The organism is Micromonospora sediminimaris (assembly GCF_016863575.1).
GTDB classification, from domain to species: domain Bacteria; phylum Actinomycetota; class Actinomycetes; order Mycobacteriales; family Micromonosporaceae; genus Micromonospora; species Micromonospora sediminimaris.
Map to the genome: position 1 here is coordinate 1 of NZ_BOPD01000027.1, position 113,001 is coordinate 113,001.

At 70.7% G+C, this 113,001-nt stretch carries 105 protein-coding genes, 3 tRNA genes and 2 pseudogenes; 43 read left to right on the forward strand and 67 right to left on the reverse strand.

The window, feature by feature from the left end; genetic code table 11:
- Nucleotides 1–43 precede the first annotated feature (43 nt).
- Nucleotides 44–334 carry a hypothetical protein gene (locus Vse01_RS21105; protein ID WP_093410882.1) on the reverse strand — a complete coding sequence of 97 codons (291 nt, stop codon included), beginning with the start codon at nt 332–334 and terminating at the stop codon, nt 44–46.
- A 245-nt stretch (nt 335–579) separates the two neighbouring features.
- Here Vse01_RS21105 and Vse01_RS21110 point away from each other — a divergent pair, with 245 nt between their 5' ends.
- Together Vse01_RS21110 and Vse01_RS21115 are read left to right on the forward strand one after the other, a co-directional pair.
- Nucleotides 580–1,347, forward strand: coding sequence for a helix-turn-helix domain-containing protein (locus tag Vse01_RS21110; RefSeq protein ID WP_093410880.1), 768 nt, complete (start codon nt 580–582; stop codon nt 1,345–1,347).
- A complete protein-coding gene (locus tag Vse01_RS21115; protein ID WP_093410878.1) occupies nt 1,338–1,538 on the forward strand; it encodes a DUF397 domain-containing protein in 201 nt (66 codons plus the stop codon). The genes Vse01_RS21110 and Vse01_RS21115 overlap by 10 nt, the downstream gene beginning before the upstream one ends.
- A gap of 178 nt (nt 1,539–1,716) precedes the next feature.
- Here the strand turns inward: Vse01_RS21115 and Vse01_RS21120 are convergent, their stop codons facing one another.
- The 7 genes and pseudogenes from Vse01_RS21120 to Vse01_RS21150 form a co-directional block, all read right to left on the reverse strand.
- Nucleotides 1,717–2,958: an ATP-binding protein gene (locus Vse01_RS21120; RefSeq protein ID WP_093410876.1), complete on the reverse strand. Its 1,242-nt coding sequence runs from the start codon at nt 2,956–2,958 to the stop codon at nt 1,717–1,719.
- 134 nt (nt 2,959–3,092) lie between these two features.
- A pseudogene (locus Vse01_RS29845) lies at nt 3,093–3,347 on the reverse strand (LppU/SCO3897 family protein); the annotation flags it as partial.
- Between the two features lie 630 nt (nt 3,348–3,977).
- Entirely contained in the window at nt 3,978–7,196 is a 3,219-nt protein-coding gene (locus Vse01_RS21130) for a UvrD-helicase domain-containing protein (protein ID WP_093410872.1), read from the reverse strand.
- Nucleotides 7,197–7,257: 61 nt separating this feature from the next.
- Complete coding sequence (locus Vse01_RS21135) at nt 7,258–8,574, reverse strand: metallophosphoesterase (RefSeq protein WP_093410870.1); 1,317 nt, start codon at nt 8,572–8,574, stop codon at nt 7,258–7,260.
- A gap of 12 nt (nt 8,575–8,586) precedes the next feature.
- Nucleotides 8,587–8,835 carry a MoaD/ThiS family protein gene (locus Vse01_RS21140; RefSeq protein WP_093410868.1) on the reverse strand — a complete coding sequence of 83 codons (249 nt, stop codon included), beginning with the start codon at nt 8,833–8,835 and terminating at the stop codon, nt 8,587–8,589.
- A 2-nt stretch (nt 8,836–8,837) separates the two neighbouring features.
- Nucleotides 8,838–9,845 (reverse strand): GTP 3',8-cyclase MoaA, encoded by a 1,008-nt coding sequence (gene moaA / locus Vse01_RS21145; protein WP_093410866.1) that lies wholly within the window; start codon nt 9,843–9,845, stop codon nt 8,838–8,840.
- On the reverse strand, nt 9,842–10,756 hold the full coding sequence (locus Vse01_RS21150; RefSeq protein ID WP_093410863.1) for a fructosamine kinase family protein: 915 nt from the start codon (nt 10,754–10,756) through the stop codon (nt 9,842–9,844). Before Vse01_RS21150 ends, moaA begins: the two co-directional genes overlap by 4 nt.
- A 193-nt stretch (nt 10,757–10,949) precedes the next feature.
- On the opposite strand from Vse01_RS21150, the gene Vse01_RS21155 reads away from it, so the two are divergent.
- Nucleotides 10,950–11,987: a DUF4192 domain-containing protein gene (locus tag Vse01_RS21155; protein ID WP_093410861.1), complete on the forward strand. Its 1,038-nt coding sequence runs from the start codon at nt 10,950–10,952 to the stop codon at nt 11,985–11,987.
- Nucleotides 11,988–12,065: 78 nt separating this feature from the next.
- Nucleotides 12,066–12,776 carry a GAP family protein gene (locus Vse01_RS21160; RefSeq protein ID WP_093410859.1) on the forward strand — a complete coding sequence of 237 codons (711 nt, stop codon included), beginning with the start codon at nt 12,066–12,068 and terminating at the stop codon, nt 12,774–12,776.
- Nucleotides 12,777–12,797: 21 nt separating this feature from the next.
- Here the strand turns inward: Vse01_RS21160 and fdhD are convergent, their stop codons facing one another.
- Entirely contained in the window at nt 12,798–13,652 is an 855-nt protein-coding gene (fdhD, locus tag Vse01_RS21165; RefSeq protein WP_093410857.1) for a formate dehydrogenase accessory sulfurtransferase FdhD, read from the reverse strand.
- 106 nt (nt 13,653–13,758) lie between these two features.
- On the opposite strand from fdhD, the gene mobA reads away from it, so the two are divergent.
- The 3 genes from mobA to Vse01_RS21180 all read left to right on the forward strand — a co-directional run bounded on the left by mobA (nt 13,759) and on the right by Vse01_RS21180 (nt 15,861).
- Nucleotides 13,759–14,412, forward strand: a complete 654-nt coding sequence (gene mobA / locus Vse01_RS21170) for a molybdenum cofactor guanylyltransferase (RefSeq protein ID WP_093410855.1) — start codon at nt 13,759–13,761, stop codon at nt 14,410–14,412.
- Entirely contained in the window at nt 14,409–14,693 is a 285-nt protein-coding gene (locus Vse01_RS21175) for a DUF6457 domain-containing protein (RefSeq protein WP_093410914.1), read from the forward strand. Before mobA ends, Vse01_RS21175 begins: the two co-directional genes overlap by 4 nt.
- Before the next feature lie 88 nt (nt 14,694–14,781).
- Nucleotides 14,782–15,861 (forward strand): T3SS (YopN, CesT) and YbjN peptide-binding chaperone 1, encoded by a 1,080-nt coding sequence (locus tag Vse01_RS21180; protein WP_093410853.1) that lies wholly within the window; start codon nt 14,782–14,784, stop codon nt 15,859–15,861.
- 6 nt (nt 15,862–15,867) lie between these two features.
- Here Vse01_RS21180 and Vse01_RS21185 read toward each other — a convergent pair whose 3' ends face one another.
- The 3 genes from Vse01_RS21185 to Vse01_RS21195 form a co-directional block, all read right to left on the reverse strand.
- A complete protein-coding gene (locus tag Vse01_RS21185) occupies nt 15,868–16,824 on the reverse strand; it encodes a zinc-binding dehydrogenase (protein WP_093410851.1) in 957 nt (318 codons plus the stop codon).
- A gap of 117 nt (nt 16,825–16,941) precedes the next feature.
- Nucleotides 16,942–18,861 carry a beta-propeller domain-containing protein gene (locus Vse01_RS21190; RefSeq protein WP_093410849.1) on the reverse strand — a complete coding sequence of 640 codons (1,920 nt, stop codon included), beginning with the start codon at nt 18,859–18,861 and terminating at the stop codon, nt 16,942–16,944.
- Nucleotides 18,862–18,919: 58 nt separating this feature from the next.
- Nucleotides 18,920–19,378: an Lrp/AsnC family transcriptional regulator gene (locus Vse01_RS21195; protein ID WP_093410847.1), complete on the reverse strand. Its 459-nt coding sequence runs from the start codon at nt 19,376–19,378 to the stop codon at nt 18,920–18,922.
- Between the two features lie 59 nt (nt 19,379–19,437).
- Between Vse01_RS21195 and ddaH the strand changes: the two genes are divergently transcribed.
- Nucleotides 19,438–20,271, forward strand: coding sequence for a dimethylargininase (gene ddaH / locus Vse01_RS21200; protein ID WP_170863627.1), 834 nt, complete (start codon nt 19,438–19,440; stop codon nt 20,269–20,271).
- 63 nt (nt 20,272–20,334) lie between these two features.
- On the opposite strand, the gene Vse01_RS21205 is transcribed toward ddaH, so the two are convergent.
- Complete coding sequence (locus Vse01_RS21205) at nt 20,335–21,534, reverse strand: ABC transporter substrate-binding protein (protein ID WP_093410844.1); 1,200 nt, start codon at nt 21,532–21,534, stop codon at nt 20,335–20,337.
- A gap of 79 nt (nt 21,535–21,613) precedes the next feature.
- The gene (locus Vse01_RS21210; protein WP_093410841.1) at nt 21,614–22,411 is read right to left on the reverse strand and encodes an alpha/beta hydrolase family protein; all 798 of its coding nucleotides are present in this window, start codon (nt 22,409–22,411) and stop codon (nt 21,614–21,616) included.
- 100 nt (nt 22,412–22,511) lie between these two features.
- Here Vse01_RS21210 and Vse01_RS21215 point away from each other — a divergent pair, with 100 nt between their 5' ends.
- On the forward strand, nt 22,512–23,117 hold the full coding sequence (locus Vse01_RS21215) for a bacterial proteasome activator family protein (RefSeq protein ID WP_093410838.1): 606 nt from the start codon (nt 22,512–22,514) through the stop codon (nt 23,115–23,117).
- A gap of 47 nt (nt 23,118–23,164) precedes the next feature.
- Here Vse01_RS21215 and Vse01_RS21220 read toward each other — a convergent pair whose 3' ends face one another.
- The 3 genes from Vse01_RS21220 to Vse01_RS21230 all read right to left on the reverse strand — a co-directional run bounded on the left by Vse01_RS21220 (nt 23,165) and on the right by Vse01_RS21230 (nt 25,688).
- The gene (locus Vse01_RS21220) at nt 23,165–23,977 is read right to left on the reverse strand and encodes an HAD family hydrolase (RefSeq protein ID WP_093410837.1); all 813 of its coding nucleotides are present in this window, start codon (nt 23,975–23,977) and stop codon (nt 23,165–23,167) included.
- Nucleotides 23,977–24,798 carry an HAD family hydrolase gene (locus tag Vse01_RS21225; RefSeq protein WP_093410835.1) on the reverse strand — a complete coding sequence of 274 codons (822 nt, stop codon included), beginning with the start codon at nt 24,796–24,798 and terminating at the stop codon, nt 23,977–23,979. The genes Vse01_RS21220 and Vse01_RS21225 overlap by 1 nt, the downstream gene beginning before the upstream one ends.
- 176 nt (nt 24,799–24,974) lie before the next feature.
- Complete coding sequence (locus Vse01_RS21230) at nt 24,975–25,688, reverse strand: hypothetical protein (RefSeq protein WP_093410833.1); 714 nt, start codon at nt 25,686–25,688, stop codon at nt 24,975–24,977.
- Nucleotides 25,689–25,841: 153 nt separating this feature from the next.
- Here Vse01_RS21230 and Vse01_RS21235 point away from each other — a divergent pair, with 153 nt between their 5' ends.
- The 3 genes from Vse01_RS21235 (at nt 25,842) to Vse01_RS21245 (ending at nt 27,537) form a co-directional block, all read left to right on the forward strand.
- Nucleotides 25,842–26,273 carry an OsmC family protein gene (locus Vse01_RS21235; protein WP_093410831.1) on the forward strand — a complete coding sequence of 144 codons (432 nt, stop codon included), beginning with the start codon at nt 25,842–25,844 and terminating at the stop codon, nt 26,271–26,273.
- A 141-nt stretch (nt 26,274–26,414) separates the two neighbouring features.
- The gene (locus Vse01_RS21240; RefSeq protein ID WP_170863629.1) at nt 26,415–26,753 is read left to right on the forward strand and encodes a metallopeptidase family protein; all 339 of its coding nucleotides are present in this window, start codon (nt 26,415–26,417) and stop codon (nt 26,751–26,753) included.
- 67 nt (nt 26,754–26,820) lie between these two features.
- Nucleotides 26,821–27,537 (forward strand): AIM24 family protein, encoded by a 717-nt coding sequence (locus Vse01_RS21245; protein ID WP_093410827.1) that lies wholly within the window; start codon nt 26,821–26,823, stop codon nt 27,535–27,537.
- A gap of 66 nt (nt 27,538–27,603) precedes the next feature.
- Here Vse01_RS21245 and pheA read toward each other — a convergent pair whose 3' ends face one another.
- From pheA to Vse01_RS21265, 4 genes are all read right to left on the reverse strand, one after another.
- The gene (pheA, locus tag Vse01_RS21250; protein WP_093410825.1) at nt 27,604–28,560 is read right to left on the reverse strand and encodes a prephenate dehydratase; all 957 of its coding nucleotides are present in this window, start codon (nt 28,558–28,560) and stop codon (nt 27,604–27,606) included.
- Between the two features lie 9 nt (nt 28,561–28,569).
- Nucleotides 28,570–29,091, reverse strand: a complete 522-nt coding sequence (locus tag Vse01_RS21255; RefSeq protein ID WP_093410912.1) for a hypothetical protein — start codon at nt 29,089–29,091, stop codon at nt 28,570–28,572.
- A gap of 163 nt (nt 29,092–29,254) precedes the next feature.
- Complete coding sequence (locus Vse01_RS21260; protein WP_093410823.1) at nt 29,255–29,713, reverse strand: PAS domain-containing protein; 459 nt, start codon at nt 29,711–29,713, stop codon at nt 29,255–29,257.
- 167 nt (nt 29,714–29,880) lie between these two features.
- The gene (locus tag Vse01_RS21265) at nt 29,881–30,621 is read right to left on the reverse strand and encodes a hypothetical protein (RefSeq protein WP_093410820.1); all 741 of its coding nucleotides are present in this window, start codon (nt 30,619–30,621) and stop codon (nt 29,881–29,883) included.
- Between the two features lie 163 nt (nt 30,622–30,784).
- On the opposite strand from Vse01_RS21265, the gene Vse01_RS21270 reads away from it, so the two are divergent.
- Nucleotides 30,785–32,002: an arginine deiminase gene (locus Vse01_RS21270; RefSeq protein WP_093410818.1), complete on the forward strand. Its 1,218-nt coding sequence runs from the start codon at nt 30,785–30,787 to the stop codon at nt 32,000–32,002.
- A 51-nt stretch (nt 32,003–32,053) separates the two neighbouring features.
- Here Vse01_RS21270 and Vse01_RS21275 read toward each other — a convergent pair whose 3' ends face one another.
- From Vse01_RS21275 to Vse01_RS21360, 18 genes are all read right to left on the reverse strand, one after another.
- Nucleotides 32,054–32,938, reverse strand: a complete 885-nt coding sequence (locus Vse01_RS21275) for a DUF5926 family protein (protein WP_093410816.1) — start codon at nt 32,936–32,938, stop codon at nt 32,054–32,056.
- A gap of 86 nt (nt 32,939–33,024) precedes the next feature.
- Complete coding sequence (locus Vse01_RS21280; protein WP_093410814.1) at nt 33,025–33,471, reverse strand: ATP-binding protein; 447 nt, start codon at nt 33,469–33,471, stop codon at nt 33,025–33,027.
- 33 nt (nt 33,472–33,504) lie between these two features.
- Nucleotides 33,505–34,962 carry a sensor histidine kinase gene (locus Vse01_RS21285; RefSeq protein WP_093410812.1) on the reverse strand — a complete coding sequence of 486 codons (1,458 nt, stop codon included), beginning with the start codon at nt 34,960–34,962 and terminating at the stop codon, nt 33,505–33,507.
- 60 nt (nt 34,963–35,022) lie between these two features.
- On the reverse strand, nt 35,023–35,814 hold the full coding sequence (locus Vse01_RS21290; RefSeq protein WP_093410810.1) for a glycerophosphodiester phosphodiesterase: 792 nt from the start codon (nt 35,812–35,814) through the stop codon (nt 35,023–35,025).
- Between the two features lie 10 nt (nt 35,815–35,824).
- Complete coding sequence (locus Vse01_RS21295) at nt 35,825–36,160, reverse strand: rhodanese-like domain-containing protein (RefSeq protein ID WP_093410808.1); 336 nt, start codon at nt 36,158–36,160, stop codon at nt 35,825–35,827.
- Between the two features lie 80 nt (nt 36,161–36,240).
- Entirely contained in the window at nt 36,241–37,179 is a 939-nt protein-coding gene (locus Vse01_RS21300) for an LCP family protein (RefSeq protein ID WP_093410806.1), read from the reverse strand.
- 196 nt (nt 37,180–37,375) lie between these two features.
- Entirely contained in the window at nt 37,376–38,563 is a 1,188-nt protein-coding gene (locus Vse01_RS21305) for an LCP family protein (RefSeq protein WP_232511462.1), read from the reverse strand.
- A 171-nt stretch (nt 38,564–38,734) separates the two neighbouring features.
- Nucleotides 38,735–39,958, reverse strand: coding sequence for an LCP family protein (locus Vse01_RS21310; protein ID WP_093410804.1), 1,224 nt, complete (start codon nt 39,956–39,958; stop codon nt 38,735–38,737).
- 64 nt (nt 39,959–40,022) lie between these two features.
- A complete protein-coding gene (locus tag Vse01_RS21315) occupies nt 40,023–40,997 on the reverse strand; it encodes an NAD-dependent epimerase/dehydratase family protein (protein WP_093410802.1) in 975 nt (324 codons plus the stop codon).
- A 44-nt stretch (nt 40,998–41,041) separates the two neighbouring features.
- Nucleotides 41,042–41,626 carry a flavin reductase family protein gene (locus tag Vse01_RS21320; RefSeq protein ID WP_373870698.1) on the reverse strand — a complete coding sequence of 195 codons (585 nt, stop codon included), beginning with the start codon at nt 41,624–41,626 and terminating at the stop codon, nt 41,042–41,044.
- A 98-nt stretch (nt 41,627–41,724) separates the two neighbouring features.
- Nucleotides 41,725–43,416: an ABC transporter permease gene (locus tag Vse01_RS21325; RefSeq protein ID WP_093410798.1), complete on the reverse strand. Its 1,692-nt coding sequence runs from the start codon at nt 43,414–43,416 to the stop codon at nt 41,725–41,727.
- Complete coding sequence (locus Vse01_RS21330; protein WP_093410796.1) at nt 43,401–44,165, reverse strand: ABC transporter ATP-binding protein; 765 nt, start codon at nt 44,163–44,165, stop codon at nt 43,401–43,403. Before Vse01_RS21330 ends, Vse01_RS21325 begins: the two co-directional genes overlap by 16 nt.
- A gap of 156 nt (nt 44,166–44,321) precedes the next feature.
- Nucleotides 44,322–45,962: a sodium/solute symporter gene (locus tag Vse01_RS21335; RefSeq protein WP_093410794.1), complete on the reverse strand. Its 1,641-nt coding sequence runs from the start codon at nt 45,960–45,962 to the stop codon at nt 44,322–44,324.
- A gap of 1 nt (nt 45,963) precedes the next feature.
- Nucleotides 45,964–46,410 (reverse strand): DUF485 domain-containing protein, encoded by a 447-nt coding sequence (locus tag Vse01_RS21340; protein WP_232511461.1) that lies wholly within the window; start codon nt 46,408–46,410, stop codon nt 45,964–45,966.
- A gap of 102 nt (nt 46,411–46,512) precedes the next feature.
- Nucleotides 46,513–47,292, reverse strand: coding sequence for a LytR/AlgR family response regulator transcription factor (locus tag Vse01_RS21345; RefSeq protein WP_093410792.1), 780 nt, complete (start codon nt 47,290–47,292; stop codon nt 46,513–46,515).
- Nucleotides 47,289–48,515, reverse strand: coding sequence for a sensor histidine kinase (locus Vse01_RS21350; protein WP_093410790.1), 1,227 nt, complete (start codon nt 48,513–48,515; stop codon nt 47,289–47,291). The genes Vse01_RS21345 and Vse01_RS21350 overlap by 4 nt, the downstream gene beginning before the upstream one ends.
- Before the next feature lie 50 nt (nt 48,516–48,565).
- On the reverse strand, nt 48,566–50,137 hold the full coding sequence (locus tag Vse01_RS21355) for a sugar transferase (RefSeq protein WP_093410904.1): 1,572 nt from the start codon (nt 50,135–50,137) through the stop codon (nt 48,566–48,568).
- A gap of 266 nt (nt 50,138–50,403) precedes the next feature.
- Nucleotides 50,404–51,264 (reverse strand): Fpg/Nei family DNA glycosylase, encoded by an 861-nt coding sequence (locus Vse01_RS21360; RefSeq protein WP_093410788.1) that lies wholly within the window; start codon nt 51,262–51,264, stop codon nt 50,404–50,406.
- Nucleotides 51,265–51,288: 24 nt separating this feature from the next.
- Here Vse01_RS21360 and Vse01_RS21365 point away from each other — a divergent pair, with 24 nt between their 5' ends.
- A complete protein-coding gene (locus tag Vse01_RS21365) occupies nt 51,289–52,593 on the forward strand; it encodes a glycosyltransferase family 4 protein (RefSeq protein ID WP_093410786.1) in 1,305 nt (434 codons plus the stop codon).
- Between the two features lie 91 nt (nt 52,594–52,684).
- Here Vse01_RS21365 and Vse01_RS21370 read toward each other — a convergent pair whose 3' ends face one another.
- The 5 genes from Vse01_RS21370 to Vse01_RS21390 all read right to left on the reverse strand — a co-directional run bounded on the left by Vse01_RS21370 (nt 52,685) and on the right by Vse01_RS21390 (nt 56,464).
- The gene (locus Vse01_RS21370) at nt 52,685–53,401 is read right to left on the reverse strand and encodes a CDP-alcohol phosphatidyltransferase family protein (RefSeq protein WP_093410784.1); all 717 of its coding nucleotides are present in this window, start codon (nt 53,399–53,401) and stop codon (nt 52,685–52,687) included.
- Nucleotides 53,385–54,452 carry an iron-containing alcohol dehydrogenase family protein gene (locus Vse01_RS21375; RefSeq protein ID WP_093410782.1) on the reverse strand — a complete coding sequence of 356 codons (1,068 nt, stop codon included), beginning with the start codon at nt 54,450–54,452 and terminating at the stop codon, nt 53,385–53,387. The genes Vse01_RS21370 and Vse01_RS21375 overlap by 17 nt, the downstream gene beginning before the upstream one ends.
- The gene (locus Vse01_RS21380; RefSeq protein ID WP_093410780.1) at nt 54,440–55,171 is read right to left on the reverse strand and encodes a phosphocholine cytidylyltransferase family protein; all 732 of its coding nucleotides are present in this window, start codon (nt 55,169–55,171) and stop codon (nt 54,440–54,442) included. The genes Vse01_RS21375 and Vse01_RS21380 overlap by 13 nt, the downstream gene beginning before the upstream one ends.
- A 103-nt stretch (nt 55,172–55,274) precedes the next feature.
- Nucleotides 55,275–56,018, reverse strand: a complete 744-nt coding sequence (locus Vse01_RS21385) for a hypothetical protein (RefSeq protein WP_093410778.1) — start codon at nt 56,016–56,018, stop codon at nt 55,275–55,277.
- The gene (locus Vse01_RS21390; RefSeq protein ID WP_232511460.1) at nt 56,015–56,464 is read right to left on the reverse strand and encodes an NUDIX domain-containing protein; all 450 of its coding nucleotides are present in this window, start codon (nt 56,462–56,464) and stop codon (nt 56,015–56,017) included. Before Vse01_RS21390 ends, Vse01_RS21385 begins: the two co-directional genes overlap by 4 nt.
- Nucleotides 56,465–56,581: 117 nt before the next feature.
- Here Vse01_RS21390 and Vse01_RS21395 point away from each other — a divergent pair, with 117 nt between their 5' ends.
- From Vse01_RS21395 to corA, 4 genes are all read left to right on the forward strand, one after another.
- Nucleotides 56,582–56,974 (forward strand): CBS domain-containing protein, encoded by a 393-nt coding sequence (locus tag Vse01_RS21395; RefSeq protein WP_093410774.1) that lies wholly within the window; start codon nt 56,582–56,584, stop codon nt 56,972–56,974.
- A gap of 110 nt (nt 56,975–57,084) precedes the next feature.
- Complete coding sequence (locus Vse01_RS21400; RefSeq protein ID WP_093410771.1) at nt 57,085–57,543, forward strand: ester cyclase; 459 nt, start codon at nt 57,085–57,087, stop codon at nt 57,541–57,543.
- Nucleotides 57,544–57,670: 127 nt separating this feature from the next.
- Nucleotides 57,671–58,765, forward strand: a complete 1,095-nt coding sequence (locus tag Vse01_RS21405) for an aminotransferase-like domain-containing protein (protein ID WP_093410768.1) — start codon at nt 57,671–57,673, stop codon at nt 58,763–58,765.
- Between the two features lie 253 nt (nt 58,766–59,018).
- Nucleotides 59,019–60,203 carry a magnesium/cobalt transporter CorA gene (gene corA, locus Vse01_RS21410; RefSeq protein ID WP_093410766.1) on the forward strand — a complete coding sequence of 395 codons (1,185 nt, stop codon included), beginning with the start codon at nt 59,019–59,021 and terminating at the stop codon, nt 60,201–60,203.
- Nucleotides 60,204–60,338: 135 nt separating this feature from the next.
- On the opposite strand, the gene Vse01_RS21415 is transcribed toward corA, so the two are convergent.
- The gene (locus tag Vse01_RS21415; protein ID WP_093410902.1) at nt 60,339–61,133 is read right to left on the reverse strand and encodes a hypothetical protein; all 795 of its coding nucleotides are present in this window, start codon (nt 61,131–61,133) and stop codon (nt 60,339–60,341) included.
- A gap of 59 nt (nt 61,134–61,192) precedes the next feature.
- Between Vse01_RS21415 and Vse01_RS21420 the strand changes: the two genes are divergently transcribed.
- Both Vse01_RS21420 and Vse01_RS21425 read left to right on the forward strand, forming a co-directional pair.
- Entirely contained in the window at nt 61,193–61,720 is a 528-nt protein-coding gene (locus tag Vse01_RS21420; RefSeq protein ID WP_093410764.1) for a peptidylprolyl isomerase, read from the forward strand.
- 262 nt (nt 61,721–61,982) lie between these two features.
- Complete coding sequence (locus Vse01_RS21425) at nt 61,983–62,894, forward strand: rhomboid family intramembrane serine protease (protein WP_093410762.1); 912 nt, start codon at nt 61,983–61,985, stop codon at nt 62,892–62,894.
- A 55-nt stretch (nt 62,895–62,949) separates the two neighbouring features.
- Here the strand turns inward: Vse01_RS21425 and Vse01_RS21430 are convergent, their stop codons facing one another.
- Nucleotides 62,950–63,393 carry a PH domain-containing protein gene (locus Vse01_RS21430; protein ID WP_232511459.1) on the reverse strand — a complete coding sequence of 148 codons (444 nt, stop codon included), beginning with the start codon at nt 63,391–63,393 and terminating at the stop codon, nt 62,950–62,952.
- Between the two features lie 135 nt (nt 63,394–63,528).
- On the opposite strand from Vse01_RS21430, the gene Vse01_RS21435 reads away from it, so the two are divergent.
- From Vse01_RS21435 to Vse01_RS21455, 5 genes and pseudogenes are all read left to right on the forward strand, one after another.
- Nucleotides 63,529–64,701 carry a thiolase family protein gene (locus Vse01_RS21435; protein ID WP_093410760.1) on the forward strand — a complete coding sequence of 391 codons (1,173 nt, stop codon included), beginning with the start codon at nt 63,529–63,531 and terminating at the stop codon, nt 64,699–64,701.
- A gap of 177 nt (nt 64,702–64,878) precedes the next feature.
- Nucleotides 64,879–65,388, forward strand: coding sequence for a hypothetical protein (locus Vse01_RS21440; protein ID WP_093410758.1), 510 nt, complete (start codon nt 64,879–64,881; stop codon nt 65,386–65,388).
- Nucleotides 65,389–65,458: 70 nt separating this feature from the next.
- Nucleotides 65,459–66,151: a response regulator transcription factor gene (locus tag Vse01_RS21445; RefSeq protein ID WP_093410756.1), complete on the forward strand. Its 693-nt coding sequence runs from the start codon at nt 65,459–65,461 to the stop codon at nt 66,149–66,151.
- Nucleotides 66,144–67,531: pseudogene (locus tag Vse01_RS21450) on the forward strand (HAMP domain-containing sensor histidine kinase). Before Vse01_RS21445 ends, Vse01_RS21450 begins: the two are co-directional and overlap by 8 nt.
- A gap of 103 nt (nt 67,532–67,634) precedes the next feature.
- Nucleotides 67,635–68,225 carry a hypothetical protein gene (locus Vse01_RS21455; protein WP_093410754.1) on the forward strand — a complete coding sequence of 197 codons (591 nt, stop codon included), beginning with the start codon at nt 67,635–67,637 and terminating at the stop codon, nt 68,223–68,225.
- An 80-nt stretch (nt 68,226–68,305) separates the two neighbouring features.
- Here the strand turns inward: Vse01_RS21455 and Vse01_RS21460 are convergent, their stop codons facing one another.
- Together Vse01_RS21460 and Vse01_RS21465 are read right to left on the reverse strand one after the other, a co-directional pair.
- Nucleotides 68,306–69,904, reverse strand: coding sequence for a ricin-type beta-trefoil lectin domain protein (locus Vse01_RS21460; protein WP_093410752.1), 1,599 nt, complete (start codon nt 69,902–69,904; stop codon nt 68,306–68,308).
- A 181-nt stretch (nt 69,905–70,085) separates the two neighbouring features.
- The gene (locus Vse01_RS21465; RefSeq protein ID WP_232511458.1) at nt 70,086–72,356 is read right to left on the reverse strand and encodes a glycosyltransferase family protein; all 2,271 of its coding nucleotides are present in this window, start codon (nt 72,354–72,356) and stop codon (nt 70,086–70,088) included.
- 106 nt (nt 72,357–72,462) lie between these two features.
- Between Vse01_RS21465 and Vse01_RS21470 the strand changes: the two genes are divergently transcribed.
- Nucleotides 72,463–73,167, forward strand: a complete 705-nt coding sequence (locus Vse01_RS21470) for a glycosyltransferase family 2 protein (RefSeq protein ID WP_093410897.1) — start codon at nt 72,463–72,465, stop codon at nt 73,165–73,167.
- 96 nt (nt 73,168–73,263) lie between these two features.
- Here the strand turns inward: Vse01_RS21470 and Vse01_RS21475 are convergent, their stop codons facing one another.
- Nucleotides 73,264–74,151 carry a transketolase family protein gene (locus Vse01_RS21475; RefSeq protein ID WP_093410895.1) on the reverse strand — a complete coding sequence of 296 codons (888 nt, stop codon included), beginning with the start codon at nt 74,149–74,151 and terminating at the stop codon, nt 73,264–73,266.
- A gap of 2 nt (nt 74,152–74,153) precedes the next feature.
- Nucleotides 74,154–74,879, reverse strand: coding sequence for a thiamine pyrophosphate-binding protein (locus Vse01_RS21480; protein ID WP_093410748.1), 726 nt, complete (start codon nt 74,877–74,879; stop codon nt 74,154–74,156).
- A 46-nt stretch (nt 74,880–74,925) separates the two neighbouring features.
- Between Vse01_RS21480 and soxR the strand changes: the two genes are divergently transcribed.
- Nucleotides 74,926–75,363, forward strand: coding sequence for a redox-sensitive transcriptional activator SoxR (gene soxR, locus Vse01_RS21485; protein ID WP_093410746.1), 438 nt, complete (start codon nt 74,926–74,928; stop codon nt 75,361–75,363).
- A 46-nt stretch (nt 75,364–75,409) separates the two neighbouring features.
- Here the strand turns inward: soxR and Vse01_RS21490 are convergent, their stop codons facing one another.
- Complete coding sequence (locus Vse01_RS21490; protein WP_093410745.1) at nt 75,410–76,387, reverse strand: NAD(P)H-quinone oxidoreductase; 978 nt, start codon at nt 76,385–76,387, stop codon at nt 75,410–75,412.
- A gap of 150 nt (nt 76,388–76,537) precedes the next feature.
- On the opposite strand from Vse01_RS21490, the gene Vse01_RS21495 reads away from it, so the two are divergent.
- Nucleotides 76,538–76,624 (forward strand) — tRNA-Ser (locus Vse01_RS21495).
- Between the two features lie 60 nt (nt 76,625–76,684).
- Here Vse01_RS21495 and Vse01_RS21500 read toward each other — a convergent pair.
- Nucleotides 76,685–77,413 carry an SDR family oxidoreductase gene (locus Vse01_RS21500; RefSeq protein WP_093410742.1) on the reverse strand — a complete coding sequence of 243 codons (729 nt, stop codon included), beginning with the start codon at nt 77,411–77,413 and terminating at the stop codon, nt 76,685–76,687.
- A gap of 75 nt (nt 77,414–77,488) precedes the next feature.
- Here Vse01_RS21500 and Vse01_RS21505 point away from each other — a divergent pair, with 75 nt between their 5' ends.
- Nucleotides 77,489–77,866, forward strand: coding sequence for a MerR family transcriptional regulator (locus Vse01_RS21505; protein ID WP_093410741.1), 378 nt, complete (start codon nt 77,489–77,491; stop codon nt 77,864–77,866).
- A gap of 53 nt (nt 77,867–77,919) precedes the next feature.
- On the opposite strand, the gene Vse01_RS21510 is transcribed toward Vse01_RS21505, so the two are convergent.
- Nucleotides 77,920–78,087: a hypothetical protein gene (locus Vse01_RS21510; RefSeq protein WP_170863626.1), complete on the reverse strand. Its 168-nt coding sequence runs from the start codon at nt 78,085–78,087 to the stop codon at nt 77,920–77,922.
- 149 nt (nt 78,088–78,236) lie between these two features.
- Here Vse01_RS21510 and Vse01_RS21515 point away from each other — a divergent pair, with 149 nt between their 5' ends.
- Nucleotides 78,237–78,770 (forward strand): YbhB/YbcL family Raf kinase inhibitor-like protein, encoded by a 534-nt coding sequence (locus Vse01_RS21515; RefSeq protein WP_093410738.1) that lies wholly within the window; start codon nt 78,237–78,239, stop codon nt 78,768–78,770.
- Between the two features lie 98 nt (nt 78,771–78,868).
- On the opposite strand, the gene Vse01_RS21520 is transcribed toward Vse01_RS21515, so the two are convergent.
- Nucleotides 78,869–79,579, reverse strand: coding sequence for a class I SAM-dependent methyltransferase (locus Vse01_RS21520; RefSeq protein WP_093410736.1), 711 nt, complete (start codon nt 79,577–79,579; stop codon nt 78,869–78,871).
- 286 nt (nt 79,580–79,865) lie between these two features.
- Here Vse01_RS21520 and Vse01_RS21525 point away from each other — a divergent pair, with 286 nt between their 5' ends.
- Nucleotides 79,866–81,620 carry a DUF6311 domain-containing protein gene (locus tag Vse01_RS21525; protein WP_232511465.1) on the forward strand — a complete coding sequence of 585 codons (1,755 nt, stop codon included), beginning with the start codon at nt 79,866–79,868 and terminating at the stop codon, nt 81,618–81,620.
- Nucleotides 81,621–81,633: 13 nt separating this feature from the next.
- Here the strand turns inward: Vse01_RS21525 and Vse01_RS21530 are convergent, their stop codons facing one another.
- Nucleotides 81,634–82,350 (reverse strand): hypothetical protein, encoded by a 717-nt coding sequence (locus Vse01_RS21530; protein WP_139233249.1) that lies wholly within the window; start codon nt 82,348–82,350, stop codon nt 81,634–81,636.
- 356 nt (nt 82,351–82,706) lie between these two features.
- On the opposite strand from Vse01_RS21530, the gene Vse01_RS21535 reads away from it, so the two are divergent.
- Entirely contained in the window at nt 82,707–84,221 is a 1,515-nt protein-coding gene (locus Vse01_RS21535) for a peptide deformylase (protein WP_093410732.1), read from the forward strand.
- A 157-nt stretch (nt 84,222–84,378) separates the two neighbouring features.
- Here Vse01_RS21535 and Vse01_RS21540 read toward each other — a convergent pair whose 3' ends face one another.
- A complete protein-coding gene (locus tag Vse01_RS21540) occupies nt 84,379–85,500 on the reverse strand; it encodes a globin domain-containing protein (RefSeq protein WP_093410729.1) in 1,122 nt (373 codons plus the stop codon).
- Between the two features lie 155 nt (nt 85,501–85,655).
- Between Vse01_RS21540 and Vse01_RS21545 the strand changes: the two genes are divergently transcribed.
- Nucleotides 85,656–86,426, forward strand: coding sequence for a CPBP family intramembrane glutamic endopeptidase (locus Vse01_RS21545; RefSeq protein WP_093410728.1), 771 nt, complete (start codon nt 85,656–85,658; stop codon nt 86,424–86,426).
- A gap of 93 nt (nt 86,427–86,519) precedes the next feature.
- Here Vse01_RS21545 and Vse01_RS21550 read toward each other — a convergent pair whose 3' ends face one another.
- Nucleotides 86,520–87,149 carry a hypothetical protein gene (locus tag Vse01_RS21550; protein ID WP_198413261.1) on the reverse strand — a complete coding sequence of 210 codons (630 nt, stop codon included), beginning with the start codon at nt 87,147–87,149 and terminating at the stop codon, nt 86,520–86,522.
- Between the two features lie 130 nt (nt 87,150–87,279).
- Here Vse01_RS21550 and Vse01_RS21555 point away from each other — a divergent pair, with 130 nt between their 5' ends.
- From Vse01_RS21555 to Vse01_RS21565, 3 genes are all read left to right on the forward strand, one after another.
- Nucleotides 87,280–88,203 carry a hypothetical protein gene (locus Vse01_RS21555; protein ID WP_198413260.1) on the forward strand — a complete coding sequence of 308 codons (924 nt, stop codon included), beginning with the start codon at nt 87,280–87,282 and terminating at the stop codon, nt 88,201–88,203.
- A 321-nt stretch (nt 88,204–88,524) separates the two neighbouring features.
- Nucleotides 88,525–88,615: transfer RNA gene (locus Vse01_RS21560), tRNA-Ser, on the forward strand.
- Nucleotides 88,616–88,650: 35 nt separating this feature from the next.
- Nucleotides 88,651–88,723 (forward strand) — tRNA-Arg (locus Vse01_RS21565).
- On the opposite strand, the gene Vse01_RS21570 is transcribed toward Vse01_RS21565, so the two are convergent.
- Together Vse01_RS21570 and Vse01_RS21575 are read right to left on the reverse strand one after the other, a co-directional pair.
- Nucleotides 88,697–89,878 (reverse strand): tyrosine-type recombinase/integrase, encoded by a 1,182-nt coding sequence (locus Vse01_RS21570; protein WP_232511457.1) that lies wholly within the window; start codon nt 89,876–89,878, stop codon nt 88,697–88,699. The genes Vse01_RS21565 and Vse01_RS21570 overlap by 27 nt on opposite strands.
- 852 nt (nt 89,879–90,730) lie before the next feature.
- Nucleotides 90,731–91,060 carry a hypothetical protein gene (locus Vse01_RS21575; protein WP_093410726.1) on the reverse strand — a complete coding sequence of 110 codons (330 nt, stop codon included), beginning with the start codon at nt 91,058–91,060 and terminating at the stop codon, nt 90,731–90,733.
- Nucleotides 91,061–91,558: 498 nt separating this feature from the next.
- Between Vse01_RS21575 and Vse01_RS21580 the strand changes: the two genes are divergently transcribed.
- The 6 genes from Vse01_RS21580 to Vse01_RS29450 all read left to right on the forward strand — a co-directional run bounded on the left by Vse01_RS21580 (nt 91,559) and on the right by Vse01_RS29450 (nt 102,547).
- The gene (locus tag Vse01_RS21580; RefSeq protein ID WP_170863624.1) at nt 91,559–98,668 is read left to right on the forward strand and encodes an RHS repeat-associated core domain-containing protein; all 7,110 of its coding nucleotides are present in this window, start codon (nt 91,559–91,561) and stop codon (nt 98,666–98,668) included.
- Between the two features lie 15 nt (nt 98,669–98,683).
- A complete protein-coding gene (locus Vse01_RS21585) occupies nt 98,684–99,220 on the forward strand; it encodes an SMI1/KNR4 family protein (RefSeq protein WP_093410722.1) in 537 nt (178 codons plus the stop codon).
- A 28-nt stretch (nt 99,221–99,248) separates the two neighbouring features.
- Nucleotides 99,249–100,505, forward strand: coding sequence for a S8 family peptidase (locus tag Vse01_RS21590; RefSeq protein WP_170863623.1), 1,257 nt, complete (start codon nt 99,249–99,251; stop codon nt 100,503–100,505).
- The gene (locus Vse01_RS21595) at nt 100,498–101,664 is read left to right on the forward strand and encodes a Dyp-type peroxidase (protein WP_093410718.1); all 1,167 of its coding nucleotides are present in this window, start codon (nt 100,498–100,500) and stop codon (nt 101,662–101,664) included. The genes Vse01_RS21590 and Vse01_RS21595 overlap by 8 nt, the downstream gene beginning before the upstream one ends.
- 190 nt (nt 101,665–101,854) lie before the next feature.
- A complete protein-coding gene (locus Vse01_RS29665; RefSeq protein ID WP_275415517.1) occupies nt 101,855–101,980 on the forward strand; it encodes a hypothetical protein in 126 nt (41 codons plus the stop codon).
- Between the two features lie 57 nt (nt 101,981–102,037).
- Nucleotides 102,038–102,547 (forward strand): helix-turn-helix domain-containing protein, encoded by a 510-nt coding sequence (locus tag Vse01_RS29450; protein ID WP_275415519.1) that lies wholly within the window; start codon nt 102,038–102,040, stop codon nt 102,545–102,547.
- Between the two features lie 732 nt (nt 102,548–103,279).
- On the opposite strand, the gene Vse01_RS21605 is transcribed toward Vse01_RS29450, so the two are convergent.
- Nucleotides 103,280–103,993: a hypothetical protein gene (locus Vse01_RS21605; protein WP_093410713.1), complete on the reverse strand. Its 714-nt coding sequence runs from the start codon at nt 103,991–103,993 to the stop codon at nt 103,280–103,282.
- Between the two features lie 225 nt (nt 103,994–104,218).
- Here Vse01_RS21605 and Vse01_RS21610 point away from each other — a divergent pair, with 225 nt between their 5' ends.
- Complete coding sequence (locus tag Vse01_RS21610; protein ID WP_093410711.1) at nt 104,219–104,911, forward strand: hypothetical protein; 693 nt, start codon at nt 104,219–104,221, stop codon at nt 104,909–104,911.
- Nucleotides 104,912–104,977: 66 nt separating this feature from the next.
- Here the strand turns inward: Vse01_RS21610 and Vse01_RS21615 are convergent, their stop codons facing one another.
- The 7 genes from Vse01_RS21615 to Vse01_RS21645 all read right to left on the reverse strand — a co-directional run bounded on the left by Vse01_RS21615 (nt 104,978) and on the right by Vse01_RS21645 (nt 112,800).
- Nucleotides 104,978–105,586, reverse strand: a complete 609-nt coding sequence (locus Vse01_RS21615; protein ID WP_093410709.1) for a GTP-binding protein — start codon at nt 105,584–105,586, stop codon at nt 104,978–104,980.
- The gene (locus Vse01_RS21620) at nt 105,567–105,944 is read right to left on the reverse strand and encodes a DUF742 domain-containing protein (protein ID WP_093410706.1); all 378 of its coding nucleotides are present in this window, start codon (nt 105,942–105,944) and stop codon (nt 105,567–105,569) included. Before Vse01_RS21620 ends, Vse01_RS21615 begins: the two co-directional genes overlap by 20 nt.
- An 8-nt stretch (nt 105,945–105,952) precedes the next feature.
- Nucleotides 105,953–106,363 carry a roadblock/LC7 domain-containing protein gene (locus tag Vse01_RS21625; RefSeq protein WP_093410703.1) on the reverse strand — a complete coding sequence of 137 codons (411 nt, stop codon included), beginning with the start codon at nt 106,361–106,363 and terminating at the stop codon, nt 105,953–105,955.
- A gap of 17 nt (nt 106,364–106,380) precedes the next feature.
- The gene (locus Vse01_RS21630) at nt 106,381–108,771 is read right to left on the reverse strand and encodes a sensor histidine kinase (RefSeq protein ID WP_093410701.1); all 2,391 of its coding nucleotides are present in this window, start codon (nt 108,769–108,771) and stop codon (nt 106,381–106,383) included.
- Between the two features lie 185 nt (nt 108,772–108,956).
- Complete coding sequence (locus Vse01_RS21635; protein ID WP_232511455.1) at nt 108,957–110,552, reverse strand: prenyltransferase/squalene oxidase repeat-containing protein; 1,596 nt, start codon at nt 110,550–110,552, stop codon at nt 108,957–108,959.
- Nucleotides 110,549–111,448, reverse strand: coding sequence for a terpene synthase family protein (locus Vse01_RS21640; protein WP_093410698.1), 900 nt, complete (start codon nt 111,446–111,448; stop codon nt 110,549–110,551). Before Vse01_RS21640 ends, Vse01_RS21635 begins: the two co-directional genes overlap by 4 nt.
- On the reverse strand, nt 111,448–112,800 hold the full coding sequence (locus Vse01_RS21645) for a cytochrome P450 (protein ID WP_093410888.1): 1,353 nt from the start codon (nt 112,798–112,800) through the stop codon (nt 111,448–111,450). The genes Vse01_RS21640 and Vse01_RS21645 overlap by 1 nt, the downstream gene beginning before the upstream one ends.
- Nucleotides 112,801–113,001: the final 201 nt, after the last annotated feature.

The window sequence follows — 113,001 nt, forward strand, 5'->3', positions numbered from 1 at the left end:
CTGAGGAAGCGCGTACGCGCTCCGAGACGGACCTCCGGGCGGCTCACCTGGTTGATCTCGCCGGAGGGCGTCGGGCGGCGTACGGGACCGGTGGCACGTTGACCTGGCGCATCCCCGCCGGCATCACGAACAACTGGCGCTTCTCGATCGCGTCCCCGTGCCGGTCGAGCTGGTAGCAGTCGATCCACGTCCAGCCGTGCGGCGGGTGCCGGTCGGTCAACTCGCGGATCACGCGGACCAGGATCGGCGCGTGGAACTGCGGGGACGCCGCCCGGCTCAACAGATATACGCCGGGCTTGACGGTCGGAGTGCCGTCCTCCCGCCGGCCGGTCACCGGCCATCGCTGTGGGGCTGTCGTGCGGGCACGCGTGCCTCCTCGTCGCCAGGAGATCTGGGAGGGGCCGCCCCGGTAGGTGCTCGCCCGACGGGGCGGCCCCGACAAGCACGTCCAGCGAGTTCGGGGGAGTCTCCACTGGCTCGTGCCGTCCTGGTTTCCACCTTTCCGGCGCGTGGCTGCCGCATACACCGCGTATCGGAGTGGATGCTGAGTGTCCCCGGACGCTCAGGAAGGACTGCGGAATGAATCGTGCCGTCGTCGCCGCCATGACCGAGGCGGGTGAAACCGCCGACACCCTCGCGGAGCGGGTCGGTGTCGACCCGAAGACCGCCGCGCGATGGGCCAGCCATGGACGCATCCCGCGTCCGCAGACCCGGCGGCGGGTCGCCGAGGTGCTCGGACGCGAGGTCACCGAGCTGTGGCCGGACGTCCTCAAGCGGCGCGAGCCGGCGTGGTTCCGGCGGTGGGTGGACATCGAGCGCGAGGCGGTGGCGCTGCGCTGGTTCGAGCTGACCTGGGTGCCGGGCCTGCTCCAGACCGAGGCGTACGCGCGGGCGACCCTGGCCGGAGAGTCGCTGACCACCGACGACGTCGGGCGGTTGGTGGAGGCTCGCCTCCAGCGCCAGGCCATCCTGCGCCGGGACAACCCGCCGATGCTTGTGGTGGTGCTGGACGAGCTGGTGTTGCGCCGGTCCGCCTACGGCGACCGGGCCCTGATGCGTGAGCAGTGCGAGCACCTGGTGGCGTGCGGCGCGCTGCCCACCACTTCGATCCACGTCGTGCCCGCGTCGGTGGGGATGTATCCCGGGCTGGGCGGGCCCCTCATCCTCGCCGAGCTGGACGACGGCAGCGTGCTCGGGCACGCCGACAGCCAGACCGAGGCGAAGATCGTCGATCAGTCCGCGGAAATTGCTACCCTGGGCCGCAGGTGGGAACGCATCCGTGGCGAGGCGCTGTCACGGACGCAGTCCCTGACACTCCTCAGGGAAGCGGCAGCATCATGGACATGACCGGCGCGCAGTGGCGCAAGAGCAGCAAGAGCGGCAACAACGGCGGCGCTTGTGTCGAGGTCGCCGACAACCTTCCCGGCGTCGTCCTGGTCCGGGACACCAAGGACCGGGCCGGCGGCACGCTCAGCTTCCGACCAGCGGCGTGGCGCGGCTTCGTCGAGCTGGCAAAGGCCGCCCGCCCGACCGCCTGACGTACCTCGGGAAGCCCCCGGCCGCCCGGCCGAGGGCTTTCCCGCTGTCTGCGTCGACCAGGTGCCCGTCTCGATCTGAATCAGCCCTGCCGCCCATCGGATCTGTGGCAGTGCAGGTGTCCGACACGCCGGGGTGGGGTTGCTGGGCTGCCACGGATCGGGCGGCCGGCGGCCTGGGTCAGACGGGTTGGGTGCGCAGGTAGCGGCCGAAGTGCGGGACGGTGAAGGCGACCGTGCCGCGCTCCCCGGAGTAGATCAGCCCCTTCTTGATCAACGCATCCCGGGCTGGGGAGAGGCTTGCGGGTTTGCGGCCGAGGGCCCGGGCGATCTCCGAGGTCGGCACCGCGGCGTCCATGTCGTCCCGGCCGCCGCCGTCGGTCTCCGCTTCGACGAGCGAGAGCGTCGCCATCGCGCGCATGTACTCCCGCTCGGCGGGAGTGGCCCGCTCGAAGCGGGAGCCGAAGAAGCCGACGGCCAGCTCCGCCTCGGCCTCCGGTGCGGCGACGCGTACGTCGGCCGGGGTGATCGGTGACCGGGGCGCATGATCCCAGGTGGCCTTCCCGTACGCCTGCACGAAGTACGGATACCCGCCGGACTTCTCGTAGAGCAGATCGAGGGCCTTCGCCTCGTACTCGACGTCCTCCCGCTCGGCCGGCGCGCAGAGCGCGTGGTCGGCGGCGATCCGGTCGAGACGGTCGATGCGTTGGTAGCGGAACAACCGCTCGGAGTACGACTTCGCCGCGCTCAGCACCGCCGGCAGGTGCGGCAGGCCGGCGCCGACCACGATCAGGGGCGCGCCGAGCTGCGAAAGCTCGTGGCAGGCGGCGCAGAGTGCGGAGACGTCCTCCGGGCCGAGGTCCTGCATCTCGTCGATGAAGATGGCGACGCCGGTGCCGACGTCGCTGGCGACGGAGGCGGCATCGGTGAGCAGCTCCACCAGGTCGATCTCGATGTCGCCCGAATCGGCCCGGCCGCTGGCCGCCGGTACGTCGATGCCGGGCTGCCAACGGTCGCGCAGTTTCGGAGCGGCCCCGCCGCGACCGGTCGGAGCGCCCCGTTGGGCGAAGGCCTTGAGCACCCCGAGGAAGGCGTCGATCCGCTCCGGTGCCCGGTGCCTCGGTGCCAACTCCCGGACTGCCATGTGCAGCGCGGCGGCGATGGGTCGGCGCAGCGACTGATCCGGTCGCGCTTCGATCTTGCCGCTGCCCCAGAGCCGGTTGATGGCCTGGGAGCGCAACGTGTTCAGCAGGACGGTCTTGCCGACGCCGCGTAGCCCGGTGAGCATCAGGCTGCGTTCCGGCCGGCCCCGTGCGATGCGTTCCAGCACGATGTCGAAGACGTCCAGCTCCCGCCCCCGCCCGGCGAGTTCGGGCGGACGCTGGCCGGCACCCGGCGCGTACGGGTTGCGGACCGGATCCACGCATCGCAGAGTATCGGGCCGTCTAGAGGAGAGGCTAGACATGGATAGACGGCGGTACCGGCGTGTTGCCCTCGACCAAAAACTAGTGCTGTCTAGCCTCCAAGCTAGACAGCACTAGTTTTGGCAATCGGTAGTCAGTCGCGCTGCTTGAGGCAGAGCACGAAGTCGAGCGAGTCCAGCTCGCTGTCGTAGAAGTACCAGTTGGTGTAGCCGTCGACCCCCGCGCACTTCTCCTCGGCATCACGCTCGCCGCCGGTCTTACCGTCGAAACGCCGCAGCACCTCGTACGACCTCGGCGCGCACTCACTGAGCAGCAGCCTGGGCTTGCCGCCGGCTGCGGCGTCGTTGCGTACGCACTGCCCGGCCTGCACGAAGCGGGGGTCGGCGGAAGGTGCGGTGGCCGGATCGTCGGGCGGGGCTTCCTCGCCCTGCGGGTCCGGCGTGGACGCCACCTCCTCGGTCGGTGCGGCCACCGGAGTCGGTGTCTGGTCGTCCCGCCCGACCAGATAGAACGCCGTCGCACCGCCCAGCACCAGCACCAGGACCACCGCCAGCACGACGAGCATCCGGCCGCGTCGACGCTGCGGCGGCGGTGTGGGGGCGCCGGCGTACCCGGTTTCCGCATCGTGCTGATAGGCGGACTGCGCCCAGGTATCCGGCGGAAGGTGTCCCGACCCGGTCGTGCCGTACCGGCCGCCGCCGTGCCCGGCGGCGTCGTAGGACTCGCCGGACCGGTAGCCCTGGCCGCCTCCGTACCCCTGGCCGTAGCCCTGGTCCTGGCCGTACCCCTGGCCGGGCTGTGGCTCGGGCCATGGCTGCTCGCCGGGCTGCGGCTCGTGCCACGGCTGCGGGCCTGGGCCCGGTGGTCCGTAGTTCGCCATGCGCACGCCCTCCTGAGCCGTCCCGTGAAGCCGGTGGGTGGCCGGTCGACCACCGGCACCGCCAACCGTCACCGTAGTGCCTACGGCAGGTCACCGGTGCCACACTGCCCGGCCGGTCGGCAACCCGATCGCCCTCCGTCAGATCAGGCGTAGCTGGCGGTCCTTGGGTCGCCGGGGGCCCTCGCTGTCGCCGAGGCGTTCGAACAGGCCCGGGTCCACCACGTCGAGGAACGGCGACGGGCGGCAGTCCCGCTCCGATCCGTGCCGGAATCGGCGGGCGGCGTGGCTGACGTAGAGCCGGTCCTGGGCACGGGTCAGCCCGACGAAGAAGAGTCGCCGTTCCTCGGCCACCGCGGCCTCGTCGGGCGTGGTCCCGGGCCAGCGCAGCGGCAGCAGTCCGTCCTCGGCACCGACCAGGAAGACCACCGGAAACTCCAGCCCCTTCGCGGCGTGCAGGGTCAGCAGGGTGACCGCCTCGGCGCGTGGGTCGAGCGCGTCCACCTCGGCGCCGGTGGCGAGCTGGGACAGGAACATCTCCAGGTCGTCACCGCAGCGACGGGCCAGCGGTGTCAGCAGGTCGACGGCGGTCCGGACATCCTCCGGGCGTACCCCGCCGGACCCGTCCAGGGTCGGGGCGGCGAACCGGTCCGCGAGCACCTGGCCGGCGAGGCGTACCCGCGCGGGCAGGGCACCCTCCACACCGGGGGCGTGCCGCAGCTCACGAGCGATGGCGGCCACCCCGGGACGGTCCCGCAGCCGGTCGTGCGAGCGCTTCTGCACCGGGATGTTGGCCCGGGCCAGGGCGTCCACGATCGGCGCGGCCTGCGAGTCGGTGCGGTACAGCACCGCGATGTCCGAGAAGGACAGCGCGGTCGACCGTCCGTCGATCCGGCCGGAGTCCAGCGACCGGTGGGACAGGCCGCCGACCAACTCGTCCACGGTGCGTACCACGAAATCGGCCTCGTCGGCGACGGAGGCCGCGGCGTACCGGCCGACAAGCGGCGCCTCCGGGTCGAGCCGGGCCGGATCCAACCGGCGACCCCGCACCAGCGATGACGGCGCGATGGCCTGCACCGCGGCGGCCAGGATCGGCGCGGAGGACCTGTAGTTGCGGTTGAGCCGGACCAGACGGGCGTCAGTGAAGTCCTGCGAGAAACGCAGGAAGTACCCGACGTCGGCGCCCCGGAAGGAGTAGATCGCCTGGTCCGGGTCGCCGATCGCGCACAGGTTCCCGTCGACCGGACTGAGCAGGCGCAACAGCTCGTACTGCACCGCGTCGACGTCCTGGTACTCGTCCACGAAGATCCACTGCCATCGCTGCCGGTAGCTGTCGACCAGCCGCCGGTCCTCCCGCAGCAGCGCCACCGGCAGGGTGAGCAGCTCGTCCAGGTCCACCAGGCCCTGCTTGCGCAGCAGCGCGGTGTAGCGGGCCGGGTCGTCTCCGGCCTCGGTCCGCGCGGCCGTCCGCTCCGCGTCGTCGGCGATCCGGAAGTCGTCGGGCAGGCCGGCGGCTTCGGCGTGCTCGCGCAGAATGGTCAGCCCGAGCGAGTGGAAGGTGCCGACTGTGACGTCCTCGGCGACCGGGCCGAGCAGGCCGTCGAGGCGGTGTCGCAACTCCTCCGCGGCCCGCCGGGTAAACGTGATGGCCAGGCATCGCTCGGGGAAGACGTTCAGCTCAGCGCAGAGATACGCGATGCGGTGGGTGAGCGTCCGCGTCTTGCCGGTGCCCGGACCGGCGACGATCAGCAGCGGACCCCCGGGTGCCGATGCGGCCACCCGCTGCATCGCGTCGAGCCGGTCGAGCAGGCCGGTGCCCACCTCCTCCATGCCGGCGAGCATCGGTTCGAACGGTTCGTGCGGGGAGGGCGCCGGCGCGATCGGCGGTGCCGGGGCCGCCGGCTTCCGCTTCGGCTCGGGCTTAGCCGACGGACGCTTGACACCGGCTGCCGTCCTCGCCGCAGCGCCCGCCTTGGCCGTGGTCTCCGAAGGCCGCCGTTGGGCGGGCACCGGCACGTCGAACAGCGTCTCCTGCCCGGCGGACACGCCAGCCCCGCCGCTCAGCTCGGCCGGGTCGAACAGGGTGATCACGCCGTACTCGCCGTCGTACCCCGGCACCCGGCGGACCTCGCCGCGACGGAGCCGGCCGATCGCCTCGGTGAGCAGTTCGCCGCCGACCCGGCCGATCTCCTCCAGCGGTACGCGCGTCAGGATCTCCAGCTCGGGGCCGAGCGCGGCGACCAGCTCGGTCAGCTTCCCCTCGACCCGCTTGGAGCGCGGACCGACCTTGTTGATCTCTCCGAGAATCTCGGCGAGCTGGATCAGGTGGGTCACCTCGGGAGCGTGCTGCGGCCGGTAACCCTCGGGCCGGTCGGCCAGCTCCTCGACCCGGCTGAGTACGCCCACCGTCAGCGGTTTGCCGCACTCCGGGCAGCGTCCGCCGGCCTCCCGGGTCCGCTCCGGTGCCCAGTTCACCCCGCACAGCCGGTGGCCGTCGGCGTGGTACTTGCCCTCCTCCGGGAAGAACTCGATCGTCCCGGCCAGCCCGACACCGGTACGCAGCGCCTCCCGGATGCCGAAGTAGTCCCGGGCCGAGGCGAAGACCGTGGCCTCGCGGGCGAGCGCGGGCGGCGAATGGGCATCGGAGTTGGAGACCAGCCGGTAGCGGTCCAGGCTGCCCACCCGCCAGTTCATCTCCGGGTCCGAGGAGAGACCGGTCTCCACCGCGAAGATGTGGTCGGCCAGGTCGGCGTAGCAGTCGGCGATCGCGTCGAAGCCGGACTTCGAGCCCAGGGCCGAGAACCACGGGGTCCAGATGTGCGCCGGTACGAGATACCCGTCCCCGCTCGCCTCCAGCGTGATCTCCAGCAGATCGCGCGAGTCCAGACCGAGGATGGGGCGACCGTCCGAGCCGAGGTTGCCGATCCGGCCGAGCGCGGCGTTGAACCGGCCCACCGCGTCCAGATCCGGCAGATAGATCAGGTGGTGGACCTTGCGGGTCCGGTCGTCCCGCTTGTAGATCGTGGAGATTTCCACGCTGAGCATGAACCGGACCTGATCGCCCTCCGCCTCGCTGGCCAGCCGGGGCGGCAGCCGACGGGCGATGTCCCGCTCCGCCTCCGGTGACAGCCGGTACAGGCCCGGCTCGGCGGGATGCAAGGTCTCCTGCAGGTGGTCGTACCAGGCGGGATGGGTGAAGTCACCGGTACCGAGGACCGCGATGCCCTTGCGCCGCGCCCACCAGCCGAGGTTCGGCAGAGTCAGGTCGCGGCTACAGGCCCGCGAGTACTTCGAGTGGATGTGCAGGTCCGCGACGAAGGGCGTAAGGCCACCGGGGGGTACGGCGCTGAACGGGGGCACGCCGCATCCTGTCACGACCGGCCGCGCTCCCGCGCGTCGCCACGCGTGAAGGTGAGCTGCGCTATGCCGAACGAAGCTCGACCAGGGTGACCTGAGGCTCCGCGCCGACCCGTACCGGCGGCCCCCAGAAGCCGGCGCCGTTTGTCACGTAGACCTTCGTCCCGTCCACCTCACCGAGCCCTGAGACGACCGGCTGTTCGAGCCGGACCAGCAGGTTGAAGGGAACGATCTGGCCGCCATGGGTGTGGCCGGACAGTTGCAGGTCGACCCCGTACCTGGCCGCCTCCAACGCGGCGACCGGCTGGTGCGCCAGCAGCACCACCGGTCGGGACGGGTCACGGTCGCCCAACGCCGCGTCGTAGTCAGGCGGCGCGGAGACGCCGTCGCCGACGGCGGAGACGTCGTTGACGCCGGCCAGGTCGAGCACTCCGCCACGGGCGGCGATCTCCAGCCGCCGATTCTGGAGCACTCGCAGCCCGAGCCGGTCCACCTCGGCCACCCACTCCTCCACCCCGGAGTAGTACTCGTGGTTGCCGGTGACAAAGTAGCTGCCATGGCGTGCTCGCAGGTCGCGCAGTGGTGCGGCGTCGTCGCCCAGCTCGGCGACCGTGCCGTCGACGAGATCGCCGACCACGGCGACAATGTCGGCGTCCAGCCGGTTGATCGCGGCCACGATCCGCTCGGTGTGCGCCCGGCCGGTCAGCGGGCCGATGTGGATGTCCGAGACGGTGGCGATGCGCAGACCGTCCATGCTGCGGGGCAGCTTGGCCAGCGGGATCTGCACCCGGTCCAGCCGGGGCGGCCCCAGCGCGGTGCGTACGCCGTAGCCGACCAGGCCGGTGGCGGTGAGCCCGGCGAAGATCGCGGCACCACGGGCGAGCAGCAGGCGGCGGCCCGGATCGTGGTCGGGGCCGACGGCGCCGGCGGCCGGTCGCTCCGTCGTGCCGTCGGCGGTCGGCTGGGCCGGTGCACTCGGCGCGGCCGGCTCCTCGGCCGCGGTCGCTTCGTCGGCGGACGGCCCAGCAATGGGCGTGGCGGCCGGGCCGACCAGGACCGGCTCCGGGGCGGCCAGGGTCGACCGGCGGCGCAGCGCCAGCCGCGTCACCAGCATCGGAACTTCCAGCACGACGAGCAGCACCAGCAGGTAGAACATCAGCGCGAGCCAGAGGTAGCCCGGCCAGGCGAGCCAGTACATCCCGGCCCGGGTGCCGAGCATCGTCGCCGGCACCAGCAGGGCCAGCACCACGGCGGTGACCGTGCCGGCCCGCCGCCAGCGCCCGGCGGTGGTGGTGTCCTTCACCAGGCGTTTCCACAGGTAGAGATGGATCAGCCCGGTGATCACGGCCAGGGTGGTGACGAAGCCGAGTACCGCGAACACGTGGGATCCCCCTCAGCCGCCGGCGAAGGGAGGCAGGACGTCGATCGTCGCCCCGGCCGGCAGCGGCTGCTGCCGATCATGACAGGTCACGCCGTCGATCAAGAAACTCGACACCGCCAGCACCGATACCAACCGTCCGCCGTGCCGCTCGGCCAGCTCCGCCAGCAATTCGTCGAGCGACCGGCCCGCGGTGGTGGTCTCCTCAGCGCGGCCGGCCGCAGCCCGAGCCCCAGCGAAGTAACGGACGGTGACGCTGGCCATGGTCAGCCTCCGATGGCCGACATCGGCCGGGTCGGTTGCAGGAAGGACGGGTCGTCGATGCCGTGCCCGGCCCGCTTGGTAAGCGTCGCCGCCCGCCAGCGGCGGGCAAGCTCCTCGTCGTCGGCTCCGGCCCGCAACGCGCCGCGCAGGTCCGACTCGTCGGTGGCGAACAGGCAGTTGCGGATCTGCCCGTCGGCGGTGAGCCGGGTCCGGTCGCAGTCGCCGCAGAAGGGCCGGGTCACCGTGCCGATTACGCCGACCCGGGCCGGACCACCGTCGACCAGCCAGGTCTCGGCGGGGGCGGTGCCGCGTTCGGTCGGGTCAGCGTCGAGGTCGTACGCGGCCCGCAGCGTGGCCAGGATCTCGTCTGCGGTCACCATGGCCGCCCGGTCCCAGCCGTGCTGGGCGTCCAGCGGCATCTGCTCGATGAACCGCAATTCGTAGCCGTGGTCGAGGGCGAAGCGCAGCAGCGCCGGCGCCTCGTCGTCGTTGACGCCGCGCATCAGCACCGTGTTGATCTTGACTGGGGTTAGCCCGGCGGCGGCCGCGCCGGCCAGGCCGGCCAGCACGTCGGCCAACCGGTCCCGGCGGGTGAGCCGGGTGAAGCGTTCCCGGTCCAGCGTGTCGAGTGAGACGTTCACCCGGTCCAGACCGGCGGTACGCAGCGCGGGGGCGAGCCGGTCAAGGCCGATGCCGTTCGTGGTCAGGGATATCCGGGGTCGCGGTTCGAGGGCCGCGACGGCTTCGACGATGCCGACCAGGCCGGGGCGGATGAGCGGTTCACCACCGGTGAACCGCACCTCGTCGACCCCGAGCCGGCACACCGCGACCCGGATCAGCCGGACCACCTCGTCGTCGGTGAGCAGCTGCGGTCCGGCCAGCCAGGGCAGACCCTCGGCGGGCATGCAGTAGGTGCAGCGCAGGTTGCACTTGTCGGTCAGCGACACCCGCAGGTCCCGGGCGACGCGGCCGTACCGGTCGACGAGGCCGGTGGGCGGGGGCAGGCTCACCGGTCGACGGTAGCGCGACCCGCCCCGCTCAGGGCGTCCCGGGCGCTCCTGGTTACCGAATCGCGGTATGCCGCACCGAACAGCGCGGTGTGCACGAGCAGCAGATGCAGTTGATGCAGTGGCACCCGGGCTCGCCACCCGTCGGCCAGCGGCCAGCTCTCCTGGTACGCCGCCATGATCCGGTCGTGGTGCGGAGGGCCGCCGAAGAGCGCCAACTGGGCCAGGTCGGTTTCCCGGTGCCCGCCGTGCGCCGCCGGGTCGACCAGCCAGACCCGGTCGTCATCGCCCCAGAGCAGATTGCCCGGCCAGAGGTCACCGTGGATGCGGGCGGGCGGCTCGTCAGCACCGAACTCGCCGATCCGGGTGATGACCTGCTCGACCAGGGTGGCGTCGGCGCTGGTCAGCGCACCCCCGTCGACCGATCGGCGCAGGTAGGGCAGCAGTCTGGTCCGGGCGAACCACTCCGTCCACGGGCCGTCGTGGGGCGTGTTGTCCGCCGGCAGGGCACCGATGAACCCCGGCCACCGCGCGCCGAACGCATCGGCACCATTCCGGTGCAACTCAGCCAGCTCCCGCCCGAAACGGTCGGCCGCCTCAGGAGTCGGCTCACCCGGGTCGACCCATTCCAACGCCAGCAGTTCCGGCAACGCGACAAGCACCTCCGGTACGGCGACGGCATCGGCCTCGCGCAGCCACCGCAGCCCGGCCGCCTCGGTGGCGAAGAAACCCTCCGGCACCGGCCGCTCCGCATCTTCCGGCCAGGTCTTGGCGAACACCGAGTGACCGTCGTCAAGGGTCAGCCGGGCAGCCGCACAGATGTCGCCGCCGGACACCGGCGTCTCCCGGATCCGCTGATGGGTCAGGAAGGTGGGCAACTGCTCCGGATGCGCCCGCAGGTACGCCAGATCCATCCCCGCAACGTATCGCTAACCGACAGCGATCACGTGCATCGCGTACCCCTCGTACCGTTTCGGCTCGGTCGGCGCTCAGACAAGTGACGGTCGATCGGGCGTGAGCTGCGAAACTACGTTGTGTAGCTGTGGATAACCGGTGTGTCGTCCACAGGGGCAGCGCCGCCCGATCCCTGGCTCGCAGGCTGCCTGCATGAACTCGACCGAGCTGCCCCGACTGTCCGTACGCTCTCCCGCTGACCTCATCGCCGCCGTGCCGTATCTGCTCGGCTTCCATCCCGCCGACAGCATCGTGGTGGTGGCGCTGTCCGGTAAGCGGATCGTCTTCGCCGCGCGCGGCGATCTACCCGGCGACGCCGACCCCTACGAGCCCGGTCAGCACATCGCCGCGGTGACCGCCCGACAGGGTGCCGACTCGGCCACCGTCGTCGGTTACGGCCCGGCCGCCCGGGTGACCCCGGCGGTGGACGCCGTCCGGGCCGCGCTGGCCGAGGCGGGGCTGGCCGTGCTCGACGCGCTCCGGGTCACCGACGGGCGCTGGTGGTCGTACCTCTGCGAGGAGCCGGAGTGCTGCCCGCCGGAGGGCACTCCGTACGACCCGCAGGCCAGCGCGGTGCCGGCGGCGGCGGTCTTCGCCGGACAGGTGGCCCTACCGGACCGGGCGGCACTCGCCGCGCAGGTGGCCCCGGCCGGCGGGGAGGAGATGCGGCACGCGGTCGACCGGGCGCAGCAGCGGCTCACCGACCTGTTGGCCGCCGCCCCCGCCACCGATCTGCTCGGCGCTCGGGCGCTCCGGGCGGCCGGCACGGCGGCGCTGCGGGCCACGGTGCGGCGGCACCGCGCTGGCGAACGGCTGACCGACGACGAGGTGGCCTGGCTCTGCCTGCTCCTGACCCACCTGCCGGTACGCGACCACGCGTGGGAACGCACCGACGGCCGGGACGAGGACGTTGCGTTCTGGGCCGAGGTGCTGCGCCGGGCCGACCCGGAGCTGATCGCCGCTCCGGGTGCGCTGCTCGCGTTCGCCTCCTGGCGCGACGGGCAGGGCGCGTTGGCGGCGGTGGCGTTGGAACGCGTGTTGGCCGAGCATCCCGACTACTCGCTCGCCGTGCTGCTGGACGATCTGCTCCGCCGGGGAGTGCCGCCGTCCCGGCTGGACGGCTGGCCGGCGACAGGTCTGCCGAGAGCGCGGCGCCGGGCGAGGCGACGCGCCCGACGGCGCCCTCGATGACCGTCTCTGCACCGGGGTCACCGCTCCGGCGGCGGTGCCGGATAATCGCCGCATGTCCGAGCTTGCCGCCGGTACGGCATGAGCGTTGCCCTGCTGCTGTCCCTCGTCGGCCTGGCGCTGGTGGACAGCACCAGCATCGGCACCCTGTTCATTCCGGTGTGGCTGCTGCTCGCTCCGGGGCCGGTGAGCGTCCGGCGGGTGATGATCTACCTCGGCACCATCGCCGGCTTCTACTTCGTGGTCGGGTTGCTGCTGTACTTCGGTGGCAGCGGCTTGGCCGAGTTGCTGGGCGGTGCGCTGGACAACCGGCCGGTGCTCTGGGGTCAGCTGGTGCTCGGGGTCGGCCTGTTCGTGCTGAGCTTTCGTTACGACGGCAAGCGTGGCACCGGTACGGGTCGGGTGTTGCGCTGGCGTGACCGGGTGACCGCCGGTGACTCGTCGGCTCGTTGGCTGGTGGGGCTGGCGCTGTTCGCGGCGCTGGCCGAGGTGGCGACGATGCTGCCGTACCTCGGCGCTCTGGGCCTGCTCACCACCTCCGGCCTGGCCGTGCCCACCAGCGTGGCGCTGCTCGGCGGCTACTGCCTGGTCATGGTGGTGCCGGCGATGCTGTTGCTCGGTGCTCGGGTGGTCTGGCCGAGTTGGGTGGAGCCGGTGCTGGCCCGGCTCAACGCGTGGATCGTCCGCACCTCGGGCAGCATGCTCGGCTGGGTTCTGGGCATCGCCGGCTTCCTGATCGCCCGCGATGCCGCGGCCCGGCTGGAGCTGTTCGAGATGCTGGCCAACCGCTGACGGTGGCCGCCAGGAGCGGAATCAGGCGATGACCCGGTGGCCGCCGGTGTAGACGTTCATCGTCCGATCCCGTAGGAACCCGACCAGGGTCATTCCCGCCTCGGTGGCCACGTCGACCGCGAGCGTGCTCGGTGCCGAAACCGCGGCGAGCAGAGGAAGACCGGCCATCCAGGCCTTCTGGGTCAGCTCGAAACTGGCCCGGCCCGACACGAGCAGCACCTGACCGCTCAGCGGCAGCCGGTGTTCGCGTACCGCCCAGCCCACCACCTTGTCGACCGCGTTGTGCCGACCCACGTCCTCGCGCAGCACCACCAGCTCGCCGTCCGTGGAGAACAGGCCCGCGGCGTGCAGCCCGCCGGTGCGGTCGAACCCCCGCTGCCCGGCCCGCAGCCGCTGCGGCAACTCGGCCAGCAGCTCCGCCGGCACGCTGAGCGGATCGTCGCGGACGTCGAAGATCGACCGGGTACGCACCGCGTCGATGCTCGCCTTGCCGCACACCCCGCAGGCGCTGGTGGTGTGGAAGTGCCGGGTCGCATCGGCGACCGGGTCCGGTACTCCGGGAGCGAGGGTCACGTCGACCACGTTGTAGGTGTTCGGGGTGTCGGTGCCGGCACACAACTGCGCGGTGGACACGTCGTCCGCGGAGCGGATCAGCCCCTCGTTGAACAGAAAGCCGATGGCCAGGTCGAGGTCGGCACCCGGGGTACGCATGGTGACGGTCAGCGGCGGACGTGGCCCAGGTCCGGCGGGACCGACCCGGATCTCCAGCGGCTCCTCGGCGGCGATCGTGTCCGGCCGCCGCACCCGGCGCCGGCCGGCGCCCGTCGCGTCCAGATCCACCCGCACCACACCACGCCGATCCGAAGCCCGTCCCACGTCCCCCATCCTGCCCCGCATCGCCGGACGTCCTCCACGCCGCCCTCGATCCGTGCCCGGCCACCATGACTGCCGCCGGGGCCGGGCCGGCGGCTAGCGTGGTGCCATGACGGCGTACGCGGCGGTGGTGCTCGCGGGTGGTGCGGGGCGTCGGATGGGCGGGCGGGACAAGCCGGCGTTACCGGTCGGCGGGGTGCCGATGCGTGAGCGGGTGCTGTCCGCGGTGGCCGATGCGTCGCCCCGGATCCTGGTCGGCCCCGGACCGGCGATCACCGGAGTGCGGCTGACCCGGGAGGTGCCGCCTGGCGGCGGGCCGGTGACCGCCGTCGCGGCCGGGCTGGCCCTGCTCGACACCGAGGTACCGGCCGTCGCCCTGCTCGCCGCCGACCTGCCCCTGCTGACCCGGTCAGCTGTCGGCGGCCTGCTGGACCACCTGCACGGCACCGGCTACGACCGCTCCCGGTCCGCCGGAACGGCGAGCATGGAAAGGCCGGGTTCGGCGGCGTTCGACGGGGCCTGTTACGTGGACCGGTCGGGGCGGCGGCAGACGCTGTGCGGGGTGTGGCGGCCCGCCGCGCTGCGGGCCGCCCTGGATCGACTGAGGGGTCGGCGCGGCGGCGACGTGACCGGTGCACCCCTGCGGGAACTGCTTGCCGGCCTGATCGTGCGCGAGGTGACGTGGCACGGTGACGGCCCGGAGCCCTGGTTCGACTGCGACACTGAGCGTGACCTACGCCGGGCGGAGGAGTGGACGCGATGACGGTGCTGGACGACTGGGTCACGGCCGCCTGTGCGGAGCTGGGTCTCGATCCGACGCAGGTGCCGGTGCCGACCGTGCTGGATCTGGCCCGGGACGTGGCGCACCAGGTGCTGCGGCCGGGTGCGCCGGTCACCGCGTACCTGCTCGGTCTGGCCGTCGGGCGGGGCGCGGATCCGGCCGTGGCCGTGGCCCGGCTCTCCGGGCTGGCCGCCACCTGGCCGGTGGAACTGGGTGGCGAACCGCACTCCCGCGTCGACCCGGCCGGACCCGACCACGGCTGACCGCTCCCGGAGGTTGTCCGATCACGGTCCGCGCTGATCCGTGCCGGCAGCCTGCTGGGTAGGGTGACCGGAACGGACGGAGGCGATCATGACGGCTGACCACCCCTCGGCGCCGCCCGGCACGCCGGTGCACCACGAGTCGATCCTGCTCGACGAGCCGAGCACGGCCGACCTGCGGGCGAAGGTGACCCAGGCGTGGCGGGATTTCGCCCGGGCGCTGGCGGAGCGGCTGACCACGCTGCCGCCGGGCGCGGAGGTGGCGTTGACCCTCGACCCGACCGCCTCCGGCACCGACGACGCCGTCTACTCCGTCTATGTCGAGGTGAGCAGCGACGGCCGGTTCGCCGCCCGGGCGGTGGGCAACGCCACCCTGCCCCAGGGATACCGGCTGGACCGTGCGGCGGTCGCCGACATGATCGCGTTGGGCTGGTCACCGCCGGGCGTGGTCGCCGGTTCGGGGGACCAGTTCGGCTTGGACTATTCGGCGGACGAGGCGACCCGGCTGGCCGCGCTGCTCTCCCGCACACTGCGCGACATCTACGGTGCCCCACATCCGGCTTTTCTCGTCTACGCGATCGAGGACGGCGAGGGTGAGCCGATCCCCGGAGAGGCGCTGGGTACCGCCCGCAGTGCAGCGAACCTGGCGCGGGAGATCGGCACCGAGCTTGAGAAGGCGCTGGCCGCAACCGACGAGGCCGATGCCGACACCGAGGTGCTGGATCTGGCCGAGCGGGTCCGCACGGTCGTCTCGACCATGCTCAAATCGGACTCCGACCGGCTCCAGGTCGACTCCGACGGTGACATCAACATCCGCGCCGGATCAGCGATGGTCTTTGTCCGGGTGCGGGACAATCCGCCGCTTGTCGACGTCTTCTCTCCGGTGCTGACCGAGGTCGAGCCGACCGAGCGGCTGTACGTCAAGCTCTCCGAGCTGACCAACCGGATGCCGATCGGCCGGCTCTACTGCGCCGACGACACCGTGTGGGCGTCGATCCCGGTCTTCGGTCGCAATTTCCAGCCGACCCACCTGATGCTGGCGGTACAGGTGATGACCGGGCTCGCGGACGAGCTGGACGACCGTCTGCACGGCGAGTTCGGCGGCAAGCGGTTCTTCGGCGAGGGAGACAAGCCGGGACGCGGCGAGCATCGCACCGGCATGTACCTCTGAGCGCGGTCAGCGCACGTCGAGCAGGGTCTTGCCAACCGTCGAGCGGGCCTCGATCGCCGCGTGCGCCTCGGCCGCCCGTGCCAGCGGGAAGCGCTGGCCGATCACCGCGCGCAGCCGCCCGGCCGCCCCCTCCGCCAACGCCCGTTCGGTGTACGTCCGCAGCTGGGCGGGGGTCGACGTCGGGCGGACCAGGGTCACGCCCCGCTCGGCGGCGGACTCCGCCTCGATGCCCGCCCACTCGCCGCTGGCCAGGCCGAAGCTGAGCATCCGACCACCCGGGTCGAGCAGCTCGAACGCGTCCCGCCCGATCGGGCCCCCGACCCCGTCGAAGACCACGTCCACGGCACCGGTCGCCGACCGTACCCGGCCAACCCAGTCCGGCGCCCGGTAGTCCACGGCGATCTCGGCACCCAGCGGGGGTAGCAGCTCGACCTTGCGCGTACCGCCGGCGAGCCCGACCACCCGCGCTCCGGCACCGGCCGCGAGCTGGACGAGCAGGCTGCCCACCCCACCGGCGGCGGCCTCGACCAGCACCCGGTCACCTGGTTTGAGCTCGGCCGCCTCCGCCAGCAGCAACGCCGTACGTCCGTCGGCGAGCAGGGCCACCGCCTGATCGAGCGGCATCCCGTCCGGTACCGCCACCGGCAGCGCCGCGTCGACGACGACCCGCTCGGCGTACGCGCCGGAGCCGCCGGTGCTGCTGACCACCCGCCGACCGACCAGTCCCGAGTCGACGCCCGGCCCGACGTCGCTGATCACACCGCCGACCCCGTTACCCGGAATCACCGGCAGCCGCGCGCCGGACGGGCCGAAGCCGGTCGCCCGGAACTGGGTCTCCACGAAGGTGATGTTCGCGTGCACCACGTCGATCAGCACCTGTCCCGGCTCGGGAACGGGATCGGGCGCGGTGCCGGGCACCAGCTTCTCCGGCCCGCCGAACTCGTGAATCCACACCGCGCGCATGTCTCCCCCTCACCGCCGCTTCCCACCGGAGTCGATCAGTTGAAGCGTGGTTGAGGTCAAGGCGGGTGGGGCCCGGAAACCCCGAGAAACCGGACCCCACCCGCGCGGGAGGAAGGTTCAGGTGGCGGCGATCCAGGCCAGGCTCCGGGCCGAGGCCGGGTCGGTGGCGCGCAGGCCCGCCTCGGAGACCGTCCAGAGCACGTCGCCGACCACGAGTGACCGCCGTACCGGCTGCCCCCACTGCCGTCGGCCGCTGTCGTTCCCGGCCGGGTGGGTCACCTCGCCGATCTCACTTATGGTGTCGCCGCTGACGCGCAACAGCCGGACACCGGCGTCGACCGGCAAGGCCACCAGGCCGGTTTCCGGGCGGTACAGGAAGGCGTGCGGGTCGTGCTCGGCGTGGGACCACCCGCCGGGCAGGTGCCACTGGTCCAGCCGGTCCGGCCGGCCCGGATCACGGACGTCGAAGAGTGACACCTGGACGCCCTTGGTCCGTCCCTGGCGGTCGGCCTCCTGACCGACACCGAGCAGGCGTTCCCCGGGCAGCGGATGCAGGTACGCGGAGTAGCCGGTGATCTTCAGCTCGCCGGTGACCCTGGGCGCGGCCGGATCGGCGAGGTTGAGCGCGTAGAGCGGATCGGTCTGCCGGAAGGTCACGACGTACGCGACCGGGCCGAGGTAGCGCACCGAGTAGATGCGTTCACCCCGCCCGAGGCCGCCGACCATGCCGACCGGTACCAGCGCCCCGTCGTCGTGACGCAGCACGCGAACCGCCGACTCGGAGGTGGAGCCGTCGTCCCGGAATTCGCCGGTGGTGGTGGCCACCCGCAGGTGCCCCGCCCACTCGGAGAGCGCGTACTGGTTGATCAACCGGCCGGGCACCGAGCCGGTGGCCACGAAGCGGGGACGCCCGGGCGCGGCGGTGTCGAACTGGTAGATGTCGGTGATCGGCTCGGCCGGCGAGGGCCGCCAGCGGGGCAGGCCGGTGATCGGTGTCGGACGCTGACCCGCCAGGTACAGGCTGGTCGCCGTGCCGTAGACGGTGTCGGCGTCGGCGGCCACCGCCACCGGGTCACCATCACCCAGCCGGTCGCTGGTGAGGTCGAAGCTGAGCACGGTGAGGGTGGCCGCGCCGGTCATCCGCTCGGGCCGGCTGAGTCGGTCGCAGCCGACCCGACCGGTGTGCCGCTCCGGCCCGGCGGTCCACTCGTACTCCGGCAGCCATGCCTCGACACCGGCCCGGGCGATCACCTTGCGGTTCCGTTCGGTGCGGACCTGGTCGGTGCCCTCGGACGCCAGCGGAAACTCCAGTCGGGCCGGCGCCCGGACCGCCACCCGGGCCGTGTCACCGGTCAACCGGGCGTCGACCGTGCTGCCCTGGATGCGGTACGTGCCGAGCACCAGGGGACGGCCGGCCAGGTCGATCAACAGTAGGCGGGTACCACCGGGACGCCTGATCGAGCGCAGCGCGTCGGCCGGGCGCGGGGGGTCTTCGCCGAGTACCAGCGCGTGGTCGCCGAGCAACAGCAGGCGGTGCTCCTGCCAGCGCAGTTCCTCCCGGCCGTCGGCCAGGTCGAGTCGCCCGGTGACGCGGCGGCTCACCGGATCGACCACCCGCAGCACCCCGCCGGTGACTGTGACGATCCGTCGGCCGTCGGTCTTCACCAGGTCGGGTTCGTCCGCGCCGGCCTCGTGGTTGTTGGTCGTCGAGTAATCCGTCCCGGCATCTTGGCCAGCGGCGTCGCCCGGCGCTCCGGCGAAGGTGCGGGCCATCGACTCCGCGCCGCCGATGGCCGCCGTCTTCAGCCCCCAGTCCTCGGCGAGACCGTACGGGCCGACCGAGGCGGTGGCCGCCGCCCGCAGCTCCGTGAGGGCGTCGGCGCAGGAGTCGAAGGCGACCAGGCCGACCGGCACCATCGGTGTTTCGGCAGTGCCGGGCCCGGTCGGCGGAGGTTGCGACACGGCCATGCTGCCGGCGAGCAGCGCGAGCGCGACCAGCGAACCGCCGGCCGTGGCGAACTTGGTGCCCCGTCTCATGGCCGGTTCGACGTGGCGAATCCGGGTTCGGTTCCAGCCGGAGCCGGCTGTTACAGCTTCAGGCGGTGGAGGGGCCGACGCCGGGGGACTCGACCAGCCGGGAGAGCACGATGGTGCTGCGGCTGGAGGTCACGAACGTCTCGGCCCGCAGCCGCTCCAGCGCCTCCTCCAGGTGGGCGATGTCGGCGGCACGCAGGTGCACCAGCGCGTCGGCCTCGCCGGAGACGGTGTACGCGCCGACCACTTCGGGGTGGCGGCGCACGGCGGCGCCGATCTGGGCCGGGGTGGTCCGGCCCGCGCAGAACAACTCCACGAACGCCTCCGTGGTCCAGCCGACCGAGGCCGGGTCCACGATGGCCGTGAATCCCCGGATCACCCCGGCGGACCGCAGTCGATCGACCCGCCGCTTGACCGCCGGAGCGGAGAGCGACACGCGGGCGCCGATGTCGGCGTACGAGGCCCGGGCGTCGGCCACAAGCAGCGCAATGATTCGCTGGTCAACGGCGTCGATCTGCAATGTTCCGCCTCTGGGAAGCAATGTTTGCGGCTGTTACCAAAGTTCTACCGTACCTACCCTTGGTCACCGTGAACCAGCAGCGAGTGCCGCGAAAGCGGACATATCTCATGTGCTCCCCCGAGCACTTCGCGGTCGAGTACGCGATCAACCCGTGGATGGACGTGACGGCCCCGGTCGACGCGGAGTTGGCGGTCAAGCAGTGGGACCGCCTGCGGGAGACGCTGGTCGGCCTCGGCCACGAGGTGCACCTGCTGGTACCCGAGCCCGGCCTGCCCGACATGGTCTACGCGGCCAACGGCGCGTTCATGGTCGACGGCACGGTCTACGGGGCGCAGTTCAAGCACCAGCAGCGGGCCGCCGAGGCGGCCACGCACCGGGCCTTCTACGAGTCGCAGGGCTGGCGGTTCATCGCGCCGAACGAGACGAACGAGGGCGAGGGGGACTTCGCGTACCTGCCGGAGGCGCACGGCGGGCTGATCCTCGCCGGGCACGGCTTCCGTACCGAGTTGCCGGCGCACGCCGAGGCGCAGGAGGCGCTTGGTCGGCCGGTGGTCTCACTGCGGCTGGTCGACCCGCGCTTCTACCACCTGGACGTGGCGCTCGCCTCGATCGACGACGGCAACATCGTCTACTACCCCGGTGCCTTCTCCGCTGCCAGTCAGCGGGTGCTCGCCCAACTCTTCCCGGACGCGGTGCTGGCGGACGACGAGGATGCCCTCGCCTTCGGGCTGAACCTGGTCAGCGACGGGGCCAACGTGGTGCTCAACAGCGAGGCCACCCGGCTCGCCGGTCGGCTCAAGGCGGCCGGCTACGCCCCGGTGCCGGTGGAGTTGGCCGAGCTGAAGAAGGGCGGTGGCAGCGTGAAGTGCTGCATCGCCGAACTGCGGTACTGAGAGTCGATCAACGGACGAGGCCGTCCCCGGGCCGGGGACGGCATCGCGCAGTCCTCGACCTGGTCAGCCGAGCGTGGCCAACTCGTTGACCAGCACGTTCGACACCACCTGGCCGTCGCGCTGCACCTCACGCAGGTACCACTTCTGCTGTGGCGTACGCGGCTGGTTGAACTGCCAGGCACCGCGTGGGCTGTCGATCTGCCCGATCCGGCCCAGCGCGAGGTTGACCTGCTGCGGGGTGGGTGCCGGGCCGGCGAGCCGGATCGCCTGGTCGAGCACCTTGGCCGCGTCGTACGAGGCCATCGCGTACGTGGTCGGGGAGGTGTTGTGCTTCTTGCGGTACGCCGAGGCGAACCGGCGGTTGGCCGCGTTGTTCAGGTCGGCGGAGTAGTTCAGGGCGGTACGGATGCCGAGGGCGTCGCTCGCCGGCCGGATGTTCTCCAGCACCGAACCCTCGGTGAGGAAGCCGGGGGCGTAGATCCGGCCCCGGAATCCGGCGTCGCGCAGCTGCATGATGAACTCCACGGCCGCCGTGCCGGAGTAGAAGCAGAAGACGACCGAGGGGTTGCCGGCCAGCGCGCGGTTGATGTCCGAGACGTAGGCGGTCCGGCTGGGGCTGCTGCTGCCGGAGGTCCAGACCACCTCGGAGGCGAGCCGCGGGTCGGACGCGCCGAACTCCTCGCGGAAGCCACGAAGCACATCCTCGACGCCGACGACCCCTTCCGGCAGGATCGTCGCGATCCGGTCGGAGGCGGCAAGCTCGTCCTTCAGGTAGCGGCCGAGCGCCCGGCCCGCCTCGTCGAGCACGTACGAGGTACGCCAGATGTAGACGACGCTCTGCAGGTTCGCAGGCGAGGCGTTGGAGCCGATCAACGGCACCCGGGCCTGCTCCACGATGTCCTTGATGCCGAACATGACCGACGAGCTGGCGACCCCGGTCAGGGCGAGCACACCCTGCTTGAGCAGTCCCTCGACGGCACCCTGACCGGACTTGACGTTGTCACCCTCGTCGGCCGTGACCATGTCGACCGGGTGGCCACCGAGTCGCCGGTCGTTGAGGTCGAGGTACAGCTCGAAGCCGTTGCTGAGTTCGTCGCCGACCGCCTTGCTCGGGCCGGACTGTGGCGCGATGAGCCCGATCTTGATCGGGCTCTCTGTGCCGGCCACCTCCGGCTCGGCGTCGGAGCCGCATGCGGCGACGAGCCCGCCCGTACCGAGCGCGGCCAGCAGCTGGAGTGCCCGCCTGCGGTTCATCTGCGACACCGAGTTTCCCTTCGAATGTGTTGCCGGGGCGCATCCGCCCCTTCGGCGTTCTACCTGCTCGGCGACGCTGCGTCAATGGCTAATGATCTTCGTGCAGAGACCGCAACGCGTCGGTAACCTCCGGCCACGCTGGCGAGTCCGGAGCGATAAGCCCGAAATGCTCGCACTCTGGTAGCTCAATCAGGCGGATTTCGGTGCCGGCGGCGCGGGCGGCAGCCACGTAATTTCGAGAGAGGTCGATGGGTACCTGCTGATCGAGCGTGCCGTGTATCACTACCGTGCGTGGCCGGAGGGGAACCAGAGACCGAGGATCCGCCGTCGCGTAACGCTCCGGCACGTCGGCCGGTCCGCCGCCGAGCAGCGCGGCCACGGCACCGGCGTCGAGATCCAGCCGGTACGCCTCGGCCAGGTCGGCGACCGGTGCGAGGGCCAGCACCCCGGCGACGGCACCGGGTGCGTGGGCCGCCGCGTACAGCGCGAGGTGCCCGCCGGCCGAGTGGCCGACCAGCACCGGTGGCGTGGCGGTGACTCGCCCCGGCAGCGCGACCTCGGCCAACCCGGGCAGCGCGGAGACTCCGGCCAGCACGTCGGTCAGGGTGCCGGGCCAGCCGCCGCCGGGCTGACCGGTCCGCCGGTACTCCAACTGGGCGACCGGGTACCCGAGCGCGGCCAGTGCGGTCGCCAGTGGCCCGGTGTGCCGCCGGTCGTACTCCGCGCGCCAGAAACCACCGTGCACCACCACCACCAGCGGACGGGGCGGTCCGGAGCCGGCCGGGCGGCGCAGGTCGGCGATCTGGTCCGGGTGTTCGCCGTAGGCGACGGTCGCGTCCGGTTCGGGCGCGGGGCGGGTCAGCACCGTACGGGGATCGGAGTGCATCGGGCGACGGTAGCGCGGCTCACCGGCCACCGTCAGATAGGTGCCGCCCGGGTAACAGGGCAGCGGGCCGCCGGACGCTGACGGGTACCGCTGGGTAAAGATGGAGGGCATGACCGAAGCGCGCTCCGCTGGACAGAACGACGAGCCCGACCGGGACGGTACCGGGCACTCCGGAACCGTGGTGGTGGTCGGACCGGACGGCCGGCCCGTCGGCACCGTGCAAGCCGACGAAGGATCTGGTGAGGATCCGTCGCGCCTGGTCGAACAGCCGGCCAAGGTGATGCGGATCGGCAGCATGATCAAACAGCTGTTGGAGGAGGTCAAGGCCGCTCCGCTGGACGATGCCAGCCGGCACCGGATGCGGGAGATCCACCAACGGTCGATCGTCGAGCTGAAGGAAGGGCTCGCCCCCGAGCTGCGGGAGGAGCTGGAACGGATCTCGCTGCCGTTCTCCGAGGACCAGGCACCGAGCGAGGGCGAGCTGCGCATCGCCCACGCCCAGCTGGTCGGCTGGCTGGAAGGGCTGTTCCACGGCATCCAGGCAGCTCTGGTCGCGCAACAGATGGCGGCCCGGGTGCAGCTGGAGCAGATGCGTTCCGGTCGGCAGGCGCTGCCCAGCGGACCGGCCGGGGCGATGCTGCCAGGCATGCCCGGCATGGGTCAGCCGGGCGGCGGTGAAGGACACAGCACCGGCCAGTACCTCTGACCATGAGTCCGGCTGCGGCGCGCTCGTCGCGCGCCGCAGCCGACGGCTCAGTCCGCCCCGAAAACCTTCTCCAGGTACGCGGCTACCCCGTCGGACGAGTTCGCCGGGGCGACCTCGTCGGCGACCGCCAGCACCTCCGGATGCGCGTTGGCGACCGCCACCGCCCGCCCTGCCCAGGTGAGCATCGGCAGGTCGTTGGGCATGTCACCGAAGGCCAGCACGTCCGGCGCGGCGACACCGAGGCGGTGGCAGTACCAGGCCAGGCCCGCCGCCTTCGTCACTCCGGCGGCCGAGATCTCCACCAGCCCGGAGTGTGAGGAGTGGGTGGCCTCCGCGAGCCCGGTGAGGGCGGCGGCGACCAGTCGGGTGAACCGGTCGGGGTCCTGCTCACCGGCCCGCGCCAGCAGCTTCACCGCCGGTGCTGACAGCAGTTCCTCGGCGGTCTGCACGGCTCGGATCGCCTCGTCGTCGGCGTCCCACCGCAACGGGTAGTGCGCCTCATGACGCATCTGCCGACCGTCGACGATCTCCACGGCGAGGCTCACCTCGGGTACCTCGGCACGCAGGCGTCGGACCACCTCGGCGAGCAGTTCCGGAGCCAGCGGGTCGGCCCGCAGCACCTCGTCGGTGCTCGGGTCGTAGACCACCGCGCCGTTGGCGCAGACCGCCGGCAGCGGCTCGGCCAGCTGGTCGTACACCAACCGGAGCCAGCGGATCGGCCGGCCGGTGACCAGGACGACCGGCGTGCCCTGGGCGGAGATCCGGGCCAGCACGTCGGCGGTGCGGGCGCTGAGGGTGCGGTCGTCGCGCAGCAGTGTCCCGTCGATGTCGCTGGCGACCAGGTGCGGCGTGGAATCCATCACCGGGACAGTAGCCGGTCGAGATAGATCGCCACCCCGTCGTCGTCGTTGCGCAAGGTGACCTCGTCGGCGACCGCGCGCAGGCTCGGGTGGGCGTTGGCGACGGCCACCCGACCCCAGCCGGCCCACTCGAACATCGGCAGGTCGTTGGGCATGTCACCGAAGACCAGCACGTCCGCCGGGTCCACCCCGAGGGTCTGTGCGATGACGCTGAGCCCGGAGGCCTTGTCCACGCCGGGCGGGCAGATCTCGATGAAGCCCAGGCCCGCCTGGGTGAGGGTGGCCAGATGCGGCGGCACGATCTCCCGGGCGACGGCCAGCAACTCGTCCACGTGGTGATCGGCGGTACGCGCGAACGCCTTGATCACATCGCCGGCGAGGCACTCCGTGCGGCTGCGCACCTCGAACGCGTCCTGATAGGGCCACGCGGGATGATAGTCGCCCCAGAGCGGCGCCTCGTGCTCGTCCGACGCCTCCACCATGACCGTCAGCGGGCCGACCGCGGCCTCCAGTTCAGCCAGCAGGACGGCCAGCACCTCGCTGGAGAGGCGCTCGTCCCGCAGCACCACCGGCCCCTCCGGGTCGCTCTGGTCGACCACCCTGCCGCCGCCGGCCAGCACGAGGAAATCGGCGGCGCGGATGTCGTTGCGGGTCAGTTCGGTCAGCCGAGGGCCGCGACCGGTGGCGCCGACCACCGGGATACCAGCGGCGCGTACCCGGTCGAGCACCTCGTGGGTGAAGGCCGACACGGTGTCGTCGCTGCGGACGAGCGTCCCGTCGAGGTCGGTGGCGATCAGCTTGGGCAGTCCCGGGCGGGTCATGGTTCCTCCTTCGCCCGCCGCCGTCGCGACCAGCCGTTCACCTCGTCGATCGGCGACCCGGCGTGACGGCGGGCAGCAACCGTACCTCGCACAACCGGTCGCAACCATGGCTTCCAGGCGAATCGGGTGCCAACGGGCGACACACCGGAGGTGACCTCGTGACCGGGTTCGGTGGATCAGTCGGTCGGTGCCTCCCGGGCGAAGGGCACCGTCGGTGTGACGGTTATGTCCGCAGGTGGGCGTTCCCCCTCCGGCTCCGCGTCCATCGACGGTCGTCGGCCGCGCCGTCGCGGGCCGTCCGACCCCGGCCGGGCGTCGGCCGGTCCGGGAGAGGCCCGGAGGAGCGCAGCGGCGAACAGCCCGACGGCGACGAAGCCGGTGATCAGACCGCGCCCGTACTCGACGTCGAAGGTCAGTTCCGGGTTCAAGTACATTCCCCGGCCCAGGGTGTCGTCGAGTGCCGTCGCGGTCGTCGCCAGCAGCGCGAGCACACCCGCGGCGAGTGCCAGTCCGGCCACCCGGGCATTCGCCCGGACCGCGTCCGTACCGCGCACCGCGAGCGCCACCGTGGCACCGAGCGCGAGCAGCCCGACCAGGTATGCCGAGCCCAGCCCGAGGTCGGAGATGCCGCTGGTCACCTGTAGCGGGGTGTCCGGATCCGGTCCGCCGTTGGGGATCGTGATCGTCGACCACTCGCCGAGCAGCGACGCCAGAGCCGCCACCGCGCCGAGCCCGGCCAGCAGCACCGGCACCCGGTGGTCACCGCCGAGGCCACCGAGAGCCCGCCGGAACCGGCCGGTTGCCGGCGACTCGTCCTCCGCCCCCCACTCGATGACGCTGGCACCGTCGGTGCGGTCGTCCTGACGGGGAATGGGGAGGTCGTGGGTCATCACTCACCCTCTCCTGATGGCCGGGACGCGCGTCCGCCGCGCCACGAGGTCCGGGTCGCATCATGACACAGCCGGGTCGCGACGCCGGGGAACAACCACGCGGCCGGGGGCGGTCGGTCGCCTGCCGGCCCTCGGTGGACTAGCGTCAGGTGCATGCCTATCCGTACCGCTTCCGCACGCTGGCAGGGCAACCTCACCGAGGGGTCCGGCACCATCCGCACCGGCAAGGGCGGGCTGGAGGGGAACTACTCCTTCAAGTCCCGTTTCGAAGAGGGTGAGGGCACCAACCCCGAGGAACTGATCGGTGCCGCGCACGCCGGCTGCTTCTCGATGGCCTTCTCCAAGGCGCTCGCCGACGCCGGCACGACGCCCACCTCCGTGGAGACCACCGCCAAGGTGCACCTCGACAAGACCGACGCCGGGATGACCGTGACCCGGATCGAGCTGGACACCGTCGGTGCGGTGCCCGGCATCGACGAGGCGCAGTTCGCCAAGCTGGCCGAGGCCGCCAAGCAGAACTGCCCGATCTCGCGCCTGCTCTCGCCCGGCGCCGAGATCACTCTCACCGCTCGCCTCACCTCCTGACCTACGCCCAGCCCACTCCACTCCCATTCCGCGCCGATCTTGCACTTTCGGTCTCCGTTACGCGGCTTCTGTGCCGGTTTGCGGCGACCGGAAGTGCAAGATCGCGGATGGGGTGGGGAGAATGGGAGCGTGGCGGTCGAGATGGAGCGGGAGCGGTTCGAGGAACTGGTCGGGGAGGCGCTCGACGAGGTTCCGGAGGAACTGCTGGCGCTGATGAGCAACGTGGTGATCCTGGTCGAGGACGACCCGCCGCCCGGCGAGGACCTGCTCGGCCTGTACGAGGGACACGCGCTGACCGAACGCGGCTGGGACTACGCAGGCGTACTGCCCGACCGGATCCTCATCTACCGCAACCCCATCCTGCGCATCTGCCACAGCGACGAGGACGTCGTCGACGAGGTGGCCGTGACCGTGGTGCACGAGATCGCCCACCACTTCGGCATCGACGACGCGCGCCTACACGAGCTGGGCTGGGGTTGACGTCTGCGTCCGGGGTTGCGGGCTGGCCCTACCGTCTCGGCCAGGTACGGCGAGTACGGGAGGAACCATGCGCAGCGAGCTGTTCTCGGCGGCGAATCTGGAGCAGGAGTCGACGCAACCCGGCATGCGGTTGCAGAACTCCAAGATGTTGAAGATCGAACTCGACGGTGAGGCGATGGCCCGGGTCGGTTCGATGGTGGCGTACCAGGGGCAGGTGCAGTTCCAGGCGCTCGGCTCCGGTGGGCTGGGCAACTTCCTCAAGCAGAAGCTCACCGGCGAGGGTGTGCCGCTGATGAAGCTCACCGGACGCGGCGACGTGTTCCTGGCCGACTTTGCCAAGGACGTGCACGTCATCGACCTGGAGCCGGGCGACGCCCTCTCCATCAACGGCTCCAGCGTGCTGGCCTTCGACGCCACGCTGCGCTACGACATCAAGATGGTCGGCGGGGCGGGCATGGCCTCGTCCGGCCTGTTCAACTGCGTCTTCACCGGGCACGGCAGGATCGCCGTCACCACCCGGGGAACGCCGGTCGTGCTCAACGTCGACGCGCCCACCTACGTGGACCCACAGGCCGCCGTCTGCTGGTCGGCGAGCCTACAGACCGGCTACCACCGGGCCGATCAGATCGGGCTCGGCACGCTGCTGGGCCGCACCACCGGTGAGGCGTACACGATGAGCTTCGCCGGCCACGGCTTCGTCGTCGTCCAGCCCTCCGAGGAGCCACCGATCATGGGCAGCGGCCAGCAGGACCAGGGCGGTGTGCTCGGCGGCCTGTTCCGGTAGGCCGCGGCGCGCCGGGCTCTCGCGCAGTCGGGGCCCGGCTGCGCCGGCCGGCGGCACCCGGGTCGCTCAGGTCAGCTCGCCCGCGCGTAGGCGGGCGAGCCAGGCGGCAGCATCCGTGTAGTCGGCGTCGGAGAGGCCCGCCGGGGCGGTCACCGGCCGTACCGGCGCCGATCCGTCCCATCGGTGCCGGGGGTACGAGCCGAGGAAGCGTACGTCGGCGCAGACCCGACGTAACCCCTGCAACGCCTCACCCAGCCGGACGTCCGCGACGTGACCGGTGCAGTCGAGGAAGAAGACGTAGCGGCCGAGGGCCTCGCCCGTTGGTCGGGACTCGATCCTGGTCAGGTTGACGCCCCGGACCGCCAGTTCCATAAGCACGGACAGCAGCGCGCCCACCCGGTCGTGCGCGATGTAGACGGCGAGCGACGTCACGTCGTCGCCGGTGGGCGGCGGAGGCGGACCGGGCCGCGACAGCAGCGCGAAGCGGGTCACCGCGTCGGGATGATCGGCGATCTTGTCGGCCAGGACGGCGAGCCGGTGCCGGGTCGCGCCGATGGGTGCGCAGATGGCCGCGTCGTACTCACCGTTTGCCGCGCCGGCCGCCGCCGCTCCGTTGGACAGCACGTCCACCACGACCGCGTCGGGCAGGTGGGTACGCAGCCAGCCCCGGCACTGGGTGGACGCCTGCGGGTGTGCGGCGATGCTGCGCACCGACGGCAGCAGGGTTCCCGCCCGTGCCCCGAGCACGAACTCCACCGGCAGGATCACCTCCCGGGTGATCACCAGCGGCTCTCCCTCGGCCAACTCGTCGAGGGTGACCCCGACCGCGCCCCCGATCGAGTTCTCCAATGGCACCAGAGCCGCGTCGGCCTCGGCGGCGCGGACGGCCTCCAGCGCCTCGCCGACGCTGCGGGCCGGCGTGCGGCTGCCCCGCTCGGCAGCGGGCACGGTGCGTAGTGCCTGCTCGGCGAAGGTGCCCTCGGGCCCGAGGTAGACGAAACGGGTCGGCGGCGTTCCCGGCATGCCTTCAGCCTACGCACCCGGAGTTGGCGACGGGCCCGACGGACCGCCACCGTCACTGCCACAGGCCAGGGTCTGGATGCCGGCCGGGCTGGCGACCCGCACCTCGGCCGTGCACACGTCGGTGCCGGCGGTCACCAGGCGCAAAGATCCGGACCGGTCCCGGCTGACCACCTGGAGCGGTTCGTATCCGGAGACGTCGAGGGTGGTCAGGTGCCAGTCGGCGGCACACAACGGACCGTTGCGGACGCTGACCCGAGCGCTGCCGGGCAGCAGCCCACGACGGCCACGTACCAGCTCGATGATCTGCTTCCCGGACGGCTCGCCGGGGCAGGCCACCGCGACCAGTCCCGGGTCGGCCGATGGCGTGGTCGGCACGGCACCCGGAAGTGCACCGAAAGACGGCGTGGCGGAACTGGTGGGGCTGCTCGTCGCCCGGCTGGGCGGCAGGGTCGGCAGACCGCCGCTGTCCCGTACCTCCGGGGGTGCGCCACATCCGACGGCCAACACGATCAGCACGGCAACACCGATCAGCCGGCCGTGCCGCCGGCACGGTCGGAGGAAGACCCCGGCAGGGGACCGGGAGCCAGCGGTGGGCCGATCGGGGTCCACGGGGAACGGCGAGGTGGGCGGCACGGGGTGGTCCTCAGGGCGGGAACTCTGGATGGCAGGTGGCCGAGCCCATGGTAGGAGGAAGTCAGACCTCGGAGAAGAAGGTGAGGGAGCCGGCCACTGTGCCGTCGGCGACCACGGGAGTGGAGATGGCGTCCACCGTCGCATCGGCCGCGTCCTCCGTGGCCGCCTCGATGCGTAGCAGGCCCCGGGCCAGTCGGCCGGAGGTGAGCGCCAGCAGCGGGGGGATCTTGTCGATCTCGGGCTCGGCCAACTCGCCCCGGTAGGCGGTGAAGTCGAGCAGTCGCAGCCCTCCGTCGAGCAGCGGCAGGCCGATCACGTCTTCCGGCGCACCCAGTTGGAGCAGCTCGCAAGCGGCGGTGGAGACGGCCAGCACCCGGGTCTCGGCGTCGATCAGCAGGCAGGGTTCGTCGGCGCTGGAGACCGTCGCCGACCACCGGCCGATGTTGTCGCACTCCGGCTCTGGCGGTGTCTCCCCGGAGGGCGCGAACACTTCCGAGAGCGAGAGTTCGACGTGGGCCACCGAGCCTCCTATGCACACCGACGGTACGTCCACGCTAGCCGGTCGCGGCAGCGACCGCCGACCGCGTTGGGCGTACGGTGCCGTCGGTGTTGATCAGTGCCCGGTCGGCGACGGCGCGGGCCGGCGGGAGCTGAGCCGTGCCCGGCCGCGTGGCGTCGCCGCTGACGTTACCGGCGGCCGGTCGGCTTGTCAGCGGCCATTCGGCCGTCCTCGTACCACCGGTAGTCCGCAGCCGGCGGGTAACCGCTGTCGCCCCAGGTGCCGGGGTGCTGCGCGACCCGGGACAGCTTCTCGGCGGTGGCCGGGCTGATCCGGTTTCCGCCGGCCACCAGGAGCCGGTCCAGCTCCCGGTGGGTCGCCATGAGGCAGTCCTTCGGCAGACCGTAGACGCTGATCACCCCGGAGCCCACGAAGGTGAGCACCGGGGTCACCGGGATCGGGTGGCCGACGGCCGCGGTCAGCGCCTTGCTCGCCCGTCGGGCGTCGCGACGTGCCTCGGCCACGTAGGGCGGGCGCTTGCCGTTGATCTGCACCACGTCACCGGCGACCAGGACGCGGGCCCGGCCGTGGTCGGCGATGGTGACGGCGAAGAGCCCGCTCGGGCCGATGGCCAGGAACCCGGCCCGGTTGTCCGCATGGTCGTCGAGGAGGGCATCGGCCACGTCGGTGCGGGGCCAGTCGATGACGTGCCAGGCCGGCCCGAGATGGTCGAGTTGACCGAGAGCGCGGGCACCGGCCGCTTCCAGCCGTCGCGCGCCCCGCTCCGCCCGGCGGCGGCGGGCCCACTCCAACGGAGACGGGCGAGGAGCTGCGACCACCCCGGGAGACTCGACCCGGGGGTGCGGTACCGCCACTGGCGGCAGCGCCCTGGCGGACGGTACGGCTCGACGTGCGGGGAAGACAGTCATCGCGACCTCCGGCAAAAGGTCCCTCGAAGTTACGTTCTCACTACCCTACGTTGCCAGTCCCGGTGGTCGGCAAGCCGGAGCGCCGGAATGACTGTGGATGAATGCCATATTCACCCACGGTTGTTTTACCGGATGCCGCCAAACCCTGCCCTACGCTGCGGGGGTGAGCCACCACGTGGACAGTGAGGTCGGCCGGCTCGGCACCGTCCTTTTGCACCGGCCGGGGCCGGAACTCGCCCGGCTGACCCCGCGCAACAACGATTCGCTGCTTTTCGACGCGATCCCGTGGGTGGGTCGGGCGCAGGAGGAGCACGACGCCTTCGCGGGAGCCCTGCGGGAACGCGGTGTCGAGGTGCTCTACCTGACCGACCTGCTCACCGAGACGCTGGCCGTGGCGGAGGCCCGGACGGAGCTGACCGACGAGGTGCTCAACTCGCCCCGGCTCGGCGACACCCTGCGCGCGCGGGTCGCCGCACATCTGGCGTACCTCGACCCGGCCGCGTTGGCCAGTGTCCTCGTCGCCGGCCTGGCCCACGAGGAGTTGCGGCTCGGCCGGGACCGCCGGGGTGGGCTCGTCTACACCCTGATGGACCGCCACGACTTCATCATCGACCCGCTGCCCAACCTGCTGTTCACCCGCGACTCGTCACTGTGGATCGGCGACCGGGTGGGTGTGACGAGTCTGGCGATGCCCGCCCGGCGGCGGGAGACCACACTTACCGACGCGATCTACCGTCACCATCCCCGGTTCGCCGGCACCGAGTTCGTCTACCGCCCGGGCCTGGAGCCCCTGGAAGGTGGGGACGTGCTGCTGCTGGCACCCGGCGTGCTGGCCGTCGGGGTCGGCGAGCGGACGACACCCGCCGGCGCCGAGCGGCTCGCGCGTCGGGTCTTCGCGGCCGGGCTGGCGCACACCATCCTCGTCGTACCGATCGCCCAGGAACGGGCCACCATGCACCTGGACACGATCTGCACGATGGTCGACGCCGACGCGGTGCTGATGTACCCGAACGTGGCCAGCAGCCTGTCGGCGTACACCGTCATCGCCGGTGCCGACGGTGCGGACCCGCGGGTCGACGGGCCGGCGCCGTTCCTGCGGGCCGCCGCCGACGCGATGGACCTGGACCGGCTACGGGTGATCGACACCGGGCTCGACCCGGTGACCGCCGAGCGGGAGCAGTGGGACGACGGCAACAACACCTTGGCGCTCGCGCCCCGACTCTGCGTCGGCTACGAGCGCAACGTCGAGACCAACGCCCAGTTGGAGCGGGCCGGCATCGAACTCATTCCGATTGCCGGCTCGGAGCTGGGGTCGGGGCGCGGCGGCCCCCGCTGCATGTCCTGCCCGCTGCTGCGGGAGCCGGGCAGGGCACCTTCCTGACGGCCGGGTGGAGCAGGTGCCCGGCGGGCGAATCAGCAGTCGGGGTCGCGGTCAGCGCAGGGTGAGCTGGCGGCCGAGCAGCCCCTGGCGGGACCGGCGGGCGCCGGCGTCGAGCGGGCCGGTCTCAGCCAGGGCGTCGGCGTACCGCTTGGCGAAGTCGGCGACCGGCTGCTCCCAGTCACCGGCCGGGATCTCCTCGGGCAGGTCCCAGACCGGCACCAGCCGCCCGTGGGCGCGGAACATGCCGGCGAACCGGGTCTGGTCGCCGAGGGTGAGCGAGCCGGCCGCACCGAGCCGGGCCAGCGCGTCCAGGGCGGCCTCCTCGGCCTCGGGCAGCACCCAGCGGACGTGGGCCTTGTCCGTCACCTGGCACCAGTACGCGGCACGCGCGGCGGTCAGTCGCACGGTGGGATAGATCGCCGCGTTGGCCCGCTCCAGGGAAGCCCGCACGGTCGGGTCCTCGGCGGCCTCCGGGGCCAGCCAGAACTCGAACCCCTCGTGCAGGCTGATCTCCAACGGCCCGTCGACCAGGATGTCCTGCAACCGGGAACCGGGGCCGGGCAGCGGCGGCACCGCGACCTGGGCGCCGGGGGCGGTACGCAGTGCGCAGAGCAGCGATTCGGCCAGGTCACGGGAGACGTCACCGGACTGGAGATGACGCTGGAGCCCGATGAAGATGTGGCCGTCCTCCCGGCTCATCGCGGGGGCGGCCATCGGCAGCACGGTGGCCAGCGTCACCGGCCGGTCGCCGTGCTCCTCGACGAGCGCCGGGGCGAGCCGCAGCGGCGCGGAAGCGGCTGGCACCAGCTCCCGCAGGGCGATCCACTCGGGCTCGTCCACCAGCCCCTCGAAGGGCCGGGGCACGAAGACGTCCCGGACCCGTTCCCGCTTGCCGGACGCAGCGGCGGCCCGCTGGTTCTTTCGACGCTTGCTCACGGCGAGACAGCCTAGCGGGTGACACAGGCGCCGGAGCCCTCTGGTGGAGGGTGGGGCCGGACCCGACAACCGGTCGACCGACCGGCTCAGCCGGAGGTCACCAACGCCGTCTGGTCGGCGACCGGTTCGAAGTCGGCCCAGACGCTCTGACCGAGACCGTCGCGCTCCACGCCCCAACTGGTCGCCAGGCCGGAGACGATGTGCAGGCCCCGACCGTCGGCCGCGTTCGGGTCCGGCGGGCGGATCCGCGGGCCACCCGACGCGCCGCCGTCGGTGACCCGCAGCCGGAGCTGCGGCCCCTCGGGAGCGTGGCGCAGCCGCCAGGCGACCCGGACCACGCCGCCCGGCAGCGGGTCGGCATGCCGGACCGCGTTACCCACCAGCTCGGCCAGGACCGCAACCAGATCCGCAAGCATCGCCGGGGAGACGCTGCCGGCCAGCTCGGCGGCGAGCCGGTGCCGGGCGATCCGCGCCCCACTGGCGTGGTGCGGCACCACGACGCACCACGCGCGTTCGACAGCTGTCGTCGCCACCTCTGCCCCTCTTTCGCCCCGTGACCCCCACTGTCACCTGCGGGGCAGCCGCACCTCTGCGACCGTACCCCCACCATTTCTCGGGCGAAGGAATACCCACCCATTCTGTTGTTCAACGATCCGGCGCACGAGATAGAGGCCGAGACCGGTGCCGGGATAGCGACGTCGGTCGCCGGAGTCGCCCTGCCAGAAACGATCGAAGGCCCGTTCCACGTGCTCCGGGCGTACGCCGATGCCCCGGTCGCTGACCCGGAAGCAGACGGTCTGGCCGTCGGCACCGGCGGCGACGTCGATCGGGGAGTCGGGTGGGGAGTACTTTCCGGCGTTTGTGACGAGTTCGGTGAGCACGGTGGCCAGGCTCTGCCGATGGCCGATCGCCCTGGGCAGCTCGGCCGGCACCTCAAGGGTGATCCGTCGACGCAGGTCGGTGGGCAGGTCGGCGATCGCGACCCGGAGCGTCTCGGTGAGGTCGAAGGGTGCCGGCGGCCCGTCGCCCGGCCACGCCTCGGCCGCCGAGGCGAGCAGCCGGTCGAGCAGCCGGGCCAGTTCGTTGGCCCGCTGGCCGATCACCCGGGCGGCCTGCCGCCGGTCGGTATCGCTCAGCGACTCCCAGTGGTCGGTGAGGGTGTCCGCGTAGCCCTTGATGACCGTGACCGGGGTACGCAACTCGTGGCTGGTGACCGCGACGAAGAGATCCCGCTCGTGGTCGTGCCGCTGCTGGTCGGTGGTGTCCCGGAAGCTCACCACCCGCAGGGTGCCGGGGCCTGGCAGCTCACCCGAAGTGATCCGCAGCCAGCGCCCGCTCGGCAGGCGATGATCGAGGACCTGCCCGGAGGGCGGGAGCGGAAAGGGCAGTGGCTGGTTGATCGCCTCCGCGGTGGACCGGCCGGTCACCTGCGCGGCGGCCGGATTCCAGAGCCGGACCGTGGCGTCCCGGTCCACCACGGCCAGACCGTCGGCGAGCGCCGCGACCACCGGACCGTCGCCGTGCACCGGCAGGCCGCTCTGGTCGCCGTACATGTGGGCGATGCAGGAACCGAGGTAACCGACCACGCCACGGTGCTCGGCTGTGGGTTCCTCGTCGCCAGCGAGGTAGAGGGCGTGCAGGCTGCCGACGGCGTGGCCACCGATCTCGGCCCGGGAGACGACCATCCGCCGCAGGCCGCGCTGGGCCAGCTCGCTGGTGAGCGGGTTGGTGAACTGGTCGGTTCGGACGCACTGCACCCGGGGGCCGGCGAGCAGGCAGCTGGTGACCGGATCGTTGGCCGGCAGCGGCCGGCCGACGGTCCACTCGGCGGCGCCGGTGGCGGCGATCACCCGGCCGCCGCTGGGCGCGAACTCCACGAACGCCATCCCGGCGGCACCGAGTGCCGGCTGGGCCACCCGGAGCAGCTGGGTCAGCACCGGCAGACCCGCGTCACCGGAGTTGATCATCTCGATGACGGCTGTGTGCCCGGCGATGAGAGCGGAGTAGTCGGTGCGGTCCGGCATGACCCCGAGTCTGCCTGCCGTCCGCGTTCCCGGGCACCCCCGAGTGGCCTCAGGCTCTGACTACCTGTGCAACCGGGCGAGAGTCTGCGCCGGGCGGTCGGTGATCACGCCGTCCACCCCCGCCGCGAGCACGAGGTCGAGATCGGCCGGCTCGTTCACGGTCCAGACGTAGACCTGGTTGCCGGCTGCCCGCAGCGCCGGCACCAGGGCGGGACGGGCGCGGACCAGCGCGATCCCCGGTCCGGCGATGCCGGCACCGAACGGCAGCCGCCCCATGGGCAACCAGCGAGGCAGCACCTCCAGCAGGAGCACGGTCGGTAGCGCGGGGGCCAGCGCCCGGATCCGGCGTACCGCCAGCGGGGAGAACGACATCACGGTGACCCGTACGAGTGCGTCCGGGTGCGGGTCGACCAGACCGTACCGGCGCAGCAGGGCGACCAGCCGCCGTTCCACGTTGCCGCCGTAGCGGGACGGATGTTTGGTCTCCACCAGCAGCCGGACGGGCCGACCGGCGGCCAGCACCGCCGCCAGCAGCCGTTCGAGGGTGAGCAGTCGGGTGTGCGAATCGTCGAGCACCTCGTCGCCGTTGGCCGGAACACCTCCTGGATGCCAGGAACCGAAATCCAACTGCTCCAACTCGGCGAGCGTCCGGGCACTGACCAGACCCCGGCCGTTGCTGGTCCGGTCCAGCCGCCGGTCGTGTACGCAGACGAGGTGCCCGTCGCGGGTCAACCGGACGTCGCACTCCAGCCCGTCGGCACCCTCGTCGAGAGCGCGCAGATAGGCGGCGAGGGTGTGCTCGGGCAGGTCGTACGAGGCACCACGGTGGGCGAAGACGAGGGGTCCGTCCACGGCTCGCGTCCTACAGGACCCGGCCCGGCTGCCCGTCCGAGCCGACCACCGGTCGACCGGCCGCCGCCCAGTCGTCCATCCCGCCGGCGACGTTGCTCACCTGCTCCCAGCCGTTACGCAGCAGATACGCGACGACCTGAGCGGAGCGACCGCCGGAGCGGCAGATGACGGCCACGTCCCGGTCGGTCGGCACCTCGGCCAGCCGGGCCGGTAGTTCCATCATCGGCAGGTGGTGGGCGCCCGGGGCGTGACCGGCGCGCCACTCGTCGTCCTCCCGGACGTCGAGCAGGTACGTCTGATCGTTGATCTCGGGAACGGTCACGGTGGGTATCTGAGGTCCGAACACGGGTACCAAGCCTAGAACCTCGTGGGGCGGCGGCCCGCGACCGGACGGCGTTGCCCCGGCGGGCCCGGTCATCGGGCGGGTCAGAGCCGGGTCACCCAGCGCGGATGCGCACCGGCCCACTCCGACATCCGGCTGCCGCGCACCGCCTCGAACAGCCCGTCACCTTCGTCGTCGAGCCGGACGTAGGACACCTGGTCGATCATCTGGGGGTAGGACGGTACCTGCACGCCCCGTAGCCCGTCGGTGGCCAGTCCGTGCAGCGCTAGCAACAGGTCCTCCACCGGCACGCCGTTGGTGTCCAGGGTCAGGGAGCCGCCGACGGCCCCGATCAGCCGGTGCAGCCGTACCGGGTCGGTGCGGAGTCGGGTCTCACCGGCCTGCGCCAGCATCGCCCCCAACAGCTGTTGCTGGTGGGTCTGCCGGTCGTAGTCGCCGCCCGGCAGGTCGTAGCGCTGGCGCACGTAGTCCAGCGCCTGGTCGCCGTCCATCCGCTGGCAGCCGGGACGGAAGACCCGGTCGGTGTGGATCGACTTCACCTCGGCGCGCACGCACATGTCGACCCCGCCGAGCAGGTCGATCACGTTCCGGAGACCGGCGAAGTCGACGAGTGCGGCGCCGTCGAAGCGGATGCCGGTGAGCCCGGTCAGGGTGGCCGAGAGCAGGTGCGCACCGGGCCGGCCGCCGCCACCGTACTCGTACGCCGTATTGATCTTGTCCTCACCACCGGGGTAGCCGCCGCCCGGCGGGATCGTCACCAGCAGGTCGCGCGGCACGGAGACCAGGTAGCCCTCGCGTAGCCCGGGCGGCACGTGCACGATCAGGATGGTGTCGGTGCGCTGCTCGGAGCCGGCGTCACCGGGCCGGCGGTCCGAGCCGACGAGCAGGTAGTTGAGCGGGCCGTCCAGGTCGGTACGGTCGGCGCGGGCGCTCGGGTCGAGCAACTCCGCCCGGGTCATGGTGCTCTCGTACCGGTCGGTCAGCATCCGGAGCCCGACCACCGCGACCGTGGCCAGCAGCATCGCCGCCAGCCCGATACCGAGCAGTACGCGAGGCCACCGCGGTCGCCGGGTACGCGCGCCCGGTGCCCGCTCTCCGCTCGTACGCCTCCTGGCCGTGACGTTCCTCCCGCGAACCTGACGTGAATCTGACTCACATCAGGCTACGGAAGTGTCACGAAGAGTGACGGTGGTTTCGGCTATCGCGCTGCCCCACCCGTCACTTCCGTGAAGAGATCACCTCGGGGTTGTAGAAGACGAACTCGGCGAGCTTGTCCTTTCGGACCGCCTGGAACATGTCCAGGGTCTGCTCGCTGAGCGCCTCGGTGCCGTTGCCCTTGGCGTTGTACGTGCCGCCGTTGGTCTTCAGCATGATCAGCTCGTTGCCGGTCACCCCGCGCATGGTGAAGACGAAATCCTCCACCGGCACGCCACCGGTGTCCAGGATGAACGCCTTGCCGGCCGCCTTGATCAGCTCGTTCAGCTTGACCGGGTTGGTCAGGCTCCCGTTCTGGGTGGCCTTCTTGGCCATCGCCTTGATCAGCTGCTGCTGGTTCTGCTGGCGGTCGTAGTCGCTGTTCTTGAGGCCGTACCGCTGGCGGGAGAAGTCCAGGGCCGCCCAGCCCTCCATCTCCTGGCAGCCCTTCTTGTGCACCACCGGGGTACGCGACTTGCCGGTCTTCTTGGCGTCCGCGTTCCACATCGGCTTGCCGTCGACGTACGACATGTGGATCGAGGTGACCTCCTGCTTCGGGCAGATGCGCACCGAGCCGAGGGCGTCGATGACGTTCTTGAAGCCGCCGAAGTTGATGATGGCTGCACCGTCGAAGCTGACCCCGGTCATGCCCTTGATGGTCTGCGCCATCAACTGGGCGCCGCCCTCCCAGCCGCCGCCGTTCTGGGCACCGGCCTGGAACGCGCCGTTGATCTTGCCGACGCCGCCCGGGTAACCGGTCTTCTCGAACGCCGGGATCCGCGCCTCGGTGTCCCGCGGGATCGAGATCAGGTACGCCTGGTCGTGGGTGGCCGGGATGTGCAGCACGATGATGCTGTCCGCGCGTACGTCGTCCGCCGCCCACCGCTCCCGGGCGTCGACCCCCAGCAGCAGCATGTCGATCGGGCCCTTGAGATCGGCCCCACCCTCCGCGGAGGTCTTACCGGCCTCACCGAGCAGGTTGCGCTGGGAAATGCTGCCGGTGGCCTGACTGATCAGCGCCTTGCTGCCGACGATCGCCACACCGCTGGTCATCATCAGCGCGGCGCCGAAGATCACGGTGAGCCGGGCCCAGAGCGGGTCCTTGCGCCGGGTGCGCTTCTTGCCGGTCTTGCCGGGACCTTCGTTCGTGACGGTCGGCGGGGCGGCGGACGCACGCGGCGGCTCAAGCAGGGAGGGGCTGTGAACCGGCATGCGTGCTCCAGCTCGTGTACGCAGAAGGGGGCGGGAACACTTTACGTTCGCATTCCGGTGCTGGCGAGTTCGTGTGGTGTCCAGTTCACGTTCTCCGCCGCGTCATCCTGCTGGTTTGGCCGATCGTCCACAACTAAGTGGACGATCGGCCGTTCCGGTAGTCGCTGGTGCTCAGCCGTTGCCGTTGGCCGGCTGCTTGTTGGCCTGCATCCAGTCGGCCATCGTGTCCGCGGCCATCGCCCGGTACATGGTCAGCGCCTTCTCCCGGTCCGAGACGACCACCGACTCGCCGTTGATGGTCTGGCTGCCCAGGTGTGGGCTGGTGACGAAGGTCAGGTTCTCGCCGCGCAGGTTGCGGAACTGCACCGCCATGTCGGTGAGCGAGAAGCCCTGGTCGACGGTGACCGCTTCGGTGACCGACTGGAGGAAGGCGTTGAGCTTCTTCGGGTTGGTAAGCGTGCCCGAGCTGGCCGCCTTGTCCATCAGCGCCCGCAGGAAATCCTGCTGGTGGCGCATCCGGGCGAAGTCGCCGTCCGGGAACTGCTTGCGCTGGCGGATCCAGTCCAGGGCCTCGGTGCCGTTCATGTGGTTGGTGCCCTTGGTGAACTTCCGGTACGGCTTGTGGATCGAGGTGATGGTCCGCTCCACCTCCAGGTCCACCCCGCCGAGGGCGTCGGTGACCTGCTTGAACCCGGCGAAGTCGATGGCCATCACGTGATCGATGTGCACGTCGGTGAAGCACTCGACAGTGCGTACCGCCAGGGGCAGTCCACCGAACGCGAACGCGGCGTTGATCTTGCGCCGTTGGCCCGTCTCACATCCGGCCCCGGCGCTCTCCGGGATCGGCACGTAGAGATCCCGCGGGATGGAGACGAGGTACGCCTGCTTGTGGTCGGCGGGGATGTGCATGACGATGATCGTGTCGGCCCGCCACTCGCCGGCCCGGTCCATCGGCGCGTCCGGATCCCGCGAGTCGGTGCCCACCATCAGGATGTTCAGCGCGCCGTTGACCGCCTTCGGCGGCCGGTCACCGGTGATCTCCGAGAACGGGTCGGTCCGCGCCATGTTGTTGTCGAGGCTGCGGGCGTAGAACCAGGCTCCCGCGCCGCCGATCAGGGCCAGCACCAGCACGGCGACCCCGGCCACCAGCGCGATACGACGCCAGTGCGGTCGCCGCCGCGGTGACGGACCGCCGCCGGGCCCGCCCGGACCCAGCGGACCGCGTGGTCCTCCCGCGCCGCCGGCCGGGCTCGGCTCATCGTCGTACGCCGGGTGCCACCGGGTGTCGGCCGGCGGGTTGGCCCGGCTTCCGCGTCCCGGGCCCGGCACCGCTGCCCGGCCGGCGCTGCGGTGCAGGCGGAGGGCCGGTAGCGCGGCGGGAATGGCTGCTGACATGTAACTCAATGTACGCAGCACGAGCCAATCCCGCCCCTACCGAGCGGTGCGCCGTCGGTGTCGACTACCCCAGCCGCTGGCGGAAGTGGTCGATGGTGCGCCGCAGTCCCTCCTCGGGAGCGACGGTGGGCTCGTAGCCGAGTGCTTCGCGGGCGAGGGTGAGGTCCGGACGGCGCATCTCCGGGTCGTCGGCACTGCGCGTGACGTAGGTCACCTCGGACCGGCTGCCGCAGAGTGACACGATCGTCTCGGCCAGCTCCCGCATGCTCATCTCGTGCTCGGTGCCGCAGTTCACCGGCCCGCTCTCGGTGGAGTCCAGCAGCAGCAGGATGCCCCGGACCAGGTCGGCGACATAGCAGATGGAACGGGTCTGGTTGCCGGTCCCGTGCACGGTGATCGGCTCGTTGCGTAGCGCCTGGGAGATGAAGGTCGGGATGGCCCGACCGTCGTCCGGCCGCATTCTCGGCCCGTAGGTGTTGAAGATCCGCACGATCGCGGTGTCCACCCCGCGACTGCGGCGGTACGCCATCGTCGCGGCCTCCGAGAACCGCTTCGCCTCGTCGTAGACGCTGCGAATGCCGATCGGGTTGACGTTGCCCCAGTACGATTCCCGCTGCGGGTGTTCCTTCGGGTCGCCGTACGCCTCGGAGGTGGAGGCCATCAGGAACCGGGCGCCGTCGGCGGCGGCCCGCTCCAGCAGGTGCAGGGTGGCCACCGAGCCGACCCGAAGGATCTCCACCGGCAGCTTCTCGAAGTCGGTCGGGCTGGCCGGTGAGGCCATGTGCAGGATGGCGTCGAATCGTTCCGCCAACGCCGGATGGCTGGGCAGGCCGTCGGCGATGTCGGCTTCCACCAGGGTGAAGTTCGGCGTGTCGAGCAGGTGCGCGACGTTTTCCTTGGACCCGGTGACGAAGTTGTCGAGGACGACGACCGTGCAGCCGCGTTCGATCAGGGAATCCACCAGGTGCGACGGAACGAAACCGGCACCGCCGGTGACCAGGATCCGATGACCGGGACCGAAGCGCTGCTCAACCTTCATGACTGGTCAGCCTAAAGGAGCGGGTGGTGGGCCCGTCGTGACGGTCAGGCCAGTTCCCGGTAGCGACCCCGGTGGTGCAGCAGCGGCTCGGCGTCGTCGGCCAGCTCCACGCGCTCGATGGTCGCCTCCACCAGCAGGCCCCAGCCGTACTCCCGGCTGCCGTCGAGGCGGCAACCGGCCCAGCCACCCGCGTCGCCCGGCACCGGACCGTACGGCGTGTCGAGCCAGGTGCCGGTGGCGAAGAGGCCACCCGGTGACGGGAACAAGCCGGCGAACCGGTCGGCGAGCTGTCGGTGTGATGGACCGAGCGGTGTCACGGCGAACCGCCCCGTCTCCTCGACCGCCGCCCACAACTCCGACTCGGCGTCGACCAGTCCGAGCAGCCGTCCCGGCTCGCCCTCGGCGACCAGGGTCGACGACACCGTCAGCCCGGCCGGCCCGGGTGCCGTCCAGAGGGTCACCGGCGCGGCGAGCCGCCCCCGCAGCCGGCGTACGGGCGAACGTTGGTCGGCCGGCGCGGCGAACGGGTCGGTGTGGTGGATCCGGGCACCCGGCTCATGATTCACGTGAAACATTGTGACCCGTCCGTCCGGTTCTCGGCCTCGGCTACCGCTGGCGCGATGCGGCATGTTGCGGTATCTCCCGGTAGGGATGCCGCGACATGCCGCATCTGGCGCGACGGTCAGCGACGGTCAGCGACGGTCAGCGGCGGTCCAGCAGCCGGCGGTCAGCGGCGCGGGGTGACCAGGGCGAGCAGCTCGGGTTGGCGACGGTCCAGCACGTCGCCAGCCAGGTAGGCGCCGAGCAGCGCCGCGCCGACGCCGTAGGCGACGCCCAACGGCAGGCCCAGCCAGAGCCAGGCGTCGCCGAGCAGTGCCGCGGCGAGCACCATCGGTGCGGCGAGCGCGCTGGTGGCCACCATGGCCAGCAGCGTCAGCATTCCCTTCACCACCCCGGCCCCGCTGTTCATCGCGAACGGGTTGCTCGTCTCCGGCAGCGAGTATGCGCCCAGCACGGAGACGAACGAGTTGACCGCCAGCCCGGCACCGTAGGTGGCGACCAGCGCACCCGCCATGAATCCGATCCAGGTCGGCTCGCCGAGCACCAGCGCGATCACCACGGCAACCACAGCCAGCATCGGCAGCACGTAGAGCGAGAACGCGGTGATCCGGGCGCGCAACTCCAGTCGACCCGGTACGCCGGCCACCACGTTCGCCGCGTACGCGCTGCCGTCGAAGCCGAACTGGTTCGCCAGGGTCACGGCGGCGAGCAGCCCGACGAAGAGCATCGAGAGGCTGACCAGCACCGGCGAGGATTCCCCCGCGGCGCTGAAACCCTGGTCGCTGTCGAACGTGAAACCCTGTCCACCGAAGTTGACCATCACCGGCACGAAGAGACCGACCACCGCGATGGTGATCAGGTTGGCGCGTCGTCGGGCGTCCCGCCACCAGTAGCGGGCCTCCCGGGCGACCAGGGCACCGAAGCGATCCCGGCGCAGCCAGCCGGTGGCCCGGGGAAAGAGCTGGGCCACCACGCCGCCGGTGACTCCGGGCCGTGCCCGGGTGGGTCCGGCACTCGCCGCGCCCACCATCGCCGACTCCAGCGAGCGTGACCACCAGGCCAGCAGCGCGACGATCGTCACCACGGTGATCAGCAGCTTCACGGGTGCGGCCCAGGCCCGGCCCTGCGCCACGTCGATGCCCGCCGTCCACGGGGCACCGAAGGGGGTCCAGCCGATCACCGTCGCCACGCCGGTCAGCCGGCCCCAGTCGGTGTCCTGGATCGCCGCCACGCCGGCGAGTTGCAACGGGCCGAGCGACGCGGCGAGCACCGCGAGCAGGACGGCGGCCAGGTCGCGTACCCGGCGGGAGCGCAGCATGGAGGCGAATGCGCTGGTCACCGCTCGGGCACCGGCGACGCAGAGGAGCAGCCCGCAGACCACCCCGACGGCGCTGACCAGGGCAGCCGACCAGCCGCCGAACACCCCGGCGGTGACCACCAGGCCGGAGAGGCCCAGCAGCACGGCGACCGTGGGTACGCTCACCAGCGCCGCCGCGAACAGCCCGGTCACCAGGGTGCGTCGGGACAGCGGCAGCAGCGCGAACCGGGCCGGGTCGAGTGTCTCGTCGACGCCGAAGAAGACAAGCGGCAGCAGCAGCCAACCGAGCACCGTCAGCCCACCGGCGAACGCGGCGACCAGCAGGGCGTACCGGTCGTCGCCAACCAGCCCGGGAGCCGCCAGGCCGAAGAAGGCACCGACCGCGAACCAGAGCCCGATCAGCGAGCCGACCAGGAACAACGCCACCCGCCAGCCCTGACCGCGGAAGTTGTTGCCCATCACCCGCAGCTTGAGCCGGACGAAGTGACGCGCCGAGACCGGCCGCACCCGGTTCGCCGGTGCGGTCACCGGGACAGCCACGCCAGCTCCTCACCGGTGGCGGTACGCCCGCCGACCACCTCGACGAAGACGTCTTCCAGCGAACGGTCGCCGCGTACCTGCTCCAGGGTGCCGACCCGCTTGATGGTCCCCTCGGCGAGGATCGCCACGTGTGAGCAGAGCCGTTGCACGACCTCCATGACATGGCTGGAGAAGACCACCGTCCCGCCGCCGGCCACGTACCGCTTGAGGATGTCCCGGATCAGCGCCGCCGAGACCGGGTCGACCGCCTCGAACGGTTCGTCAAGCACGAGCAGCCGGGGCCCGTGCAGCAACGCACAGGCCAGCCCGATCTTCTTCTTCATGCCGGCGGAGTAGTCGACCACCAGCGTCCGACCGGCGTCGGCGAGGGCCAGCACGTCGAGCAGCTCGGCCGCCCGCTGGTCGACCACGGCCGGGTCCATGCCGCGCAGCAGACCGTGGTACGCGAGCAGCTCGGCTCCGCTGAGTCGGTCGAACAGGCGTACCCCGTCCGGCAGGACGCCGAGCAGCTGCTTCGCGGTGACCGGGTCGGCCCACACGTCATGGCCCAGCACCCAGGCGCCGCCGGCGTCGGGCCGGAGCAGCCCGACCGCCATGGACAGGGTGGTGGTCTTACCGGCGCCGTTCGGGCCGAGCAGCCCGTAGAACGAGCCGGCCGGGACGTCGAGATCCACGCCGGCCACCGCGACCTTGCCGTCGAAGCTCTTGGCCAGGCCGCGTAGCGCCAGCGCCGGGTGCTCACCAGTCATGCGCCCGACCGTATCCCGTGCCGACCAGCCCGCCGCCCGACCGGAGGAGGATCCGCAGCTCATCCCCGAGTCGGACCAGCATGGAAGCCCGGGCCACCGCGCGGGCAGCCGGTCGGCGACCTGCCGCAGCAGGGCCTGCTCCGGAAGGGTGCTTCCTCACGAGCGGAGGGCGTCGGGGGCGTGCAGGCGGAGCATGGTGCGGCCGATGTCGGCCGGGGCGCGGCGGCGGGTGGCCAGCGAGACCGCGATCATCACGGTGAAGGCCAGCGGCACCGTCCAGGCGGCCGGCTGGGCGATGAGGGTGGCCGGCCAGCCGGTCATGGCCGGACCGAGGACGGTGATCAGGACCGAGGTCACGGCGGCGCCGCCGCCGACCAGAATGCCGGCGGCGGCACCCGCGTCGGTGAGGCCCCGCCACCAGATGCCGAGCACCAGCAGCGGGCAGAAACTGGACGCGGCGACCGCGAACGCCAGGCCCACCACCTGCGAGACGTCCAGGCCGGAGACGTTGAGGGCGAGGACCGTCGGCACCACCCCGGCGATCACCGTCGCCAGCCGGAAGCCGCGCACCGAACCTCGACCGAGCACGTCGGTGGAGATCACCCCGGCGACGCTTGTGAGCAGCCCGGACGAGGTGGACAGGAAGGCCGCGAACGCCCCGGCGGCGACCAGCGCGGCCAGTAGGCGACCGGTGGTCCCGGCACCGAGTGCCGCCTCGGGCAGCAGCACCACCACCGCGTCGGTCTGACCGGTGATCAGCAGTTGTGGTGTGTAGATCCGGCCCAGCACGCCGTAGATGGTGGGCAGCAGGTAGAAGACGCCGACCAGAGCCAGCACCACAAGGGTGGTCCGGCGGGCGGCGGCCCCGTCGGGATTGGTGTAGAAGCGCACCAGGACGTGCGGCAGCCCCATGGTGCCCAGGAAGGTGGCCAGGATCAGCGAGTACGTGCCGAACAGCCCCCGGTCGTCGGAACCGGCGTCACTGGGCAGCAACCAGTCGGTGGCCCCGTTGGCCACCCCGGAGACCTCCGGCACCGGTTCGCCCTCGGCGAAGCTCAGCTCGTCGCCGGGGCGTACCTCCAGGGTCTGGCCGTCGGCGAGGGTGAGCACGGCCTGCTGCTCGACCACGACTGTGGTTGCCGTCCGGAACGTGGCCCCGTCCGGCGGGGTCACCGCCGGACGGCCGTCGGACTGCCACTGCAGGGCCAGGAAGATCGCCGGTACGGCGAGCGCGGTCAGCTTGAGCCAGTACTGGAACGCCTGCACGAAGGTGACCGCCCGCATCCCACCCAGGGCCACGTTCGCGGTCACGACGGCGGCCACCACAAGCGCACCGACCGGGTACGGCGAGCCGGCCAGCGTGGCCAGCGTCAGGCCGGCGCCCTGAAGCTGCGGCACCAGGTAGAGCCAGCCGATGAAGATCACGAAGACGGTGGCCAGCGTCCGTAGCCGGCGGGACCCGAGCCGCAGCTCGCAGAAGTCGGGCAGGGTGAACGCGCCGGACCGGCGCAGCGGCGCGGCCACGAACAGCAGCAGGGCCAGGTATCCGGCGGCGAACCCGACCGGGTACCAGAGCACGTCCACGCCGTACTTGAGGATCAGCCCGGCGACGCCGAGGAAACTCGCCGCCGACAGGTACTCGCCGCCGATCGCGGCAGCGTTCCAGGTGGGGCTGACCACCCGGGAGGCGACCAGGAAGTCGGAGGTGGTGCGGGCCAGCCGCAGCCCGTAGAAGCCGATGGCGACGGTGACCAGGGTGACCGCCACGATCGCCGGTACGACGAGATCGTTGCCCACGTCAGCGCTCCGGCCGCTGGACCAGGTCGGTGAAGTCCTGCTCGTTGCGCTCGGCCAGTCGGACGTACGTCCAGCCGACGGCCACCAGGAACGGGAAGGAGAGCACCCCGAGCAGCAGCCACGGCAGGTTGACGCCGAGCACTGTCATCCGGCCGACCGAGGGGGCGATGGCGAACAGCCAGGGCAGCCCGCCGAGCCCGACCAGCACCACCGCCGACAGTTGCAGGGCCAGGGCCAGTTGCGCGCGGACCAGACCGCGGACGAGTGCCTCACCGACCCGGGTCTGCTGGGTCAGCTCGGTGTGGGTGCCCGCCGGCCAGTGCGGCCGGCGGGAGACCTCGGCCAACACCACCCGGGTACGCGCGGGCGGCCCGGACCCGACGCCCTCGTCGATGGTTCCGGGCGGATCGGGTCGGCGGGGTGCCGGCAGTGCATCCTCGGCGGCCATCCCGGCAGTCTCGTCCGCCCGGCGGGATTGTCAAGCGGCCTGTGGACAACGGTGTGGACAACGAGTCGGGCCTGTGGACAACCCGGTGGACAACGCCGCCGATCAGCGGCTCCACTCCTGCTTGGCGGCCCGGACCAGCTTGTCCTTCAGCTCCCGGGTGTGCCGGCGGCTCACCGGCAGCTCGGTGCCGTCGATGACCACCACGTAGCCGGAGTTGACCAGGCGGAGTTCGGCGATCAGCCGTAGCTGCACCAGGTACGACCGGTGGATCCGGACGAACCCGGCGTCGGCCCACCGTTCGGCGAGCGTGGCCAGCGACACCCGCACCAGGTGTGACCCGTCCGCCGTGTGCAGCCGGGCGTAGTCGCCCTGTGCCTCGACCCACCGCACGGCGGACCGGGGCAGCATCCGGGTGGTGCCGGCCAGTTCGACCGGGATCGTGGGATCCTCCTCGGCCCGGGCCAGCGCGGCGGGATGGGTGGGCACCACCCGCGAGCCGACCACCCGGCGGAGCGCCTCGGCCAGCCGCTCGGCGCGTACCGGCTTGCGCACGTAGTCGGTGGCGCCCACGTCGAAGGCGTCCGCGGCGCCGTCGTCGTACGCGGTGACGAAGACGATCGCCGGAGGGCGGGCGAAGCGGCGCAGCACCCGGGCCAGCTCCATGCCGTCCAGGCCGGGCATCCGGATGTCCAGGAAGACCACGTCCACGTCGTCGTCGCGGAGCACCCGCAGCGCCTCGGTGGCGTCGCCGGCCGTGTAAAGCCGGGCCACCCGGGGATCGGCCCGCAGGTGGTACGCCAGCTCGTCAAGCGCCGGTGGCTCGTCGTCGACCGCCAGCACCCGCAGGAAGCCGGTGGCGGCGGTCGGGCCGGAGCCGGTCACGAACCCGCCCGTACGCCGGGGTGGAACTTCGGCACCCGCATGCTCACCTTCGTACCCGAGCCGACACCGGTCTCGACGACCAGGCCGAAACCGTCACCGAAGACCGAGCGCAGGCGCTCGTCGACGTTCGACAACCCGACGTGCTGGCCCGGATCGTCCCCCGGGTCGCCGGTCGACCCGGCCAGCTCGGCGATTCCCGCGGTCAGCGTGGCCGGATCCATCCCCACTCCGTCGTCCTCCACCGTTATGTGGCATTCAGCGCCCGCATCCCGAGCCTCGATGCTCACCATGCCCGTGCCCGGCTTGCGCGACAACCCGTGGCGAACCGCGTTCTCGACAAGTGGTTGCAGGCACAGGAACGGCAGGGTCACCGGCAGCACCTCGGGGGCGATCTGGAGCCGCACCTGAAGCCGGTCGCCGAACCTGGCCCGCTCGATGGTCAGGTAGCGGTCGATCGAGCGCAGCTCCTCAGCCAGCGTGGTGAACTCGCCGTGCGCCCGGAACGAGTACCGGGTGAACTCGGCGAACTCCAGGATCAGCTCCCGGGCCCGTTCCGGATCGGTGCGGACGAAGGAACCGATCGCGGTCAGCGCGTTGTAGATGAAGTGCGGGCTGATCTGGGCGCGCAGGGCGCGTACCTCGGCCCGGGCCAACCGCTCCCGGGACGAGTCCAGCTCCGCCAGGGCCAGTTGGCTGCCGGCCCAGTGGGCGGTCTCCAGGGTGGCCTGGACCAGACCGGGTGCCGGAGCGCCGTCGGTGACGGCGACAAGCGCGCCGGTGATCCGGCCGGACGCCCCACCGAGCGGGGCCACCACCGCGCCCCGGACCGGGCAGTCGATCCGGTCGCAGGTCAGCTCCGCCTCGCCCAGCACGGTGGAACGCTCGGATGCGATCACCCGCCGGGCGGCGGTCCGCAGCTGGTCCCGGTGGTGTGCGCCGCGTCCGTCGAGCGCGAGCAGGTCGTCGGTGTCGGTCAACGCCAGCCCTTCCGCGCCGACCAGGGTGCGCAGGTGGCGGGCGGCCTTTGCCGCGCCGGCCGGGTTCAGCCCAGCCCGCAGCGGTTCGGCCGCCAGCCCGGCGGTGTGCAGTACCTCGTAGGTGGCCCGTTGTCCGGGCGTGGCGATGCCGCGCCGCCCGCGTAGCCGGCCGACCGCGAACAGCGCCCCGGCCAGCACACTGACCAGAGAGAAGACGCCGATCACGGCGGAGATGTTGCCACCCACGTCGACGATCCTGCTGGTTGCGGACGCTGCGGGAAAGGGGTGGGCACCGGTCAGTATGCGCCCTTGCGCGCCACCACCACGCCGACCGTGCGCCACAGGATGCTCAGGTCGTACGCCAGCGACCAGTTGTCGACGTAGTACAGGTCCAACCGGACGGCCTCGTCCCAGGAGAGATCGGAGCGGCCGGACACCTGCCACAACCCGGTCATACCCGGGCGGACCAGCAGCCGGCGTCGCACATCACCCAGGAAGTCGCCATCGTCGGCGGGCAGCGGACGCGGCCCGACCAGCGACATCTCACCCTTGAGCACGTTGATCAGCTGCGGCAGTTCGTCCAGCGACGAGGCGCGCAGGAAGCGGCCCACCGGGAAGACCCGGGGATCCTGCTTCATCTTGAACAGCATGCCGTCGGTCTCGTTCTGGTCGACCAGGCTGGCCAGCCGGTCCTCAGCGTCGACGTACATGGTCCGGAACTTCCACACCCGGAACGTGCGCCCCTCGTGCCCCACCCGGGGTTGGCGGAAGAAGACCGGACCCGGATCGGAGATCCGGATGGCGATGGCGATGGCGACGAAGACCGGGATCAGCGCGAGCAGCCCGAGCCCGGCGGCCACCCGGTCCATCATGTTCTTGGCCAGCAGCGCCGGCCCGGACAGAGTGGGTTCCTCGACGTGCAGCAGCGGCAGGCCCTCGATCGGGCGGATGTGCACCCGGGGGCCGGCGATGTCGGTCAGTTGCGGCGCCACCACCAGATCGACGCCGGAGCCCTCCAACTGCCAGGCCAGGCGACGTAGCTCACCGGGCTCAGCGCTGGCCGAGCCGCAGACCGCGATGGTGTCCGCGCCGACCTCGCGTACGAGGGCCAGCACGTCGCGGCCCGCGTACACCGGAACCGGGGTCTGCACGCCCTTGGCCGCCGCGTAACCGTCGGTGATGTGGATGGCGACCGGAACCAACCCGGCGGCCGGGGTGCGGGTGACCGCCGTGTACACCTCCAGGCACTCCGGCAGGGTGCCGACCAGCACCATCCGGTGCGCCGCCTGCTGGATGTTGCGCCGGACGGTGTGCAGCACGAAACGGGTCAGGATCCGTCCCAGCAGGATCAGCAGCAACGCCAGCAGCAACGCCGTGCCGACGGTGAACCGGGACAGGTCGGTCTTGGTGGCGAAGGCGAGGAACGACACCGCCGCGCAGACGGTCACCCCGGCCCGGATCACCCGCTTGAACTCGTCCGGCCCGAGCCCGAGACAGCGTCGGTCGTAGGCGCCGTTGAACCAGAGGATGACCAGCCAGCCGAGCGGCAGCAGCAGGAACGCGACGGTGTAGAACCAGGTCGGGTCGTTCTGCGCCTGATGGAAACCTGCGGTGGCCTGGTCGAAGGTGCGGATCGCGGTGTAGCTGGCGAAGGCCGCCGCGGCGAAGTCGAGTAGCAGCAGGATCGCCGTGTAGGGCCGGTGCCAGCGCGACACGCGCCGCCGGGCCCGGGCCCACGCCGATCGGGGTACACCGTTCGGGGATGGCGGGTTCGGCGGCTGGATCTCGAAGCTGTCGACGTGCCGCACGAGTCTGCTCCGGCCTTCGTTGGTCACCGGGCGCTGGAGGCTGGTCGTCACCTCACTCATGTCCTCCCGCATGCCCCGCCGCGTTCACTCGCCGTGACCGCCCGGGTCGCCCACCGTTCCAGTTTCCCACGCGAGTTCCGTTCCGTTGCCGACCCGAGGGACTTTGCGCGGCGGCCACCTACCGCCTGGGATCTGGCCGGCCCCACGCCATTCTTAGGCCGGGGACCGGGCCACTATACCGATGGATGACGGCCCGGGTAGAGCGCCGGACCGGTGGTTGCGCACCGCGCGTCCGATTCCGCTCCGTAATCAGCGAGTGGTATTACTCACCGTACAAGTCGGGACAACCTTCGGTCAGCAAGGGGCTTGCCGCCGGTCTGGCAGGTCGGGCAGTACTGGAGGCTGGAGTCGGCGAACGAGACCTCCCGGACGGTGTCTCCGCAGACCGGACAGGGCAGCCCGGTGCGGGCGTGTACCTTGAGGCCGGACCGCTTCTCGCCCTTCAACTCCGCGGCCCGCTGCCCCAGCGACCGGGTCACCGCGTCGCCGAGCACCCGGCGGGTCGCCGCGTGCAGGGTCGCCATCTGGTCGTCGGTCAGCCGGTCGGTCAACGCGAACGGCGACAGCTTCGCGGCGTGCAGGATCTCGTCGGAGTACGCGTTGCCGACCCCGCCGAGCACCGCTTGGTCGGTGAGGACCCCCTTGACCTGGCCCCGGCGGCCACGCAGCGCACCGGCGAAGGTGGCGAGGTCGGCCGAGAGCGCGTCCGGCCCGAGCTTGGCCACCCCGGGCACCGCCTGTGGATCCGTCACCAGGTAGGCGGCGAGTTTCTTCTGCGTACCGGCCTCGGTCAGGTCGAAGCCGGAGCCGTCGTCGAGGCGTACCCGGATCGCGATCGGCCCCTTGCCGGGTCGCAACGGAACGGCCGAGGCGAACGCCTCCCGATAGTGCAGCCAGCCGGCGCGGGCCAGGTGGACCACCAGGTGCAGCCCGCCGTCGAAGACCACGTCGAGGAACTTGCCGTACCGTCGCGCGTCGGTCACCGCCCGGCCCGCGACGGCGGTCGGCGGCGGGTCGTACGTCTTCAGGGCGCTGATCGCGGCGACCTCCAGGCGGTCGACCCGCCGGCCCACCGCGCGCTGTCGCAGGTAACCGGCGAGCGCCTCCACCTCCGGTAGTTCGGGCATCGTCCAACGGTAGCCTTCTTTCCCGTGAGAATCGTGGTGGCGCACAACCGGTACCGGGAAGCTCAGCCCTCCGGTGAGAACACCATCGTCGACGCCGAGATCACCCAACTCGCCGCCGCCGGGGTGGAGGTGCTGCCGTTCCTGCGCAGTTCCGACGAGATCCCGGCGATGCCGAAGACGGCGAAGGCGCTGCTCCCGATCTCCCCGATCTACGCGCCCCGCGCCCAGCAGGAACTGGGTCGGCTGCTCACCGAGCACCGACCGGACGTGCTCCACCTGCACAACCCGTACCCGCTGCTGTCGCCCTGGGTGGTGCGGACCGCGCACCGGCACGGGGTGCCGGTGGTGCAGACGGTGCACAACTACCGGCAGGTCTGCTCCTCGGGGCTGTACTTCCGGGACGGCGTGATCTGTCAGGACTGCCGGGGCCGGGCCCTGGGCGTGCCGGCGGTGGTGCACCGCTGCTACCGGGGGTCCCGGGCGCAGAGCGCGCTGATGGCCACCACCCTGGCCGTGCACCGGGGCACCTGGAAGTCGGTGGACCGGTTCATCGCCCTGACCACGGCGGTCGCCGATCACCTGCGGGACTACGGCATCCCCGATTCGCGGATCGTCGTGAAACCGAACGGGATTCCCGACCCGGGCACGCCCGCACCGCTCGGCCAGGGTTTCCTGTTCCTCGGCCGGCTCTCTCCCGAGAAGGGTCTCGACCTGCTCGTGGAGGCCTGGCGTCGGCACCCCGACGGCATGCTCGGGCCGCTGCGGATCGCCGGTGACGGTGAGTTGCGTCCACTCGTCGAAGCGGTGGCGGCAGAGCGCTCCGACGTCACCTACCTCGGCCCGCTGGACCGGGCGGGCGTCCGGCAGGCGCTGGCCGCCAGTGCCGTGGTGCTGGCGACATCCACCTGGCACGACGTGCTGCCTACCGTGATCATCGAGGCGCTGGCCAGTGGTCGGCCGGTGCTCGGCACCGCGCTCGGCGGCATCCCGTACCTGGTCGGCGCGGACACCCCCCGGGAACCCGCCGGCACCGGCCCGGCCGCCGTCGCCTCAGCCTCCGCCCCCGTCGTCTCTGGCTCCGTGCCCGGCTCATCGGCTCCCTCCCGCGATGGTCGTGACACCGAATCGGCGGTGCCGGCCGGTGTGGTGACCGGCGAGGCGGGCTGGGTCGTGCCACCGGAGCCGGCCGCCCTGGCCGCCGCCCTGCCGATGGCCGCCGCCGGCGCCTCGGCGCTCTCGGCTACCGCCCGGCTGCGCTACGAGCGCAATTTCCACCCGGACGCCGTGACCAAACGCCTGATCGACATCTACGCCGACCTGTGCCGCTGACGGCGGGCACAGTTTGCGGGATGTCGCGGTTTCCCGGCGATGGGAAGCCGCGACATTCCGCGTCTCGCGGATCGGGTGCCGCGACCCTCGGTCAGCGGAGGCTGGCGCGGGCGGAGAAGGCGATGCTGGCCAGCAGGAAGCCGCCGTTGACGGCGGTGAAGGCGATCATGACCCAGAGGGTGAGCGCCGGAGCCAGGGCCAGCACCAGGGCGGCCACGAAGATGACCGCGCCGTAGTCGCGGACCAGCTTCACCAGGCGTACCGGCAGGCTGGTGCTGGTGACCATGCTTGCCGCGTTCGGGCCGGACTGCATCACCGAGGTGACCAGGTTGACCATCCAGGTGCCGGCGAAGGCCGCGACCAGCCAGGTCGGCGTTGCCGGCTGCTGCGCCACAGCGGTGGCGGACAGGGCGGCGACCAGGGCGATCTGGGCGGCCACGTCACAGAGCACGTCGACCCGGGCACCCGCCGAGCTGCCCTGCCCGGTCACCCGGGCCAACTGACCGTCGGCGCAGTCCAGGGCGTACGCGATCTGCCAGCCGACGAGCGCGACCAGCCCGACCACCGGAGCCGGCACGTCCCCGGCGGCGACCGGGCCGGCGAGGGCGACCACGGTGACCGAGGTGGCCAGCCCGAGCAGCAGGTTGGTGATGGTCAGCGCGGTCGGCCGGAGCCCGAGACGCTGGGCGACAAGCGCGAAGACCGCGCCGATCCACTGGCTGACCGACTCGCTGAACAGGCCACCGCCCCGGTTCACCCGGTGGAAGTCGGCGACCGTGGGGTGGGACGGCTCAGCCAAGGTGCTCACGGAGGGCGTCAACGTAGTCTCCCAGCCGGGTACGAAGGTCGTCGGCGGACAGCGCCAGGTGTTCGAGGATCGTGTAACGGTCGGGCCGGGTGTGCGGGGCGAAGGCCACCGCCTCGACGAACTGCTCGTCGGTGAGCCCGAGGTCGGCGGGTCGGGTGGACAGCCCGTGCCGGTGCAGGCAGCGGGCGAGCTGACCGAACCGTTCCAGGTCGCCCCGGAGGAAGGTGCAGAACAACGCGCCGAGCCCGGCCTGCTCCCCGTGCGAGGCGGTGCTCGGGAAGAGATGGTCGATGGCGTGCGAGATCTCGTGGTCACCGCCGCTGGCCGGCCGGCTGGAACCGCAGATCGACATCGAGATGCCGCCCAGGATCAGCGCCTCGGCCAGCGTGGTGAGGAACCCGTCATCGGTGATCTTGCCGGGATGGTTGACCAGGGCCTCCGCCCCGGTGCGGGCCAGCGTCACGGCCAGCCCGTCGATCGGCTCACCGCGCACCTGGTGGGCCAGCTCCCAGTCCGCGCAGGCGCTGAGATTGCTCACCGCGTCGCCGATGCCGGCCTGGGTCTGCCGGTCCGGCCCGTTCTCCACGAAGTCGAGATCGACAAGCACGGCGATCGGGATGTGCACCCCGTACGAACCCTTGCCGCCCTCATGGGCCAGCGACGCCACCGGAGAGGCGATCCCGTCGTTGGCGAGGCTTGTCGCCACGGTGACCATCGGGATGCCGTAGCGGGTGGCGGCGTACTTGGCGGTGTCGATGGTCTTCCCGCCGCCGATCCCGACGACGGCGTCGTAGCTGCGGCGGCGTAGCTGGTCGCCGAGTTCGATTGCGGAGTCGACGCTGCCACCGGCGACCGTGAACACGTCGGCCGACCCGAGCGAGGGCCGGCACAGCTCGACGATCTTCTCGCCCTGACCCGGGCCGACCACCACCGCGACGTCGCCGCCGCTGGAGATCCGGCGGTCGGCCAGCAGCGAGCCGAGGTCGGCCACCGCGCCCCGGCGGACCTCGATCGACAGCGGCGTCGCGACGGTACGGGCTAGTAGCGGCACGCGATCTCCCGCGCCCGGGTCAGGTCGGCGTGGTTGTCGACCTCGACCCACGCCACGTCGCCGATCGGCGCGGCCCGGACCTCACCGCCACGGTCGGCGAACTCCTGGTACCCGTCCTCGTAGTACAGGTTCGGGTCGCGCCGCCAGGTCGCCTCCAGGGCGTCGGCGAGCGCCTCGGCCACCTGCGGCTCGATCAGAGTGGCCCCGATGTACTCGCCGTACGCCTCGCCCGGGTCCATCAGCTTGGTGATCCGGGTGAGCTGGCCGGCGGCGTCGAAGGTGGTCTTCATCTCCTCCTCGGCCAGCGGCTTGAGGGTGTCGACCGCGAGCAGCACGCCCGGCCCCCGCTCGGCCAGCAGGGTCTTCTCGATGCTCACCGGGTGCACGGTGTCGCCGTTGACCAGCAGAACCCCCCGGGAGAACCAGTCACGCGCCAGCCAGAGGGAGTACGCGTTGTTCCACTCCTCGGCCTTGTCGTTGGGCACCAGGGTGATCGTGACGCCGTACCGGCGCTCCAACTCGGCCTGGCGTTCGCGGACGGCATCGGCGGCGTAGCCGACCACCACCACGACCTCGGTGAGCCCCACCTCGGCCAGGTTGCGCAATGCGATGTCGAGGATGGTGATCTCGCCATCCACCGGCACCAGCGCCTTGGGCAGCGTGTCGGTGTACGGGCGCAGCCGGCGACCAGCGCCAGCTGCCAGCACCATTCCGACCATGCCGGCATCGTTTCCTGTTCTCGCGGCGTTCACCGAAGGAGGATAGCGCCGCCCGTGGCGGCGCTGTCGCCGGTCAGCGGCCAGCGGCCGGTGCGCACCCCGGTCAGCCGGGCAGAGCCGCCAGGTCGGCGAGCATGGTCAACCGTTCCTCGGCGGTCAGCACGGCGTACGGGCCGGCCGCTCGGCGGTCGGTCTCCAACTCGATGGCCTGGCGCTGCGGACCGTTCGGCAGCTCCGCGATGCTCGCGGCGGTGTGTCCGGCGGCCTCCCAGGCGGCGGCGTGCGCGTCGGCCCGGTGGTAGCGCAGCGCGCCGAGCCGGTTGAGCAGCAGCAGGCCGGGCGGGGCGCTGTCCGGCTCGTACGGGGGTGCCACCGCGTGGAATGCCTCGCCGCCCTGCGTGGCGGTCAACAGCCGGCCGGCGACCTGCACCAGCCGCAGCACCCGGTCGTGGTGTCCGGCCCACAGCTCCTCGGTCACCTCGGCGTGCACCTGGTACAGCTCGGCGAGAAAGGCCAGGCCGCGCTCGGTGGCGGCAAGCCCGCCGTCCGCCCGGCGGTGGATCATGCCGTAGGCGACGTGCCGGTCAAGACTGCGCCGGCAGGCGGTCGGATCCCGGTAGCGGGTCACCGCGGCGAACCCCGGACCGTCGACCGTGCCACCCGGTACGGCCAGCCGGGTGCGCAGCTCCACCAGGAAGCCGGTGGCGGGCGGTCCGCCGTACCGCTGGCTCAGCTCGGCCCCGCCGCCGTGCCGACCGGCCTGCATGGCCGCGGTGAAGACCCGGTCCACGGCGGGTGCCACCAGCGCCGCGTACCGGTGCGGAGCAAGCCCGACCGTGTCGCTCACGAACCGATGGACCGCAGCACGGCGAAGGCCCGCTCGGCGATGTGCCGAATCAACCCGTCGTTGACGTCACGGTGCTCGTCGAGCAGGTCGAGATCGTCGGGGCCGAGCCAGCGGTACTCGGTGTGCTTGCCCGCCTCAAGTACGGGCGCGGTCAGCTCGCCATCGACCCGGACCAGCCAGTCGCTCTCGACCCGGGCCAGGCCGTCGTCTCCGACGTAGCGGTACTCGCCGACCTCGGCGAGCACCTCGGACACCCGCCAGCCGGTCTCCTCGGTGACCTCCCGGTGCAGCGCGTCGTGCACGGACTCGCCCGGTTCGAGGTGCCCGCCGACGATGTCCCAGCAGTTGGGGAAGAGTCGCCGGTGCGGCGAGCGGCGTTGGAAGAACAGGCGTCCGTCGGGGGCGACGATCAGCGCTCCCGCGCAGCGCAGCGGCTCGGTGGACACGTCAAGAACAGTAGCCGCGACCGTCCCGCCGCGACGATGTCCGGTCTTGTCCTGGAAACCTACGGGGCTCACCATTGCGGGTAACCGGGTGCAGCCGTCCCAAAGGGGTGATGTGTCATGCAGGTTCGGGAAGCTATGTCCAGTGAGATCCTCGTGGTCGGTCCGGAGCACACGCTGCGGCAGGCGGCGCGGATGATGTCGGAGCGCCGTATCGGGTCGGCGGTGGTGATCGACCCGGATTCCGAGGGCATCGGGATCATGACCGAGCGGGATGTGCTCAACGCGATCGGAGCCGGTCTTGATTGCGACGTCGAACGGACCGGGGCCCACCTGACCTGGGACGTCGTCTACGCGGGGCCGGAATGGACGATCGAGGAAGCGGCGGCGGCGATGGCCCGGGGTGGCTTCCGGCACCTGGTCGTCCTCGACGGTCGGGAGGTCGCCGGCGTCATCTCCGTACGCGACATCATGCGGGTGTGGGCGGCCAGCCGGATGGTCGGCACCGGCTGACCAGGTCGCCGATCGGCGGTCGATCGATCCGTCCCGGGTTGGGCGGGCCGGTCGGCGGGTAATGCCCCTGTTGCGGGCGCGGGCCGATCGTGCCCGCGCGGGGAGGCGTGATGCGTGGCGCGGACCGGTTGATCCAGCAGCAGTACGAGATGCTCCTGCGGCGCGACGTGGCTCGCCTGCCGGAGCTGTACGCGACGGATGCGCGTTACGCCATGCCCGGCGTCACGGTGCGTCCGACCGAGTTGCCGGCCCTGCTGCGTACCTGGACGGGTGCCTTTCCCGACCTGCGGGTCGATCCGCTCGGTGCGGTACGCACGGCCGGTGGCGCGGCGGTCGAGCACCTGCTGACCGGCACCCACACCGGCGTGCTGCACACCCCGTTCGGGACCGTCGCGCCCACCGGACGGGACGTCGCCTGGGAAGTGGTGGACGTGGTCCGGGTGCGACGGGGACGGATCGCCGCCTGGCGGTCCTACTTCGACTGGGGGCAGCTGATGACTCTGCTCGGCCTGCGGGTCGCGGGGACGTCACGCCGGCCGCAGGACGAGCCGGTCGGCCTTCCGGCCTGATCTGCCGCACAGTCGGCGGGTGGGGTCGGCCACCGGACGTGCCCGTTCACCCGACCCGGTGGCTCAGGATGCGGACATCGCCGTGCCTTCCGCGCACGTCCCACCTCCGCCCGTACGCTGAACAGCCATGACCGCCGAGCAGCTGATCTCCTTTGCCCGTGGCGCCCCCTCACTGGACATCGTCGATGTCGAGGGGCTCAAGGCCGCCGCCGTCCGCGCCTTCGACGCCGACCCCGCCGGGGTGACCGCGTACGGCACCTCCGTCGGCTACGTCCCGCTCCGGAAGTGGATCGCCGAGAAGCACGGTGTCGAGGCGGAGCAGGTGCTGGTCACCAACGGATCGTTGCAGGCCGACGCCTTTCTCTTCGATCACCTGGTCCGCCCCGGCGACGCGGTGGTGGTGGAGCGTCCCACCTACGACCGCACCCTGCTGAATCTGCGGAACATGGGCAGTGAGCTGCACGCTGTCACCATCCAGCCGGACGGTCTGGACACCGCCGAGTTGCGCAAGCTGCTGGAGTCCGGGGTGCGTCCTCGGCTGGCCCACGTGATCCCGAACTACCAGAATCCGGCCGGCGTGACGTTGTCCCTGGAGAAGCGCCGCGAGCTGCTGGACCTGGCTGCGGAGTTCGGTTTCACGATCTTCGAGGACGACCCGTACGCGGACATCCGGTTCCGGGGCGAGGCGCTGCCGTCGATGCTGTCGATGGACACCCGCAACGTGGTCGTGCACGCCTCCAGCTTCACCAAGACCGTCTGCCCGGGGGTGCGGGTGGGTTACCTGGTGGGCCCGGCGGACCTGATCGGCGACATCGCGAAGAAGGCGACCAGCCTCTACATCTCGCCCGGCATGGTTTCCCAGGCCATCGTGCACCAGTTCTGCGTGTCGGGGGACATCGGGCGTTCCATCGAGACGGTCCGGGCGGCCCTCGGCGAGCGCGCCACGGTCCTCGCCGAGTCGCTGCGCCGGCACATTCCGGAGGCCCGGTTCGTGGAGCCGGACGGTGGCTACTTCCTCTGGGTCGAGTTGCCGGAGGACGTGGCGGTCGACCGGCTCGCTCCGGCGGCGGCCGAGCGTGGCGTCGCGGTGGTCAAGGGCAGCGACTTCGTGATCGACGGCGGCCGGTCCGCGCTCCGGCTGGCCTATTCGGCGGTCACCGCGGATCGGATCGACGAGGGAGTTCGGCGGCTGGCCGAGGCGATGAAGGCGGTGCGCGGCTAATTTCTGTCGGCTTTCCGACAGTACGGCGATACCGGTCGGCCCGGGTCTCCCGCTGAGGCGACTCGGGGCCCACAATGCTGCGAGCGTCTCACCACGCGTACGCACAACCCCCGCCCCCACGGCGCCGGGCGGGCCGGGTCGCCCCCTCACCCCCCCCGATGCGGTCCGGTCCGTCCGGCGCCACCCCTGCCGCCCGGTCATGATCACTGCGGCGGCGTAACCTGCAAACCGCAGCCGGCGGGGGGAGGGCGTGATGACGGAGCGGACGCAACGCGCGGGGACGACCTCCCCGGACGGCCCGGCCACCACTGGCAACCGGAACGTGGGCGCCACCGGGGGCCGCGCCCTGCGGCCCCGCAACTGGTCACCCGTGCGGGCCGTGACGCGCCGGCTCAGCTCGGACGGAGCCCAGTCGGGTGAGCCGACGGCCGACCGGCGACGTAGCGCGGTGGTCGACTGCGCGCTCTATCTCGACGGTCAACGGCAGGCCGGCGACTGGGACTACGCCGACGCGCTGGCCGCGGCTCGCAGCGCCGAGGCCGGCTTCGTCTGGCTCGGCCTGCACGAGCCGGAGCTGGCCGAGATGACCGAGATCGCCACCACGTACGGGCTGCACGAACTGGCCGTGGAGGACGCGGTCAAGGCCCAGCAGCGTCCGAAGCTGGAACGTTTCGGCGAGGTCAGCTTCCTGGTGCTGCGTACCGCCCGCTACTGCGAGCACACCGAGCTGACGGAGAACTCCGAGGTGGTGGAGACCGGGCAGGTGATGCTCTTCATCGGCCCGCAGTTCGTGGTCAGTGTCCGGCACGGCGACGCCTGCCGGCTCGCGCCCGTACGCGAGGAGTTGGAGGCTCGCCGGGAGTTGCTGCTCAACGGTCCCTGGGCGGTGGCGTACGCGATCACGGACCGGGTCGTCGACCTCTACCTGGAGGTTGCCGACCAGCTTGAGGACGACATGGACGTGCTGGAGACGGAGGTCTTCGACCGCCAGACCAGCGGCCGGATCCAGCGGATCTACCAGATGAAGCGGGAACTGGTCGAGTTCAAGCGGGCGGTGATGCCGTTGCAACGGCCGCTGGTGACGCTGACCTCGCAGATGAACCGGGACGTGCCCAAGGAGGTGCGCCGCTACTTCCGAGACGTGCAGGACCACCTCAGCCGCACCGTCGAGCAGGTCAACTCCTACGACGACCTGCTCAATTCGATCCTTCAGGCGCGGCTGGCCCAGGTGACGGTCGACCAGAACAACGACATGCGCAAGATCGCGGCCTGGGCGGCCATCGCCGCCGTGTGGACCGCGATCGCCGGCATCTACGGCATGAACTTCGACTTCATGCCGGAGCTGAGGATGACCTACGGCTACCCCGTGGTGCTGGCCCTGATGCTCAGCATCTCGCTGGCCCTCTACCGCTGGTTCCGCCGCAACGACTGGCTCTGACCCGACCCTCCCTTCCCCCGACCGCCCGCGTCGCTGGCTGCGCTGACCATGAAGTTGTCGCCGCGACACACCGGTGTGCGCGGCGACAACTTCATGATCATCCTTGACAGGGGTGGGGGGCGGGAGGGGGAGTGGTCAGGCGCGGGTGTTGGACTTGTGGTTGGTGGCCTTGCTCAGGTCGTCGGCGGGGCGGCCGCTGCTGGTGCGGGCACCCTCGGCGACCGAGGGGACCTTCCCGGTGGCGACCCCGGACGGCGCGGTCGCGGTGGGGGTGGTGGAGGCGCTGTCGCCGCTGGCCACCGCCGAGCTGCCCGCTCCGGTCGAGACCTTGCCGGCACCGGCCGGGCCGGTCGTACGCACCTCGATGGTCTCCACCTCCTCGTGCATCGGCTCAAGCGCGGCACCCGCGTCGTACTCGGCCCACTCCTGCTGCTCGCGGTGCCGCCGCAGGGCCATCGCGCCGGCCAGCCCGGCCACCGCACCGGCGGCCAGCAGGCCGACCATGGTCCCGCTCCGGCGGGACTTCTTCTTCGCCTTCATCTTCTTCGCCTTCCTACTGACCGCGGCCTGCTTGGCGACCGCGGCCTTCTTCCCCTTGGCGGCCCGATCGGCCGCGTCGGACTGCGCGTGACGTACGGCCAGAGCAAGCGGCGCGAGGGCTGCGGCCGTCGATGCGAGGCCGTTCGATGCCCGGTCCCGGACCACGACGGCGGTCGGTGCCACCGCACCGCGGGCCGCCTGGAATCGCGGGCCGACCGTGTCGCCGGCGCCCCTCGCGGCATGCGTGGCGGCCTGCCTCAGGTGACCGATGCTGCGGTTCAATTCGGCCCGGGCCAACTGCGCCTGGGTCTTTCGCCGCCAGTTTCCAAACACGGTCCCACCTCCTGGGAGTTGCTCTGTCTCATCCTCCACCTTCGGATGCCTCCGCATGTCCAGATCGGGCACATGGGAGGATCCGCATGGAACTGACCAACGAATAAGGAGTACCCGTGGCCGAGGCTGTCTACGCCACCCTGCACACCAACGCCGGCCCGATCCGGCTGGAGCTCTTCGGTAACCACGCCCCGAAGACCGTCCGCAACTTCGTCGAGTTGGCCGAGGGCACCCGCGAGTACACCGACCCGCGGACCGGGCAGCCGGGCAGTGGCCCGTACTACGACGGCACCATCTCGCACCGGGTGATCAGCGGTTTCATGATTCAGATGGGTGACCCGACGGGCACCGGCCGGGGCGGGCCGGGCTACACCTTCGCCGACGAGTTCCACCCCGAGCTGCGGTTCGACCGGCCGTACCTGCTGGCGATGGCGAACGCCGGACCCGGCACCAACGGCTCGCAGTTCTTCATCACCGTCTCGCCGACGCCGCACCTGAACAACCGGCACACCATCTTCGGGCAGGTAGCCGACGAGCAGTCCGCGAAGATCGTCGAGGCGATCGCCAACACCCCGACCGGCCCCAGCGACCGGCCGCTCCAGGACGTCGTCATCGAGCGCGTCGAGATCGAGCGCTCGGCCTGACCGGGCGTCTGCGGGCGGTGCCGAAGGGCCGGCTCGCCGTGCGGGTTCATGGTCTGGTCGACCAATCGCCGAGTGCCGGCTCGGGCACGTCGACGGCGACCGGCGGCTTGCAGACTGGTCCGGACACTCCACCGGTGTCCGGACCAGTCTTCGCTCTGCCGACGGCCGCCAGCACTTCGCCGGGTACGCCTCGACCCGCCTGAGTGGCGGCTCGGGGTACCTTTGCTCGCATGACTGAGCGCTCGGGTGTCTGGGGCCAGCGATGAGCGAGTCCCCGCCGACCACGCCGGCCTGCTACCGCCACCCCGGCCGGGAAACGTACGTCCGCTGCACCCGCTGCGACCGTTCGATCTGCCCGGACTGCATGAACGAGGCGTCCGTCGGGTTCCAGTGCCCGGAGTGCGTGTCGGAGGGACGCCGCAGCGTGCGTCCGGCGCGAACCGCCTTCGGCGGCGGGGTCGTCGGCCGACACGGTTACGTGACCAAGACCCTGATCGCCCTCAACCTGCTGGTGATGCTGGTCTCGATTGCCTCCGACCGGGGCGGGGACGCGGCGGCCGGCGGTAACGGATTCGGCGGGCTGATGGGCGGCAGCACCCCGTTGACCGAGTGGGGTGCGGTGCTGGGCCGGGCGATGTTCCTCGACGGCACCATCGGCGGTGTCGCCGAGGGTCAGTGGTACCGCCTGATCACCGCGATGTTCCTGCACTACGGCGTGGTGCACCTGCTGCTGAACATGTGGGCGCTCTGGGTGCTCGGCCGCTCGCTGGAGGCGGTGCTCGGGCCGCTGCGGTTCGCCGCGCTCTACTTCATCGCCGGCTTCGGCGGCAACGTCGCGGTCTACGTGTTCAGCGCGCCCAACCAGATGTCGGCGGGAGCGTCGACCGCCATCTTCGGCCTCTTCGCGGCGATCTTTGTGATCATGCGACGCCTGGGTCGGGACACCTCGGCCATCCTCCCCATCCTCGTGATCAACCTGATCTTCACCTTCACCGTGCCGCAGATCTCCATCGCCGGCCACCTGGGCGGCCTGGTGTTCGGCGCGCTGATGGCGCTGGTGCTGGCCTACGCGCCGCGGTCGCGCCGGACCCTTGTGCAGTTCGGCGGCGGCGCGATCATCGTCGTGGCGCTGCTCGGGATGGCCCTGGTACGCACGGCCGCGCTGCTGGGCTGACCGCTGCCCGACACGGCACCGGCGAAGCGGTCACATCGGCTGCCCAGGGCGTGGATCACCCGGGGCCGCCGGGGCTTCCCGCCCGGGCGGTGCGCAACGCGTCGGCGACCTCGGCCGGATCGGCGCCGAGATCGAGGCGGCTGAACAGGTGCAGTGAATCGCCCGTGTCGATTTCCAGGGTCGGTCCGGCCAGTCCGCGCCCGGACCGGCGGTGCACCTGGATGGTCTCCACCATCGACCAGGCCAGATGCCGCCGACTCAGCAGCCCGGCCGGTACGGTGATGCCGGTCGGGTCCACCGCCAACCGCACCGGCGCGACCAGATCCCGCAGGCCCCACCCGGTGAGAACCGCCGCGGCCAACCCGCCGAGCACCGGCCGGAGCGGGTCACCCGCGGCGAGCAGGATCCCCAGGGCGAGCACGCTGGCTGCGGCAGCCAGCTTGAGGAACGGCAGGCCCAGGGGCACCCGCCACTGCTGTGCGATGGTGTCGTACGCCACGGCACCAGCATGCCAGCGCCGCCGGTCACCGGCATCAGCCGCGGAGCGCCGCCCGGCGTTCGCGTGGGCGGGGGCGTGGCGGTCGACCCGGGTGGGCGTAGGATCGGGACCAGCCCAAGTTACCGGGGAGTAAACATGAGTGACGCGGTTATCGTCGGTGCGGTGCGCACCCCGGTCGGGCGGCGCAAGGGCAGCCTGGCCACGGTGCACCCGGTGGATCTGTCCGCGCACGTCCTGCGTGCCCTCGCCGAACGCACCGGGATCGATCCGGCTCAGGTGGACGACGTGGTCTGGGGCTGCGTCTCCCAGGTCGGGGAACAGTCGTGGAACGTCGCCCGGAACGCCGTACTGGCCGCCGGCTGGCCCGAGTCGGTACCCGGCACCACCCTGGACCGGCAGTGCGGGTCCAGCCAACAGGCCCTGCACTTCGCTGCGGCCACCGTGCTCTCCGGTCAGGCGGACCTGGTCGTCGCGGGCGGCGTCGAGTCGATGACCCGGGTGCCGATGGGCTCCAGCGTGGCCGGTGGGATGCCGTTCAGCGAGCAGATTCTGACCCGCTACCGAGGGGTCGAGGGGGTCGCCGAGGACTCCCCGCTCCCCTTCAACCAGGGCGTCGGGGCGGAACTGATCGCCCAGCGGTGGCGCCTGTCCCGCACCCAGCTCGACGAGTTCGCGTTGACCAGCCACGAGAAGGCTGCCGCCGCGCAGGACGCGGGCGCGTTCGAGGCCGAAGTCGCCCCGGTGGCGCTCGCCGACGGCGGCAAGTTCGCGGTCGACGAGGGCATCCGGCGCGACACCTCGTTGGAGAAACTGGGCGAGTTGCCCACTCCGTTCCGTCCCGACGGTGTGGTCACCGCCGGTTCGGCCTCGCAGATCTCCGACGGTGCCGCCGCACTCGCGGTCACCACGAGCGAGTGGGCCAGCCGGCACGGGCTACGCCCGCTGGCCCGCGTCCACACCGCCGTGGTCGCGGCCGACGACCCGGTCGCCATGCTGACCGCGCCGATTCCGGCCACCGCGAAGGCACTGCGTCGCGCGGGGCTGGGCATCGAGGAGATCGGGGTGTACGAGGTGAACGAGGCGTTCGCCCCCGTACCGCTGGCCTGGTTGGCGGAGACCGAGGCGGACCCGGAGCGGCTCAACCCGCGCGGCGGCGCGATCGCCCTGGGGCATCCGCTGGGCGGCTCCGGTGCCCGCATCATGACCACGATGCTCGCCCACATGCGCGACAACAACATCCGCTACGGCCTCCAGACCATGTGCGAGGGCGGCGGAATGGCCAACGCCACCATCCTCGAACTCCTCTAACCCCCCAGTCCGATCCCGGTTGATCAAGGAGTTTTGGTCTCCGTTCGGCGCTCAGACGACCAAAACTTCTTGATCAACTCGGTCGGGCGGGCCGGTGGGTAGGTGGGGTGGGGTGGAAATTGCAGAAAGCATGTCCGCCGGCCATGTCACGGTGGGGGCAGGGTCGTTGGGCAGGTCATGGACGTCTTCTCCCGAACGTTCCTTCCGGCTGCGGCCGAGGCCGGCCTGGCGGTGCAGACCGCCAGTCGGCACATGCCGGTGTTCCGCCGTTGCGTGGGCTCCGGCGACGCCACCATCCTGGTAACCCGGTGCAGCCGGCCCGACCGACCGGTCGACGGGGATTATCTGCTGCTGCTCACCCACCGGAGGCTGGTGGTCACCCGGCAGACCCGGGTGCTGCATCGGCTTCGCCTGCACCTCAACACGGAGCTCCGCGAGCTGAGCCACGTCACCTGGAGCCCCGACCCGCGCCTGCACTGCGTGGAGCTGGCCGCCACCGCGATCGACGGCATCCGCGAGCGCTTCCTGATCCGTACCCAGCACCCGAAGCAGGTGTGGCAGCTGGACGCGTTGCTCAATCACGCCTTCCGCACCCGCGTACGCAGCGCACAGCCGCGGATCGTGGCCACCGTCGCAGAGGCGCCCGTCGCCCGACCGGGTGCCTTCCAGCCCGTCGTGGCCCACTGACCGGGTCTTCTTACCGAATCCGAACACAGCCCGACGCTGCCGGGTCTCGTCGATCGGCAATCATGGCCCAGTGACCGCCGAGAACCCACAACGCGGGCTGGTCCTCGTGGTGGAGGACGAACCGAGCATCGCCGACCTGGTCCGGCTCTACCTCAGCCGGGACGGCTTCGGCGTACACGTCGAACGGGACGGCAGTGCCGGCCTCGCGGCGGCCCGCCGGTTGCGTCCGGTGGCCTGCGTGCTGGACATCGCCCTGCCGGGGCTGGCCGGCACCGAGATCTGTCGTCGGTTGCGGGAGGCCGGCGACTGGACGCCGGTCATCTTCCTCACCGCTCGCGACGACGAGGTGGACCGTGTCGTCGGCCTGGAACTGGGCGCCGACGACTACGTCACCAAACCGTTCAGCCCTCGCGAACTCGTCGCCCGGCTGCGGGCGGTGCTGCGCCGGGCCGCCGGCCCGCCAGGCGGCGTCGCGCAGCCCGTCGTGCTCGGCCGGGTCACCGTCGACCCCGACCGCAGGTCGGTTACCGCCGACGGCGTCCCGGTGCAGCTCACCTCCACCGAGTTCGACCTGCTGGCCCACCTGATGAGCCGGCCGGGCCGGGTCTTCTCGCGGGAGGAGCTGCTGGCCGCGGTCTGGGGATACGCGGCGCACGCCGGCACCCGTACCGTCGACGTGCACGTCGCGCAGGTTCGGGCGAAGCTCGGCGCGGCGAGCGTGATCCGGACCCATCGCGGAGTCGGGTACGCCGCCGATGGCTGACCGTCCCGGCCGTACGCTCACCGCGCGTGCGGTGCTGGTGACCTGTGCGGTGGCTCTGGTGTCGGTTCTGGTCACCGCGGTGGTCGCGGTGCCGGTGGCGGTCCGCGCTGCCGAGCGGCGGGACCGGCAGGCGCTCGCGGCGCAGGCCCAGGTCGCCGCCGAGCTGCTGCGGGCACGCCCCGGTCGGGTCCGGGAACTGGCCGGCGAGCGGTTGATCCGCCAACTCGGCAACCAGGGCACCACCATCTACCTGATCTCGGGTGGTGCTGTCGACCGTGCCGGCCTGCCTCCCCAGGTGGTGAAGCGGGTGTCCAACGGGCGGAATTTCTCCGGCCGGCGGCTTGTCGACGGGCAACGGGCACTCGTCGAGGGCCGGGCGCTGGCCGCCGGCGACGGCGTGGTGCTGACCCGTCCGCTCGGGGCGGGAGTGTGGCGTCAGGTGCTGCGCGGCCTCTGGCTGCCGCTGCTGGCGGGGCTGGCGGCAGGCGCGGTCGCGGGCCTCCTGCTCGCCCGGCGCCTGGCCCGGCCGATCCGCCGGGCGGCCCTCGTCGCGACCCGGCTGCGGGCCGGCGATCGCAGCGTCCGGGTGCCGGTCGAGTCGCCGGCCGAGGTGGCCGACCTGGCGTACGCGTTGAACGGGCTGGCCGCCGCGCTGGCCACGAGTGAGGGACGACAGCGGGAGTTCCTGCTCTCCGTCTCGCACGAACTGCGCACCCCGCTGACCGCGATCCGTGGCTACGCCGAGGCGCTGGCCGACGGGGTGATCGAATCGTCGGCGGCGGCCGACACCGGCCGGACCATGCTCGCCGAGGCGGAGCACCTGGACCGGTTGGTCACCGATCTGCTCGCCCTGGCCCGCCTGGAGGCGGTCGACTTCCCCCTCGAACCGGTGCCGGTGGATCTGGCCGGCCTGGCCTCTGACGCCGGTCGGACCTGGGCGGACCGGTGCGCCTCGGTAGGGGTGACGTTCCGGGTCGAGCTGCCGGGGCAGCCGGTGCCGGCGTACACCGACCCGGGGCGGATCCGACAGGTGATCGACGGCCTCCTGGAGAACGCGCTGCGGGTGGTGCCTCCCGGTGCGCCGGTGGTGCTGGCGGTCCGACCGGCCGGTGCCGACCCGGGCGCCGGTGGTGTGATCGAGGTTCGCGACGGCGGACCGGGGCTGACCGACGACGACCTGACGGTGGCCTTCGAGCGCGGGGCGCTGCACCAACGCTACCGAGGGCTACGCAAGGTCGGCAGCGGGCTCGGGCTCGCGCTCGCCGCCGGCCTGGTCCGCCGGCTCGGCGGTGAGATAGGCGCCGGGCACGCGCCCGAGGGCGGGGCCGCGTTCACCATCCGGCTGCCGGGATTCCTTACCTGATCCGAACGTCGGCCTGACGGTCGGCGTATCCGGCGGGTCCAGGCTGGGTGCACGGATCCGCGCCGGCCGTGACGCGGCGCGACGAGATCCGGCAGACCGGCACCGACGAGAGGACGAGGAATGGCACGCAGGGGATCCTTCACCGCCACCGGCGCGCTGCTGGTGACGGTCGCGTTGGCCGCCGCCGGTTGCGGGGTGGGCCAGGCCGAGCGGGGCGCGATGCAGGAGAGCGCCGTCGAGGTGGTCGCCGCGATGGGCGCGGAGGGCCAGGCACTGGCCGCGCTCGGTCTCGACCCGGCAGAGCTGGATCCCGACGCGACCGTGGCCGCGCCGGTGGAGCCGACCCCGAGCGCGGCGAACAAGCGCAAGGAGCGGGTCGAGGAGTGGCGCAAGCGTCGGGCAGCCCGGGTGCTGCTGCGCAAGAACACCCTGCACGGCGACGTCGTGGTGCAGACCAAGGACGGCGGCACGAAGACCGTCTCCGTGCAGCGCGGCGAGGTGACCGACCTCGCCGACGACAAGATCACGGTCAAGTCGACCGACGGCTTCACCCGGACCTGGACCTTCACCGACGAACTGCGGGTAATCGAACGGCGCAAGTCGATCGCCGCCACGGACATCAAGGTCGGCACCAAGCTGGGCGTGGCCGGCACCGTGAACGGCGAGCAGGCACAGGCTCGCCTGATCGTCGTCCCGTTCAACCAGAAGTGACAGCGGACCCGCCGGACCCGGCGCGGTGATCGATGCGATCACCCTGTTGCCGGGCCCGGCGGGCCGGCCTGCCCGCGGCGTCAGTAGACCCGGGAGCCGATGAAGTCGTCCCGCCCGTACCCGACGGGCTGGGCGAACGACCGCGACTCGAACGACCACTGCTGCCGGGAACTGCCGGAGCAGCTGGCCAGGCGCAGTCGGGGGGTGCCGAGCAGCGGGTTGTCGAAGGCCAGGCAGAGGTTTGTTGCACCGGCGGCGCGGACCTGGTTGCCGGAGATGGTGAACTTCTGGTTGGTGCCGCCATGGCAGTCGTGGATGTTCACCGCCGTGCCCGACCGCAGCGAACCACCGGCCACGTCCAGGCAGCGGTCGTGCGAGAGCTCGGAGTGCAGCGACTGTCGGGTCGGGTCGTACCAGAAGCCCTGGTTACGTCCGCCATGGCAGCGGTACGACTGCTGCGCCGTGCCGTTGCGTGAGTTGTACCCCTTGCCGTCCACGCAGGTGCCGGTGGCGGCGTTGCGCAGCTGCCGGAACTCCATCAGTCCGGGGTAGAGCTGGCCGTTTCCGGTGCTGGCCGGGTCGACGCAGGTGCCCTGCTGCTGGCCGGAGGCGTAGAACTGGGTGATGCACTGGGCGAACATGCCGTGTCCCCGGTAGTTCGGGTGGAACGACTGGCGGGCCGCGTTCTCGTCCCAGATCCCCACCTCGATGTAGAGCCCGCGTACCGAGGTGTTGTCGGTGCACACCTCGTGGCCGTGGAAGAGGCGGCTGGCGTCGAGGTAGCGGGTGCCGGTGTTGGCCGCCGCCGCCCGCAGCGCCGACTCGAACAGCGGCACCGCCTTGTTCCGGGCGAACGCGGCGTCGGCGAGGTAGAGCAGGCAGCCGCCGGAGTACCAGCCGGGGAAGTTCGGGTTGTCCTCCACGTCCGGGCTGGCCGGGCTGGAGTACGACATGAACACCAGTTCGTAGTCGGAGCCGAGGTAGCCGGCGTTCGTCATGGTCCGGCGGATGTCGGTGAGTGCCTCCTCGACGGCTCGGCGGCTGCCGTCGGTGCGTACCGTCCACTGGTCGGTGTAGGTGGGCCAGCAGGGGCCCTGGAAGAAGACGCGGCGGACGGCGCAGTCGGTGGCGACCGGGCCGAACTGGATCGTGCCGTCGCCGTTCGCGCCGGCCACCACCCAGATCAGCTTGATGTGCGTGTTGCGTGCCTTGATCGCGAGATGGTCGCCCTGGTTCAACTCGTTGTGCTGGGTGGGACCGCCGACGATCAGATTCCACGGTGTGGCACCCGAGCAGGCGATGTTGTAGCGCTCGTCGGCGGCGATGCCGGTGCGGAAGACCGCCTGGTCGTACGAGCGGTCGCACCAGTTGCCCGGCTGGTGGGTGCCGGGTACGTAGTTGCCGACCCCCTCGCCGGAGATCTGGCTGTCGCCCATGGTGATCAGTGCGGTGCGGCGCTGGTCGAGCGGGCGGATGCCGGGAGCACCGTAGAGCGCGGTGGCCTCGGCGGCGCGGATGGATTCGAGGTGGGAGGGAAGCGGCTGGACGGCGGGACGGTCGGCTGCGGCGGCGGGTGAGGCCGTGGTCAGCATCGGCAGGACGAGAGCGGTGGCGAGGACGGCGACCTCGGCAAGGCGCCGTCGAGGTGTCCGTTCACGCCTGGCGTGGGTACCAGACATCGACGCACTCCTTTCGGTCCGATCGCGGGACGTCGATCGGGTTACCGGACGGTAACGCGTGCGATGCAGGTATGTGAATACGTCTCGGAATACTTACGTGCTGCGCCGAACCGGGCCATTGGCCCCTTTCCACCCGGACCGCTCGGCGTGCCGCGCTGCCCGGTCACCGCCGGCTGCCCGGTCACCGCCGCTCGGGCAGGGCGTAGCCGACGTAGCTGCGGAACTCCAGCCGCCAGCCGGCGGGCAGCAGGTCGGTGCAGATTTTCCGGCTGCCGACACAGAGGATCGCGTCGACCGAGGCCGGATCGGCAGGTGGTCGGTCGTCCAGCACCGACTGGAGCGCCAGTAGTTCCGGCGGCGTGCCGTCCGCGTCGCGGAGCAGCAACCACCAGGGGTACTCCCAGTCGTCGTTGCGCTGGGACAGCCCGATCCGGCGCGCGTCGGCGGCCCGGACCGCGTCGGCGGCCCACCGGTACTCATCCGCCCAGTGTGGACGCCGCACGAACCGGCTCTCCCAGTCGGAGGTGGTGAAGACCGAGCCCGTGCCGACCAGCCGGCGCGGGAAGCCGTACGACACCGACAACACCCCGGCCAGTGCGCAGGTGGCCAGCACCGTCACCGCGAGTCCGGCGGCCACGGGCCGTCTGCCGTAGCTGTCCGCCGGGCCACCGCGCCGATCGCGGCGGCGGATGCCGAGCTGGCCCGAGCGACGGAAGAGGGCGTCGAGCCAGAGCCCGGCCAGCGGCACCGAGGCCGCCAGGGCATAGAGGATCAGGCGGTTCCCCCACGGCTGCCACTTGATCATCGCGGTGTGCAGCACCACGGCGACGACCACCACCAGGGCGTACCCGCGCAGCGCCCCCGCCGCGCCCGGACTGACCCGGGCCGGGCGACGCAGCGCCGCCACCGCACCGATCAGTGCAAGCGCACCGGCCAGCGGGAAGGCAACCCGGTCCTCGTCGGGATACCAGGACGCGACCGGGAAGATCTCCCGCCCGAACGTGATCGCGCGGTCCTGCGGGTCGACCCCGATCAGTCCGGCCACCCCGATGATCGCCTCGGCGGACACCTCGCGCAGCGGTGCCAGCGGAGTGTCAAGTGCGGTGTGTGCGATCCGGAGCGCGTTCACCAGCACCGAGGGTGGGTCGTGCCGCTCCATCGGGACCGACTCGCGCAGCCGCTCCGGCCCGAGCGGGTGGCCGAACTCGGCGTACACCCGGCCCAGGAAGGGGCCGACCACCGCGGCGGCGACCAGCAGGATCAGGACCGAGGCACCGACGGTACGAGTGATTCCGGCGACCGGAGTCCGGCGGTGCGTGGCCGGCCGGTCGGCGTACGCCAGGCGTAGCTGGCCCACCCCCCAGAGCACCAGCAGCGGACCGACCGCGAGCAGGCCACTGGTCTTGGTGACCGCGGTCAGGCCGGTGGCCGCCCCGAGGACCAGCAGGTCACCCAGGTGCGCTCGGCGGCGCAGCCCGTCCAACGCGAGCGTGCCGGCGCAGAGCACCCAGGCGGCGCAGACCAGATCGGTCTGGGTGCTGGTCGCCTGCAGCGTCACCATCGGCGTGCTGGCCAGCAGGAACACGGTGAGCAACTGGGCCCGCCGGCCGCCGCCGAGCTGCGCGGTCACCCGGGCGGCCGCGAGCAGGCAGACCAGTCCGGCGGCCCACTGCACCAGGTGGTGCAGCGCGTCGCCGCCGGTGAGCAGCCGCAGGTGCAGCAGCAGGTACTCGGCGCCCGGCGGAATGGTCACCTGGCGGTGGATCGCGGTCGCCCAGAACGTCAGGTCGCCCTGGGCCACCCAGCGTTCCACCTTGGGCAGGTGGTAGGTCTGCGAGTCGTAGTTGTTGGGTGCGGCCAGCAGGGCGATCAGCAGTTCGACAAGGAGCAGTCCGGCGACCGTACCGGCCAGCAGCCGCTCCCCACGGCTCGCCGTACGCCAGAAGGCGCTGGCGGCGTCGCGCCAGCCGCCGGCCAGCGGTCGGTCCGGTCCGGACGGTGTCGACGGCCGGTCCGGTCCCACGGTGACCGTGGCGACCCGCGTGCCCGACGGCTCCGCGAGGACGCCCGCTGGTCCGGGCGAAATGGAGTGGGGGGAGTCCGGTGACGAGGCACCGGCACCTTCGACCGGGACCCTGGCAGGCACTTCGGCCTTGCGGGCCGTGGCGTCGGCCCGTCGGCGCCACCCGGCGGCCGCTGCCGCCACCGCGAGGAAGAGCAGCCAGGCCAGGCCGAAGGCGGGCGCGGTGAGCAGCCGCAGCGCGCCCAGCACCTCGACGGTGGTCACCGCGAAGGCACCGACGGCGAGGGTCGCCCGGAGCGCCGCGAGTCGCCGCGGCGCCACGGTCTCCACGTTGCGTGGCCGTAACGCCACGCTGAGCAGAATGAGGGCGGCGACGGGAACCAGGACGAACGGGAAGCCGGCGGCCGACATGGCGGAAGTAAACACCATCAGTCTGAGTGCCCGGCCGTGGATCGCCATCGGTGGTCGTCGCCACTCGGCTGACCTGCCGGGCTAGGCTATGGCCGAAACGTTACCCGCCCTCGTGGAGATTCCCGTGAAGCTGTCGATCCTCATGCCGGTATACAACGAGGAAGAACGCATCGCGGATGCCCTCAAGCAGGCGCTGGCGGTCGAGTACCCATGCGAGATCGAGCTCGTGGTGGTCGACGACGGCAGCCGCGACGGCACCGGGGAGATCCTCGGGCGCGCCGACGACGCCCGGCTGCGGGTCATCACGCACCAGCGCAACGCGGGCAAGGGCGCGGCCATCCGCACGGCGGTGGCCAACGCCGAGGGCGAGTACATGGTCATCCTCGACGCCGACCTGGAGTACGACCCACAGGACATCCCCAAGCTGCTCGCCCCGGTGCTGGACGGGCGGGCGACGGTGGTCTACGGCAACCGCACCTTCGGCAGCCACAGCGCCTACAGCTTCTGGTACGTGATGGGCAACAAGGGCGTCACCATGGCGGCGAACGTGCTGTTCAACTCCTACATCGGAGACCTGGAGACCTGCTTCAAGCTGATGCCGGTCGCGCTGTACCGCTCGCTGGACGTCCGATCCCGAGGGTTCGGTATGGAGGCCGAGGTGACCGGCAAGCTGCTGCGTCGCCGCATCCGGCCGTACGAGGTGCCGATCAGCTACCGGGCGCGGGGGCGCGAGGAAGGCAAGAAGATCACCTGGCGGGACGGCGTCGAGGCGATCTGGATCCTCGGCCGGGAGCGCACCCGCCGTAACCCCGACGCCTCGGCCCGCTGACCGTCCCGCCGGCTGCGACGGGACCGGCGCCGGTTGCGGCATGTCGGGCCGTACGTCGGCCTCGGAGACCGCGACATGCCGCGGACCGGCACGCGCTCAGACCAGCGCCGGCGACAGGAAATCGGTGATCGAGCGGCGCAGTCCGGTCGCGTCCAGCCCGTGCCACCGCGCGTGGTCCGCCGCGGAACCGTACCGCCGCAGTTCCTCGCGGCGGACCCCGAGCGCCAACAACCGGTGCGGCCGGTCGGCCAGCGCGTCCGAGAGCAGCCGGGTCGAGGTGCCCGCCAGGTACGGCTCGACCAGGATCACCGCACTGTTCGCGAGCGCCCGCAGGCCGGTGGTGTCGAACGGGCGCGGGCGGTGGGTGTACGCCACGGTGACCGGCAGGTCCGAGGTCGCGTCGAGGGCCGCGTCCAACGTGGGACCGACCGCGACCAGCAGCGCCGCCCCCGGGCCGGCGTCCCGGAGCACCCGCAGGTCGCCCGCTTCCGGGTACGCCTGCGCGTTGCTCTGGGTGGAGAGCCGCACGTACGCCGATTCCTGGCCGCAGACCACGTCGCGCAGCAACCCGGGTACCTCGTCCCGATGGCCGGGGGCGTGCACCGTCCAGTTGTGCAGGGTGTCGATAAGTGCGACGTCCGCCGGGCCGAGGTGGGTGCGGCCGGCTGCCGCGCGGTCGTACGACGCCCCGACGCTGACCAGCACCGCTCCCACCCCTTGGTGGTCGAGGTCCAGCTTGATCTGCTCGTACGTCCGCTCCACGAGGAACGGCGCGTAGCTGTGCACGATGGGGCGCAGCCCGGTCAGTGCCAGGCCCCCCGCCACTCCCACCATGAGCTGCTCCCGGATGCCGACGTTGATCACCCGGTCGGGGTGTTGGGCGGCGGCCGGAGCGAACGCCGCGGCGGAGATGTCGGCCAGCACGATGACGGTCCGCGGATCGTCCAGGAAGGCGGTTGTGGTGGCCACGAAGGTGTCCCGCACGATCACTCACCGTCCCTGACGAGCGCTACGACGGCGTGCGGCCGGTGGCCGTGGTGCCCGGTCAGCGCCGGGTGGAGGGCGTCCCGGTCCCGCCCGTCGACAGTCGCGGCGGTCCACCCGTTGACCGTGAACCGGGTGGCCACTCCGCCCGGCCAGCCGTGGGTGGCGGAGGAGTTGTCCACCACGATCGCGGTCAGATTGCCGAGGCCGACCGCTCCGGCGTACGCGATCGCCTCGTGGTTGGAGCCCTCGTCGAGTTCGGCGTCGCCGAGCAGCACGTACACCCGGGGGTCGGGCCGGCCCTGGGCGCGTAGCCCGAGGGCGGTGCCGACGCCCAGCCCCAGGCCGTGCCCGAGCGAACCCGAGCCGATCTCCACGCCCGGAATCAGGGTGCGGTCGGGATGGTCGCCGAGCCGACTCGACGGCCCGCCCTGGTCGTCCAGCCAGTCAGGCGGGATGAAGCCCTTCGCGGCGAGCAGCGCATAGTAGCCAGCTACGGCGTGACCCTTGGAGAGCAGGAAACGGTCGCGGTCGGGGTCGTCGACGGTCGCCGGGGTGATCCGCAGCACCCGGTCGTAGAGCACCTGGAGCACGTCGAGGGTGGACAGGACGTTGGCACCGAACTGCCGGCCGGCGCGAACGCGCTCCAGCAGCGGTGCGACCGGATCGCGCCCGTCGAGCGGCGCGGCGGCCTCGGCGACCCGGGCCGTGGTGGCGAGTGTGGTCATACGGATAGCCTGCAAGTTGAAGCGAGGTTCAACTCAAGGCGACGTGATGCAGGAAGCATTGACCATCGGTCAACTCTCCGCCCGAAGCGGGGTGGCACAGTCCGCGCTGCGCTACTACGAGCGGCTGGGGCTCATCCGGGCCGAGCGGACCAGCGGCAACCAACGCCGCTACCACCGCACTGAGCTGCGCCGGGTGGCGTTCATCCGGATCGCCCAGCAGGTCGGCATCTCGCTGGAGGAGATCCGGTCCGCGCTCGACTCGCTGCCGGCCTCCCGTACCCCCACCGCCGAGGACTGGGCCAAGCTCTCCACGACCTGGCGGGCCCGGCTGGACGAAAAGATCAGGTTGATGAGTCGGCTCCGCGACGACCTGGACGCCTGCATCGGTTGCGGCTGCCTCTCGCTGCGCCGCTGCACCCTCTACAACCCGGAGGACAATCTGGGCGGTGAGGGCCCCGGCGCCCGACTCGTACTGCCCGGCTAGTTTCCCGGGCCGGCTGCCCGTGTCGGTGGCCGGCACGTGATCAGGCTCAGCCGACGGTGAGCAGCACCTTGCCGACGTGCTCGTTCGACTCCACGAGCCGGTGCGCCTGCGCCGCGTCGATGATCGGCAGCCGCCGGTCGATCACCGGACGCACCCGGCCCGCCTCGACCAGCGGCCAGACCTGCTCGCGTACCCCGCGTACGATCGCGGCTTTCTGCTCCAACGGCCGAGAGCGCAGCGCGGTGGCCGCGACCGTGCCGCGCTTGGCCAACAGCGCACCCAGATCCAACTCACCCTTGCGGCCGCCCTGCATGCCGATCACCACCAGCCGCCCGTCGGCGGCCAGGGCGGCCACGTTCCGCCCCAGGTACGACGCGCCCATGATGTCCAGGACGACATCCGCGCCCCGGCCGTCGGTGGCCTGCCGAACCTCCTCGACAAAGTCCTGCTCCCGGTAGTCGACAAGCAGGTCGGCGCCCAGCTCACGCAGCCGCTCGTGCTTGGCGGCCCGTGCGGTCGCCACCACTGTTGCGCCGAGCGCGGCACCGAGCTGGATCGCGAACGTGCCGATCCCGCTGCCACCGCCGTGCACCAGCAGCGTCTCTCCCGCCGTCAGACGGGCCACCTGCACCACGTTCGACCAGACCGTGCACGCCACCTCCGGCAACCCGGCGGAGTCGACCAGATCGACGCCGGCCGGCACCGGCAGCAACTGCCCGGCGGGCACGGCCACCCGTTCGGCGTACCCGCCGCCGGCCAGCAGCGCGCAGACCTGGTCTCCCACCCGCACGCCGGCCACGTCGGGACCGGTCGCGCTGACCACCCCCGAGCATTCCAACCCGGGGTACGCGGGCGCGCCCGGCGGAGGCGGATAGTGCCCCTGCCGCTGCAACAGGTCGGCCCGATTCACCGCGGTGGCCCGCACGTCCACGACCACCTCACCCGGACCCGGCTGCGGGTCCGGTACCTCGCTCCAGCTCAGTACGTCAGGTCCGCCGGGCTCCGCAATGGTGATCGCTCGCATGGCCCAGTCTTACCCGATCCCGGGCCGACTCCACGTCGGCGACCCCGGGCCACCACCCACCGTCAGTGGTCACGGCGCACCGGGTAGCTCGGCCGTTCGCTGACGTACGCGGCGTGGCAGACTAGGCACAGCCACGCACCGCGTGGTCCAGGAGGGTTCGCCTAGTGGCCGATGGCGCTGGTCTTGAAAACCGGTAAGGCAGCAATGTCTTCGTGGGTTCGAATCCCACACCCTCCGCTTATCTGGACAGCGAGCAGGAGCCCCAGAGCGGCGGTCCGGATGCTCGTGGAGAGCGGCTCAGGCCGCCGTCAGCGCCGCCAGGGCGCGATCCATCGCGGCGTTGAACTCTTCCGGCCTCAGCGTCAGTCGGGACTTGACGTCCCGGCTCCACTGGTCCGCGAGGACCTCGGCGGATCCCGCCTCGACACCGTCGAGCGCCGCGTCGGCCAGATCCGACGGTGCGATCTTGACCACGGGCCAGTCCGCGGACATGTCGGTGTCGGCGAGGCCGAGGTGGACTGCCGTCACGAGGGTGCCCTGCTCGGCGAGTTCCAGGCGGACGCCGTTGGTCATGGCCCACGCGGCGGCCTTGGTCAGGTGGTAGGCGTTGGCGCCCCTGACCCCGAACCACGACATGGCGGAGAGGACGTTGACGATCGCGCCCCCGCCGTTGCGGGCGAGCGTCGGCGCGAACTCCCGGATCATTCCTAGGTGACCGAGCACGTTGGTTTCCAGCTCGTGCCGCACCGCGTCCAGTGAGCCGGTCACCAGGTCGGTGCCGGTCTGGATTCCCGCGTTGTTGACGAGCAGCGAGACGTCCGGGGCGGCCTCGGCGGCGGCGCGTAGGGAGGCGGCGTCGGCGATGTCGAGCGGCAGCACCTCGACCCCGGGCAGATCGACGGTCTCCGGTCGGCGGGCTGTCGCGTAGACCTTGCGGGCGCCCCGTTCGAGCAGGCGCTTGGCGAAGGCGCGGCCCAGGCCGCGATTGGCTCCGGTGACGAGGGCAACCGAGTTGTTGATATCCATGCCCGCTACGCTAGAACCTGACGTTGACGTCAGAGGCAAGTGCTGCTCGTCAGCGCCGGAGTGAGAGGAGTCACCATGACCGACACGGGGACCGCGGCCGAGCGGCTGATCCGCATCGGCGAGGTGGCGCGGGCCGCCGGCGTCTCGGTACGCGCCGTGCGCTACTACGAGCAGCAGGGGCTGCTCACCGCGGAGCGCAGCCCGTCCGGTCAGCGCCGCTACCGGCCTGAGGCCATCACCCTGGTGCGCTTCTTCCAGCAGATGTACGCCGCCGGCCTGACCAGTCAGCGGATCGCGGAACTGCTGCCCTGCTGGCGAGCCGGGCACACCGACGCCGAGCAGCGAGCGATGCTGCGCGCCGAGCGCGACCGTATCCAGGCCAAGGTCGACGACCTGCAGGCGGCTCTGGACCGCCTCGACGAGGTCATCGCGATCACCGACGAGCATCCGTAGGCGCTGCCGGTCGGGTCGTGCCAGCGACAAGCGGCGGCAGGTCGAGGTGACCCTCAGCCGCCTGAGCTGCTTTCCGGAGGGCGTTTTCGCTGCTCCTCGCGGATCTTCTCGTCGGCGAGCCGGTCCAGTGCCCGGCGGCGTTCGTCGCTGAGGGCCGCCTCGTCCCGTCGACGCACGGCATCGATGACGGCGGTGATGAAGTCACGCCAGACCCCGGCCAAGAGACTCCTTCGCTAGATGTTGCAGGGTGACAACCGCTGTGAGGCGCTCTCGGTTACGGCGGACTCGGGGCCGGTTCTGTCGAATGTCAGCGCGTCACAGGGTATGAAAGGGGCGCAGAACACCACTTCCACCGGAAGGACCTGTGTCGATGACCCTGGAACGTCCCATCGCTCCGGACCCGTACGAGCTGCTGCCGACCGTCGCCTCCTTCACGCTGACCAGTGAAGATGTGCGGAACGGTGAGCCGATGGACGCGGCTCACGCCCACGGCAGCACTGGTGGCGACAACGTCTCGCCGCATCTGGCCTGGTCGGGCTTCCCGGCGGAGACCAAGGGCTTCGTGGTGACCTGTTTCGACCCGGACGCGCCGACCGGCAGTGGCTTCTGGCACTGGGTGCTGGTCAACCTGCCGGCCGACGTGACGGAACTGCCACGCGGCGCGGCCGAGCAGGACCTGAAGGGCGCGTTCACCGTACGCAACGACTACGGGGAGCGCGGTTTCGGCGGTGCCGCGCCGCCGCCCGGTGACCGCCCGCACCGGTACGTCTTCGCGGTGCACGCCCTCGACGTCGAACGTCTCGACGTCACCCCGGAGGCGACCCCCGCCTACGTCGGCTTCAACCTGGCCTTCCACACCCTGGCCCGAGCCACCACCCGCCCCACCTACCAGATCGCCGGCTGACTCGCCCCCATCCCCAGTTTGATCATGAGGTTGGCTCTGAGAGTGCCGCCAACCTCATGGTCAACGGGGACGCTGCGTCGGGACCAGCCGGGGGTTGGTCAGGCGGGGGTACGGGCTACGGCGAAGACGGACTGGCCGAAGGGCGGGCGGACCAGCTGCTCGGCGGCCTTGGTGGCGGGGAGGACCAGGGTGTCGTAGACCTTCACCATCGGGCCCTCCTTCGGCATCAGCCGGAAGACCTTCGTGGCCATGAAGTAGCCGATCAGGCCGAGCGCGTTCGCGTAGTGGATCTTTTCCACCCGTAGGCCCGCCTCGGTCATCGCGTCGGCCAGGGTCTTCTTCGTGTACCGCCGGACGTGGCCGGTGGCGATGTCCGCCGGGCTCATCGCGAACTGGAACGCCGGCACGATGATGACGACGGCTCCGCCGGGCCGGACCAGTTGGCCCATGCTGCGCAGCGCTCCGACGTGGTCCTCGATGTGCTCCAGCACGTTGTACGAGACCGCGGCGCTGTAGTCACCGCGCTCGGGGTTGGGCAGCAGCATCTGGCGTACCTCGATCGAGGGTCGGTCAGCCAGGCGCTCCTTGAGGGCCACCAGGCGGTCCGGGTCGGCCTCGGTGGCGGTGAACCGGGGGAAGTTCTCGCTCCACTCCAGGGCGTAGTCGCCGAGGCCGCTACCGATCTCGATGGGGTTGTCACCCAGGTAGGGCACGGCCAGCTCGACGAACCAGCGCCGGTGATTGACCGCCGTCGCGAGGCCCTCCAGGACCTCGGACTGCACGCGCTGATCCCCAGTGATTTCTGCCATGCGTCGATTCCTCACGATACGACTCGACCCGTGCCGGGACCGACTGAGTGAACCATCCGCCCGGACGGCGGGGATATCGGGGCCCGTGATGGCCGAATTAGCGGTCGGGGGTGGGGGTGCACGATCGGTGATAGCCAGAGAACTTGACCGATACTACGCCAGTGCCCCGAACCCTGCACGCTGACCACATGGGCCGACTACGCTGCGAATTGTTATGACTACTCCCGATTCGGGCCGACCTGACGCGCAGTCCGAGGCGGGAAATGCCGCGGTCCGGCCGGGACGCATGCGGGGCGAGGGCGGCTCGGGGCGATGGAAGGATGCCCTGGCGGTGGCGAGCTTCGCCGCATTCGGCTTCTGGGTCACCGGACGGATGTGGCTGAATCCTGACGACGGTATTCGCGACAATCCGACCGATATGGCGCAATTCGAATGGATGCTCGCGCACGGTGCCCGGGTTGTCACGGAATTGGCCTATCCGTTCTCGTCGGGCCGGATGAATGTCCCGGAATCCGTCAATTTGATGGCAAATACGTCTGTTCTGTCCGTATCTCTGCCGATGACTCCGGTAACCCTGCTGTTCGGCACCCGGGCCGCGTTCCTGCTCTTTCTCACCCTCGGCATGATCGCCACCGCCACCGCCTGGTATTTCCTGATCTCCCGGGTGGTGGTGCCCGGTTCGCGCGGGCCGGCCTGGCTGGGGGCCGCCTTCTGCGCGTACGCCCCAGCCATGGTCTCCCACGCCAATGCGCATCCGAACATCGTGTCGCAGTACGTGGTGCCGCTGATCATCTGGCGTACCCTGCGGCTCGCCGAACCCGGGCGGTGGCTGCGCAACGGTCTGCTGCTGGCCCTGGTGATCGTCTGGCAGGCGTTCCTGAACCTGGAGATCCTGCTGATGACCGCGATCGGCCTCGCCGTGGTGATCGTCGCGATGGTGATCGGCCGGCCCGAGCTGCGGGCCCGGGTCCGACCGTTCGCCGCCGGGCTCGGGATGGCCGCCGTGGTCTCCGCCGTGCTGCTGGCCTACCCGCTGTACGTGCAGTTCTTCGGCCCCGGCGCCTACCACGGGCTGCCCTGGCTGATCCGGGGCTACTCCACGGACCTGGCCTCGTACTTCGCCTACTCCCGCGAGTCGCTGGCCGGTGACGCCCGCAGCGCCGCCGGACTGGCCAAGAACCCGACCGAGGAGAATGCCTTCTTCGGCTGGCCGCTGGTGATCCTCGTGGTGGCGCTGGTGTGGTGGCTGCGGCGCAGCGCCGTGGTGATCGGTCTGGCCGTGCTCGGGCTGCTCTTCGCGGTGTTCTCGCTCGGCCGGGAGATCCGCTTCGACCGTCGCGGAACCGGGGTACCCGGACCCTGGGCGCTGTTGGAGGGCCTGCCGGTGCTGCACTCGGTGGTGCCGACCCGCTGGGCGCTGGCCATCACCCCGATCATCGGGCTGATCCTGGCGTACGGCGCGGCGAAGGTCCGCGAGTTGACGGCCCGGTATCCGGACCGCCGGTCGCAGATCCGCTTCGCCGCAGCGACCGGACTGGCGATGGCGCTGGTGCCGGTGCTGCCCACCCCGCTGCCGACGAAACGGCTCGAACCGGTGCCCGAGTTCGTCACCTCGGGTGCCTGGCGTCCCTACCTCACCGGTGGGCGCAGCGTGGTGACCCTGCCGCTGCCTGACACCGAGTACGCCGAGCCCTTGCGCTGGTCCGCCCGTACCCGCCAGGAGATGCCGATCGCTCGTGGCTACTTCCTCGGACCGGACACCCGGCCGGGCCGGAACCGGGTCGCCCTCTTCTCCGCGTCCCCGCGCCCCACCAGCACCTTCTTCGGCACCATCCGACGCACCGGCGAGGTGCCGCCGATCACCGAGCGGACCCGCCGGGAGGCGGTGGAGGACCTGCGGTACTGGCGGGCCGGCGTGGTGATCCTCGGGCCGCACGAACACGCCGGCGCGCTGCGTACCGGGATGACCGAGCTGACCGGCATCGAACCCGGGTACGCCGGTGGTGTCTGGATCTGGGACGTGCGCCCGCTGACGGGATGAGTGACGGGCCGACTCAGCTGCGGATACAGCAGCCCTGGCAGACCTTCGGCTGGGGCAGGGTGAAGGCCAGGCAGCAGGTGCGGCGCTGCACGATCGGCTCGCCGTTCGGGCCGGGCACCAGCTCCACCAGGTCGGCCAGGCCGAGCGCGTCGAGCAGCGTGTCGATCGCCTCGACCGCAGAACCGGGCAAGCCGTCGGCGGCCCGCAGCAGCCCGTGGGCGATGCCGGACGCCACCGAGCCGAGGAGGGTGCGGGCACCGATGCGGACCTCGCCCTGGATCGCGGAGATCACCGGCGACAGGTGCCCGTCCAGCAGCGTGGCGCGCAGTGCGGCGAGCAGCTCCCGCTCGTCGGCCACCACTCGGACCTGGGGCAGCCCGGCGAGCGCCAGCGGATCGTTGGGCAGCACCGCGACCGGGATCGACTCGCGTAGGCCGACGGTCACCAGGGCGCGCCGATCGGCGAAGTGGATCAGCGCCTCGGTGTGGTCGAGCAGCGGCACTCGCCGAGCGGTGGCCCAGCCGAGCACCACCGGGAGCGCCGCCCAGTAGCTGTACGCCTTCCAGGCGAGCGCGGCGGAGGCGTGTGGGGTGCCACCCCACAGCCGGACCGCCGATTCGAGCAGCTCCGGCAGTCGCGTACCGGTCAGGGCGGTCGCCGGGGCCCAACCGGCCTCGTCGGCGACCAGCAGGCCCGGGGCCAGCCCGGGAAGGTCGTCGGTGCCGAACATTGCCCGCAGGGTCGCGGTGACCGGCGTCAGGGGTGTGGCGGCTGGATCCCGAAGGGGCAGCACCGCTGTCACCTGATCCACCCCCGCGTCACCTGACCCACTCGATCCGAAGCGTCCATGGTCGTACTAAGGCTAGCCTAACCACACTTTCGGGCACAGGGGAACCCGACGGTGGGGTGAGGCGGGCAACCCGGGTCGCGGGCGGGGTGAAAACTACTGTCGGTGTCGGCCTGGAGACTCGGGGCAGTATCGGTATGAAACGTTCATCAGTCAAGGTTCTTGTCGACTAGGTGCCAGATGTGTGTGTGGCCGGCGACTCAACGTGAAACTTGGTACTCCCGGCTACGAGGAAGCTGATGACGACCTCACCGCTCGATCGGGCTGCCGACTCCTTCGCCGCCGAACTCGCCCGGCACCGGACGGAGCGGGGGCTGTCCAAAAAACAACTGGCCACCCTGATGGGCTTCGACCCCTCGTACGTCAGTCACGTCGAGGGACGCCGGCACCGACCGACGGAGGACTTCGCCCGTCGCGCCGAGGCCGTCCTGGAGGCCAGCGGCGCGATCTGGCAGCGCTTCCGCGAGTACGACGACCTTCGCCACGCCCGCAGCGACCGTAACCAGCGGGAAGCCAGCCTGCCCGGCCAGTGGATGCCGCCCGGCACCGGTCTGATCGTCGAACGCGAGACGGCCGTGCTCACCCACACCGACGACGCCTACCGCTGCGTCATCCGGCGTGAGCTGTACAACGCCGGTGTCGAGCCGGTCACCCGATACCTGATCCGGGTGGCCGTCGACCGTTACCCCAGCGACCCGGGCCGCTCCAACCGCCACCACCGGGAACACCCGCTCAGCTTCGCCGAACTGCAACTGGTCGCCTGCCGCGAGGAGTCCGGCGAGCGGGAGACGATGCACTGGCGCGCCAAGCACGACCGGGACGCGTTCAAGGAGATCTGGCTGCTCTTCGAGAACGCTGAACGTCGCTTCCCGCTCTACCCCGGCCGCCGCGCCACCATCGAGTACGCGTACACCGTCGGGCGGGACAAGTGGGGGCCGTGGTTCCAGCGCGCGGTCCGCGTACCGACCCGGCACCTCGCCGTACGCCTGGACCTGCCGGTGGCCCTGGACCCGCAGGTCTGGGGCGCGGAGACCTCGCTGTCGGCGGAGGAGGGCCCGCTACGGACGGCGGTGACCCGCCGCGACGAGGGCGACCGGGCGATCTTCGACTGGGCGACCGACGAGCCACCGCTGAACGCCAGGTACCGCTTGCAGTGGCGATTCCGGGCCCAGCCGGAGCCCGAGGCGGAGGGCGGGCGCGTCCGACCGTCGGACCGGATGCGTGGGCTCGGCATCGTGCAGCGCGGTGCCGATCTGCTGCGCCAGCCGGCCCGCCCGTTCGACCTGCCGCGCGAGGAACCGCTCGCCCGGGAGATCGTCGACCGGTTGATCACCGCGCTGGCCCGGCTGGACGAACTGCACCCCTTCACCAAGGGGGTGGGAATCGCCGCCCCGCAGCTCGACATCGACCGAGCCGCCGCGGTGGTCCGCCCGCCGGACCGCACCGCCGAGCCCGTCGTGCTGCTCAATCCTCGGGTGGTCGATGCGGCACCACACACCGACGAACAGTACGAGGGGTGCCTCTCCTTCTTCGACCATCGCGGGCTGGTGCCGCGACCGCTACGACTGGACGTGGAACACGCGCAGTTCGACGGCGGTCGGATCATCACCTCCTTCGAATTCGGCATGGCCCGGCTGGTCGCACATGAGATCGACCACCTGGAGGGCCGGCTCTACGTCGACCGCATGGCACCCGGAGTGCCGCTGGTGCCGATCGAGGAGTACCGGGAATCCGGCCACCCGTGGCGCTACTGACCGGGCACGACTCCGGGGCGCGACCCCGCCCGCCCGGGTGGGAACGACGGCCGGACGGACGAGGTGGCGCGGGGCGGTGCCGGTCCGCCCGATCGGGGGCCGGGGCGCGTGCCCCAGGGGGCAGGGGCACGCGCCCCGGTTCGGGGGGAGCAAAGCTCTACAGGTTGCCGAACGTGTCGTACCGGGTCCGCTGCGGCGGTACGTCGTCGGCGGCCAGCACTCGGAGTGTGGCGCGCACCATCGATGCCGATCCGGAGACGAAGCAGTCGTGGGTCGTCCACGGCCCGTACCGGGCCACCACGTCGGAGATGTCGCCCTGCTCGCCGTCGAATTCCGGGTCGTCACTGCACGCCGGCGTCACCGACAGCCACGGGTGGGCGGCCACCAACTCCCGCAGCCGGTCCAGACCGTAGAGGTCCGCCGCCGTGCGGGCGCCGTAGAAGACGTGCACCCAACGGGCCCGGTTGTAACCGGCCAACTCCTCGACGAGCGCCTTGATCGGGGCCAGTCCGACGCCACCGGCGACGCAGAGAATGTCCCGCTCGGACGAGCGGTCGACGGTCATCGACCCCATCGGCGCGGCCACCCGCAGCAGGTCGCCCGGCCCGGTCCGCCGGACCAACGCGCCGGAGACCCAACCGGCGGCGTCGGCCGGCGTACGCACGTGGAACTCCAGCACGTTGTCATCGTTCGGCGCGTTGGCGATCGAGTACGTCCGCCACACCCGGGGATGATGGCGGGGCACCTCCACGCTGACGTACTGACCCGCCTTCCAGGTCAACGGGTGTTGCAACGCCCGGCAGGTGAGGACGGCGGTGTCCGGGCCGTACCGCTTGTGGGTCAGCACCTCGGCGTGCCAGAACGGTGGGTCGTCGTCCGCCGCCGCCCCGGCGAGCATCTTCTCGGCGATCGCCGCGTACGCGTCCCGCCACGCCTGGTCGTACTCCAGGTTCCAGCCGTCGCCGGCAGTGCTGCGCAACGCGTCCAGCAGCGCCACGCCCATGGTGTCGTAGTGGGCCGCCTCGACGTGGTACTTGCGGTGGTCCCGGCCGAGCGCACGGAGGAACTCGTCGAAGCCCTCCGGGTCGTCCACCGTGTGGATCGCCGCGATGATCGCTTCGAGCAGCCGGTCGCCCTGGCCGGTCATCTGCACCGGAAAGAGCTTGCGCAGCTCGGGGTCGAGGAGGAAGAGCCGGGCGTAGAAGTGACCGCTCAGCCGGACCCGGTCCTCCTCGACCAGGGTCCAGCTCTCCTTCAGCAGCCGCGCGAAGTTGTCCACCGGGGGCGCTCCTTCTTCTGACGGCGGATCGGGCCCAGACAGAATCTCCACGGAGCGTGCATGAAGGTCGCACAGAATGTGCGATCGCATCGTGAGGGCTGTTCGCCGGTGGGCGGGTGTCACCGGGAGCGCCTCCGGTCGGGCAGAGTGGTCCGGTGACAGTTGAGCTCACCCGTCCGGTGTCCCGCCGGACACTCGGCGTCGAGACGATGCTGGTACTCGGCCTCTCCCTCGGCCAGTCGGCCGTCTACGCCGCCGTGTCGATCATCGCGAAGTTGACCGCCGAGGGGGGCCTGTCGCGGCAGACCGCCGCCTTGAACACCTCCGCGTCGGCCCGCCCCTACCTGGACCTGACGTACCAACTGCTCGGCATCGTCTTCGCGCTGCTGCCGGTGCTGCTCGCCGTACACCTGCTGGCGCGGGACCCCGGCGATCCGGTACGGACCCTCGGCCTGGACTTCGGACGACCCGGGTCCGACCTGGCCCGGGGCGCCGGTCTGGCGGCGCTGATCGGCCTCCCCGGCCTGGCGCTGTTCTGGGCGGCGGCCCAGCTCGGCATCAACGCCACCCTGGTGCCGGCCGCCCTGCCCGACCTGTGGTGGACGGTGCCGGTACTGATCCTCGCCGCGTTCCAGAACAGCATCCTGGAGGAGGTGATCGTGGTCGGCTACCTGATGACCCGGCTGCGTCAGCTCCAGTGGCGGGTCGGCGCGATCATCGCCACGAGCGCGCTGCTGCGCGCCTCGTACCACCTCTACCAGGGGTTCGGCGCGTTCCTCGGCAACGCGGTGATGGGGGTGGTGTTCAGCCTCTTCTACCTGCGTACCCGCCGGGTGATGCCGCTGATCGTGGCCCACGCCCTGCTCGACATCGTCGCCTTCCTCGGCTACGCCCTGCTACCCCGAGAATGGTTCACCTGGCTCTGACCAGTCCAGTCCCGGGCCGCCTTTTCGAAGTCGATCAAGAGGTTTGCGTCTGTCCGCCTGGCGTGTCGTGACGAAACTTCTTGGTCAACCGGCTCACGGCTCACGGGGTGGGCGGTGGGGTGGGCGGTAGAGGGTGGCGGCTCGGGCGGCCAGGCGTTCGGCCCCCGCCGAGTTGCCGGCCGCTGCGGTCAGTGCCGCCGTACCCGGCAGCAGCCGGGACACCAGCCGCAGCGCCAGCCAGCCACCCGCCTGCGCGGCCAGCGGGGCCGCCAGCCGCCAGGCCGCCTCGACCGCGCGGAGTCCGGGCTTATCCTCCGGTCTCTGCGCCGCCCGCGCCGCCGCCACCGCCGCCTCCGCGCTCGCCAGGTCCGGGTGTACCTGGGCCAACATCAGCAGTTCCGCCGCCCGGTCCGGATGCGCCGCATCATGGCCGTACGCCGCCGCCAGGTGCAGCACCAGGTTCGCCTGCGACCAGAGCACCGCCGCCAGTTCGACCACCGGCGCGAAGACTCCGCTCAACGCGGCGGTCGCCCCACCGACGCCGGCCTGCCGGACGAAGCGCCGGTTGGCCAGCCGGGCCAGCCCGTCCGCCCGCGCCCCCGGGTACAACTCCCGCAGCCGCCGGCCCCACTCGGCCGCGCCGGGCCCGAGGACCTCCACCGCGGTCAGGGCCAGTAGCTCCGGGGCGAAGCCCGGATGGTCGACGACCCGCGTCACGAGCATCCCCAGCTCCGATTCCGGCGTACGCCCCGAAATGTCGCGCCCGCTGCCGTCGCCGAACGGTGCGGCCCCGGCCGCCGGCACCAAGACGGCACTGCCCGGCGCTGACCCGGGCTCGCCAACCACTCCGTCGGTGGTCGTCGCGCTTGTGGCCGGTCCGCTGGCCGTCGTCTTTCTGGTGGTCGTGCCGCTGATGGCTGTCTCGCTGGTGGTCGCCGTGCCGCTGGTGGCGGTCGTCTCGCTGGCGGTCGGGTTGCCGCTGGCCGCTTCGCTGGTGGTCCTCTTACGGGGAGCCCTCTTCGTGGCTTTCCGGGCTGCCTTGACCGGTGCTGCCTCGGCACTGGCCGCCGCCGTTTCGGTACCCGACGCCGTCGGACCAGCCTCGCCCGGGGCGGTAGCCGCGCCGGTTGCCGTTCGCCGGGTAGCCTTCCTCGTCGCCTTCTCGACGCCGGTCGCCTCGCCGGTCGCCTCGCCGGTCGCCTCGGGTGCCCTCTCGTCGCTCGCCCGCACCCTTCTCTGCGCCGCCGTCGTCTTGGCCGCTTTCCGTGCCGGAGCCCTTCCGGCCGCAGCGGGGCCGGCCGCTGCCCCGCCCGTCCCCTCGGCGGCCGGCTTGCCAGTGTCAACGGAGGGGGAATCGGTCGTCCGGGCGGTCCTTTCGGCGTCGGTAGTCCCGCTGTCCGTCTCCGTGGTGTCGAAGGCTGAGGGGTCGGTGGCCGGGGCTCCAAGGCTGGAAACGGGGTCGGCAGATCCAACCTGCTGCGGCGATGTCTCGCGCCTGGCCGACTTCCGGCGGGCGGGTCGGGCGTCAGCCGGAGTCCCGTCCGTTCCAACGGAGTCCGAACCCGCTGCCGGCGGCTGGCCGGTGCTACCACGGCGACGCGACGCAGGTACCGACGTGGCTTCCCCGACCTTTCGGCTCGCCGGTGAAGCCGTGCGCTCGCTCTGGCCCGCCGCCTCCGTCACCCCGGTGAACGGCGGCACCGGCGTGGCCGAAGGCCGGGACGCGGCCGGCCCGGACTGGCGCGGCAGCGGCTGCTCCGGCGTCGGTGGCGGCTGAAAGAGCACGCTCGGTGCCGCCTTCGACCGTCGAGGACGGGACCCGGTCGGATCCTCCTGCTCCTCCGGTGGCGACGGTGTCGGTGCCGGAGGCGGCGTGAAGGTCGCCTTCGCGGTGCGTCGGCGGGCTCCCTCAGCAGGCTCACGGCGGTTCTGCTCGCTGGGCGGCTGCTCCTGCATGCCGATGGAGCGTAGTCCTGATCACACCAATGCACAGCGGGGAGCCGTCTGGGATCACTGGGCGCAACTCGTTCCGGTAGTCGCTTTGCTCCCGGCCGGGCGCGGCCTGTATCCTCGGGCGCGGTGGTCTGCGGGCCACCTGGGAGACTTCGCCTAGTCTGGTCTATGGCGCCGCACTGCTAATGCGGTTGGGGTCTTAAAGCCCCTCCCGGGTTCGAATCCCGGAGTCTCCGCGCGAAGGCCGGGTGTGTAGACTGGCCGAGCACCAGCGCCCGTAGCTCAACGGATAGAGCATCTGACTACGGATCAGAAGGTTAGGGGTTCGAGTCCCTTCGGGCGCGCAAGATCATAAGGGGTCCGGGCTGCGGGAACGCGGTTCGGGCCCTCCCTGCTGTCCGCCCGGTGTGGACGGTGGGTGTCGCGTGGGTGCGATGTGGGTGCGATGTGGGTGCGGCCCCGGAAGCGGCTTTCTCGGGGGTTTGTCGAGAAGTGACCTGCGGCTTTGCGGTCTGCTTGCGTTTCGTTGGGGCCGGAGCACGTGTTTTCGGTTTCGTCGGCGCTGGGGTGCCGGCTTTGGGGCCGCGGTCGGGCCGGTTCTTGCGGGCCTTGGTCTTGATCTTCTTGCGGGTCCGGCGGGCGGCGTTGAGGACTAGTTGGGTGGTGGCGTCGGCGCAGCGGCGTTGGATCTGTGGCAGGACGCTGGTGTAGGTGTCGGCGGTGACCACGATGCTGGAGTGCCCGAGCAGATCCTGCAGGGTTTTCAGGTCGGCACCGGCCTCGTGGGCGAGGGACGCGGCGCCGTGGCGCAGGTCGTGCAGCCGTACCGGGGGCAGCCCGGCTCGGCGGACGAGGATTCGGAAGCGGGTGGTGGCGTAGTTCGGGTTGATCGGTTTGCCGTCTGAGCGGGTGAACACGTATCCGCTGTCGGTCCACGGCGTGCCGTTCTCCGCCGCCTCCGCCTTTCGGTCCTGCTCGTGGCGGCGGTGCACGCGCAGGATCTGCACGCTGCGTTTGTCGAGGGCGACCGACCGCCGCCCGGCCGGGGTCTTCGGTTGGCCTTCGACGACGTGGTAGCCGGCGGTGGTGCGGTTACGTTCGATGGTCAGGACGCCGCGGTGGAGGTCGATGTCGGACCACCGCAGCCCGCACAACTCGCCACGGCGCAGTCCGCGCAGGCCGGCGAGCCACCAGAGGGCGAACAGGGGGTCGTCGTTCACGGCGCTGAGGAACTCGGCGAGCTGGTCGGCGGTCCAGACCGCCACGGCCGGCCGGGCGCCGGTCTGTTCCCAGGAGGCGACGCGGGCGTCGGTCCAGACTTTGGCGTAGGGTTGCTGGTAGCCGGTGATCTCGATGTGCCGCGCCGGGTTGCAGTCCAGGACGCCTTCCTTGACCGCGAGGTTGAGGGCGGCGCGCAGGGTGATGCGCAGGTGGTGCATCGCCGAGGCGGACTGGGGGCGGCCCTTGCTGTTCCTGGTGGTCGCTATGTGCGCGAACACGGTGCGCAGGAGCGGGGCGTCGAGGTCGGCCAGGCGGTTGTCGGCCGAGCTGCGGGATGAGGACGTTCTCGACGTCGCGGGTGTAGTGAAAGCGCGTGGTGGGTCGGATCGTGGTGCGGTTGTCGAGCCAGTGTCGCAGCCACCGTTCGACCGTCCAGCCCTGTGCCGTCCGGTCCGCCTCGGTGCTGTTCAGCCATTCGTCGCGGGCGTGGCGGGCGGCGGCCTGCGAGGGGTAGCCACCACGACGGGCCCGCTCCCGCTGGCCGAGCAGATTCGTGGCGGAGCAGTGGAAGTACCAGGTGCCGTGGCCACGTTCGCCCAATCGGGGGCAGGACTGCTCCAATCGCCGCCGCTGGTCGTCCCGGCACCCGCACCGTTTGAAAATCACCTCTGACCTCGCCATGACCGTGCCCTTCTCGTGGAGTCACCTGTTCCACCGACGCCGACCAACCTGCCGATACGGGCCTATCGACCGGCGCTCGCCACGTGTGCCTTCTGGCGATCCGCTGGCTGGCGGGGCGGCGGCCCACCCGAGGGCCGGGTAGTGACTGTCGTCGAAGGCCAGAGGTAGCGCGTGCCGTGAGGCAGCGGCACCGCCAGAGACCGGCTCCGGCGATCTTGATTCCGGCGCGCCGAGTGTCCTGGCGAAGCGCGACCACAGCTGTGCCACATGTCTGGCGGTCAAGTCCCGCCCTGCGCGCTCAAGCCGTTCGGCTGGCCGCGCCTCGACAAGCCGCCGGTGCCAGTCCGCTGCGTGTTTGAGCCGCCCAGGATCTTGTAGAGCCATCGCTGAGCCCGGCGTCTTGTGTCGTCGTTGCCGGACATTCTTGCTGCCGTCAGTAGGCGGACCAGTCATGTGGCTTCCTTGAGGCACTCGAGGATTGCGGTCTGTGCCTGCGGGGAGAGGTTGACCTCGGTGGTGGCGTCAACACCGTCCGCGCCGTCGAGCAGCGCTGCCAGTTGGTCGTCGGGAGCGTAAGTGAGGTACCAGTCCGCCACGCACTCGGCCGCCGGGTCGGGCACGTCGGCCGTGCGTGGATCCCGCCGCAGCGCGGCGATGACCTCGGCCCGGTCCGGCCGGTCCGGGCCCGCCGTGAGGACCGAGCCGAGTACGGCCGTACCGGCGGCAGAGGCGACCACGGCAACGGCGAGGATGATGGTCCACCGTGGAATCCTGGCCATGGTCGTCACGGTAGCGGCCGTCCGCATCACGCGCTGCCCGCCTGCCTGCGCGCGGCCGCTGCGGCCTCCACATGGCCAACCGATCCCTACCGGGGGATGACAGATTGCGTTGATGCCGCTACGGTGGGTTCGCACCGCGGCGATCGACGAACTTCATCGCAATGGGTGTCGACGTCGCCGTTGACCAATTGATCTAACGGGGGATCAATGAGCGCTACGCGTGGCTTCCGTCTGCGTATCCGTCTCTCGGCGCTGGTCGTCGTCACGCTCGGCCTTGGCTTCGCGCAGGCCCCGACGCCTGCGTTGGCTGCCGTCCCGGAGCCGGGTGCCCGGCTTGCAGCCGGGCAGGCCGGGCCGCTAGAGCACTTTTACGATGCCGCAGGCCAGCTCGTTGCGACTAGCGACGGTACCGATGCGGCCGTCAACCGGTATGACGAAGCCGGCAACCTGTTGCGCACCGATCGGGTACCGGCGTCTCGTGTCACGATCTTCGCTCTGGTGCCGGCGCGTGGCCCGGTCGGCACGAGGGTGGAGATTCAGGGCACGGGATTCGCTCCGGCGGCGGCCGACAACGACGTCACCGTCGATGGCATTCCCGCGACGGTTACCACGGCCAACGCCAACCGGCTGACCATTGAGATCCCTGCCGGCGTCACCGACGGTGTGGTGCGGGTGGCGACCGGCGGCGAGGCGGCGACGAGCCCGACGCCGTTCACGCTGGCGCGTGGGGTGACCAAGCCGCAGATCACCGAGGTGTCCACGGACCGCGGCAACCGCAACGAGATTGTCACCATCACCGGAACAGGCTTTGACCCGGTGGCGAGCCGCAACGTGGTGCAGTTCCACCGGACGGTCGCGCGGGTGGAGCAGGCGAGTGCGACGAGCCTGCGGATACGGGTGCCCGACGCGGCGTCCGCGGGACGAATCAGCGTGCGTACCCCCGGTGGCGTGGCGGTCAGTTCGGAAGATTTCCTCGTCTCACCGCGCGGGTTCGTCATGCGTGACCTGGTTTACGCGGGCCGGCTGGCCAAGGACGGTCCGGCGATCGCCGCCACCATCCCGGCCGGCAAGGCGGCACTCCTGCTGATCGACGGGACCGCCGGCGAGCGACTCAACCTACAGACCTCGAACAACACCATTCCTGTTCGTTCGGCGCTATGGATGTTCACCCCGTACGGCGGCAACTTCGCCCGCGGAGCGCTGGGCGACCCGCTCGACATCTGGGCCGGTGCGCCGCTGAGCCAGGACCTGCCGGCCATGCCTACCACCGGCACGTACGCGATGGTGATCAAGCCGAACGACGGCGCGGCGGGGCAGGTCGCGATCGCGGCGTCCACGACGCTCGCCGGTACGAACCTGACGAAGAATGGCGCGGGCGTGCCGTTCCAGATCACCGTGCCGCAGCAGGCGACCGAGTTTCCGTTCACGGCGGCGGCTAACGAGTGGATCAGTCTCGGCCTGACCGAGCTGAGTGAGCCGTCCAACCGCTTCGTTGTCACCATCACCGCGCCCGATGGCACGGCGAACACCTGGAACTACGCCCTAGCCGACTACATCCCGACGATGGTCTACCGGACCCGGGGCGCCGGAACGTACCGGCTGGCGGTCACGTTCGGGCCGAACGAGTTGGGCTTCGGTAAGATCTGGCTGTCCTCGGTGATCAACGGGTCGACGCTCGGCGTCAACGGTGCCGAGGCCAGCCTGCGTATCGAGCGGCCGGGCCAGTCGGTGCGGCTGCCGTTCGAGGGCATCGCCGGGCAGGATCTCCAGCTCGGGTTTTCGGAGAACCTGCTCCAGCAAAATGACCGCCCGTACTATCCGGGCGCGTTGCTGATCGAGCCGGACGAGGTGCAGCGCGAACTGCCACGGGGATGGCCCGAGGCACGTTCCCTACCGACCCTGCGCAAGACGGGCACGCACCACCTGCTCATCACCGGGTGGCAGGCGGTGGGCACGGTCAAGGCGTGGCTGTCGACGTCGATCGACGGCGGCACGCTGGCTTCTAACACCCGCTCGTCCGTGACGATCGACCGACCGGGCCGGGATGCCGAGTTCTTCTTTGACGGTACCGCTGGTCGGCCGATCTCTATGGGCACGATCAACAACGCGATACCGGGCGAGGTGACGCTACGGCTGTTCCGGCCCAACGGCAGCCAGGTCAGCCTGGGCAGTGGGCGCAGCTTCGACATCGCCGCGTTGCCGGACACGGGCCGGTACCGGCTCCAAGTGGATCCGGAGTCACCAGGCACCGGGCGGGTCAACGTGTACGCGGCCGAGGCGATCGACGTCGGCGAGATGGCGCTGGACACGGCGATCCCGGCTCCGGTGGAGCTGCCCGGGCAGAGGGTGGTGGGCCGGTTTGCCGGGCAGGTTGGTCAGCGGCTGAGCCTCGGAACCCGAACCCCCATGGCGAACCTCACGGTTCGGGTGTACCGGCCGGACAACTCGCTGCTCACCAGCGCCAACATCGACACCCGGTTCGGTCTGGACCTGCCGGCGCTGACGGTCTCCGGTGAGCACCGAATCGAGATCACCACGTTCAACCGGGAGACCGGTGATCTCACGCTCTTTCTGTCGACCGAAGCCGACGCAGGCGACTTCACCGTGGACGGCGCGAACAAGACGATCACCATCGCGCGGCCGGCGCAGAATGCACGGCTGACGTTCACCGCCAACGCCGGTGACCGAATCGACATGAACATCGTCGCGCTCGGACTCGAGGGCGGCGGCGCCTTCTACTACACCCTCGTCGGCCCGGACGGGCGGGTGCTGGCCAACCACTGGTGGCCGGTCCGGTTCCGGGAACAGTTGCCCACGCTGACCGCCACGGGCGTGCATACGCTGATCCTCGACCCGGGCACGGGCGCCACCGGCACCATCGAGCTGGGCCTGAAGAACCGCACGACGCCGTTGGTGCCCAGGACTGCTGACAGGAAGGCGCTCACCGAGCCGCGACCGGTCACCCCGGTATGCGACACGGAGCCGGAGACCGCACTCGTTCCGTCGGCGCCAGCGCCCGGGCAGGCGGACGCGGCGCCGAAGCCAAAGCCTGCGGCCAGCGCCTGTCAGGTCGCCACCGGCTGGAAGCCGGACGCCCGACACCTCGACGGCGGCGATTGGGTCACCGGGGAGTGGACTCCGCCGCACCGTGATCGCGCATTGCAGTTCCCGGTCGGGATGACCGGCGTGGTCGGCAAGGTGCTCGACACCCGGGGCCAGCCGCTGGCAAAGGTCACCGTCAGCGCGGCCGGCAAGCGCGCCGTCACCGACGCTAAGGGACGCTTCGCCCTGGCCGACGTGCCCGGAGGCCATCTGTCGCTGCGCGTGGACGGCCGCACCGCGGAGGGCGAGTACGGCGTGTTCGACATCGGTGTTGAGGTCGAGCGCGGACAGGTGCTCGTCCTGCCGCACACGATCTACCTGCCGGAGATCGACCCTGCCGACACGGTCCAGGTGCCCAGCCCAACCACGACGGAGGTCGTGCTCACCACCAAGGCGATCCCCGGCTTGGAGGTGCGCATCCCGGCCGGCACGGTGATCCGCGACGCGGACGGCAACGTTGTCCGGGAGCTGAGTCTCACCCCCGTGCCCATCGACCGGCCACCATTCCCGCTTCCGCCGACGAAGGTACCGGTCTACTTCAGCGTCCAACCCGGCGGCGGGGTGCTGTTCCCCGAGGGTGCCACGATCGTCTACCCGAACTACACCAAGGAAGCTCCGGGCACCCGGACCCAGTTCTGGAACTACGACCCGGACGGCCGCGGCTGGCACATCTACGGACACGGCACGGTCTCCCGGGACGGCAGGCGGATTGTGCCCGACAAGGACGTCAGGTTTTACCGTCTGACCGGTGCGATGACTGCTGTGCCGGGGATGAATCCCCCGCCGCGCGCCCCGGTGGCCAACGGCGTGCGGGTCGCGGATCCGGTGGACCCAGCCACAGGCCTGCTCGTCGACGAAAGCGTCGACCTGGTCATCGACGACATCCTGCCAATCGAGATTAAACGGACGTACCAGCAGGGCGACCAGGACGCCCGAGTCTTCGGCACGGGAATGAACTTCAACTACGGCATCTTCCCGTGGTCACCCGGTAGCATCGGCAACTTCGACTTTCAGACGTTCGACCTGATCCAGCCGGACGGCTCGAAGATTCACTACACGAGGACAACGCCGGGCACCGACTACGCCGGTGCTGTCTTCCGGGCCGCACCGACTCCCACAAAGTACGACGGGTCTACCGTGGCGTGGAACGGCGACGGCTGGGACGTCACGCTCCGGGACGGCACCGTGATCGTCCTCGGCGACGAGGCACCCGTCCAGGCGATCCGCGACAAGTATGGCAACACCACCACCATCACCCGGGCCACGGCCGGTCCGGGTACCGACGGCAAAGTCCGGCAGAACGGCGCCATCACCCAAATCACCTCCCCGAGCGGCCGCTGGGTGCGGTTCAGCTACGACTCTGCCAACCCGCCGCGCATCAGCGCCATCGAGGACAACATCGGGCGCCGGGTTAGTTACACGTACCACGGAACCGGCCACCTGAAGACGGTGACGAATCCAGACGGCGGGGTCACCGAGTACACCTGGGATACGGCCGGCCGAATGAAGACCGCGCGCGACCCACGCGGCACCGAGTTCATGGTCAACGAGTACGACAACCAGGGCCGGGTCGAGTCGCAGCGGGCCGCAGATGGCGGACTGACCGAGTTCGAGTACACCACCGCTGGCGGCGCCATCACCGAAACGCGGATGACCGACCCCCGCGGCCACGTGCGTCGGTTCACGTTCAACGCCCACGGTGCGGTCCTCACGGACACCCGCGCCTTCGGCACCGGCAGGGCGCAAACTGTCCGGACCGAGTACGACGACAGTGGCGTGCGTCCCGTAGCCACGGTGGACGCCCTCGACCGCCGCACCACCTACGACTACGACGACGCGGGTCAGGTCCAGGAGATCACGTACCTCGCGGGCACGCCGCAGGCCCGCTCCGAGGTGTTTGAACGAAACGGCCCCCACGGTGAGCTGACCAAGTTTACTGACACGTTCGGCAACAGCACGAGCGTGGACCTGGACGGGCGCGGCGCCACCAGGAGCGTCACCGACGCGACCAACCGCCGTACCACGTACGAGGTCAACGCAGCCGGACTGATCACCAAGGAAATCGATCCGGGGCAGCGCGAGACGACGTACGAGTACGCCGACGCGGACCCGGTGACCATCACCGATCCAGATGGGCGGAGCCTGCGGGCCGGCTTCGACGCGATTGGCCGACCGGTGTACGAGGTGGACGGCCGCGGTGCCGCCACCGAAACCGCCTGGGCGCACCACGGCAAGGCGCGTTCGGTCACCGACCCGCTCGGACACACGACTGTTTTCGAATACAACGCGAACGGCATGCTCCACATCGTGACCGACCCGCGGGGCGGCGAGACGGTCTACGACTACAACGAGATGGATCTGCTCGAGAAGATCACCGACCCACTCGGCAGGGCCGAGACCTTTGGGTACGACCGAAACGGCAACCTGACCCGGCACACCAGCCGGCGGCAAATCGTCACCGAGCACGACTATGACGAGCTGAACCGCCCCGGGCAGACCCGCGTCGGCGGGACCACGGTCGACTACACCTTCGACCTGGCCGACCGGCTACGCGGCACCACCGACTCACAGGCCGGCACGACCACGCTCGAGTACGACGACTTCGACCGGGTACGCAGCGAGATAACGCCGCAAGGCACCGTCGACTACAGCTACGGCACGACCGTGCGAGACCGCACCATGACGCTGCCAGACGGTGCCACACGGCATGTTTACGACGCCAACGGCGCCCTCAGCGAGATCCATCGCAACGGTACGCAGGTCACCGCCATCACCCGGGACGCCGTGGGCCGGCCGGAGCGGGTAGGGGCGCCCGGCGAGGGCGTGCACCAGGTCTACAACTACAACCACGCGGGCCAAGTGAAGTCGATTACCTACCAGGCCGGAACGACCGTGCTGGGCGAGCTGGTGTACGACTACGACGCTGCCGGCCTGCCGATCCGGACCTCCGGTAGCTACTCTCGTCCAGTCCTACCCGCGCCGTTCGGGCCCGCGACCTATGACGCGGCCAACCGGATCGACACCTTGGACGACGTCGATGTCACCTACGACGCCGACGGCAACCTCACCTCCGATGGCGAGACCACGTACACGTGGAGCCCGCGTGGCGAACTATCCTCACTGAGCCGCCCGGGGTTGTCCGCCACCTTCGGATACGCCACTGACGGCCGCCGCACCGCCCGCACCATCGGCGCAGCTACCACGAACTATCTGTACGACGGGGCGAACCCGGTGCAGGAAAAGGTGGCTGGGGCGGTCACGGCGACGATGACCGGTGCCGGGTTCGACGGCTGGCACCTGCGCGAGTCGGGCGGTACGACCAAGCGGTTCCTCACCGACGGCGTGGGTAGTACTGTGGCGTTGGTCGACGACGCCGGGGCGGGGGCGCAGTACGCGTACGACCCGTTCGGCACCACCAGTGTTACCGGTGACGACGGTGGCAACCCCTACCGCTACACCGGCCGCGAAGACGACGGCACCGGGCTCTACTACTACCGGTCCCGCTACTACAGCCCGGTCCTGCAGCGTTTCATCAGCGAAGATCCGATCGGCATCACATCGGGCGAGTCCAACCCGTACACGTACGCCCTGAACCGGCCGACCGCGCTGAACGACCCACTGGGCACCAAGCCGGCGCGTCCCGGCGGCGGGCGAAGCTGTTCGACACCGAACAGCTTCACCCCGGAGACGTTGGTGCAGATGGCCGACGGTTCGCGCAAGCGGATCGCCGACGTGCGGTTGGGTGACAGGGTGTTGGCTGGCGATCCCGAGACCGGCCAAACGGCGGCCCGCACGGTCACCGGTGTGATCACCGGGGACGGCGTCAAGCGCTTGGTGGACATCGCCGTGGACACCGACGGCGACGGCGCCGCCGACGGCACGCTCACCGCGACCGACGGCCACCCATTTTGGATGCCCGAACCGGGTGAGTGGCGTGAGGCGAAGGACCTGCGGACGGGCGGCCTGCTCCAAACCGGGGCCGGCACCCACGTCCAGATCACCGCGATCCAGCACCGCACCGACGTGCAGCGGGTCCACAACCTCACCGTCGACGACCTGCACACGTACCACGTGGTGGTCGGTGGCGAGCCGGTCCTCGTCCATAACACCAACGCGCCGCGCATCTTCGCGGTGGGATGCAACGGAGACACCGAGGTCCTGCCGGTGCATGAGATCAACCGCAATCGGTACCCGGATGTGGCCGACAACTTCGAAAACGCTATCCGCAACGGGCACAGCCCGATCGTCACCCGACAGACCGGCCGGTCGAATGTCCGGGCGAACCGCAACGCTGCCCAGGCCGGCGAGCCGCGGCCGGACTCGCTTGGCCGCAACCTGTCCTGGGAGGAGTACCCGTTCGCGTCGACCCGCGAGGGGGGAGCCGGAGCGCAGCTGCGTCTCATCGACCGGACACAGAACACCTCGCACGGCCGAGATTCGCTGTGGCCGTTCCTTCGAGACAACGGCGTTGCCAATGGTGATCGTTACTATGTGCGCGTCAATTGACGAACGGGAGCGCACATGCTGATCGACCGTCTCGACGAACTGGTGACGATCGTCCGTGAGCTAGGTCGTCCAGTCGCCTCGTTGCTCGTGCCGGGTACTTCCCGCGGGGAGGTGGAGCGCGCGTACGGTGCGCCCGTGCCCGAGGACGTGGCCACCTGGTTCGGCTGGTGTAACGGAGTTCGCTCCGAGCCCGGGCAGATCCAGGACACCGTGAACCTGGTGCCCGGCTACCGGCCGCTGTCGGCGGCTGAGGCCGCTGCCCTTCGGCCAGCGTATGAGGACGATCCGGTGCTTGGTACGCGGTGGATGCCGCTGCTCGGCGGACCGAGTGGTGACCTCTACGCGGCGGTGTGGTCCGGAAACGAGCGGCCCGGCATCGCCGGAGTGCTGATTGGTGAACCGACCGAGATTGAGTTTGCCGATACCGAACGGCTGGTGGACTTTTTCGTCCGCTGCTATCGGCAGGGCGCGTTCACCGTCGGGAGCGACGGGCTGCTGACGATGGACACCGACCGGTACGACGCGATATACGCCGACATCGCCGGCGGCTGAGCCGGCCACACACGGGGGAGGAATGGGTATGGCAAAGGATTCTTCGTGGCGCTGGTGCGGGCGGGTCGCGGCGGCCATGCTGGTCGTCGCGCCGCTGGCGGCAGGTGGATCCGGCGCGGCCGCGGCACCGCCCGACGGCCACATCGTCGTTCCGCACGGCGCCGAGGTGGTCGAAGGGCAGTACATCGTAGCGCTGCGACCGGAGGCTGGCCGGTCGCCCGCCTCGCTGGCCGGCGCGGTGGCGCGCCGGTATGGCGGCACCGTGGTGCGGACGTACGAGGCGGCGCTGGACGGATTCGTGGTGAGAACCACCGAGGAGAGGGCGCGCCGGCTGGCCGCCGACCCGTCGGTGGCGCTGGTCGAGGCCGACACGCTGGTCTACCCGGCGGAGACCCGGCCGTACCCGATCTGGAGCCTCGACCGAATCGACCAGCGCACATCGGTGCTGAACGACGAGTACGTCTACCCAGACTCGGCCGGTGCCGGCGTGCACGCGTACGTCTTGGATACCGGGATCCGTACCGATCACCGTGAGTTCGGCGGTCGCGCCAGCGTGGGCTTCGACGCCATCCAGGATGGCTGGGACGGTGAGGACTGCAGCGTGAACGGGCACGGCACGCACGTGGCCGGCACCGTCGGCGGTGCGACGTACGGGCTGGCGAGCAACGTGTCGCTGGTGTCGGTTCGCGTGCTGAGCTGCGCCGGACCCGGCACGCAAAGCCAGGTCATCGCGGGCGTCGACTGGGTCACCGCCAACGCCCAGCACCCGGCGGTGGCGAACATGAGCCTCGGCGGTGGCTTCTCCACCCTGCAGAACCAGGCCGTCTCCGCCTCGGTCGCCAGCGGTGTCACGTACGTCATCGCCGCTGGCAACAAGGACGCGAACGCGTGCAACTACAGCCCCGCCTCCGAGCCGTCCGCAATCACGGTCGGTGCCAGCAACTCCTCCGACGAGCGGGCGCGCGGATGGGGCGGCACCGACCCGGGTTCCAACCACGGCACCTGCCTGGACCTGTTTGCCCCCGGCGAGAACATCCGCTCAGCCAGCCACGCCACCGCCAGCGCCTCCAGTTCCCAGCGCGGCACCTCAATGGCTGCGCCGCACGTCGCCGGCGCCGTGGCGCTACTGCTGGCGGAGGAGCCGACGCTGCCCCCGACCCAGGTGGCACAGCGAGTCATTGCCGCATCGACCGTGAACACGCTGCGACTGGCGAGCACCGACACCTCACCGAACCGGCTGCTGTACGTCGGACCGGAACTGTTCGGCCGGACCGGCGATGCCTGACGGCGACGGTCGGGAGCCGCACCGGCCGCACATCCCGCACCGTGGCATGCGCCGTCGGGCAGTCCTAACCGGCCTGGTGGCCGCAGGCACCGCCGCCAGCGCGGCGGCTGGCTGCCGCCGGCCTGACTCGTCGAACAACGCCGACCGGGCCACGCCGCCCGGCACCGGACGACCAGCCATCGACCGCGCCGCCCCGGTCGTCCACCCGGCCGGTGTCGTCTCACCGCCGCTGCCCGCCTGCACCATGACCGCATACGACGTGACCGCCACGAATCGTGCCGGACTCGCAGCGGCCCTGCGTGCGCTGGGCCAGCCCGTGCGCGACGCCATCGTTTCCGTCGCGGTCGGCGGCTCACTCTTTGACGACCGGTTCGGGCTGAGCCCGCCACGACTACTGACGGCGATGCCGGAGTTCCCCAGCGACGTGCTCGATCTCGACTGGTGCCACGGTGACCTGCTCGTGCAGATCACCGCCACCGACCCGACTATCGCCAAACGGGCGTCGCGCCGGTCGCTACCAGGCCTGCGGCCTCGCTGGCGGCTGGATGGCTTTCACCCGCGTAACCGGGGGCCCGGGGTGCGCAACCTGTTCGGCTTCCGGGAGGGGGCCGGCAACCCGGAGGCGTCAGACGCTCAACTGATGGACGACCTGGTCTGGGTGAAGCCGGGCGACGGCGAGCCGGCCTGGTGCGTCGGCGGTACTTACCAGGTGGTGCGGCTGATCCGCCTGGCCATGTCGAGCTGGGACGTGGAGTCCACAACTGAGCAGGAAAAAGTCTTCGGTCGACGCAAGGACACGGGGGCACCGCTGGGGCAGGACACTGAGACTGCCGACCCGGACTATGCTGCCGACCCCGACGGCCGCACCATCGCACTGAACGCGCATATCCGCCGGGCGAACCCGCGCACCCCGGACGCGTTGGCGCACCAGATTCTGCGCCGTGGCTGGTCGTACCGGCGCCGTGACGACGCGGCGGGGGAACACCTAGGGCAGATCTTTGTCTGCTACCAGCGGGACGTGGAGAAGGGATTCGCCGCCATCCAGCAGCGGCTGGCCAGCGAGGCGCTGGAGCGGTACCTGCTGCCGTACGGCGGCGGCTACTACTTCATCCCACCTGTCGGTGGCGAGTACCCCGGACAGGCCATGTTCACGATGTGACGCCGCACGAAAGGTCGAGTGAGCTCCTTGCATAACGCGCCGGGCCAAAGAGGTCCTAACGAAATGACGTTGGGCGCGTCCTCGGGAATTGAGGGTCGTTCTGTCTGAACGTAAGGAGGGGTGAGCAGCCTGTACCGTTCGAAAACTCGGCCACGGGCGTTGACGTGCGACTTTGTTCGCCATGGGATCGATGAGTGGCGTCATGCTGCCGGTCATGATCCTGTCGATCGGCTACCTGATTCTTCGTCAGGCACTGCAAGTGATCATCCTGTTGGCCCGCGGCGGTGACACTAACGCGGTCGTGCTGCGGCACTAGGTCGCGGTCCTGCGTCGGCAGGTGCGCCGGCTGGATCCGGAACCGGCCGACCGGGCAGTGCTCGCCAGCTTGTCGAGGCTGTTGCCGCGGACCCGGTGGGAGGCGTTTCTCATCACCCCGGCCACGTTGTTGCGCTGGCACCGCAATCTGATCACAAGGCGGTGGACCTACCCGAGACGCCGACGCGGTCGACCACCGGTCACAACCGAGGTCCGCCAGCTGGTGCTACGGCTGGCCCAGGACAACCCCACCTGGGGATGCCGGCGTATTCAGGGCGAGTTAACTGGCCTGGGCTACCGGCTCGCCGCCAGCACGACCTGGGCGGTCCTGACCAAGGCCGGTGCCGGGCCGGCTCCACGACGGGCGGGACCGGCCTGGACCGAGTTCCTCACCACCCAGGCCAAAGGCATCCTGTGCTGCGACTTGCTGCACGTCGACACCATCAGACTGACCCGCATCTACGTCCTGTTCCTGATAGAGGTCGCTACCCGGCGAGTCCACCTGCTGGACGCCACCACGAAAACCCGACCGGCGACTGGGTGGCACAGCAAGCGCGCAACCTCATGATCGACCTGGGCGGCAGGCAAACGCCGGTAAAGACGGGATGGAGATTTGGCTCGTCCGTCGGCTCATTTGATCGCGTGGTGCTCCGGTGGTGCTCGGATGTTCGGCACCCCACCAGCACGGACCCGACTGTTTCAGCATCCGCGGCAGCTTCGTCGTCCGCAGACTGCGGCGGCCCGTCGAGCGCAACGCCTGGACCAGCAGAAACGAAAAGCCCTCCGTCTGGACGGAGGGCGGGTGAACCGGTACGTTATAGGAGTATAAGGTTGCGATAGAGATACTTTGCCCGGTTCCGACTACGGATCAGAAGGTTAGGGGTTCGAGTCCCTTCGGGCGCGCCACGCGATCAAGGCCGCGACCAGCGAAACGTTGGTCGCGGCCTTGATCCTTTCCCAGCATGTAGCGCAATCTTCCAGCGTGTGGGAGCTTCGTGCTCCGATGTCTGCGGGTCGTTCGAGGGGCGGTTCGGGTGCGTGCCGCCCAGTCTGGATCATGGTTGAGGTGGCCTTCGGCCGAGCGCCAACGAGTGTCCAATGTGATTAGCGGCGGGGCTGCTGGTGTACATCTGGCCCGAATGATGGGCAGCCGGAAGAGGCCCATGCCGCCTCCTCCGCACGGACTCTGCTCGCGACCCCGATGCATCGCCCTCAGCGCTATCACTGTCCACGCTATTCGCGCGCCAAAGCCGTTGCGCCGAGCGGGGCGATCGGCCCCAGATCGGCTCCACTTCGGGTTCTACACCAGCAGAGTCTCCCGCATCCGCGCGCCCAGGTTGATGCCGCCGACCACCCGAGGACCGGTTGGATCGTGGACGTCGAGGGTGTTGTTGCGGCGCATCGCCTCGCGTACCGGCGGCGGTAGGCGTGGCGGGTCGTCGATGGCGGCGAGAACCTGCCCGGCGGTCGAGATCAGGCGGTCGGCCAGCGCTGCGGCGTCGGTGTCCACCCGCACCTGGCCGTACTCGCAGCCGATGATGGTGAGATCGAGCACCTCGAACACGCGGGCCAGGAACAGATCCGGGTCGGTCACCTGGCCGAGCCGGGGCGCGCGGCTTCCGACCACTGAGACGGCGGCGCTCACCTGCACGTACGGGTGAAGCCTGCCCGGCAGCGCGAACAGTGGCCACCGCAGTGCCGGCCCGGCCTCCTTCCACAGCGGTCGGTAGCTCCGGCGGTGCACCAGGAGTCGCCGGCCCGTACGCCGGTGCACGTCGTGGGCTTGGGCCTGCAGGTCCGCGTGAGCCTCGTCGGCGACCTCGCTGACGATCCGGGCCGCCACGACCAGGCCGTCGTCGTCGTTCAGTATCCGCGTGATCGCTTCGACCTGCTCGGAGAACCGGGCCGGCGAGCCGACGCCGTACCGGTGCCGGACATCCCGTAGCAGTGCCTGCTGCCGCCCTGGATCGAGCTGGACCCGCTTGCTACCCAGCAACTGCCGGAGCCAACGCATCTCGCCTCGTTTCAGCCGCTGGAACGCAGCAATGCTAGTGCGCCGGATGCCCCTCGTACCGCATGGGGTGCCGAGTAATTCCTAACCTTGCGCGCGGAGAACGGGTGCAGATGGCGAGGCGACCGGCACTGAACCGGCTGCTGACGAAGCCAACCGTCCGCCTGCCGCCGCCGGTCGCCCGCTCCGGGAGGGGACGCGGTCGCGGACGACTGGGATCATGGGCCGATGATGCATTCGTTCCATCTCGCGCTGCTTCCGCCGGCCTTGACCTTGCGCACCCTGCGTCGCAGGCCCCGGGCGGCTGGGCTGCGGCACGCCGAATGCCTCGCGCTCATGCGACTCGGCTCCCCGGCGTTGTCGGTGGAACGGATGCAGTTGCGACGCCTGGCGATGTTCGCCGAATGGGACGACGAATCGGCGTTGGATCGGTTCCTCGCAGACGACGATCTAGGGCGGCGGCTCGACGGCGGATGGCATGTGCGACTGCAGTACCTGCGGCGTTACGGCGAGGTGGCCGCCCTCGCCGGCCTGCCGGTGCAGGCGGGCCGATGGGATCCGGAGGAGCCGATCGTGGCCGTCACCCTCGCCCGGCTCAAGCTTCCCGAACTACCCCGGTTCCTGAAGTGGGGGCGGCCGGTCGAACGCTTGGTCGCCCGCCACCCCGGCACCACGTTCGCCACCGCAGCGGTACGCCCGCCCCACACGTTCTCCACCTTCACGATCTGGCGCAGCGTCCGCGAGATGACCGACATGGTGTACGGCCGCAGCGCTGTCCCACAGGCACATACACATACCGTCGCCATGGCTGAACAGCATCGCCGGGACTTCCACCACGAATCCGCGTTCATGCGGTTCCGCCCGTTGTCGGAACATGGAACCTGGGAGGGGCGCAGCCTTCTCCCTGACGTTGGCGCGTGAGGCGCCTGCGAACCTGGTTTGGGTACTCCGCGAGCGAGTGTGAGGAGTGTGGCGGCAGGCCGCCGGTCAATGACCTACCGGCTCGGGTCTGCGGCTGAGCCCTTGCTTCTTGACATGCTCGATCAGCGCTACGAGGACCTCTTTGGATGACTGTCGCTCTCGCGCGTCGCACAACATGACAGGCACGTCCGGGTCGAGGTCCAAGGCCAGTCGCACCTCGTCAAGGCTGTACTGGCGGGCATTCTCGAAGCAGTTGACGGCCACGATGAATGGCAGCCTCGTCCGCTCGAAGTAGTCGACGGACGGAAAGCAGTCGGCGAGCCGCCGGGTGTCTGCCAGGACCACGGCGCCCAGGGCGCCGATCGTGAGTTCGTCCCAGACGAACCAGAAGCGGTCTTGGCCTGGGGTGCCGAACAGGTAGAGAACGAGTTCCTCGCTGATGGTGATCCGGCCGAAGTCCATCGCCACGGTCGTTGTCGATTTCGTCTCGACGCCGGAGATGTCATCGACACCCACGCCCTGCTCGGAGAGAACCTCCTCAGTGCGTAGGGGCTTGGTTTCGCTGACGGATCCCACGAGGGTGGTCTTGCCTACGCCGAAGCCACCCGCTATGAGGATTTTGATGGCGGTGGGAAGGGTCACTTGGCCCGTCCGCTCAGAGTTGACGTAGTCCATTGATGAGCGCCTCGAATACGCTGTCGTCGGGAAGGGTGGCGGCTTGACGAGGATCGTTGACCTGGACAAATCCCTGCGCGATCAGTCCGTCCAGCAGCACTCGAACGGTGCCAAGAGGCAGGCTGAGATGCGCGGCCACTTCTGCGAGTGCGAGCGGTCGTTGACAGAGGTGAATGATCCGCGCCTGTTCTGGTGCAATCCCCACCTCGGATGGCGGGGCCGATCGCGTCGAAAGGACCAGAGCGACCACATTGAAGCTGTTGGCTGGCTTGGCTCGTCCGCCCGTAACGGCGTATGGCCGGACCACCGGCCCGGCTTCGTCATCTAACCAGACTGGTTCTTCGTCGGGCATCGTCATGGCGGCCCCTAGTTGTTGGTGTGCTGGCTCGGCCGGGTCGGAGAGGCGAGGAACTTGCCGGCTCGCGCAACGACCATTGCCATCTCGTACGCGACAAGTCCGACGTCGGTGTCTTCGGCCGCAAGGACGGCCAGGCATGCGTTGCTTCCGGCCGCGGTAACGAACAGGAACGACGACTTCATCTCGATGATGGTCTGTTGCACGGGTCCGCCGCCGAACCGCTTGCTGGCACCCTTCGCGAGGCTCTGGATGCCCGATGCCATCGCGGCCAGATGTTCCGCGTCGTCTCGGCTGAGCTGGGCGGAGGAAGCCATGAGCAGTCCGTCAGCGGAGAGCACGATGGCATGCTCAGCCTGCTTGACGCGCCCGACCAGGTCGTCGAGCAGCCAGGCCAAATCGCCCGTGGAATTCTGCTGCACTTGCCCGTTCCTCTTTCTTACCGGTCGGTTTCGGCCGCGGACGTGTTGTCGGCGGCGTTGCGTTGCTCGTCTTCGTCGGCGTCGACGAGACGTGCGGCGTCATCGCGCCCTCGGCGGGTGCCGGATTGGTACGAGGCCATCATCCGGCGAATGTCGTCGGGGGATCGCCCCGCCTCGTCGTCCTCCGGTGGCTGTGGTTGGCCTGGTGACGAGTCGCGTAGTTGGCGCGCGATGTTGGCCTGACGGACTCTCATCGGCAGGCCGTGCTCAGTGTGCTCGGTGTGCTCGGCAGCAGGTTCGGGCCGCTGCCGTACGCTGGGCGCGCTCTTGACCGGTCCTTCGGTGACGGTCGCGGCGGCGTCAGCGGCGGCACGCAGCGGGCGCACTGCGGGCAGTTCCATCGTTTCGCCGTGCACGGGTGTGGGCTCCGCGACGGCGACAGAGGCAGGCCGGGGGGTGGGGACGCGCTGGGCGTCGCTGGCGCCAACCGCGTCTCGGGACGTACCGACCGTCGGCGAGGAGGCCGCGCCGATCGGGTCGGCGGTCGTGACCAGGTCCTTGGGGAGGAGCACGACTGCCGTCGTCCCGCCGTACGGTGACGGCTTCAACCGCACTGCGAGGTGGTGTTTCGCGGCCAGCCGGCTGACGACGAACAGCCCCAGTTTCTTGGCGTCGGCGAGGTTGAATTCGGCGGCGGTGGCGAGGTCGGCGTTGGCGGCGGCCAGATCGTCCTCGGCCATGCCGAGACCTCTGTCCTCGATCTCGATGGCGAAGCCGTTGGCTACGAGCTGTCCACGCACCTCGACAGGGGTGCTCTTCGGCGAGAAGGTCAGGGCGTTCTCGATCAGCTCGGCGAGCAGATGGATGATGTCACCGGCGGCCCGGCCGGCGAGCGCGACCGACCCGAATGGCATCACCTTCACCCGCGTGTAGTCCTCCACCTCCTGCACGGCGGCGCGGGCGACGTCGACCATGGGCACGTTGCGGCGCCAGCCACGGCCGGGCGTCGCGCCCGAGAGAACGATGAGGTTCTCGGCGTTGCGCCGCATCCGGGTGGCGAGGTGGTCGACGCGGAAGAGGTCTTCGAGTTCGTCGGCGTCCTCCTGACGACGCTCCATCTCGTCGAGGAGGGTCACCTGGCGGTGGACGAGGGCCTGGGTGCGCCGGGCCAGGTTCAGGAACACGTCGCGTACGTTGCGGCGTAGTTCCGCCTGCTCGACGGCCGTACGGACAGCCGTCTCCTGAACGGCGTTGAAGGCCTGGCCGACCTGCCCGATCTCGTCAGCGCCGAAGTCGAGCGGCGGTGCCTCGGCGGCGACGTCCACCTTCTCGCCGCGCTGAAGGCGTTCCACCACCGCGGGGAGTCGTTCGTCGGCGAGTTGATGGGCCGCGTCACGGAGTCGCTGCAGTTGAGCTACGAGAGCACGTGCGGTGGTGATGGAGACAACGATCGACGCGATGACTGCCAGCAGACCCAGGCCGGCGGCGAGGACCAGCCGGACGATCACCCCGACCGCGACAGGCACCGCGCGCTGCACCAGATTGTCACCGCTGCCGAGAACCATCTCCTGCAGATGGGTCAACGCCGCGGGTGCGACCTCGTTCCATTCCTCGGCGGTAACGTCCGGACGGGCCGATCCTCGAGTGCTGATCACCCGGTCCTCGAGCTGACGCAGGCTCCGGAACGCATCTCCGTTGAGGACTTGGTTGAAGGCGGCCTGGTCGGAGTCGTTCAGCTGGGTGCGATCCGCGACGAAGCGTTGCGCGATGACCAGCTCAGTGAACCGGACCTGTTCACCAGCGGTGATCCGTTCGGCGGCGAGAGCGCCGGTGAGCAAGGCGTCCTCCTGCGAGATGATCTCGCGGAGACGGTACAGCTCGATCAAATTCTGGGTGTCCTGCTGGATTTCGGGATCATCGAGCGTGCCGACGACATCGTAGACGGCGAACATCGACTCGACGAGGTTGCTGTAGGTGCCGATGGTGCTTGCCCGGTCGACTGACCGATCGTCGATTGACTCGCGGACTTCCGGCAGTCGATCGAGCTGGGCGATCGCCTCATTCACGCGTTGTTCGGCGTCGCTACTGCTGGCCATACGGGCTAGCCAGCTACGCGCGGTGGACTTGAAGGCGGTGGCGTTCTTGTCGACCGCCAGACGGGCGGCGTCGAGTGCGTTCTTCCGGTCGGCACTGGGACCACCGAGGTAGACGACGGCTAGGCGTCGTTCAACCTGGAGGTCCAGCAGCAGCGGCTCACTCGGGGAGACGATCTGACTGTCGATCGCTTGGACGCCAAGGAGGTCCACACCGTCTCGGAGGGTAACCCAGGCGGCGAATGCCCAGAGAGCGACGAGTGAGGCGAGGAGCGCGATGACCTTGGTGCGCAGATTGGCGCTGCGAGACCGCATTGAACCGTCCGATGCCGAGCAGAGGAACTTGTCGGCAGAGGCATGCCGACCAAGCCGCCGGTGTAGGCAGACCGACGCACGCTAGCAGTTATCTGACTATTGACTCAAGACCGTCACTAAGTGTCACGTCCACAAGGGACTCGTGTGTCCTGAGGCGAATGCTGTCAGTCGTGACCGCCGAACATCTACGCGCATTCGGACAGGTAGGTCAGCAGCCTCCCGGCACTGTGCTGGGCTGCCAGAACTGTGGCGCGGACGATCAAGGTGGGTTGGTACAGATCCTTGTCATGCCACAGCGCCGGTCCCGTTGTGCCCTCGTGTTGACACAGGTAGGCGTGCCCGCGACCAACCGCGTCAATTACCTTGGGTGTCCGGGTGCCGCTGGCCAGCAAGATGTGCAACGCGTAAGCCGTTTCCTCTGCGGTAGCACTCCAGGTGCCCCAGCCGCCGTCGGTGCGTTGGGCGGCAAGTGTCCACTCGACCGCGCGATCCAGCGGTTGCGCCACTGTCGTCGGCTCCCCGAACTCTGCCAACGCCTGCACGCAGCAGGAAGTCGCGTAGTAGTGCGAGGCGTGCCACCTGTCGGCCCAGCTCCCCTGGAGTTCCTGACGATCCAGCAGGGCCGCCACCAGCCGTCGCACAGCAGCGCGATGGCGCGGCTGCGCGCCCGGCTGCTCCGCCAGTCGCTGGCCCAAAGCGTCGAGCACGTGGGCGTTGGTCGTGGTGCTGAAACCGTCCTCACCTGGCCACGTGGCGAAACCCTCGGGTGTCTCGTAAGGCCACAGACAGTCGGTTGACGCCGAGACGCCGAGGTGGCCGAGAGCGGCCAGAGTCACGGCGGTGGTGTCAGCGTCGGCCGGCAGCCCAGGACCGGTCGGCGTTCCGGTCGCCCCCAGGTCGGCGGTCAGGCTGTCCACCAGCCCCTGGAATCCGGTCAGGTCGATGCCGGCGCGAGCCAGGATGGTGGTCACCCAGGCTCGTTCGAAGACAGTGATCGGGGCTGCGCACGGCACGGGACCGCCGTAGCGATCGACGGCGCCTTCCAGATATGCCAACGCCCCGTGGCCGCCGGGGCGGTCGGGCCTGCCGAGCCACGCGGCGGTGGCCGCCGGCGAGGCACCCACCGTGCCCGAGGCGTTTGGTACGACGCCGCCCGCGGCGGGGGCGAGGTCGGCCACGACCTCCAACGCGTGCAGCAGCTTGTCGGGGATAGGTGCGCCAGTGGCCACCAGGTGACGTACGGCGGTGAGTCGCTGTCGGGTCACGCCACGTGGTAGGCCGAGCGGGGTGGAGCGCTGCCACCGTTCCAGAGCGGCTGGCGGCGGCATGGCCGGGCGGTGAATGTGGTCGTTGATGCGATCAGCGAGTGCGGGGACGATCATGTCGAGGGCCGGGGTGTCGGGTAACGGACCACCGTCGTTCACGAGCCCGGTCAGGGTGACCAGAGCCCGGTCGACGGCGTGAACCAGACGCGCCCGGTCCGCCGGTGGATCGGCGTGCAGGACCGTCAGTAGTGCCTCTGTCGCGCTCAGGGTGGGGACGAGACTGTAACCCCCCGGGGGCCCCCAGCCGCCGTCGGCCCGCTGGGTGTCGAGCAGGTAGCGCACCCGGTCGCTGTGTCCGATCAGCCACGGGGCGAGGCTCACCAGCCGGGCGGTCTCGTACGGTGACGGGGATGTGCGGCCAGCTGGATCGCGCATCATCTCCGCGACGAGGTCGCGGACCTGCCCGCGTACGGCGGCGGTCTTGCTGGTCGGTCTCCGCCCGCTGATGGTTGTCACCGGGATGCCCAGAAGTCGGTCCCGTGGTAGAAGCCGGCCGTGAAGCCGAGCACACGCCGCAGGTAGGTCACCTGCTGCGGGCTGACCTCGGCCAGCGGGTCGAGCAGTTTGTGGCACCGGTCGGCCAGGTCGATCGCCTGCTGGCGCACCTCGTGTTCGCCGACGCCCAACATCAGGATGTTCAGATCGCCGGCCTTGACGTCCCGGTTGTAGCTGGCCAGGTCGTTGACCAGCCGGAGAACCTTCTCCACCTCGTAGCTGGCGGTGACCAGCGCCGTCAAGTGCTCCTCGGTTTCTACCGCGCTCGTGGCGATCCAATGGGAGATGTTGACCCAGGTGGCGCCGTAGCCGGCGGCGTTGGCCAGGTAGTCACCGGCAGACGGCAGCTCGGCCATCTTGTTGTTTCGGTCTGTTCTCCACTGCCACTCCCGTAGCTCGGCGTCGAGCATGCGACGCAACTCGTCCTGCCACAGGTGACCCAGGCGTGAGAACAGCGGCGTAGCTGCCAGATCCTCGCGGATGTCCGCCAGGAACTGCGTGAGTTGGTCGCCGTCGGCCGGCGCGGAACCCGCCGCTACGGCGATACAGGCGGTGGCGGTGGCAGTGGCTTCTTCCAGGGAGCCGATCTCCGAGTCGATCCGCCAATCCTCTGCCGTCACCCACAGCGATGCGCGGTTCGCGGTACGCAGTTCGGCGGCGGTGCACCACGGGGCGATGAAAGCGGTGGACAGTGCCAGCGCGCTCAGCATGGCGGCATCGACGGGAGGATCGGGAAAGAGAGCGGGATACATGGCGACCCGGTCCTGCAGGTCGCGTTGCCCTCGCACGGCCACGGAACAGATCCGTCCCTGTTCGGCGCTCTGCTCAAGCGTGGCGGCCAGGGTGTCCGAGGGCATCAGTGGCTCCTGCTGGCGACGGAGTGCTCGCGACGCGACAGGGTCAGCTCGACTCGCCGTCGGGGGCGCAGTGAGGCGGCGACCCGTGGTGCGGGCACTGTGGGATCAGTCAGTGTGAAGCGGAACCTACTGATCAAGGTCGCCACGATCAACAGGGCCTCCACGTTGAACAGGTGTTCCCCGAGGCATCTGTGCATGCCGAGCCCGAACGGGTAGTAGGCATGGCGGTGAGGTGTGTCCGCGTCGGCGCGGCCGGGTGCGAAGCGCTCCGGATCGAAGGATTCGGCGGTGGAACCCCAGTAGGTCTTCATCCGCTGGGTGGCGTACGGGGAGAGGATGACGGTCGCGCCCTGCTCAATCCGCACTCCGCCCAGCACGTCGGCAGCCAATGCGCGCCGGGGGACGATCCAACCCGCCGGGTACAACCGAAGGAGTTCGCTGAGCACCATCTGGGTGTAGGTGAGCTGAGGCAGGTGCTCCGCCCGCACCGGCCCAGCACCGACAACCTGATCGACCTCTGCGTAGAGCCGGTCGGCGACGTCGGCGTGGTTGGCGAGGACCGGCCAGAGCCATGTCAACACGACGTAGCTCGTCTCCGTGGTGACCGCCACCATCGACACCAGGTCGTCGCGCATCTGCCGTTCGGACAACGGCTGGCCGTCACGTTGAGCACGTGCCAGCGTCGACAACACGTCGTCGCCGTCGCCGGGTTGACGCACCGCAGCGCGGAGGACCGGCAGCAGGATTCCGTCGATGGTCTGCACGGATCGGCGGAAGCGACGGTCGCCCGGCATCGGAATCCACCACGGTGCGAAGGGGGCCAGCAGACGTGGTGCCATGGAGGTGACGATGTCCTCCTGCGCCGCCATGATGCGCAGCGCGTCGTCGACCGAGACCCTGGAGTCGAAGAAGACCCGCATGATGGCGGCGCAGACGAGGCGGGACAACTCTGCGCCGATGTCGACGACGCTGCCCGCTGCCGCCGCCGTGTCCAGCCCATCGGTCGTCTCGTCGATGGCCTCAGCCATCGTGTCGACAAGCGCGTCGATGCGGCCGCGCCGGAAAAGTGGGGCCAGTGTCCTACGTGATGCCAGCCAGGTGTCGCCCTCGGCGAGGATGCCGTCGCCGACCAGTTTGCGGACCGAGCGCCAGAGCGCGGTGTCATCACCTCGGGGATAGTTGGCAGCCCGGTCCTGCAACACCTGCCGTACATGGTCGGGATGGGTCACGAGGTACGGACTGGAGACGCCGAGCCCGAGACGTACGACCTCACCGCCGGCGGCCTCACCGGCGTCCACCAGGGACTGATGTGCGTCACGGAGGAAGCTGGGCAGCGCCTTCCAGGCCGGCACAGACATGGGTCTGCCGGCGGCTCCTGCCTTCGGTGCCCCCATCGCGGACCCCTTCCTGTGGCTGGCCTCGAAGTTGCCGAGCGCGCAACTTCCAGGACTTAATGCAGCCTCAGTGTGCAATTTGTGAAGGCAGTCTCGCAATGGGTGACCAGCTTTGTCACTCGGCCTTGCGCCACCACCGCCGGTCTGCAGGTCGCTGCC

What these genes read in the sequence shown, in the direction of transcription:
- Vse01_RS21115 (WP_093410878.1), top strand. Translation starts at nt 1,338, where the DNA reads ATGGACATGACCGGCGCGCAGTGGCGCAAGAGCAGCAAGAGCGGCAAC.
- Vse01_RS21380 (WP_093410780.1), bottom strand. Translation starts at nt 55,171, where the DNA reads ATGGTCGGAATGGTGCTGGCAGCTGGCGCTGGTCGCCGGCTGCGCCCG.
- Vse01_RS21515 (WP_093410738.1), top strand. Translation starts at nt 78,237, where the DNA reads ATGACCCTGGAACGTCCCATCGCTCCGGACCCGTACGAGCTGCTGCCG.
- Vse01_RS21355 (WP_093410904.1), bottom strand. Translation starts at nt 50,137, where the DNA reads ATGAGTGAGGTGACGACCAGCCTCCAGCGCCCGGTGACCAACGAAGGC.
- Vse01_RS21160 (WP_093410859.1), top strand. Translation starts at nt 12,066, where the DNA reads ATGAGCGTTGCCCTGCTGCTGTCCCTCGTCGGCCTGGCGCTGGTGGAC.
- Vse01_RS21330 (WP_093410796.1), bottom strand. Translation starts at nt 44,165, where the DNA reads ATGACTGGTGAGCACCCGGCGCTGGCGCTACGCGGCCTGGCCAAGAGC.
- corA (WP_093410766.1), top strand. Translation starts at nt 59,019, where the DNA reads ATGACGGAGCGGACGCAACGCGCGGGGACGACCTCCCCGGACGGCCCG.
- Vse01_RS21465 (WP_232511458.1), bottom strand. Translation starts at nt 72,356, where the DNA reads ATGGTGTTTACTTCCGCCATGTCGGCCGCCGGCTTCCCGTTCGTCCTG.
- Vse01_RS21305 (WP_232511462.1), bottom strand. Translation starts at nt 38,563, where the DNA reads ATGCCGGTTCACAGCCCCTCCCTGCTTGAGCCGCCGCGTGCGTCCGCC.
- Vse01_RS21190 (WP_093410849.1), bottom strand. Translation starts at nt 18,861, where the DNA reads ATGAGACGGGGCACCAAGTTCGCCACGGCCGGCGGTTCGCTGGTCGCG.
- Vse01_RS21300 (WP_093410806.1), bottom strand. Translation starts at nt 37,179, where the DNA reads ATGCTGCTGGCCACGGTCGCGGTGGTCGGGCTCCGGATGCTGACCGAC.
- Vse01_RS21490 (WP_093410745.1), bottom strand. Translation starts at nt 76,387, where the DNA reads ATGCGAGCGATCACCATTGCGGAGCCCGGCGGACCTGACGTACTGAGC.
- Vse01_RS21460 (WP_093410752.1), bottom strand. Translation starts at nt 69,904, where the DNA reads ATGTCTGGTACCCACGCCAGGCGTGAACGGACACCTCGACGGCGCCTT.
- Vse01_RS21595 (WP_093410718.1), top strand. Translation starts at nt 100,498, where the DNA reads ATGCCTGACGGCGACGGTCGGGAGCCGCACCGGCCGCACATCCCGCAC.
- Vse01_RS21210 (WP_093410841.1), bottom strand. Translation starts at nt 22,411, where the DNA reads ATGCACTCCGATCCCCGTACGGTGCTGACCCGCCCCGCGCCCGAACCG.
- pheA (WP_093410825.1), bottom strand. Translation starts at nt 28,560, where the DNA reads ATGCCGGGAACGCCGCCGACCCGTTTCGTCTACCTCGGGCCCGAGGGC.
- Vse01_RS21585 (WP_093410722.1), top strand. Translation starts at nt 98,684, where the DNA reads ATGCTGATCGACCGTCTCGACGAACTGGTGACGATCGTCCGTGAGCTA.
- Vse01_RS21230 (WP_093410833.1), bottom strand. Translation starts at nt 25,688, where the DNA reads ATGACCCACGACCTCCCCATTCCCCGTCAGGACGACCGCACCGACGGT.
- Vse01_RS21155 (WP_093410861.1), top strand. Translation starts at nt 10,950, where the DNA reads ATGAACTCGACCGAGCTGCCCCGACTGTCCGTACGCTCTCCCGCTGAC.
- Vse01_RS21525 (WP_232511465.1), top strand. Translation starts at nt 79,866, where the DNA reads ATGCGGGGCGAGGGCGGCTCGGGGCGATGGAAGGATGCCCTGGCGGTG.
- Vse01_RS21185 (WP_093410851.1), bottom strand. Translation starts at nt 16,824, where the DNA reads ATGCGCGCGGTGTGGATTCACGAGTTCGGCGGGCCGGAGAAGCTGGTG.
- Vse01_RS21435 (WP_093410760.1), top strand. Translation starts at nt 63,529, where the DNA reads ATGAGTGACGCGGTTATCGTCGGTGCGGTGCGCACCCCGGTCGGGCGG.
- Vse01_RS21320 (WP_373870698.1), bottom strand. Translation starts at nt 41,626, where the DNA reads ATGCCGCATCGCGCCAGCGGTAGCCGAGGCCGAGAACCGGACGGACGG.
- Vse01_RS21440 (WP_093410758.1), top strand. Translation starts at nt 64,879, where the DNA reads ATGGACGTCTTCTCCCGAACGTTCCTTCCGGCTGCGGCCGAGGCCGGC.
- soxR (WP_093410746.1), top strand. Translation starts at nt 74,926, where the DNA reads ATGCAGGAAGCATTGACCATCGGTCAACTCTCCGCCCGAAGCGGGGTG.
- Vse01_RS21395 (WP_093410774.1), top strand. Translation starts at nt 56,582, where the DNA reads ATGCAGGTTCGGGAAGCTATGTCCAGTGAGATCCTCGTGGTCGGTCCG.
- Vse01_RS21520 (WP_093410736.1), bottom strand. Translation starts at nt 79,579, where the DNA reads ATGGCAGAAATCACTGGGGATCAGCGCGTGCAGTCCGAGGTCCTGGAG.
- Vse01_RS21415 (WP_093410902.1), bottom strand. Translation starts at nt 61,133, where the DNA reads ATGCGGAGGCATCCGAAGGTGGAGGATGAGACAGAGCAACTCCCAGGA.
- Vse01_RS21425 (WP_093410762.1), top strand. Translation starts at nt 61,983, where the DNA reads ATGAGCGAGTCCCCGCCGACCACGCCGGCCTGCTACCGCCACCCCGGC.
- Vse01_RS21480 (WP_093410748.1), bottom strand. Translation starts at nt 74,879, where the DNA reads ATGACCACACTCGCCACCACGGCCCGGGTCGCCGAGGCCGCCGCGCCG.
- Vse01_RS21175 (WP_093410914.1), top strand. Translation starts at nt 14,409, where the DNA reads ATGACGGTGCTGGACGACTGGGTCACGGCCGCCTGTGCGGAGCTGGGT.
- Vse01_RS21225 (WP_093410835.1), bottom strand. Translation starts at nt 24,798, where the DNA reads ATGACCCGCCCGGGACTGCCCAAGCTGATCGCCACCGACCTCGACGGG.
- mobA (WP_093410855.1), top strand. Translation starts at nt 13,759, where the DNA reads ATGACGGCGTACGCGGCGGTGGTGCTCGCGGGTGGTGCGGGGCGTCGG.
- Vse01_RS21360 (WP_093410788.1), bottom strand. Translation starts at nt 51,264, where the DNA reads ATGCCCGAACTACCGGAGGTGGAGGCGCTCGCCGGTTACCTGCGACAG.
- Vse01_RS21615 (WP_093410709.1), bottom strand. Translation starts at nt 105,586, where the DNA reads ATGGACTACGTCAACTCTGAGCGGACGGGCCAAGTGACCCTTCCCACC.
- Vse01_RS21610 (WP_093410711.1), top strand. Translation starts at nt 104,219, where the DNA reads ATGATGCATTCGTTCCATCTCGCGCTGCTTCCGCCGGCCTTGACCTTG.
- Vse01_RS21640 (WP_093410698.1), bottom strand. Translation starts at nt 111,448, where the DNA reads ATGCCCTCGGACACCCTGGCCGCCACGCTTGAGCAGAGCGCCGAACAG.
- Vse01_RS21575 (WP_093410726.1), bottom strand. Translation starts at nt 91,060, where the DNA reads ATGGCCAGGATTCCACGGTGGACCATCATCCTCGCCGTTGCCGTGGTC.
- Vse01_RS21500 (WP_093410742.1), bottom strand. Translation starts at nt 77,413, where the DNA reads ATGGATATCAACAACTCGGTTGCCCTCGTCACCGGAGCCAATCGCGGC.
- Vse01_RS21550 (WP_198413261.1), bottom strand. Translation starts at nt 87,149, where the DNA reads ATGCTCGTGACGCGGGTCGTCGACCATCCGGGCTTCGCCCCGGAGCTA.
- Vse01_RS21505 (WP_093410741.1), top strand. Translation starts at nt 77,489, where the DNA reads ATGACCGACACGGGGACCGCGGCCGAGCGGCTGATCCGCATCGGCGAG.
- Vse01_RS21310 (WP_093410804.1), bottom strand. Translation starts at nt 39,958, where the DNA reads ATGTCAGCAGCCATTCCCGCCGCGCTACCGGCCCTCCGCCTGCACCGC.
- Vse01_RS21405 (WP_093410768.1), top strand. Translation starts at nt 57,671, where the DNA reads ATGACCGCCGAGCAGCTGATCTCCTTTGCCCGTGGCGCCCCCTCACTG.
- Vse01_RS29665 (WP_275415517.1), top strand. Translation starts at nt 101,855, where the DNA reads ATGAGTGGCGTCATGCTGCCGGTCATGATCCTGTCGATCGGCTACCTG.
- Vse01_RS21140 (WP_093410868.1), bottom strand. Translation starts at nt 8,835, where the DNA reads ATGGCCAGCGTCACCGTCCGTTACTTCGCTGGGGCTCGGGCTGCGGCC.
- Vse01_RS21530 (WP_139233249.1), bottom strand. Translation starts at nt 82,350, where the DNA reads ATGTTCGGCACCGACGACCTTCCCGGGCTGGCCCCGGGCCTGCTGGTC.
- Vse01_RS21400 (WP_093410771.1), top strand. Translation starts at nt 57,085, where the DNA reads ATGCGTGGCGCGGACCGGTTGATCCAGCAGCAGTACGAGATGCTCCTG.
- Vse01_RS21235 (WP_093410831.1), top strand. Translation starts at nt 25,842, where the DNA reads ATGCCTATCCGTACCGCTTCCGCACGCTGGCAGGGCAACCTCACCGAG.
- Vse01_RS21150 (WP_093410863.1), bottom strand. Translation starts at nt 10,756, where the DNA reads ATGGATCTGGCGTACCTGCGGGCGCATCCGGAGCAGTTGCCCACCTTC.
- Vse01_RS21590 (WP_170863623.1), top strand. Translation starts at nt 99,249, where the DNA reads ATGGCAAAGGATTCTTCGTGGCGCTGGTGCGGGCGGGTCGCGGCGGCC.
- Vse01_RS21605 (WP_093410713.1), bottom strand. Translation starts at nt 103,993, where the DNA reads ATGCGTTGGCTCCGGCAGTTGCTGGGTAGCAAGCGGGTCCAGCTCGAT.
- Vse01_RS21630 (WP_093410701.1), bottom strand. Translation starts at nt 108,771, where the DNA reads ATGCGGTCTCGCAGCGCCAATCTGCGCACCAAGGTCATCGCGCTCCTC.
- Vse01_RS21620 (WP_093410706.1), bottom strand. Translation starts at nt 105,944, where the DNA reads ATGACGATGCCCGACGAAGAACCAGTCTGGTTAGATGACGAAGCCGGG.
- Vse01_RS21285 (WP_093410812.1), bottom strand. Translation starts at nt 34,962, where the DNA reads ATGCCGGACCGCACCGACTACTCCGCTCTCATCGCCGGGCACACAGCC.
- Vse01_RS21215 (WP_093410838.1), top strand. Translation starts at nt 22,512, where the DNA reads ATGGAGGGCATGACCGAAGCGCGCTCCGCTGGACAGAACGACGAGCCC.
- Vse01_RS21265 (WP_093410820.1), bottom strand. Translation starts at nt 30,621, where the DNA reads ATGACTGTCTTCCCCGCACGTCGAGCCGTACCGTCCGCCAGGGCGCTG.
- Vse01_RS21240 (WP_170863629.1), top strand. Translation starts at nt 26,415, where the DNA reads ATGGAGCGGGAGCGGTTCGAGGAACTGGTCGGGGAGGCGCTCGACGAG.
- Vse01_RS21245 (WP_093410827.1), top strand. Translation starts at nt 26,821, where the DNA reads ATGCGCAGCGAGCTGTTCTCGGCGGCGAATCTGGAGCAGGAGTCGACG.
- Vse01_RS21110 (WP_093410880.1), top strand. Translation starts at nt 580, where the DNA reads ATGAATCGTGCCGTCGTCGCCGCCATGACCGAGGCGGGTGAAACCGCC.
- Vse01_RS21220 (WP_093410837.1), bottom strand. Translation starts at nt 23,977, where the DNA reads ATGGATTCCACGCCGCACCTGGTCGCCAGCGACATCGACGGGACACTG.
- Vse01_RS21340 (WP_232511461.1), bottom strand. Translation starts at nt 46,410, where the DNA reads ATGGCCGCCGAGGATGCACTGCCGGCACCCCGCCGACCCGATCCGCCC.
- Vse01_RS21180 (WP_093410853.1), top strand. Translation starts at nt 14,782, where the DNA reads ATGACGGCTGACCACCCCTCGGCGCCGCCCGGCACGCCGGTGCACCAC.
- Vse01_RS21315 (WP_093410802.1), bottom strand. Translation starts at nt 40,997, where the DNA reads ATGAAGGTTGAGCAGCGCTTCGGTCCCGGTCATCGGATCCTGGTCACC.
- Vse01_RS21455 (WP_093410754.1), top strand. Translation starts at nt 67,635, where the DNA reads ATGGCACGCAGGGGATCCTTCACCGCCACCGGCGCGCTGCTGGTGACG.
- Vse01_RS21535 (WP_093410732.1), top strand. Translation starts at nt 82,707, where the DNA reads ATGACGACCTCACCGCTCGATCGGGCTGCCGACTCCTTCGCCGCCGAA.